Raw genomic sequence first — 112,685 nt, 5'->3', positions numbered from 1 at the left:
GGCGGGTGGCCACCATGCTGCTGTCCGCCAGGTCGCCAATCCGCACCGCCAGATCGATATGGTCGCCCACCAGGTCGGCGTTACGATCGCTGAGCAGCAAACGGACGCGAATTTGCGGGTAACGGGCGATAAATTCAGCGATCACCGGGAGAACGTGCTGGCGTCCAAACATCGTCGGCGCAGAGATCACCAGCTCGCCTTTCGGCTCCTGATACTCGCCCGTCGCCTGGCGCTCGGCGTTTTCCACCTCCTCGAGGATCCGCCGCGCGGCGGCGACATAATCGACCCCAGCGTCGGTGAGCGTCAGTTTGCGGGTGGTCCGCGCCAGCAGGCGCACCCCCAGCGCGTTCTCCAGCTCGCCGATATGGCGGCTGACGGTGGTCAACGGCATATTCAGCGCCCGCGCCGCCGCCGACATACTCCCCAGCTCGGTCACTTTCACCAGCAGCGCCATCGCGCTTAATCGATCCATTATTCTCCCGATTTTTGGAAAGATGATTGCCACTAAATCAGTATTATCATTTTTCGCAGTACAGTCCATGATGGCGCCAGACAACAGGAGGCGCTATGGCAGCAACCTTTCTCGATATCGCCATCACCCCGGACGTGATGGATGTGCAGCATGAAATGGGCAGCGACCAGCTGTGGCAAACGCCGCATAGCCGCCGCCAGGCCGACCGCTTCGGCGACAGCGAAGCGGGGATGATCGCCACCCGCGACAGCTTCTATCTGGCGACGGTGTCGCAGAGCGGCTGGCCCTATGTCCAGCACCGCGGCGGCCCGCCGGGGTTTCTGCATCTGCTGGATGACACCACCCTGGCGATGGCGGATTTCGGCGGCAACCGTCAGTACATCACCACCGGCAACCTGCGCGGCAGCGACCGGGCCTGCCTGTTTTTGATGGATTATCCACGCCGTGCCAGGCTGAAAATCTACGCCACCGTCGAGGTCCTGGCGGCAGTGGACCACCCGCAGCTGCTGGCGCAGGTGGCGCCGGCCAACTATCGCGCCCGCATTGAACGTCTGTTTCTTTTTCATTTGCAGGCGTTTGACTGGAACTGCCCGCAGCACATTACGCCGCGCTACAGCGCGCAGCAGGTGGCGGAGTACAGCCAGAACCTGCAGCAACGTATTCATGACCTGGAGCAGGAGAATCAGCGCCTGCAGCAGCAATTAGTTCGCAGAGGAGAGTCAGCATGACCGAACAACGTCCCCCGTTACCGCCGTTTACCCGCGACAGCGCTATCCAGAAGGTTCGCGCCGCAGAAGATGGCTGGAACAGCCGCGATGCCGAAAAAGTCGCTCTGGCCTACACCGTGGACAGCGAATGGCGCAACCGCAGCGAGTTTGTTCACGGCAGAAGGGAAATTGTCGAATTCCTGCAGCGAAAATGGCGCAAAGAGCAGCAATATCGGCTGATTAAGGAGCTGTGGGCATGGCAGGAAAATCGTATCGCCGTGCGCTTCGCCTACGAGTGGTGCGACGACAGCGGCAACTGGTTTCGCTCGTACGGCAATGAAAACTGGGAGTTTGATAAGCATGGACTGATGCAGACGCGCTACGCCTGCATCAACGATCTGCCGATCGCTGAAAGCGAGCGCCTGTTCCACTGGCCCCAGGGGCGTCGCCCGGACGATCATCCGGGGCTCAGCGATCTGGGGCTGTAAAACCGGCGCTGCGCGACGGATTAATCGGCTTTCGGGAAGTCGACCACCGTGTCGTTAACCCGGTTCACCATGTTGGTGAACAGGATCGCGCTGATGGCGCTGATAATCTCAATCACCTGCTGGTCGCTAAAACCGGCGTTGCGTAGCGCGGCGACGTCGGCTTCCGGCAGCGTACCGGTGGTGGTGACCAGAGTCTGCGCAAATTTCACCAGCGCATCAAGCTGTGTCTCTTCCGCATACGCCCCGCGGCGCAGGGCGTGGATCTGCTCGCTGCTGAAGCCGGCTTTTTTCGCCATCAAGGTGTGCGCGGCCAGGCAGTAGTCACAACCGGTGGCTTCGCTGACTGACAGATTAATCGCCTCCAGCTGTTGGGCGCTGAGGCTGCCTTTATGGAGCATCGCATTGTGCGCCAGCGCCTGCTGCAACGCCGCCGGCGAGTGGCCGCCGATGGTCAGGTAGGCGTTTGGCACTTTGCCCATCGCTTTTTTGATCCCGGCGAAAATATCGGCAGCTTTGCCGGTGGCGTCTTGTTCACGGATATCAGCTAAACGGCTCATGGTTAACTCCTGTTGTTATCGAGGGTGTGTGTTGGCATTGGGGTCATCTTAGGCCGTTGCCGCATGCTAGACTGGCGGTCTTCGTCTCACCTTTTTGTCTTATCGTCTCAGGAGAAGCATGGACAGTCTCAGTCATCTGCTGGCGCTGCTGGCGCCGCGCTGCGAAGTGAACCTGCACTGTCGCTTCGGCGGCCGCTGGCAGGCCGGGCACCAGCAAATGCGCAGCGGCGTGGTGCCGTGGCACGTGGTGCTGCGCGGTGAGGGGCGGCTTAACGTCGGCGGCCAGACTCATCACCTGCGCGCGGGAGATGTGGTCCTCCTGCCGCACGGTTCGCCGCATCTGATGGAGAGCCTGGTGGAGTGGGGCCAGGTGCTGCCGGTAGCGCACCGGTTTAACGGCACGGTGACGGAAATGCGCGCCGGCCCGGCGGAGGGGGCGCTGGAGATGCTGTGCGGCGAATTTTATTTTGGTCCGCACGTTAGCTGGCTGTTCACTGAGGCATCGACGCTGATCCATCTCCATACCGATACGCGCGAAGACTGCCCGGAGCTGCAGCCGTTGCTTAACATACTGGTCCGCGAAAGCCTGGCGCAGCGTCCCGGCGGCAGCGCTATCGTGCGCAGCCTCGGCGATACGCTGCTGGTGCTGCTGCTGCGCATGCTGCTTGGCGAGCAGCAGCCGCCCGGCGGGCTGCTGCGTCTGATGAGCGATGAACGCCTGATGCCGGCGGTGCTGGCGGTGATGGCGACCCCGGAGCAGCCGTGGACGCTGGAAACCATGGCCGCCCGCGCCTTTCTGTCGCGGGCCACCTTTGCCCGTCATTTTGCCCGCGTTTATCACCTGACGCCGCAGGCGTGGCTGTCGCAGCTGCGAATGGCGCTGGCCGCCCGGCTGCTGCGCCTCGAGCGTCAGACCAACCTCGAGGTGATTGCCGAACGCTGCGGCTTTCAGTCGCTGGCGTCCTTCTCGAAGCGTTTCAAAATGCGCTATGGCGTGACGCCGGGCGAGTGGCGACGGGGCTAGTGCTTCGCTCTGGGGAAGATGATTTTATTTCCGGTTGCGTGGTTTGCTGTTTATTACCCCACCCGAAAGTCGCTATAGTTTTGCACGAAAAAAACAATGACAGTCAGGACGGACAGGGTGAAGAGGATGAGATTACGTTTACGTGCCGCCGCCGCGGTAATGCTGGCGGGTCTGGCGCTGGTCGGCTGCGACCAAAAGAGTAATGAAGCGAAGCACATTAAGGTCGGCGTGATTAATGGCGCTGAACAGGATGTGGCGGAAGTGGCGAAGAAGGTGGCCAAAGAGAAGTATGGTCTGGAGGTTGAGCTGGTGGGGTTCAGCGGCTCGCTGTTGCCTAACGAATCGACCAACGCCGGGGATCTGGACGCCAACGTCTTCCAGCATCGGCCTTTCCTTGAGCAGGACAACAAAGCGCATAACTACCATCTGGTGGCGGTCGGCAATACCTTCGTCTTCCCGATGGCCGGCTATTCGCGCAAGATCAAGTCAGTCGCCGAACTGAAAGACGGCGCGACGATCGCCATCCCCAACGACCCGACCAATCTCGGGCGGGCGCTGCTGCTGTTGCAAAAAGAGAAGCTGATTACCCTCAAAGCCGGCACCGGCCTGCTGCCGACGGCGGTGGATATCACCGACAACCCGCATCACCTGAGAATTATGGAGCTGGAAGGGGCGCAGCTGCCGCGCGTACTCGACGATCCTAAAGTCGACGTGGCCATCATCAGCACCACCTACCTGCAGCAAACCGGGCTGTCGCCGGTTCGCGATGGCATCTTTATCGAAGATAAAAACTCGCCCTACGTGAACATCATCGTGACCCGTGAAGACAATAAAGACGCGGAAAACGTGAAGGAGTTTATGCAGTCGTACCAGTCGCCGGAGGTGGCGAAGGCGGCTGAGACTATCTTCAACGGCGGCGCGGTGCCGGGCTGGTAAGCCAACACACAGGGAGAGGCGCGTATGGTTCGCCAACGGCAGGCTGACCTGCTGCTGATTGCCGCGACGGTGATTGCCGCCTGCGGCTGGATTTTTTCCCGCGAGGCGATCGCCGGCATGCCGGTATTCGCGTTCCTTGGGCTGCGCTTCTTCTTCGCCGCCCTGCTGCTGCTGCCGTTCTGCCGCGGGTTTCGCCCGCAAAAGCAGCACTGGCCAAAGCTCATCATCAGCGGGCTGTGGTTTGCGCTCAACCTCTGCCTGTGGATCTACTCGGTCTCCACGACGGCGTCGCTCGGCGAAGGGGCGTTTATTATGAGCCTGTCGATGATGTTCGTCCCGCTGACCGCGTGGGTGATGATGAAGGTGCGCCCGCCGCGGGCCTGGTGGGAGTGCCTGCCGATCGCGGTAGTGGGCCTGGGGCTGCTCAGTCTGCACATGCCGATAGCCTTCCATCCCAGCCAGGGCTGGTTTTTGCTGACGGCGCTGGTGCAGTCGATCTGGTTCTGTTACACCAGCCGCTGCGCGCGTGAAGTACCGCTGATCCCCCTGACCACCGTGCAGCTGGCGATCACTGGTATCGTCGGGTTGACCATCTCCGCTGCCGTTGAACGCTGGGACCAGCCGATGACCCTACCGACCTTCGGCTGGCTGGTGGCCAGCATTGTCATCGCCACCAGCCTGCGCTTCGGTCTGCAGATGAAGGGGCAAAAGTACGCGGCGGTGGCCAGCGCGGCGATCATTATGGTGCTCGAACCGCTGCTGACGGTCATTGCCGCCGCGCTGTGGTACGGCGAACAGCTGCCGCTGCAGAAAATTATCGGCGGCGTGCTGATCCTCGTGGCCCAGCTGTGGTTCCGCTGGCGAATGCTTAAGCCGTAGCCTGCCCGGTGCGCGGCTGCGCCATCAATTGCAGCAGCGGCACCAGCGACAGCCCGTCCGGCATTTCGCCGCGGGCGATCAGCTGGTTTATCTCCTCAAAGGTAAACCAGCCGGTTTCCATTACCTCATCCTGATCCGCATCCATCCCCACCCAGCGTAAACCGGTAGCCAGCCAGGTGATAAACAGCTGATCGCTGCTGCCGTAGGAGGGGTTGAAGCGAATGATCTCCTCGACGCGTTGCGCCTGCCAGCCGGTCTCTTCCCGCAGCTCGCGCAGCGCGGCCACCGCCGGATCTTCCCCTTCGTCAACGCCGCCAGACGGAATGGCCCACACCACCTTGTCGATCAGGTAGCGGTAGTGGCGAATCAGCAGCACTTTGCCCTCCTGGATAGCCACAACCCCCACCGCCGGGCGGGGATAGTGAATGGCGTAAAAGTCGCGGCGCTCGCCGGGGGCGATATCAATACCCACCTTGCGCATGCTGAACCACGGCGTCTCGGCGATGACCTGCGGGTCGTGCATATCGGCGGCGGTCAGTTTTTTCTTCATCCTGCCACTCCTGTCAAAAATGGAGCCTTCAGAACAACATAGCCGGAGACGGATAGCAATCGCCGCAGGTTGGCCCGATTTCATCGATCCTTGCCCAAATGCCCCTATTGCGCCAGGCTGGTACTCATTACGATGTTCGTCAAATCACCCCCTGAGGAACGCCGACATGAACATCACCCATATCCGTAACGCGACCCAGATTATTGAATACGCCGGGAAAAAGTTTCTGATCGATCCGATGCTGGCGGACAAAGGCGCCTGGCCGGGTTTTCCGGGCACCGCGCGCAGCGAGCTGCGCAACCCGCTGGTGGCCTTGCCTTTTTCCCGCGATAACATTATCGACGTTGACGCAGTGATCGTCACCCACACCCATGACGATCACTGGGACGAGGCGGCGATCGCCGCGATCCCGAAAACCCTGCCGGTGTTCGTCCAGCACGAGGCCGACGGTGCGCTGCTGCGCAGCCAGGGATTCCAGGATATCCGCCTGCTGACGGCAGACAGCGAATTTGCCGGCGTGCGCCTGCTGAAAACCACCTCCGGCCAGCACGGCAGCGATCGCACCTACGCGGTGCCGGCGATAGCCGAACGCCTGGGCGAGGCCTGCGGCGTGCTGTTTCGCCATCCGCAGGAGAAGACGCTGTGGCTGGTGGGGGATACCATCTGGCGTGATGAAATTGCGGCCGACCTGCTGAAGCTGCGCCCGGACGTGGTGGTCCTCAACGCCGGCTACGCCCACGCCATCGGCTTTGGCCCGATTATCATGGGCAAAGAGGATCTCCTGAACGTACACTTCACCCTGCCGGAAGCGAAAATCATGGCTATCCACCTGGAGGCGGTCAACCACTGCCTGGTGAGTCGGGAAGAGATGCGCCAGTATGCGCTGGATAATCAGATTGCCGAGGTCGTGTGTATCCCGCAGGATGGGGAAACCGTGGTTTATTAACGTGCGCAAGGGGAAGGAACGATGAAGCTCACCGACGTGGCGATTGTTGCCGTAGAGGGCTTTAGCCCGTTTCATTACGCCGTTCCCTGCATGCTGTTTGGCGATTCGGTCTCTGAAAACAAACGCTTTAATCTGCACATTTGCGCCGAGCGACCGGGGCTGCTGCGCGCCCGCGACGGCTTCGCGCTGTACGCCAGCGGCGATTACGCCGTACTGGAACAGGCGGATATCGTGGTGGTGCCTTACTGGGGCGAGGTCGACCGGCGCCCGCCGCAGGCGCTGCTTGATAGCCTGGTGCGGGCCCGGAATAACGGCGCGGAAATCGTCGGTCTGTGCCTGGGCGCGTTCGTCCTTGGCTACGCCGGGCTGCTGGACGGGAAACGCGCGGCGACCCACTGGGAGTTTGAGCAGGATTTTCAGCGCCGGTTTCCGCAGGTGCGGCTGGATATCAACGCCCTGTACGTCGATGACCAGCGGATCATTACTTCAGCGGGCACCGCGGCGGCGCTCGACTGTTGCCTCTACATCATCCGCCAGCGTTACGGCAGCCTCGCGGCCAACCAGATCGCCCGGCGGCTGATTGTTTCGCCGCACCGCGAGGGCGGCCAGGCGCAGTTCATCGCTCAGCCGGTGCCGAAAAATACCCGCGATGCGCGAATCAACTGCCTGCTGGATTATCTGCAGCAGCATATTGCCGAGCCGCATAATCTCGATTCGCTGGCCCGGGTGGTGGCGATGAGCCGCCGCAGCCTGACCCGCCACTTCGCCCGGGCGACCGGGATGAGCATCACCGACTGGCTGACCGCCGAACGCCTGCGCCGCAGCCAGAGCCTGCTTGAGGCGGGGGATCTGCCGGTCGAGCAGGTGGCGGAGGCGGTGGGTTATCTCTCTGCCGTCACCTGGCGTCAGCAGTTTAAGGCGCGCTTTGGCGTCAGTCCGACCGAATGGCGGCGTACCTTTCGCCGCGGCGCTTAGCCGCCGAGGGTCGCGCTGTCGATCACGAAGCGGTATTTCACGTCACCCTTGACCATTCTTTCCCAGGCTTCGTTGATCTCATCGCCGCGGATCAGTTCGATATCGGCGACGATGCCGTGTTCAGCGCAGAAGTCGAGCATCTCCTGGGTTTCCGCGATCCCGCCAATCATCGACCCGGCAATCGACCGGCGACGGATGATCAGATTGAACACTTCCTGCGACGGATGCGGTGTGGCCGGCGCGCCTACCAGCGTCATCGTGCCATCGCGCTTCAGCAGCGTGGTGAAGGCATCGAGATTATGCGGCGCCGCCACGGTGTTGAGGATGAAATCGAAGCTTTTGACGTGGGCCGCCATTTCCTCTTCGTTACGCGACACCACCACTTCATCAGCGCCTAGCGCTCTGGCCGCATTACGCTTGGATTCGGAGGTGGTAAAGGCCACCACGTGGGCCCCCATGGCGTGGGCCAACTTGATTCCCATATGCCCAAGGCCGCCGATGCCGGCCACGCCGACTTTTTTACCCGGCCCGGCGTGCCAGTGGCGCAGCGGCGAGTAGGTTGTGATCCCGGCGCACAGCAGCGGCGCGACGGCGGCCAGCTGCGCTTCGGGATGGGTTATCCGCAGCACGTAGTGTTCTTTGACCACGATCTGCTGTGAATAGCCGCCCAGGGTGTGGCCCGGCGCGTCCTGGGTCGGTCCGTTGTAGGTCAGCACCATATGGTCGCAGTAGTTCTCCAGCCCTTCAGCGCACTCCTCGCACTGTTGACAGCTATCGACCATGCAGCCGACGCCCACCAGATCGCCGACGGCGTAGCGCGAGACGGCCTCGCCGACCGCGGTGACCCGGCCCACAATTTCATGCCCCGGCACGCAGGGGTAGAGCGTTCCGGCCCATTCCGATCGCGCCTGGTGGAGATCGGAGTGGCAGACGCCGCAGTAGGCGATGGCGATCTGCACATCCTGCGGCCCCGGTTCGCGGCGGGTGATGGCCATTGATTCCAGCGGTTGGCTGGCGGAGTAGGTACCTATAGCGTTGATCAGCATAGCGAAACCTCTTGATTATATCGGTGTTAAAACGGGCGGACGGAGGTGAGCGTTTTTTGCGCGGTAAGGATAAGCGTAGCCTGGAGCGCCCGGGATGCGAGACGGGTAGCTCAAAGCGTTAAAACCGCTCCTCACCGGGTGAGGAGCAGACTTTTCAGGGGGCGACTGGCGTCAGATAGTCCAGGCGCAGTGGCTCGGCGAGCAGGGAATCCATCTCGCCAATAAAGGCCTGAAAGTAGGGTTGGTCGATATGCTCATCCAGCGCCTGCTGGTCACGCCAGGACTCCCGCATGTAGAAGGTATCCGGCGCGTCGCGCAGCTGGAACAGCGCGTAGTCAAGATTGCCCGGCTCTTGTCTCGTCGGCAGGAGCAGACCCTGCAGGACCTTGCGCAGCGCGTCCGTTTGGCCTGGTTTCGCCTTGAGCACGGCGAGAAGGGTTATCATCTTAAAATCCCTCCAGCACAATCTTGCCCACTGCGCGTCCGGTTTCCAGCTGGCGATGCGCTTTCTGCAGATTGTCGGCGGTGATAGCGCCGTAGTGTTCGCCGAGTGTGGTTTTGATCGTGTGGTTGTCGATCAGGGCCGCCACGCGGGTTAGCAACTGATGCTGGGCGATCATGTCATCCGTCTCAAACATTGAGCGGGTGAACATAAATTCCCAGTGCAGGGACAGGCTTTTGGCTTTCAGCGGCACCACGTCCAGGGTCTCCGGGTCATCAATCAGCGCCAGCTTGCCCTGCGGGGCGAGGGCGTCGATCAGCGCGTTGAAGTGCTGGTCGGTGTTGGTCAGGCTGGCGACATGGGTCACCGCGTTGATGCCGATGCGCGCCAGCTCGTCGGAGAGCGGCTTGCTGTGATCGATAACATGGTGCGCGCCCGCCTCGCGGACCCAGCGTTGGCTCTCCGGACGCGAGGCGGTGCCGATCACCGTCATGGCGGTCAGTTTGCTGGCCAGCTGGGTCAGGATCGACCCCACGCCGCCCGCCGCGCCGACGATCAGCAGCGTGTCGCCCGCGTTGCCGCCTTCCGTGACGCCAAGACGGTGAAACAGCAGCTCCCAGGCGGTGATAGCCGTCAGCGGCAGCGCGGCGGCGGAGGCGTTATCGAGGGTGCGCGGTTTGTGGGCCACCAGGCGCTCATCCACCAGCTGATATTCACTGTTGCTGCCGGCCCGGCCCAGGGCGCCGGCGTACCAGACCTCATCGCCTGGTGCGAACAGCGTCACTTCCTCACCGACGGACTGCACCACGCCAACGGCGTCCCAGCCCAGCACCCGCGGCGTGTCGCCCTGGAAGCCGGCGCGCACTTTGGTGTCCACCGGATTGACCGAGACCGCCTTCACGGCAACCAGCAGGTCACGCCCGTGGGCGGAAGGGACCGGCAGGTCGATCTCGGTTAAAAAAGGGATATTGTCGCCGTCAGCGGCGGCTTGAGTAATGGCGATAGCTTTCATAACTGCTCCGGTCTGTGAATCGGGTGAATAAAGCGATGACGCGATAGTAGACCGGCGCCGGGAGGGGAAAAACGGGTTAACGGCAATAACAGTTATATGCAGAAAGTGAAAATCAGCCCACCTGATAGAAATCGAGCATCACCCCATCCTGAGTACGTCCGCCCGCGCAGATAAACAGCGAGGTGGTTAGCCAGCTGAGCGCGGGGGTATCCACCTCGAAGGTGGGGACGGTGCGAAAATAGATTTCTTCCGGTGGAATAGTGCTAAAAAAGCGCATATCGTCGGCGAACAGCTGGTCATGATAGCGGGCCGGCACCCGGCGAATACCGTTGTTTTCCACGTACACCGTTCCTTCCTCCACCTGCAGGGCATAGCGGGCGGATAGCCTGCACGTGCCGTCGGGCTCGATAATCTGGCTGTCGACGCCGCCGGGCAGCACGTGGCCGCGAAGTTGACCCGAAACGCTGCCGCCGAGAATCGGGATCAGCTGACGCTTGCCGGTTTGCGGACTGCGGGAAACGATTATCGGTTTATCAACCTGGATGGTAATGGAAAAACAGTGTCTCAGTTCGGGGGTCATCATGGCTCTCCTGTTTCGGTTGGCAACGGCACGCGGCCTTTGCGCCAGTGTAACGGGTTCGCAGGAGACAAAATAACGCAGAGTTTGGATGAAAATGATTGACTGGGATGATGGGTTTTGCGGCTCAGTTTGGTATGGCGTGGCGGTGGAGGAGCAGAGGCAAACTGGCGGAAGATCACAGGAGTTGAACCTGCCCGGGACCGCTGGCGGCCCCAACTGGATTTGAAGTCCAGCCACCTCACCGGAGATGACGATCTTCCGCGCCTCGATTGCTACATGGAGGCGGGGCGCATTATAGCTACTTTCAGCCGTTTACCACATACCTGAACGCACTTTTTTACTGTTAAAACTGGACTTTGCAGAACAGTCTGAAACAAATCCGTTCAAAATCCATGGGTTACACTTTTTCATACGCTTTTCAGGCTAACGCGATCGCAAAATACATGAAACATATTCTGATAATGACCTAATTCATCTTCCTGCGGCAAAGGCTGATAAAAAATGTAACCGGTACCCATCTGTGGTGCCGCCAAGGGAATTGTGCCCATATGAAAGATCCTGTTTTGTCCGTCAAAGAGAAAATTGGCTACGGCATCATGGGCGACGGCGCCACCCTCACCATTATTCTCGCCTTGTTCACCCTCATTCCGGCGGAGAGGGTTTTTTTATTCCATTTTTGTACAAAAAGTAACATTCATTTCAGTCTGGTGACTCAGGCCGCAGACGCTATTCCTGAACGGTGATAGCGTATTCTGCCGCTGAGAGGAGCCCGCCATGGACGTAGAAAATATCTTTCGTGACGTGAAGCTAAGCAAAACGGAAATGACCGTGCTGCGCTTTATCCAGAACGACCCGGAGCAGTGTATCCGCCAGGGGGTCCGCGCCGTGGCGGAGCAGTGCTACAGTAATCCCTCCTCGCTGGTACGGCTGGCGAAAAAGCTTAAGTTCAGCGGCTGGCTGGAGCTGGTCTATTTCATCAAGTTCAATATCACCATGCCGAAGCTCGATGTCACCAACGATATCGACTATATGAGCATTCAGCCGGCGGAGGCGCTGACGCCACTGCTGGCAAGCCTCGCGCAGCAGCGCGTCCTGATCCACGGCAGCGGCTTTTCGCAGCTGATCGCCCAGTATATTTATAACAAGTTTCTCGTCACTGGGGTGAATGCCAGCCTGGCGCTGTGGCCGGATTACGAAATTCTTGAACAGAAAAACGCCGCTCGCTTCGACTCCATCTGGATCATTTCGAAATCCGGGCGCAGCAGCTCAGCGCTTAACTGGGTGAAGGCCCTGGAGGGGAAGGAGATTAATCTGGTCTGCTTTACCGGTGATTATCAGAGCCCGCTGGCGCAGGCTGCAGATACGGCGTTTATTATTCACGACCCGCAGAAGTTTGACGATGATATTTACTGGAGCAACCCGTTTTTCGGCTACTGCATCTTAGGCTTTGAGCGGCTACTGAAGATGTGGTTTACCCGCGCACCTGGCAATAGGTAGCTCCGCTAAGCGCAGTGCCGCCGGGCAATATATCAGGCGCCGCGCCGCCATGTTGCCGGGTGGCGGCTGCGCCTTACCCGGCCTACGCCTCCAGGTCCGGTCAGTGATTTACCGCCAGGCGGCGAACTGCTCATCGTCGAGGTAGGCCTCGACCAGGGTTTTCGCCAGCGACCAGGAACCGATCAGCGGGTGCGCCATCAGCGCCCGCACCGCCAGCGACTTATCCTGCTGCAGGATCGCCGCAACCGCCAGCCGCTCATACTCTTTCACGCAGGAAATCATATTTTTCTGCGCCGTCGGCACCTTCACCGGCGTTACCGGCTTGAGACCCTCCCGGCTCAGGTCGCAGCTGATCTCAATCACGTCGTCAGGGCGCAAAAAGTCGAGCGTGCCATTATTCTGGATCGACACCACGATCCGCTTGGTGGTGGTGCTGTTCACCGCTTCCAGAATATCCAGCGCCACCCCGGCATAGCCGCCGGTGTCCGGCTCTTCGATAAACTGCCGCAGCGTCAGCGGCTCGCGGGTATGAAATTTCTCCTGCCGGGATTCGTTCTGCATATAGCTGTTTTCCCGGCGAAGGTAGTGTTGCATCCAGATATTGAAGGCGGCTTCCGGCTGCGTTCTGGCATCCACGGTGCGCAGCGCCTGGCGCATCTCCTGATTGATACGGGCGATCTGCTCCCCGCGCGTTTCGCCTGCCCCCTGAATCGCCTTCAGCGCCTCGTCGCGATAGTAATAATAATAGAGATATTCGTTGAGTAACTGGTTATCGCACAGCCGCACCAGTTCGGGTGAGAAATACTGCATCGCGGTCTTCTGGTACAGCGCCGGGCTGGCGATCAGCCGCTCGGTCACCGCTTCCCCGCGCACGGTGAAGTGGGTAAACCAGGAGAAATGGTTCAGCCCATAGCATTCCACGCTCAGGTCGCGCTCCTCACAGCCGAGGATCGCCGGCAGCTCACGAATCAGCTCGGAGGGGGCATCGCAGATCCCGTAGACCCGACGCTTAAAGCCGGACTTGACGATCGCTTCCGTCACCAGGCCTGAGGGGTTGGTAAAGTTAAACAGAATGGCGTCTTCGGCGGCATGCGCTTCGATCAGCCGGCAATAGTCGAGGATCGCCGGGATCGAACGCATGGCCATCGCGAAGCCGCCGGCGCCGGTGGTCTCCTGGCCGAGGGTGTTATGTTGCAGCGCAATGCGCTCGTCGCGAATACGGCTTTCATCACCACCGACCCGCAGGGTGGTAATAATATAATTGGCGTTTTGTAGCGCCGCGACCGGATCGGTGGTGGTCGTGAAATGAATATCCGGGCGAATGGTCGTAAATACATAGCGGGCAATTTCACCGAATATCGCCAGATTATCTGCAGAGTTATCGAGAAAAACCACCTCCGTTAAACCAATGCGGTGAGCATTATATGCCAGAGATTTCGCTAAAAATGCAGAGCGAACGCCGCCCCCGCCTAATACGGTTAATTTCATACAAACTCCTCATTAATTTTCTGCTAACCAGTTATCAACCCGGGAACGTACCTGTCCCACTTTTACGCCATAAATAACCTGAACCTCATTGCGATTGCGCACTACGCCGTTGGCGCCGGTATTTTTTAATTGCGCGTCATCAACCCGCGCCATATCGCGCACGGCCACGCGCAGGCGGGTAAAACAATTATCGACGGAGAGAATATTCTCCTTGCCCCCGAGACCGCGGATAATGTCATCGGTGACCGACTGGGGCTGCGCGACTTTCTGGCGATACTCCGCTTTGCTGTAGAGCTTCACGTTCTCGTCATCTTCCCGGCCCGGCGTTTTCAGATTCAGCTTCACCACCAGAGTGCGGAAAATCACGTAGTAGACGGCGAACTGGCCGATACCGATAAGGACATATCCCGGCCAGCGCGTTAAGGAGACCGGTAGCGGCAGGTTATAGATCAGAAATTCGATCAGGCCCGAGGCTCCCCAGGGGCGTACGGTGAAGAGGTCGCAAATGGCCTGCGAGGCGGCGGTTAACGTCGCATGGATCACCCACAGCAGCGGCGAGACAAACAAGAAGGTGAACTCAATCGGCTCGGTGATGCCAGTCAGCATCGAGGTGATAATTGCCGGCAGCAGAATCGCCTTGGCCATCACTTTTTTCTCCGGCTTCGCGGTGTGGTAGAACGCCAGCGAGGCGCCGGCCAGGCCGAAGATGGTGGTCATCCCTTGCTGTGAGAAGCGTAGGGCCTCATTCATCACCGGGGTCAGATCCGGATGGCGCATATAGGCGAGAAAAATGGCCTGGGTACCGGAGACCACCTGACCGTCCACGTTCAGGGTGCCGCCAATCTGGGTGAGCTGGAAGGGTGACCAGACAAAATGGTGCAGGCCGGTCGGGATAAGAAATTTTTCAAAGAAACCATAGACGAAGACCCCGGCAACCCCGGCATTTTTCATAAAGCCGGTGAGGGCGGAGATGCCGTGGGTCATAAACGGCCAAATCCAGGTAAAGGCGATGGCGTAGAAGATAACCACCGGCGTCATCGCCACCAGCGTCAGCTTGGCGCCGCCGTACATCGACAGCGCGCCGGGCAGCTCAATGGTAGAGACTTTATTGTGCACCCACGCGATAGTGCAGCCGAGAATAATGCCAAGGAAAACGCCCATATCCACCACTACAAAGCCCAGCAGTTGGGTTTGCCCGGTGCCATAATATTCACCGTTAATTTTTTCGGCGAGTACGTGGGTGTGTTCCAGCCAGGAGTGGTTGGCGCCAAGAAACATAATGAAGCACATCACCGCAACCAGCGCGACTTCGGTTTTTTTATCTTTTGCCAGGCCATAGCTAATACCGACGCAAAATAATAAGCCGAGGTTGCCAAATAGAGGCCAAAAGGTGTCGCCGAGCATCTGCCCAAGCTGGTGCAGGAAACTGGTTTCAGCTATTAATGTCGGATTAGTTAATACTGAACTGAGGGCCAGAATTAAGCCAATGACCGGCAAGAACAATACGGCGCCGATCATGGCCCGGGAGAATTTTTGCATATTCTCCAGAATACGCTGACGTATTTCAGGCATGATTGATCCTTTTATATTTTTGTAGGTACAGGGAGCGGTTTGTTTTTATCGACTTCCAGTATTTTGGTTATAGCAACTCTGATATTTGAAAGGAACCAGTAGCGGTAAATAGGCACAGATAGCCGCTTATTGCACACAGGTTTCAGAATGCTTGCAGACCCCCTCCCTGAAAGTGAGAAAGCGTTGCCAGAGCGGCGTTTTTGCAGAGAAGCGTTCCCTCTCCCCGTGGGGGAGAGGGGGATGGGGCATCGCTAGGGCGTGACGGGAGCGGGCGCTGGCGCGGCGGGGGCGGTATTGACCTCGCCGTTGCGCATGGTTTGCGCCACCTGCTGTTTCTCCATATTTACGGCGCTAAGCTGTGCGTTGACCGTCGGCTTGAGCGGGGCATCGGCCTGCACGCTGCCGCTGGCGGTCAGCTGGAGGTTGCCATCCCCGCTAATGGGGAGCGAAGGCCAGCCCCAGGCCTGCAGAATATTCAGCGGCACGCCGCGGCCGTTCAGGCTCAAATTGACCTGGCGCTGCGGCAGCTGGGATACCGCGGCGGTGGCCTGCAGAATGCCGCGCTCGGTGAAGGCGCTGAGCTCAGTGATATTGACCGTCGACGCCGTGGCGCTCAGCTTGAGTGAAGGGCGACGCACGTCAATTCGGTTAAAGGTCGCCGCCGCGGCGTTCAGCGTCGCGCTACCGTTCCACACCCCCCAGCTGCCGTTTTTCACCAGCTGAAGCTCGCCGCCATAGCCATCGAGAGCGGTAATCTGCCATGGGAAGGCTGGGTCCACATCGATGATCAGGTTGCGGCTGGCGCTGAATTTTTTCAGCGTCAGGCTTTGCAGCCAGGCCGGCAGCGGCGCTATCCACAGTGGCTTCCAGTTCGCCGGCAGCGTGTACTCGAGCCCGGCGAAGGCGGTGTCGTCAAGCACCAGCGCGTTACCGGCGCGCAGCCAGTTGCCGGAGGTTCGCACCATGCCGCCCTCCCAGCGCGAGGAGAACTGGCGCAGGGCAATACCCTGGGGTGAAAATTCGGCATTCAGGATCGGGTCGAAAAAGTGCAGCGAGCCGTAGATAAATTCGCTGGCATTCATCGACAGCGTGCCGTCCTGGCTCTGCCAGCCGCCGTGACTGAGCGTCAGGTTGCGCAGGCTCAGGTCGAGGTCGGTTACCGCCCAGTCCGGCCCCTGCAGGCGGGCGTCGGTGATATCCAGGCGGCCAATCTGCAGAGAGGGGACCGTGGTTAACGGCGCGAAAAAGTCGGCCAGCGAGGCGGCGCTCTGCAGTCGGATCTCATTGAGCTGCAGGTTATCCACCAGCCAGCTGCCGTCGGCGCTGCGTTTCGCATTGCCGGTTAAGGTGCCGCGGGCGACATCGGCGCCGAGGGTGGAGAGGGTGACCTCGCCCTGATCAATCTTGCCCTGAATCAGAACATTGCTGGCTTCGACGCCATTGAGCGTCATCGAGCCCGCGCTCATCTGGATCTGCGCCGTTTTCCCCAGCACATTGCCTGCCTCCGGCGCCCATGGGCTGACGCCGCCAGTGACGCGCTGCGCGCTGAGCGCCCAGCCGGTTTCCGGACTATTGAAGGCCATATTGCGCAACATTAGCCGGTCTGCAGCGAACGGCAGGTCGGCAGAGTGGGGTGACAGATTCAGGGTGCCGTCGTTAAGGACAATCTCATCCGCATGCAGCGGGTCGCTAAACTGGCGGGTGCTGAAGCCAATATCGACCGTTTTCGCCACCAGGGTTGCCGGCTTGCCTTCCCGGCCAAAGGTGACGTTTTGCAACTGCACATGAAGAGGGGAGGAGAAATCGTGGTCCATCGCATCGAAGGAGACCTGCCAGCCGGTGCCATTGCTGAGCCAGGCGCTGGCCTGGCGGGCGCCCCAGTGGGTTTGCAGCAGGAACCACGCGCCAACGATGACGAGCAGCAGAGCGACTAGCAGCCAGAGAATCAGCTTTCCAAGAAATTTCATGGTCTTCCATTCTGTGAGATGCACATAACCGTGTTATGCCCGATTTATGCGCACTTCTCAAGGCAGGCGTGGTTTATTTCCGTGACGGGGCAGGCGGTGGAGGGCAGCGCCAGGGTGCCCCGGCCGATGGCACGACCGGGACGCGTTAAATCAGGCTTTTTCTGGCGGGAAAATTAAATTCAGAACAATCGCCGTGATACCGCCGGCGGCGATACCGGAGGAGAGCAGATTCTTCAGCCAGTCCGGCGCGAACTGCAGGATCAACGGCTGCTGCGACACGCCGAGGCCCACCGCCAGCGACAGGGCGATAATCAGGATCGCCCGGCGATTCAGCGGCTCGCGGGAGACGATGCGCACGCCGGACGCGGCGATGGTGCCGAACATCACCAGCGTGGCGCCGCCGAGCACTGGCTCAGGGATATGCTGTACGAAGCCGCTCACCGCCGGGAACAGCCCGAGGACGATCAGCATCAGCGCCACCACAAAGCCGACGTAGCGGCTGGCGACGCCGGTCAGCTGGATCACGCCGTTGTTCTGGCCGAAGCAGGAGTTCGGGAAGGTGTTGAAGACCGCGGACACAAAGGAGTTGAGGCCGTTAGCCAGCACGCCGCCTTTCAGGCGTTTCATATACAGCGGACCGGAGACAGGCTGCTCGGAGACATCAGAGGTGGCGGTGATATCGCCGATGGTTTCCAGGGAGGTGATCATAAACACCAGCATCAGCGGCAGCAGCAGGCTCCAGTCAATGCCGAGGCCATAGTAGAGTGGCGTCGGGACGGTGATGAGGCTGCTGTTGGTCGGGGCGGTGTTGGCCGGCAGCATATCGAGGAACCACGCCGCCAGATAGCCCGCCGCCATGGCAATCACCAGCGAAGCGATGCGCAAATAGGGATTACGCTGGCGGTTGAGAATGATGATCAGCGCCAGCACGATGCCCGCCAGCAGCAGGTTCTTCGGCGCGCCGAAGGTATGGTCGGCCATCGCCGCGTAGCCGCCGCCGATGGAGGTCAACCCAACCTGAATCAGCGACAGGCCGATGATCATCACCACCACGCCGGAGACCAGCGGGGTAATGATGCGGCGCGCGAGGTGCAGGACGCGGGAGAGGACCATTTCCGTGCAGCTGGCCAGCATCAGGGTGCCGAACAGGGCGGCCATCATCGTCGGGACGTCGGCGCCGCCGGTTTTCAGCGCGGTGCCGCCCATGATCAGCGGGGCGACAAAGTTGAAGCTGGTGCCCTGGATGGAGAGCAGTCCGGAACCGACCGGGCCCCAGGCTTTGATCTGAATAATGGAGGCCACGCCGGAGGCGAACAGCGACATGCTGATGATATGTTGGGTATCTTGCGCCGGGAGACCGAGAGCCTGGCAGATTAATAGCGCCGGGGTGATCACCGCGACAAACATCGCCAGCAGGTGCTGGAAGGCGGCGAACAGGGTTTGCGGTAGGGGCGGGCGATCTTCGAGGCGGTAAATTAATTCGCTGGCTGGTTTATGCGCAACCGGTTGCGCATTTTCTGACTCTGCGGTGTTAACGGACATCACAAGCAATCCCAAGGTGGCAAAGCGGGAATTTTATCGGACTGTAGACCAAAAGCAAACGTTTGCCAGCGTTTGCCCATAAAAATTTATGCTGTGAATATGCGCAACGAGATTATTAACATTTTGTATGCTAAATCGCATCATTCAGGATACAAAATATCTTTTTCTGTCATTTTTTCCGCCGTTCTGCGTAAAATCCCCCTCTGCCTCCTCATGAAGAGAAGCTAAAGACACCAGGAATATCGTCGCGTGTGAATGGATCATGCGCCCATAAGGAGCTTTTTATGTTTCATCTCGATACCTTATCGACGCTCGTTGCCGCAACGCTTGTGCTATTACTCGGCAGAAAACTCGTCCAAACCGTACCCCTCCTCAAGAAATACACCATTCCTGAACCTGTTGCCGGCGGTCTGCTGGTGGCGCTGGCGCTGCTGGTGCTGAAAAAAAGTATGGATATCGATATTGATTTCGATATGAGCCTCAAAGATCCGCTGATGCTGGCGTTCTTCGCCACCATCGGTCTGAACGCCAACCTGGCCAGCCTGCGGGCTGGCGGCAAGGTACTGGGTACCTTTCTGATTGTGGTGGTTGGTCTGTTGCTGCTGCAGAACGCCCTCGGTATCGGCATGGCGAAGCTGTTGGGCCTGGATCCGCTGATGGGTCTGCTGGCCGGTTCTATTACCCTTTCCGGCGGCCACGGCACCGGGGCGGCATGGAGCAAGCTGTTCGTTGAGCGCTATGGTTTTGCCAACGCCACCGAGGTGGCGATGGCCTGCGCGACTTTCGGCCTGGTGCTCGGCGGCCTGATCGGCGGCCCGGTGGCGCGTTACCTGGTGAAACACTCTTCCTCGCCGGACGGGACGCCGGACGATCAGGTGGCGCCGACCGCCTTCGAAAAGCCGGACGTGGGGCGGGTGATCACCTCGCTGGTGCTGATCGAGAGTATCGCCCTGATCGCCATCTGTCTGACGGTGGGCAAGGTGGTTGCGCAACTGCTGGCGGGCAGTGTCTTTGAATTGCCGACCTTTGTCTGCGTGCTGTTTATCGGCGTGATCCTCAGCAACAGCCTGGCGCTGGCGGGGCTGTATCGGGTGTTCGATCGCGCGGTGTCGGTGCTGGGCAACGTCAGCCTGTCGCTGTTCCTCGCCATGGCGCTGATGAGCCTCAAGCTCTGGGAACTGGCTTCTCTGGCGCTGCCGATGATTATTATCCTGGCGGTGCAGGCGGTAGCGATGGCGCTGTATGCGGTGTTCGTCACCTATCGGATGATGGGTAAAAACTACGATGCCGCGGTGCTGGCAGCCGGGCATTGCGGGTTTGGTCTGGGGGCAACGCCAACGGCGATCGCCAATATGCAGGCAATTACCGACCGTTTCGGCCCGTCACATATGGCCTTCCTGGTGGTGCCGATGGTGGGGGCGTTCTTTATCGATATCGTCAACGCGCTGGTGATTAAGCTGTACCTGTTGCTGCCGATATTTGGTTGATAAAAAACCCGGAGGCGGTGCTGCGCACCTGTCCGGGCTACAAGATCGTGCTGTTTGGGGTTTTGTAGCCCGGCTAAGGCGTTTACGCCGCAAGCCGGGAATACCTCCACAATCTTACGCTTCGTCGTGCTCTTCCCACGCTAACGCGCGTTTCACCGCTTTCTTCCAGCCGCTGTAACGATAGTTACGCTCAGTGGTTTCAATCCCCGGGCGGAATTCACGCTCAATCACCGCTTTTTCCTGCAGCTCATCGAGGTTCTGCCAGAAGCCGACCGCCAGACCGGCCAGATAGGCGGCGCCCAGGGCTGTCACTTCGCGCACTTCCGGACGCTCCACGCGGGTGCCGAGGATATCGGACTGGAACTGCATGAGGAAGTTGTTGGCCACCGCGCCGCCATCCACGCGCAGCGCATGCAGACGGATACCGGAGTCAGCCTGCATCGCTTCCAGCACGTCGCGGGTCTGATAGGCGATGGACTCCAGCGTCGCACGGATAATGTGGTTCGAGTTCACGCCACGGGTGAGGCCGAAAATCGCGCCGCGGGCATAGGGGTCCCAGTACGGCGCGCCAAGACCGGTGAACGCAGGCACGACGTACACGCCGTTGGTGTCCTTCACTTTGGTGGCGAAGTACTCGGAATCGAACGCATCGCTGATGAGCTTCATCTCGTCGCGCAGCCACTGAATGGAGGCGCCAGCCATAAACACCGCCCCTTCCAGTGCGTAGTTCACCTCGCCGCGCGGACCGCAGGCGATGGTGGTCAGCAGACCGTGAGTGGAGGTCACCGCTTTTTCGCCGGTGTTCATCAGCATAAAGCAGCCGGTGCCGTAGGTATTTTTCGCCATCCCTTCCTTAACGCACAGCTGGCCGAACAGGGCCGCCTGCTGGTCACCGGCGATCCCGGCGATAGGAATACGGGTCCCGCCTTTACCACCGATGTTGGTCTGGCCGTACACTTCGGACGACTTGCGTACTTCCGGCAGCATGGCGCGCGGAATATCCAGCGCGTCGAGCATCTTGTCGTCCCAGTCCAGGTCGTGGATGTTGAACAGCATGGTACGCGAGGCGTTGGTGTAGTCGGTGACGTGCACGCGACCCTGGGTCATCTTCCAGATAAGCCAGGTGTCCACGGTGCCGAACAGCAGCTCACCGCGCTTCGCACGCTCACGGGAACCTTCGACATGGTCGAGGATCCATTTCACCTTGGTGCCGGAGAAGTAGGGGTCCACCACCAGGCCAGTGGCCTTGCGGATATACTCCTCCATCCCGTCACGCTTGAGCTGCTCGCAGATCTCGGCGGTGCGGCGGCACTGCCAGACGATGGCGTTATAGATCGGTTTGCCGGTCTCGCGCTCCCACACCACCACGGTCTCACGCTGGTTGGTGATACCGATGGCCGCGATCTGATCGGAGTTGATATCCGCTTTGGCCAGCGCTTCGACCAGCGTCGAGCTTTGGGACGCCCAGATTTCCATCGGGTCGTGTTCAACCCAGCCTGGCTTAGGATAAATTTGTTCGAATTCTCGCTGGGAGACGCTGACGATATTGGCATCATGATCCATCACAACGGCCCGGGAGCTGGTAGTGCCCTGGTCAAGCGCAACGATATATTTTTTGTCGGTCATAGTCGGTGTCCCGTAGTCAGATTACAGCGAAGCTTTATGTTGAGTGGAGGAAGAGGAGGGGCTCTCTTGCTCTTCGTCCACGCAGGTGTCGCAAGGCAGGTGGCGGCCAATCAGCTTACGATAGCTGAACGCGCCCAGCGCCGCGCCGACCACCGGTGCGCACAGCGGCACCAGGAAATAAGGAATATCTTTACCGCCGGTGAAGGCGACGTCGCCCCAGCCGGCCAGCCAGGCGAAGGCTTTCGGGCCGATATCACGCGCCGGGTTCATGGCGAAGCCGGTCAGCGGTCCCATGGAGGCGCCAATCACCGCGATCAGCAGGCCGATCAGCAGCGGCGCCAGCGGGCCGCGCGGCACACCGTTGCCATCGTCGGTCAGTGCCAGGATGACGCCCATCAGGATAGCGGTAATCACCATCTCTACCGCGAAGGCCTGCACAAAATTGATATGCGGGTTCGGGTAAGTGGAGAAGATGCCAGCCAGATCAAGGCTTTCCACGCTGCCGCGTACCATATGGTGGGTGGTTTCATAATCGAGGAAAAGATTGTAATAAAGCCCGTAAACTAATGCCGCAGCGCAAAAGGCGCCAGCGAATTGCGAAATAATAAAAGGAACTACTTTGCGGCCATCGAAGCAGGCGAACAGCCAGAGCGCGATAGTCACCGCAGGGTTAAGGTGCGCACCGGATACGCCTGCGGTCAGGTAGATCGCCATGGCGACGCCCAGACCCCAGATGATGCTGATTTCCCACTGTCCGAAGCTGGCTCCCGCGACCTTGAGCGCAGCCACGCACCCAACGCCGAAAAAGATCAACAACCCGGTACCGAGGAACTCTGCGATGCACTGGCCTTTTAAGGTTGATGTTTGGCTCATAATCGAATCCTGAAGCGTGGTGATGATTATTGTATGTAGGGTGGTCACAGACGACCATATTGCCATGTAGGCATAGTGTTAATTTATCGTTAACGAGCAAAAACGAGAAATATCGAACTTCAAATGTGTGTACCACGTCAAGAAAATGAGCGTTTTCGCGCCATTCGCGCGCATTGAGCGCGCTGCCGGAGCGTTTCACCTCGCATTTTGTTAACCATAAAATTAACAATGGCTCATGAAGTACGAGCGAACTGCGCTGAAAGTACCAGGTAAAGACTGAAAAGTGTTGCAAACCGCAATCTGCGCGGCTTGCCGCTGGACAGGGGAGGCGGGGATTCATACAATCGACGATAACACCGCTATGTGCGCTAATTTTCGTTAAGGCGGGACCGCGTATACGAAACACCAGTTTCTATCAACGCCTTGCAAGTTCAGGAGAGGTATGACGATGTCATTAGAAGTGTTTGAGAAATTAGAATCTAAGGTTCAGCAGGCGATTGATACCATCACTCTGTTGCAGATGGAAATCGAAGAGCTGAAAGAAAAGAACAACACCCTGGCGCAGGAAGTTCAGAGCGCGCAGCATGGTCGTGAAGAGCTGGAGCGCGAAAACAGCCAGCTGAAAGAGCAGCAGCAGGGCTGGCAGGAGCGTCTGCAGGCGCTGCTGGGCCGCATGGAAGAAGTCTAATCGCTTCGCGCCCTCTCCCGCCAGGGAGGGGGTGTTCCTTATCCCTTCCTTTATTCTCGCAAGTTATAGCCAATCTTTTTTTATTCTTTAATCATTGAATCGCTTTCTGGCACGCTTAGCCCATCACAACACGACATAAAGAGAGCGGTGCGATGAATAAGTGGGGCGTAGGGTTAACTCTGTTGCTGGCATCCGCCAGCGTTCTGGCAAAAGATTTTCAGCTATTAAACGTATCTTATGATCCAACGCGCGAGCTGTACGAACAGTACAACAAAGCGTTCAGCGCGCACTGGAAGCAGGAGACCGGCGACAACGTGGTGATCCGCCAGTCGCACGGCGGTTCCGGCAAGCAGGCGACCTCGGTGATTAACGGTATTGAAGCGGATGTGGTTACGCTGGCGCTGGCCTACGACGTCGACGCGATCGCTGAGCGCGGTCGTATCGATAAAAACTGGCTGAAGCGCCTGCCGGATAACTCCGCGCCTTATACTTCCACCATCGTGTTCCTTGTCCGTAAGGGCAACCCGAAACAGATCCATGACTGGAACGACCTGATCAAACCGGGCGTGTCGGTCATCACCCCGAACCCGAAAAGCTCCGGCGGCGCTCGCTGGAACTACCTGGCGGCATGGGGCTATGCCCTGCATCAGAACCATGGCGACCAGGCGAAAGCCCAGGATTTCGTCAAGGCGCTGTATAAAAACGTGGAAGTGCTGGACTCTGGCGCGCGCGGTTCGACCAATACCTTCGTAGAACGCGGGATCGGCGATGTGCTGATCGCCTGGGAAAACGAAGCGCTGCTGGCGACCAACGAACTGGGCAAAGACAAGTTTGAAATCGTGACCCCGAGTGAGTCGATTCTGGCTGAGCCGACCGTTTCGGTGGTCGATAAAGTCGTGGATAAGAAAGGCACCCGCCAGGTGGCGGAAGCGTACCTGAAGTATCTCTACTCGCCGGAAGGCCAGGAGATTGCGGCGAAGAACTTCTACCGTCCGCGCGATCCGAACGTGGCGAAGAAATATGCTAATGAATTCCCGAAACTGAAACTGTTCACTATCGATCAGGAGTTCGGCGGCTGGACGAAAGCGCAGAAAGAGCACTTCTCCAACGGCGGCACCTTCGACCAGATTAGCCAGCGTTAATTCTCTTGTCCCTGCTTGCGCTACGCTTAGCAGGGCTACAGTTTTGCGCTGTGCGTAACCCGGGTAAGGCGTCAGCCGCTACCCGGGAATCCCTGCTTGCGCTACGCTTAGCAGGGCTACAGTTTTGCGCCGTACGTAGCCCGGGTAAGGCGCCAGCCGCGACCCGGAAAACGCTCCGCCCGTCATCTGTTTTCATTTAGTCATCAAATTACGTTACTCTTCCGCTTCAGGCTTAACAGGGAATGAAAATGAGAAGAGTAAGATACTTTTTGCTGGCGCTGCTGGTGGCGATCCTCGCGGCGCTGGCGGGCGGCTACTACTGGCTGCACTCTGGCAACCCGGACGCGTTGCGCAAGATTGTTCTGCAGCAGTGCGTTCCCCATCAGCAACAGCAGCAAAACCCGTCGCCGTGTGCCGAAGTGAACCTCAAGGGCGGCTATGTGCTGTTTAAAGATCGTAACGGCCCGCTGCAGTATTTGCTGATGCCGACCTACCGCATTAACGGCACCGAAAGCCCGCTGCTGTTGGATCCACTGACGCCGAACTTCTTCTGGCAGGCCTGGCAGGGGCGTGAGATCATGAGCCAGCGCCACGGCGCGCCGGTTCCCGATAACGCGGTATCGCTGGCGATCAACTCGCGCAGCGGACGCACGCAAAACCATTTCCATATTCATATCTCCTGCCTGCGCCCTGATGTGCGCGCGCAGTTAGACAAGGATGCGGCGGCGATCAGCAGCCGCTGGCTGCCGTTGCCGGGTGGGCTTCAGGGCCATGAATATCTGGCGCGCCGGGTGACGGAGGCGGAGCTCGCCCAGCGCAGCCCGTTCCTGATGCTGGCGGAAGAGGTGCCGGAGGCGCGTCAGCATATGGGACGCTATGCGCTGGCGATGGCGCAGCAGAGCGACGGCTCGCTGGTGCTGCTGGCGACGGAGCGTAACCTGCTGACCCTGAACCGGGCTTCAGCGGAAGAAATTCAGGATCATCGCTGCGCCATCCTTAACGCAAACCACTAGTTCTGGCGTTTACCTGTCTTACCTGTCGTCGTATTCTTGCTGAAAAAAACGACAGGAGACAGGCATGTCGCTCTGGCTTACCCACCCGCTGTTCCTCCCTTCACTGATTGTCGGCGTTACCATTGTGCTCTGGGCGTCGTCGCTGCTGCCGGAATTTATCACCGCGCTGCTGTTTTTCGCTGCGGCGATGATGGCGAAAATCGCCCCGCCGGAGGTGATCTTTGGCGGCTTTGCCTCCTCGGCCTTCTGGCTGGTGTTCAGCGGCTTTGTGCTCGGCATCGCGATCCGTAAAACCGGGCTGGCGGACCGGGCGGCGCAGGCGCTGTCGGCGCGGCTAACCGACTCCTGGCCGCGGATGGTCGCCAGCGTGGTACTCCTGAGCTATGCCCTGGCGTTCGTGATGCCTTCCAACATGGGGCGCATCGCGCTGCTGATGCCGATCGTGGCGGCGATGGCCCGCCGGGCGGGCATTGCCGACGGCAGCCGCGGCTGGTTCGGCCTGGCGCTGGCGGTGGGGTTCGGCACCTTTCAGCTTTCGGCGACGATTTTGCCCGCCAACGTGCCGAATCTGGTGATGAGCGGCGCGGCGGAGGGCTCGTACGGTATCCATCTGAATTATGTTCCCTATTTACTGCTGCATACGCCGGTGCTTGGCTGGCTGAAAGGGGCGGCGCTGGTGGCGCTGATCTGCTGGCTGTTTCCCGGTAAGCCGCATCCGCCGCGCGACCTGGCGCCGCTGCCGGCGATGAGCCGCGACGAGAAGCGTCTGGCGTGGCTGCTGGCGGTGGTCCTCACGCTGTGGGTGACCGAGAGCTGGCATGGCATCGGCCCGGCGTGGACCGGCCTGGCGGCGGCGGTGGTCACGCTGCTGCCGCGGGTGGGCTTTATCAGCGGCGAAGAGTTTGCCAGCGGGGTGAATATGCGCACCTGTATTTATGTTGCCGGGATTTTGGGGCTAGCGATCACCGTCACCCAAACCGGGATTGGCGGCGTGGTGGGCAATGCGCTGCTGCAGGTGATGCCCCTGGATAAAGACAATCCTTTCACCAGCTTTCTGGCGCTGACCGGAATTACCAGCGCGCTGAACTTTATTATGACCGCCAACGGCGTGCCGGCGCTGTATACCACCTTTGCCCAGAGCTTTGCCGACGCCACCGGCTTCCCGCTGCTGAGCGTGATTATGATTCAGGTGCTGGGCTATTCCACGCCGCTGCTGCCGTATCAGGCGTCGCCAATCGTGGTCGCGATGGGGTTAGGCAAAGTCCCGGCGAGGGCGGGAATGTTGCTTTGTCTGGCGCTGGCGGCGGTGAGCTATTTGATTTTACTGCCGCTGGACTACGCGTGGTATCAGCTGTTGGGGAAACTGTAACGGCAAAAGAAAGCCCGGCTTGCGCTGTGCTAAGCCGGGCTCCCACGTTTTGTCAGTCAACCCGGTCGCGTGTCGCCACCGGGAAAAGCGAATTACGCTTTTTTCGCTGCTTCTGCTGCTTTAACGATCACCGCGAAAGCGTCAGCTTTCAGGGAGGCGCCGCCAACCAGCGCGCCGTCGATGTCCGGCTGGGTGAACAGCTCTGCGGCGTTGCCAGCGTTAACGGAACCGCCGTACTGGATGATCACTTGCTCAGCGATTTTCGCGTCAGCTTTAGCAATGTGGTCACGGATGAATTTGTGCACCGCCTGAGCCTGAGCCGGGGTCGCGGATTTGCCGGTACCGATAGCCCATACAGGTTCGTAAGCGATAACCACGCCTTCGAAAGCGGCAGCGCCCTGCGTTTTCAGTACCGCGTCGATCTGACGTGCGCAAACTTCTTCCGTTTTGCCCGCTTCGTTTTCGGCTTCGGTTTCACCGATGCACAGTACCGGAGTCAGACCCTGCTCTTTCAGCACGGCGAATTTCTTCGCAATCAGCTCGTCGGATTCTTTGTGGTAGGTACGACGCTCGGAGTGGCCGATGATGATGTACTGCGCGCCGATATCTTTCAGCATTTCGGCGGAGGTTTCACCGGTGAAAGCGCCGGACAGGTTTACGTCAACGTTCTGCGCGCCCAGGTGGATGTGGCTGCCTTCTGCCGCACGCTTAGCCAGGTCCAGATACATTTCCGGCGGGGCGATGGCAACTGCGCAGCCGCTTACGCCAGCCAGCTCGGTACGCAGGTTCGCAACCAGTTCGTTTACCATGTGGCGGCTGCCGTTCAGTTTCCAGTTACCCATCACTAAAGGATGTCGCATTTTAATTCTCCACGCTACTTAAGCGAATTAAGGAATATAGCCGCCCCAGAGGGCAGCATGGTCTGTGAAACAGTATAGAGACTCGTCACTGGAAAGGCTTTGCTTTTTGTCATTTATTGTTACCTTCCAGCGTTTCAGATAGCGCCAGCTTAATCGGTTCAACAGCGAAGGTCAGACCCTTTTCACCATGATCTGCCACCACATAGCGCACGGCGCCCTCGGTGTCGGAGAAGTAGCGTTTGCCTTTGCCGGCAGTCAGCAGTTTCTGCAGTTTTTGCTGGCTCTGCGCCGGACTAAGGGTGGGCACGAAGGCGCGGATCATGGCGCTCATATACTCCAGCGCTTTGGCCTTCGCCGCCTTTTGCTCCGGCCCCTGGATCGGCAGCCAGGTGATCTGCATGGATTTGATCTTCAGCGTGCCGCGCTCCAGCGCGGTGGAGGCATAGAGATTTTCGTTAATCTTGCTGGCGGCGCGGGTCAGGTTAGCCCGATCGCGGCTGGTTGATATGGAACGGAATTCATTCAGAGGCAGCTTCGGGTTATCGACGTTAAATTTTTCCCGGAACTGGCTGATCGACAGGTCAAAGCTCGGCGCGCCGGCGAGCAGGTAGGGGGCAGCGGTCGTCGATTCGCTTTCTGCGGACAACGCATGCGGGCCGACGGCAAGGCCCATCAGCCCACTGAAACACAAGATTGTCCACTTCTTCATGCCCGTCGTTCCTTTTTTTGCCTGCTGACGATTAAATCGGGAAGCGCGGCGCTTGTCAAAAAGTCACGACGCCAGGGTAAACTACGCAGACGATGATGATAAGGAAAAACGCATGACCCTACAGCAGTGGTTATTCTCAATTAAAGGGCGCATTGGCCGCCGCGATTTCTGGATCTGGATTGCCATTTGGCTGGTGACCATGAGCGCGCTGTTCACCCTGGCAGGCAGCAATCTGCTTAATCTGCAGACGGCGGCGTTTATTATTGTCTGCCTGCTGTGGCCGACGGCGGCGGTGGTGGTGAAGCGGCTGCACGATCGCGGCAAATCCGGACTGTGGGCGCTGCTGATGATTCTGGCGTGGATGCTGCTGGCGGGGAACTGGGCGATGCTGCCGCAGGTCTGGCAGTGGGGCGTCGGGCGCTTTGTACCGACGCTGATTATCGTCATGATGCTGATCGACCTTGGGGCGTTTGTCGGCACCCAGGGCGAGAATAAGTTCGGCAAGGAGACCCAGGACGTGCGCTGGAAAGCGGACGCCTGATTACCAGTAGTGCTCCGCCGTCATGTGGCCCGGCCGGCGACGCAGATGTTTGGTCATCTGCCGGGTCTCTTTTAACAGCTGTTGGGTATCGCGTACCATCTGCGGGTTGCCGCACAGCATCACATGGCTGGTGTCGCGGGTCATCGGCAGGCCGACCGCCTCCTCCAGCGCCCCGGTTTCAATCAGGAACGGCACCCGGCCGGTCAGCGAGCCTGCCACGGTTTCGCGGCTGACCACCGTCTGGATGCGTAATTTGCCGGCGTAGCGCTGCTCAAGCTCGCGCATCAGCGGCAGATAGCTCAGGTCCGCGGCGTAGCGCACGGCGTGGACCAGCACCAGATGAGTAAATCGCTCAAGATCTTTGCCTTCCTGGAGAATCGACAGATAAGGCCCGAGGGCGGTGCCGGTCGCCAGCATCCACAGAGTATCGCAATCCGGTACTTCCTCGAGGACGAAGAAGCCAGCCGCTTCGCTCACCACCTGGACCTCATCGCCCGGTTTCAGCGCCGCCAGACGCGGGCTCAGCTTGCCTTCCGGGACGGTGACCAGATAGAACTCGAGATCGGGATTGCCGGGGGCGTTGACGTAGGAATAGGCGCGCTGCACGCGTTCGCCGTCGATTTCCAGCCCGAGCTTGGTAAATTGCCCGGCGGTAAACGGATGGACAGGCGCCCGCACGTATAAACTGAACAAGGCGTCCGTCCAGTACTCCACTTTTGTCACTTTGCCGCTAACCCAGTCCGCCATCGTCTTCTCCTGTTGCCAAGCGATGCCTTATCTTCGGCCCAGACGGGCAAGATTTCCACCCCGCAGGCGCAAGAAAGCTCTATTGATCAAATATAAACGAAGAACAGGACAACCGCCCGCGGACGGTTGCCTGGAGGAGAGAAAGCGGTATTACAGGATGTGCTGCTGGACGTCCGGATCTTTACGGTCGAGGTAATGAATCGACTGGATCCGACGGATGGTGCGCGACTTGCCGCGGATCAGCAGCGTCTCGGTGGTGGCCATATTGCCCTTACGGGTAATGCCGTCCAACAGATCGCCTTTGGTGATGCCGGTAGCGGAGAAGACGACGTTATCGCTGCGCGCCATTTCATCAAGGCGCAGCACTTTACCCGCTTCGATGCCCATGGTTTTGCAGCGCGCCAGCTCGTTTTCACCGATGCGGCGATTCTCTTCGCTGTCGCCCTTCACGTGGTGACGAGCCAGCAGGCGGCCCTGCATATCGCCGTCGAGCGCGCGGATCACCGCGGCGGAAACCACCCCTTCCGGCGCGCCGCCGATGCCGTACAGCACGTCCACTTCGCTATCCGGCATGCAGGTGAGAATGGAGGCCGCGACGTCGCCATCGGGAATGGCGAACACGCGCACGCCCAGCTGCTGCAGCTGAGCAATCGCCGCATCGTGGCGCGGTTTCGCCAGCACGGTGACGGTCAGCTCGCCCAGCGGCTTGTTCAGCGCGCGGGCGATATTGCGCAGGTTCTCTTCCAGCGGCAGATTGAGATCGATAGCGCCTTTAGCGCCTGGGCCGACAATCAGCTTTTCCATATACATATCCGGCGCGTTGAGGAAGCAGCCTTTATCGCCGACCGCCATCACTGCCAGGGCATTAGCCTGGCCCATCGCCGTCATCCGGGTACCTTCGATGGGATCGACGGCGATATCCACCGCATCGCCCTGGCCGGTGCCCACTTTTTCGCCGATATAGAGCATCGGCGCTTCATCGATTTCGCCCTCGCCGATGACGATGGTGCCGTCGATATTGACGAGGTTAAGCATAATGCGCATGGCGTTAACCGCTGCGCCGTCGGCGGAGTTTTTATCGCCGCGGCCCAGCCATTTATAGCCCGCCAGCGCGGCGGCTTCGGTGACACGCGAAAATTCGATGGCCAGTTCTCGTTTCATAATCCACTCATTGTGTAGAAAGATTGCCCGCAGCGCGGCAAAAGCGCGCTACGCGTTGGAATAGCGTTCGGTTTCCGGCATCCAGCGCTCGATCAGCGCCTGGGCCTGCAGCGGATAGCGTTCATGAATGTGGCGCGCTATGCGCTGAACGTCGGGGATCATCACCTGATCGCGCAGCAAATCCGCCACTTTAAACTCAGCGTTGCCGGTCTGGCGGGTGCCGAGCAGCTCACCGGGACCGCGAATTTCAAGGTCTTTCTGGGCGATGACGAAACCGTCGTTACTGTCACGCAGCACCTGCAGGCGTTTCTGCGCCGTTTTAGAGAGCGGCGATTTATAGAGTAGCACGCAGTGGGAAGCGACCGCGCCGCGCCCGACGCGCCCTCTGAGCTGGTGCAGCTGCGCCAGACCCAGACGTTCCGGGTTTTCGATAATCATCAGGCTCGAGTTCGGTACGTCGACACCGACTTCAATGACCGTAGTGGCCACCAGCAGATGCATTTCGCCCTGCTTGAAAGCCTGCATCACCGCCTGCTTCTCCGCCGGTTTCATCCGCCCGTGCACCAGACCGATATTCAGCTCCGGCAGCGCCAGCTTGAGCTCCTCCCAGGTCGCTTCCGCCGCCTGGGCCTCCAGCAGATCGGACTCCTCAATCAGCGTACAGACCCAATACGCCTGGCGGCCTTCGTGGGTGCAAGCGTTGCGCACGCGGTCAATAATATCGCTGCGCCGGGTGTCCGGGATAGCGACGGTAGTCACCGGGGTTCGGCCCGGCGGCAGCTCGTCGATAACCGAGGTATCGAGGTCGGCGTAGGCAGTCATCGCCAGGGTGCGCGGGATCGGCGTGGCGGTCATGATCAGCTGATGCGGGTGGAAACCTTGCTGCTGACCTTTCTCCCACAGCGCCAGCCGCTGGTGTACGCCGAAGCGGTGCTGTTCGTCGATGATCACCAGCGCCAGGCCGTTAAACTGCACCTGTTCCTGGAAGATGGCGTGGGTGCCGACAATCATCTGCACCTCGCCGCTGGCGATAGCGTCCTGCTGCGCCTGGCGTGCTTTGCCTTTCTGTTTGCCCGCCAGCCAGCCGACCTCAATGCCCAGCGGTGCAAACCAGCTGCGGAAGTTGTTGGCGTGCTGCTCGGCGAGCAGTTCGGTGGGCGCCATCAGCGCCACCTGTTTGCCGTGGGCGATAGCGCGCAGAGCGGCCAGGGCGGCGACCAGCGTTTTACCGGAGCCAACGTCGCCCTGCACCAGGCGCATCATCGGCACGTCCAGCGCCATATCGCGCTCAATCTCGGCGGTGACCCGCGCCTGCGCGCCGGTGGGCTTAAAGGGCAGGGAGGCCAGCAGCTGATTTTTCAGGGTATCGTTGGCGCCGAGCGGCAGGGCGTGATAGCGCTGGGCGCCTGCCCGTAGCGCCAGCATACTAAGGTTGTGCGCCAGCAGCTCTTCCAGAATCAGGCGCTGCTGCGCCGGGTGCTTGCCGCTTTCCAGCTCGCTAAGTTGCAAGGAGGGAGGCGGACGGTGCAGCGTACGCAGCGCCTCCGGCAGGCTCATCATCCCCTGCGCCAGCTCCGGCGGCAGGAGTTCGCTAATTGCGCAGGTCTCGAGCAGCTCGAGCGCCTGATCGGTGAGCTTGCGCAGGGTCGCCTGCTTAATGCCTTCGGTAGTCGGGTAGACCGGCGTCAGGGTCTCCTGCAGCTCCGGGGTGCTCATATCGCCCTGGACGCGGTATTCCGGGTGGATCATCTCGGCGCCGTACTTCCCGCGTTTGGCTTCACCGTAGGCCAGCACTCGTCGACCGGTCGCGAGGCTGTTTTTCATCGCCGCGTTGAAGTTGAAAAAGCGCATGGTGAGGATGCCGGTGCCATCGCTGATCTGGCAGGTCATCATTCGGCGGCCGCCGAAGGTGATATTGCTGTTGAGCACTTCGCCTTCCACGGTGGCATAAACCCCGGGCAGCAGATCGGCTATCGGGTAAAGATGGGTGCGATCTTCGTAGCGCAAAGGCAGGTGCAGCAGCAGATCCTGTACCGTATGCAGGCCGATCTTCGCCAGCTTGCTGCTCTGCGCAGCCCCAACGCCGGTGAGTGAACTGAGCGGAACGGCATCTAACAGGCGGCCTGACATGGGGTTTACCTCGCAGCCTGCATGGTGGCCCACCACGCGGCATCGGCTTCCACTTCGCCCTGCTCGTTAACGTGGGGGTAAGGCAGCCCTTTCTGTCTCGCGACGCGGGCCAGCACCGGATAGCCGCCTTCAAACAGCAGGCGCTGCTGCTCTTCCGGCGGCAGCATGCTGTTGGCGCGTTGGTACATCCCGGCGTTTTGTCGCTGCCGCTGGGCTTCATACAGGATCAGCGCCGAGGCGACGGAGACGTTCAGCGACTGCACCATGCCGATCATCGGGATAATAATGTCCTGATCGGCCAGGGCCAGCGCTTCCTGAGTGATGCCGGTTTTCTCCTGACCCATCAGGATGCAGGTTGGGCGCGTATAGTCGATTTCACGGAAATCGATGGCTTTGCCGGAAAGATGGGTGGCGAGGATTTGCATACCCTGGCCTTTGAGGTGGCCGACGGCATCTGCGATGGTACGGTGGGTTTTCACCTGCACCCAGCTGTTGCTGCCCGCGGCGGCGGAGGCCATGGTGCGCATCCGGCTGCTCGGCCAGACCGCGTGCACCTCGTGTACGCCAACGGCGTCTGCGGTCCGGATGACCGCAGAGACGTTATGGGGCTTATGGACCTGCTCCATGCAGACCGTCAGGTCAGGCTGACGCCTGGCGAGCATCTCGCAGATACGCGCGTAACGCTGTGAATTCATTACACTTCATCCTTCGAATTACCTCTTTAGTCGCTGCGGATCACGCGGCCCATCCCTGAGCCTCTCCCCTGACGGGGCCTGCAAGCAGCGTTCAAATCTGCTCCCGGCAGATTTGTCATTCGCTTGCTGCCTTGATGCAATTCGAATGTTTTGTCTAAAAGCTAATTTCGGTTACGGGTGACTTTAATCACGTCCGGCATGACGCGGATTTTGCGCATGATATTCGCCAGATGCACGCGGTCGCGGGCGGTCAGGCGGATAAAGGCGCTGTATACGCGGCCATCTTTCTCTTCCGTATTCAGACTCTGGATATTGGAAGAGGCGGTGTTGATCGCCGCCGTCAGGTTAGCCAGTGCGCCCTGGTGGTTAAACATATCCACCTTGATCTCCGTGATGAACTCCTGAGCGGTCTCTTTATCCCACTCAACCGCCATAAATTTCTCCGGCTCTTTCTGGTAGCCGCGGATGTTACGACAGGATTCATGATGGATAACCAGCCCTTTGCCGGGACTGACGTGGGCGATAATCGGGTCACCGGGGATCGGACGACAGCATTTGGCGAAAGTGATCAGCACGCCATCGGCGCCTTTGATCGGTAGATGGCCGTGGTTCGAGGCATTGGCCGGCACCGGTGCCGCAGCGGCTTCGCCCTGCTGCAGGTTTTTCGCCACCACCACGCTCATGGCGTTGCCCAGACCGATCTCCGCCAGCAGATCGTCAAGCGAGGCCAGCTTCATCCGGTCGAGCTCGCGCTGGATATTCTCCGGCGGGATCTCGGCGAGTTTGCGGCTACCGCCCAGCGCGTGGTTGAGCAGACGACGGCCAAGGCTGACCGAGTCATCGCGCTTGAGGTTTTTCAGCAGCTGACGGATCTTGGCGCGCGCCTTCGAGCTGACGACAAAGTTCAGCCAGGCGGCATTCGGACGTGCGCCCGGCGCGGTAATAATTTCGACAGTCTGACCGCTGGAGAGCGGCTGCGACAGTGGATAGGGCTGGCGGTCGACGCGCGCGCCGACGCAGGCATGGCCGATATCGGTATGCACCGCATAGGCGAAGTCCACCGGCGTGGCGCCAGCGGGCAGTTCGACAATGCGCCCTTCCGGGGTGAAAACGTAAATCTCATCGGGAAACAGATCGGATTTAACGCTCTCAATAAATTCAAACGAGCTGCCGGCGCTCTGCTGCAGCTCCAGCAGGCTTTGCATCCAGCGCTGGGCGCGGATTTGCGCGGTGGTGCTGCTTTCGCCGCCGTGCTCTTTATAAGCCCAGTGCGCCGCGACCCCCATCTCCGCCATCTGGTCCATGTCTTCGGTACGAATTTGTACCTCGACCGGGACGCCGTGGGGGCCGATCATCGAGGTGTGCAAAGACTGATAGCCGTTCGCTTTCGGAATGGCGATATAATCTTTGAAACGACCTGGACGCGGTTTATAGAGGCTGTGCATCTGGCCAAGCACGCGGTAGCAGACATCGGCATCATGGACGATAACGCGGAAGGCGTAGATATCCATGATCGAGTGAAAACGCTGCTCTTTGAGCACCATTTTGCAGTAGATCGAGTACAGATGCTTTTCGCGACCGCTGACGCGGCAGGGGATCCCCGCTTCCTGCAAACGCCCTTCGATTTCCGAGAGGATCTTTTGGATCATCTCTTTACGGTTGCCGCGCGCCGCTTTGACCACCTCTTTAATGACGCGGTAGCGGTTCGGGTACAGCGCCTCAAAGCCCAGCTCTTCGAGCTCAGTTTTGATGTGATGGATACCTAAACGGTGCGCCAGCGGGCTGTAGATTTCCAGCGTTTCGCGGGCGATGCGGCGGCGTTTATCCGGGCGTAGCGAGCCCAGGGTACGCATGTTGTGGGTGCGGTCGGCAAGCTTGATGAGGATGACGCGGATGTCCTGCACCATCGCCATGATCATTTTACGAAAGTTTTCGGCCTGCGCCTCTTTCTTATCGCGGAACTTGAGCTTATCAAGTTTCGATACCCCCTCTACCAGTTCGGCGACGCTTTTACCAAAAAGCTGTTCCATGTCCTGGTAGGTGGCGGGAGTATCTTCAATCACATCATGCAGCAGCGCGGCCATCAGCGTTTCGTAGTCGAGCTTCATCTCGGCCAGAATACAGGCTACCGCGACCGGGTGCGTGATATAAGGTTCACCGCTTGAACGTGTCTGACCCTCGTGAGCGTCACGTGCAACGAGATACGCCTGCCGCAGACGTTTGATCTGGTCTTCCGGCAGGTAGTTTTGAATCAGCTGATTCAGGCTTTCAAACAGATACAAGGGCGACCCGCTGTGTGATTAACGACGACCTTCAGCAATCGCGGTAACGGCTTGTAATTCAGCGGCTTCCTGCTCTTGCTGTTCCTGGCGCTCACGTACGTCGAGGATCTGGTTGTTGATCAGACCTTCTTCGATTTCGCGCAGTGCGATTACGGTGGTTTTATCGTTTTCTTCCGGTACCAGCGGATCCTTTCCGCCTACCTGCATCTGACGAGCGCGACGCGCGGCGACCAGTACCAGGTCAAAACGGTTACCAATTTTCTCTACAGCGTCCTGAACAGTTACGCGTGCCATACTTAAAATGCTCCACAGGTGAAGAAATGACTGGGCATGATACTGAATGTGGGTTCAGTCTGCCAATAGTTTGGTGATTAAAGCGCCATGTCGCTGCTTTTGGCGGCTCATGCGCAGACGTTCAGCGCGGATGATATTTTTCAGGTCGCTCAGGGCGGTGTCAAAATCATCATTCACAATCAGGTAATCATACTCGGCGTAATGGCTCATTTCCGCAACGGCCTGGGCCATTCGTTTCGCGATCACCTCTTCGCTGTCCTGGCCGCGGCCGCGCAGGCGACGGTCCAGTTCATCTTTTGACGGCGGCAGAATAAAAATGCTGCGTGCGCCCGGCATGCTTTTACGGATCTGCTGCGCGCCCTGCCAGTCGATATCGAGGAAGACATCAACACCGGTCGCCAGCACCTGCTCGATCGCTTTACGCGACGTGCCGTAATAGTTGCCAAAGACCTCTGCATGTTCCAGAAACGCGTTTTCGCCAATCATCGAGCGGAATTCGTCGTGATTCACGAAGAAATAGTGTTCGCCGTGCACTTCACCCGGACGCGGCGCCCGCGTGGTATGGGAAACCGATACCTGGGTGTCATACAACGGTTGGGTTTTTAATAAAGCCTGAATCAGGCTGGATTTACCCGCGCCGCTAGGGGCGGAAACAATATAAAGCGTGCCTTGAGCCATGAGTGTCTTTTGTATGTGGTTATCGAAAGAGGTCCTACATACGAGCCTATTATACACGTCGCCGCGGCGTGACGCAGTCCTTGTCACACTTTTTGCCGCTGTTTCTTTCATTTTGCCTGCCGTTTTCCTGAATTCGCCAGCCGTTGCTGCAACGAGGTGCAAATCCTGGAAGGCGCTTCGCAGGGTGAAAAAGCCCCCGTCGCGGTTTCCGGTATTCTGCCGCAGACTCTCCGTCAGGTGCTGAAGGAGGGAACTGCAATGCGTAAAGGAGGGGGGTGGCTGGCGATAGGGATGTTCTCTGCCAGCGCGCTGGCGACGTGCCCGGACTGGCCGCCGGCTAAAGGCAGACAGGAGATGGCACGTCTTCATCAACAGATTGACGCCTGGAACGAGGCTTACTGGCGACAGGGCGCCAGCGAGGTGAGTGATGACGTTTACGACCAGCTCACCCAGCGCCTGACGCAGTGGCGGCAATGCTTTCCGGGCGCGACGCCTGAGGAGGACGGTCTGTCTCCACCGACCGGCGATACGCGTCATCCGGTCGCCCATACCGGCGTACGCAAGCTGGCGGATGAAGCCAGCCTGGCCCGCTGGATGAAAAATAAAACCGACCTGTGGATACAGCCTAAGGTGGACGGCGTGGCGGTAACCCTGGTCTATCGCCAGGGGCATCTGGTTCAGGTTATCAGCCGCGGGGATGGCCTGCGCGGTGAGTTGTGGACCGCCCGAGCGCGGCAGATCCCGGCGCTGGCGAAGCTGACGACCGGCGAACTGGCCAACAGCGTGCTGCAGGGGGAGCTGTTTCTGCGTCGGGAGGGGCATGTTCAGCAGCAGGCTGGCGGAATGAACGCGCGGGCGAGAGTCGCCGGGTTGATGATGCGGGCTGACGCGGCGGCGCCCCTCAGCCAGCTGGACGTTTTTATCTGGGCCTGGCCAGACGGTCCGTCGGATATGCGCCGTCGTCAGAAGCTGCTGGCGCAGGCGGGGTTTATCTACAGCGGACAATACACCCATCCGGTGACGCGTGTTGAGCAGGTGGCGGAGTGGCGCCAGCGGTGGTATCGCTCGCCGCTGCCCTTCGTCAGCGATGGCGTGATTGTGCGTGAAGGGCGCGAACCGGCGGGGCGCGTCTGGTCACCGGGAAAGGGCGAATGGCTGGCAGCCTGGAAATATCCTCCGGCATCGCGGGTGATGGAGGTGCGGGCGATCCATTTCAGTACCGGCCGCAGCGGTAGAGTCAACGTAGTGGCTGAGCTTGAGCCCCAGCGACTGGATGACAAACGCGTGCAGCGGGTTAACGTTGGCTCTGTGGCCCGCTGGCAGGCGCTGGATATTGGGGTTGGCGATCAGCTGCAGATCAGTCTGGCAGGTCAGGGTATTCCACGGATCGACGCGGTCGTCTGGCGGATGGCCGAGCGCCTTAAACCGACGCCGCCGGCGGCCAAATTCAATGCGCTAACCTGCTATTTCGCCACCCCTGAGTGCAGCGAACAGTTTCTTTCCCGGCTGGTCTGGTTGTCATCAAAATCGGCGCTGGATATCGATGGCGTAGGGGAAAACGTATGGCGCGCCATTCAGCGGCAGCACCCGATGGAGCATCTTTTTTCCTGGCTGGCGCTCACGGCGGAGCAACTGCGGACGATGCCAGGAATCTCGGCCACCCGAGGGCAGCACCTCTGGCATCAGTTTGATCTTAGTCGTAAACGGCCTTTTATACGCTGGGTGCTGGCGATGGGGATCCCGGCGCCCCAGGAGGCGCTGGCGCAGCCTGGAAATGAAAACTGGCGCCTCCTCACGGCAAAGAGTGAAGCGCAATGGCGCACGCTGCCGGGCGTGGGGGCGATCAGAGCCCGACAGCTGGTGGCTTTCCTGCATCACCCTGACGTGGCGGCGCTGGCGCAATGGCTTAGCGGGCAGCACATCCCCGGGTTTTGAGGCGGTTAGTGGGCGTCGTGGGTGTAGTGGAAGACCGGTAGCCCGAGCTTCCAGCGCAGCGCCAGCATGCGGGCGGTAAAGCCGAACAGCAGCGTGGCCAGGACCACCACATCGTGGCTGCTGACGTAATGTTGCAGCGCTATATAAAGTACCGCTGCGGCAAACGAGATCCCGGCATACAGCTCTTTCTGGAAGACCAGCGGAATGCGCTTGCAGAACATATCGCGCAGTACACCGCCAAAAACGCCGGTGATGACCGCAGCAATAGAGGCGATAACCGGCCCTTCTCCCATATCCAGGGCGATTTGCGCACCGATGATGGAAAATACGATCAGCCCCAGCGCATCCAGCACCAGGAAAAGCCGGCGAAGGTGCGGCATTACCGGGGCGGCAATTGTGGTAAGGACGGCGGCGACGGCGACAATAATGACGTATTCCGGATGCTTCACCCAGCCGAGAGGATAGTGTCCCAGCAGGATATCGCGAACGGAACCCCCGCCCAGCGCGGTCGCGGTGGCGATAATAATGACGCCGAACGTATCCATCCGCCGACGCCCGGCAGCCAGCGCTCCGGTCATGGCTTCCGCGGTGATACCGATTAAATACAGAACATGAAGCAGCATAGATCCCCCCAGACAGTGGCCAGCAGGTTAACGATTTGTGCGCAGGATCACGATTGAGATTTTCTAAAGTGAAATCGTTAGGCCAGGAAAAACTAATGCCAATATAGATTAAATTGGCTTTAATTGGCGGTTGATTTCTATTTTTTGAATTTTTAAAGATTAGAAAAAGTAATGACTTGTTCCCGATCGATTTTCTATATTGAAAACGCTACGAATACCTAATGTTTAAGTCCCGACCTTTATCCTTTTATTTTCTTTCTCGAGGAGATGAGAAAATGCGTGTCGCCGCCGGGAGCAAACATTCTCTGACTCGCCTGTTGGCCGTGGTATTAACCGGGATTTTGGCCGGTCTGTCCGGCATGGTTTTGGCACTGATTTTACACGCCATTCAGCACCTGGCTTTTGGCTACAGTTCCGGGCAGATCGTCGGTTCGGTGTCATTTTTACAGGGCGTCACGGCGTCGCCCTGGCCACGTCGCATCGCGGCAATCGTGGCCGGCGGCATCGTCGCCGGATTTGGCTGGTGGCTGCTTGGTCGCTATGGGCAGAAGCGGGTTTCCATTGCCGCGGCGGCGGCTAACCCTTCCGTCCCTATGCCCGCGGGCACCACGACGATCCACGCCCTGTTGCAGATCGTCACCGTAGCGCTGGGTTCCCCGCTTGGCCGCGAAGTGGCGCCGCGGGAAATGGGCGCGCTGGGAGGGGGGATGGTGGCGCGTAAGCTGAGCCTGCTGGAGGATGACACCCGCACGCTGATTGCCTGTGGGGCGGGCGCGGGCCTGGCGGCGGTGTATAACGTCCCGCTGGCAGGGGCGTTGTTTACCCTCGAGGTCATGCTGCTGTCGTTTAGCTGGGAAAAAACGCTGGCGGCGATAATGACCTCGGCGATTGCCGCCTGGACGGCCACCCTCGGGTTAGGGGATGAATCGCAATACCATTTTGTTTCCAGCGCGCTTCCGCACACCTTTCTCTGGTGGGCGATTCTGGTGGGCCCGATTCTGGGCACCGGCGCCTGGCTCTTTCGCAAAGCGACCAACGCAGCGCGTTCACGCGTGCGAAGTAACTGGCAGATGCCAGTGTTCTGTCTGCTGGCGTTTTCACTTCTTGCCGTCCTGAGCCTCTGGTTCCCTGCGCTACCGGGCAATGGCAAGGGGCCGATGCAGCTGGCGCTCAGCGACGGGCTGCCTCTCTCCATGGTCGCGATCCTGTTAGGGCTGAAGATGGTGGTGATCCTGGCGGTGCTGCGCGGCGGCGCGGAGGGCGGGTTGCTAACCCCGGGGCTGGCGGTGGGCGGGCTGGCCAGCCTGCTGCTCTGCGCGCTCTGGCAATCAGGGTTCCCCGGCGGAGATGAAAATAGTTTCGCCCTGGTGGGAGCAGCCGCTTTTCTCGCCGCCTCCATGCAGATGCCGCTGACGGCGGTGGTGCTGGTGATGGAATTCACCCACATGGATCACAGCTATCTGGCCCCGACGCTGCTGTGCGCGGCAGGGGCGTTTTTGACCTGCCGGGTACTGGATAAGAAATATTGCTTTTGAAATGGATGAAAAAAGGCCGGTAAACCGGCCTTCAGAAAGGTATCTGAGATTACTCGATATTCTGGATCTGCTCGCGCATTTGCTCGATCAGCACTTTCAGCTCAATCGCGGAGTTGGTGACCTCGGCATTGATCGATTTTGACGCCAGGGTGTTCGACTCACGGTTGAACTCCTGCATCATAAAGTCGAGACGGCGACCCACGGCCTCTTTCTTTTTCAGAATGTTGTAGGTCTCTTTCACGTGGGCTTCGAGGCGGTCCAGCTCTTCGGCAACGTCGATACGCTGCGCCATCAGCACCAGCTCTTGCTCGAGACGGTTATTCTCCAGCTGCACTTCCGCATCCTCCAGCTTGGCGACCAGACGCTCGCGCTGCCACTGGAGAATTTCCGGCATATGAGCGCGAACTTTCGCCACTTCGCCGCTCACGCCTTCAAGACGCTGCTCGATAAGCGCTTTCAGCGCCTGGCCTTCCGTTTCGCGAGCGACGATGAAGTCATCCAGCGCGCCGTCAAGGGCTGCCAGAATGTCGGCGGCGATGGCGTCAAGATCCTGCTCTTTGGCGGCCATCACGCCCGGCCAGCGCAGGATATCAACCGGATTGATTTCCCCTTCATCGCTCTGCATTTTCACCCAGTTGGCAGCGTTAACCAGCTGTTTAGCCAGCTTTTCGTTGAGAATGAGTTCGCCCTGAGCGCTGGGGTCTTGTTCAAAACGCAGGGTGCATTCGACTTTACCGCGAGTCAGGCGGGCGCGAATGCGTTCGCGTACCACGGGCTCCAGGCTACGGAACTGCTCCGGCAGGCGGAAGTACGTTTCCAGATAGCGCTGGTTTACCGAGCGCAGCTCCCATGCGGCGCTACCCCAGTCACCCTTGATTTCACGGCGGGCATAGGCGGTCATACTGCGGATCATAGTCGTTCCTGTTTTTAAAGGAGAGTGGGGAGGATTATAGCTTTCGAGGCCTTATCAGGATAGGAATAAGCGCCTTTAATCCGTATAATGCGCAGCCACATTCGTTTCAAGCCGGAGATTTCTATCATGCGTCCAGCAGGTCGTAGCGCCAACCAGGTGCGCCCCGTCGCCCTGACCCGTAATTACACAAAACACGCTGAAGGCTCTGTGCTGGTTGAATTCGGTGATACCAAAGTGCTGTGCACCGCCTCCATTGACGAAGGCGTTCCGCGTTTCCTGAAAGGACAGGGACAGGGGTGGATCACCGCTGAATATGGCATGCTGCCGCGTTCAACGCACACGCGTAACGCGCGTGAAGCGGCAAAAGGCAAGCAGGGCGGCCGGACGATGGAAATTCAGCGCCTGATCGCCCGTGCGCTGCGCGCGGCGGTTGATCTGAAAGCGCTGGGCGAATTTACTATCACCCTCGACTGCGATGTGCTGCAAGCCGACGGCGGCACCCGCACCGCGTCTATTACCGGTGCCTGCGTGGCGCTGGCCGACGCGCTGAATAAGCTGGTGGCGGCCGGCAAGCTGAAAACTAACCCGATGAAAGGGATGGTGGCGGCGGTCTCTGTTGGGATCGTTAATGGCGAAGCCATCTGCGATCTGGAGTACATCGAAGACTCTGCCGCGGAAACCGACATGAACGTGGTGATGACCGAAGATGGTCGCATCATTGAGGTGCAGGGTACGGCAGAAGGCGAGCCGTTCACCCATGAAGAGCTCCTCACTCTCCTGGCGTTAGCCCGAGGGGGGATCGAATCCATTATTACGACGCAGAAGGCGGCGTTAGTAGATTAGTTTTTAAGGCGACTGAGAAGTCGCCTTTTTTTTGACCGTAAAAAAGTAAGATGAGGAGCGAATCCATGAAGCCGTATCAGCGCCAGTTTATTGAGTTTGCGCTAAGCAAGCAGGTTCTTAAGTTTGGCGAGTTTACGCTGAAATCCGGGCGTAAGAGCCCCTATTTCTTTAACGCCGGCCTGTTTAACACCGGGCGCGATCTGGCTCTGCTGGGCCGTTTTTATGCCGAGGCGCTGGTGGATTCCGGGATTGAGTTCGACCTGCTGTTTGGCCCGGCCTACAAAGGGATCCCGATCGCCACCACCACCGCGGTGGCGTTAGCCGAACACCATGACCGCGACCTGCCTTACTGCTTTAACCGTAAAGAGGCAAAGACTCACGGCGAAGGCGGCAATCTGGTCGGTAGTCCACTGCAGGGGCGGGTCATGCTGGTGGATGACGTGATCACCGCCGGTACGGCGATTCGCGAATCCATGGAGATCATCCAGGCCAACGGCGCGCAGCTGGCGGGCGTGCTGATCTCCCTGGATCGTCAGGAGCGCGGCCGCGGTGAAATCTCCGCCATTCAGGAAGTGGAGCGGGATTACGGCTGCCAGGTTATCTCGATCGTAACCCTGAAAGAGCTGATCGCTTATCTGGAAGAGAAACCGGAGATGGCGGAACACCTGGCGGCCGTTCGCGCTTATCGCGAAGCCTACGGCGTGTAACGAAAAAGCCCGGTAAGCAGAGCGCTACCGGGCAATGCAAAGAAAACTACTGCAGCTGTGCGGCGACCAGCGGCCAGCGGGCGTCGAAATCATCCGTCGGACGGTATTTGAACTCGCTGCGCACAAAGCGCGACAGCATGCCCTCGCAGAAGGCGAGCAGCTGGCTGGCCAGCAGCGTTTCGTCGAGCGTGTAGCCTTCGCCTTCGCGCATTTTTTTCTCGCGCATCACCTGACGCAGCTGCACTTCGATGCGTTCAAAAAGCTGGTTGATACGGCCCTGCAGCCGGTCCTGTTCGAACATCAGCGCGTGTCCGGTGAGGATGCGCGTCAGCCCAGGATTACGCTCGCCAAACCCAAGAATCAACAGAACAATCAGGCGCAGGCGCGCGGACGTGTCCTTCTCATCTTTCAGAATCAAATTGATGCGCGTAATCAGACTGTCTTCAATGAACTCGATCAGGCTGTCAAACATGCGGGTTTTGCTGGGAAAATGGCGATACAGCGCGGCCTCAGAGACGCCGACGGAAGCTGCCAGTTTCGCGGTGGTAATACGTTGACTACCATCGCTGGATTCCAGCATTAGCGCCAGAGATTGAAGTATTTCTTCGCGACGATTCCGTTTCGCAGTTTGCTTTTCTGCCATGTTTTAAAATACCCCTGAAAATAAGCACTTGTCAGGCAGACATCCACAACGCGACCGCAAACCAGAGTTTGCGGTGGTGTTATTGCATTATGCGCGTTGGGATGCAGATTCCGTGTTGCTGGGCCTATTTGCACCCTGAGTGACCGAAGCCGCCTTCGCCGCGGTCGGTGGCATCGAAAGATTCCACCAGGTTAAATTCCGCCTGCACGACCGGCACAAAGACCATCTGCGCGATACGTTCGCCCGGCTCGATAACAAAGCTCTGCTGACCGCGGTTCCAGACGGACACCATCAGCTGCCCCTGGTAATCGGAGTCGATAAGGCCCACCAGGTTGCCCAGCACCACGCCATGCTTATGACCCAGGCCGGAGCGCGGCAGGATCACCGCCGCCAGAGAGGGATCGGCGATATGAATCGCAAGGCCGGTCGGCAACAGCGTGGTTGCGCCCGGCGCAAGCTCTACGGCGTCGTCGAGACAGGCTCGCAGGTCAAGTCCGGCGGAGCCGGAGGTGGCATAGGTCGGCAGCGGAAATTGCTGGCCGACACGCGGGTCCAGAATCTTAACGTCGATTTTTTTCATCATAACGGGTCACGATCTCGTCGAGTAATAATTGGCCCAGGAGTTCCTTGCGCTCAAGTGGTAAGCGCTTTTCCCCATCCTGCCAGAAAAGGTGTAATGCGTTACTATCGCTGTTAAAGCCCTGATTAGGCTGGGAAACATCGTTGGCGCAAATCAGGTCGAGGTTTTTGCGGGCACGTTTTTGCCGCGCATATTCTTCCACATTATTCGTTTCGGCGGCAAACCCAACGACGTAGGGGCGATGCGATTTTAGCGCTGCAACCCCGGCCACGATATCCGGGTTTTTAACCATTTTTATTGTTAATTCATCACCTTGTTTTTTTATTTTATCTTCGGCGATGGCGGCGGCGCGGTAATCCGCCACCGCGGCGCAGCCAATAAAAATGTGCTGCTGTTGAGCGCCGGCCTGGACGGCCGCTTCCATTTCCAGCGCGGTAGTGACATCAATACGCTGCACAAAGGGCGGTGTCGGAAGCGATACCGGTCCGCTGACCAGGGTCACGTTCGCGCCGCGCTGTGCGGCGGCGGCGGCAATCGCGAAGCCCATCTTACCGGAGCTGTGGTTAGAGATGTAACGCACCGGATCCAACGGCTCACGGGTCGGGCCCGCGGTAATCATGAGGTTGAGATGTTGCAAATCTTTGACAGGGGAGGCGAAATGCTGTGCGGCCATCTCCACGATGGTTAACGGATCGAGCATTCGCCCCGGACCAATGTCGCCGCAGGCCTGGCTACCGCTGTCCGGTCCCCACAGCAGCAGGCCGCGGGAAGCGAGCGTCTGCAGATTATGCTGGGTGGCCTGCGCGCGATACATCTGCTGGTTCATGGCGGGCAAGACGGCAACCGGAGAAGGGGTGGCAAGACAGATCGTCGACACCAAATCGTTAGCCATGCCGGCCGCCACGCGGGCAATCAAATCGGCGGTCGCCGGGGCGAGGATCACCAGGTCGGCCCATTTTCCGAGCTCAATATGGCCCATGGCCGCTTCCGCCGCCGGATCGAGCAGGCTATCGGAAACCGGATAGCCGGATACCGCCTGCAGGCTGAGTGGGGTGATGAACGCTTTTGCCGCCTCCGTCATTGCGACACGCACTTCCGCGCCGCGTTCACGCAGTCGCCGCACCAGTTCCGGGGTTTTATAAGCCGCGATACCGCCGCTGACGCCCAGGACGATTTTTTTACCCGCCAGAGTCATCATGATGTATTCCTGTTGCCGTAGACCAGAATCCGCGCATCTTATCACAATCCTGACGTGGTCGTGCCTCTGACGGGCATTCACTTTGCGAGCGGCTACGCAGGGTGAAAAGCGGCGGGTCGGCAGCGTCGTCAGGTTGTGCCAGGATAGGCTGATTCACGCAGGAGGGCGCATGGACGGAACGGAAAATTTGATGCCACGGGAGAAGATGCTGCAATTCGGCATCGAGGCGCTGACGGATGTTGAGCTACTGGCGCTGTTTCTGCGCATTGGCACACGCCGTCAGGATGTGCTGAGCTACGCCCAGGCGTTATTGCAGCGTTTTGGTTCGCTCTACGCTCTGCTTTCCGCTGATAAAGCGCAACTGGTTGCCGTTGACGGGCTGGGGCTGGCGAAATATGCGCAACTGAAGGGGATTGCCGAGCTGGCGCGGCGCTATTTTAGCTCGCAGCTGGTTGAGGAGGCCGCGCTGATCACCCCCTCGATGACGCGGGAATTTTTGCAAAGCCAGCTGACGGAAGAGGAGCGCGAGATCTTTATGGTGATCTTTTTAGATAATCAGAACCGCGTGTTGAAACATAGCCGCCTTTTTTCTGGTACTCTTAGCCACGTTGAGGTGCATCCGCGAGAAATTGTACGCGAAGCCATCAAAGTGAACGCCGCCGCCGTGATCCTTGCGCATAATCATCCCTCCGGTAGTCCGGAGCCGAGTCAGGCTGACAGGCTGATTACCGAAAGGGTGGTAAAGTGTTGTCGATTCATGGAGATACGTGTGCTTGACCATCTGGTTATCGGCCGCGGTGCGTATGTATCTTTTGCCGAACGTGGCTGGATTTAGCCCCGAACTGGCGATCCTTCGGGATCTTTGTCTGTTCGGGACTTGAGCACATCGCCGAGTCAGCGTATACTACGCCACCTTTGAGAATCTCGGGTTTGGCATTTGGGCCTGGCAGTCGAGAGTTCACATTGAACTGCGATGACCAGGCTGTAAAGCCTGACGAGGCGCCAATACCCCATACGAAGCTCGAGCTAATTTGATTTTTGGAGAATAGACATGTCCCGAGTCTGCCAAGTTACTGGCAAGCGTCCGGTGACCGGTAACAACCGTTCCCACGCACTGAACGCGACTAAACGCCGTTTCCTGCCGAACCTGCACTCTCACCGTTTCTGGGTTGAGAGCGAGAAGCGTTTTGTCACCCTGCGCGTATCTGCTAAAGGTATGCGTGTAATCGATAAGAAAGGCATCGATACAGTTCTGGCTGAACTGCGTGCCCGTGGCGAAAAGTACTAAGTACTTAGAGGAAATAAATCATGGCTAAAGGTATTCGTGAGAAAATCAAGCTGGTTTCTTCCGCTGGTACTGGTCACTTCTACACCACCACGAAGAACAAACGTACCAAACCGGAAAAAATGGAACTGAAAAAGTACGATCCGGTTGTACGTCAGCACGTTATCTACAAAGAAGCTAAAATTAAATAATTTTCGCCTCCTTGTATAAAAACCCCGCTCCGGCGGGGTTTTTTGTTTTTAAAACTCCCCCATATTGCTTTCACACACTCCCTTTTCAGCCACCTGTCCGTGAAGCACAATACGCCGGGTTAATGGAGGAAAATCATGCCTGAATTACCAGAGGTGGAAACCAGCCGTCGCGGCATTGAGCCGCACCTGGTTGGCGCCACCATTCTGCACGCCGTCGTGCGCAACGGACGGTTGCGCTGGCCGGTTTCCGAAGAGATTTATCGCCTGAGCGACGTTCCGGTGCTCAGCGTGCGACGTCGCGCCAAATATTTGCTTCTGGAACTCCCGGACGGCTGGATCATCGTCCATCTTGGGATGTCGGGGAGCCTGCGCATCCTGAGCGAAGAGCTGCCTGCGGAAAAACACGATCACGTTGATCTGGTTATGAGTAACGGTAAAGTCCTGCGCTATACCGATCCGCGCCGCTTTGGCGCCTGGCTATGGACCAAAGAGCTGGAAGGCCACCCGGTGCTGGCGCATCTGGGGCCGGAACCGCTAAGCGATGCCTTCAACGCCGACTATCTCCAGCAGAAATGCGCGAAGAAGAAAACCGCGATCAAACCCTGGCTGATGGATAACAAGCTGGTGGTGGGCGTCGGCAATATCTACGCCAGTGAATCGCTGTTCTCCGCCGGGATCCACCCTGACAGGCTGGCGTCCTCGCTGTCGCGGGACGAGTGCGAGCAGTTGGTGAAGGTGATTAAGCTGGTCCTGCTGCGCTCGATAGAGCAGGGCGGCACCACGCTGAAGGACTTCCTGCAAAGCGATGGCAAGCCCGGTTATTTTGCCCAGGAGCTACAGGTCTATGGCCGCAAGGGCGAACCCTGCCGGATCTGCGGCACGCCGGTCGTCGGGACCAAACATGCCCAGCGGGCGACCTTTTATTGCCGCCAGTGTCAGAAATAGTCACCGGAACAGGAATGATTGTCGGCCAGGTCAGCGAAACTGCGGGTGCGCATCTGGCGGACCGGGGGCGTTTGTAGGCCAGGTAAGCGCAGCGCCACCTGGCATCAAGACAGAGACAGAGCCCGTGTGGCTCACGCCCCAGCAGATGCGTTACTTCAGCTTATTCAACAGCGCCTGGTGGACGTTGGCTGGCAGGAAATGAGAGACATCGCCTTGGTGGCGCGCGACTTCCTTCACCAGCGAAGAGGAGATAAACGACCACTCTTTGCACGGCATCAGGAACACGCTCTCAAGGGTGGGCATCAGATGGCGGTTCATATGGGCCAGCTGCATCTCATACTCGAAATCCGCCACCGCCCGAAGGCCGCGGATCAGGATATTGGCCTGCTGCGCGCGCGCGAAGCTGGCCATCAGGTCGCTGAAGCCGACCACCTGCACGTTCACCAGGTGGGCCGTCGCCTGCTCCGCCAGCGCAATGCGTTCATCAAGGCTGAACATCGGCTTTTTGCTTGGGCTGGCGGCGATAGCCAGCACCACTTTATCGAACATACTCGCCGCGCGGGTGACAATATCGATATGGCCATTGGTGATGGGATCGAAGGTACCCGGATAGATCGCTTTTGTGCTCATGATGACTCTTTCTCCGAGTAGCCGTGGCTCAGCGCCCACAGCTCGGTATATTTTGTAAACGTATACTGCGCGTTGACCATCGCCAGTAACCAGCCCTGCTTACCGTCCAGCACCCCACCGCGCAGCAGCAGCGTTTTCAGGAACGCCCCCAGCGTATGGCTGAATATCCCCGCCATCGAGGTCTTCTTGCCCTTCTGATGGCGTTCCAGAGCCCACGCGGCGGCATACGCCAGCTGTTTTTGCTGGAAGCCAGCGAAGTCGCGGCACGTCAGATGCAGGAGATCGCCGGTCAACGGAATGACCTCGGCGCCCAGGCTATCCAGCGATTCATGGACCAGATTATCGTTATAGCGGTAACGGGCGCGTTCGTACAGGCGCAGGACGCGATCGGGGTACCAACCGCTGTGGCGCATAAAGCGTCCGAGAAAATAGTTACGGCGGGCGATGCTGTAGATGGCGCCGCGCTGCGGGGCTTCCAGTACCTTAAGAATAGCCTGCCTGAGCTCTGGCGTGACGCGCTCATCGGTATCGATCATCAACACCCAGTCGCCGGTGGCGTAGTCCTGCGCGCGCTGGCGCTGAATGCCATAGCCTCGCCAGTCGGTATGGGTATAGACCTGCGCCCCGAGGCGGCGAGCCAGCTCGACGGTGCTGTCAGTACTGCCGGAGTCGAGGACGATAATTTCATCCGCCCAGCTAACGGAGTCCAGACAATCCGGCAGCAGGTCCGCTGCGTTTTTGGCGATCATCACCACGGAAAGCCGGTTAGACATTAATGACTCCGCTGCGGCAGGTAAGGTTGCAGTAACTGTAGCAGACGCGACAGCGCGCCCTGGTTCTGGTGCAGCACTTCCACCGCGTGACGGCCATACCACAGGCGGTAGTCTTCATCGGTCAGGAGCGTGGAAACCTCTTTGACCAGCGAGTTCGCGTCGGTGACGGTGATCAGGCCATCGTCCTGCTGCAGCTTGGCGCAGATATCTTTGAAATTGAAGGTATGCGGCCCCATCAGCACCGGAATGGCGTGCGCCGCCGGCTCGAGCGGGTTATGGCCGCCGCGCTCCACCAGGCTGCCGCCGACGAAAGCGAGGTCGGCAATGCCGTAGAGCAGCATCAGTTCGCCCATGGTATCGCCAATAACCACCTGGGTACTGGAGGAGGGGATCTCGCCGGTGCTGCGTAGAGTGAAGCTCATTCCGGCTTTTTGCACCATGTCGCGGGCGTCAGGGAAGCGCTCCGGATGGCGGGGAACAAGGATCAGCAGCAGGTTCGGAAAGGTCTCCAGCAGCTTTTTATGCGCCTGGAGGATAATTTGCTCTTCGCCATCATGGGTGCTGGTGGCAATCCAGACTTTGCGGTGCGGCGCCCATTGCCGACGCAGCGTCACCGCGCGCGCCGCCAGCTCTGGCGTAACGGAGATATCGAATTTCAGGCTGCCGGTGACCGCCAGCTGATTGCGCTTCAGTCCCAGCGCGAGGAAGCGGTTGCCATCTTCTTCATTCTGCGCGGCGATAAGCGTAATACGGCTCAACAGGCGGCGCATAAAGCCGCCCAGTTTGGCATAGCCTTTGGCGGAACGTTCGGACAGGCGGGCGTTGGCAATCACCAGCGGGATCTTACGCTTATGCAGCGCGGCCACCATGTTCGGCCACAGCTCGGTCTCCATGACGATCACCAGCTTCGGCTGAACGGTGTCCAGGAAGCGGTTCATGGCGCCGGGCAGATCGTAGGGCAGATAGACGTGATGGACATCTTTGCCGAAGGCCGACATGGCGCGCTCGGAGCCGGTCGGCGTCATGGTGGTGACGGTGATCGGCAGAGAAGGGTAGCGGTGGCGCAGGGCGCGAACCAGCGGAATGGCGGCTAAGGTCTCGCCGACGGAAACGGAGTGCAGCAGAATGCCATCCGGCTCTACCTTGTTCTGACAGAAGCCATAGCGTTCCGCCCAGCGTTTACGGTAGGCAGGAGCCTTACGACTGCGCAGCAGCAGCCGCAGCCACACCAGCGGCTGAATAAGGTAAAGTAGGGTGGTATAAAGCAATTCCAAACTATTTATCCGTTCTCTGTTTTGGCGGGCAAATTCTAAGCATTTAGCCCGCGTAAAGCTATCTCTTTGGCGGAAACAGCGGGTTTTTGGTCTATCCCGCGTGGCGATAACGCTTAATACGCAGATAACGGCGTCCCAGGCGCCAGCGTAAACGGAAAGTACAGGCGTTTTTCCAGATTAACCGCCAGATACCGCGGTCGAAGAATTCTTTAATAATAACATGCTTTTTCGACTCATCTTTCATGCTGTCGAAGGTGTGGATGATCCCCAGGCCTTCTTTGGCGATCTGCCAGCGACAGGCGGCGATATGGCGCACTTTATCCGGGTAACGCTGGTTGATCGCCTCCAGCATCTCCAGAATTTTCATGTAATGGCGCGCCGAACGCATCAGCGTGTCGTCGTTGTCCGGCTTATGCGATACCGACTCAGAATGGATGTAGTAATCATAGAATTGCTGACTGGTGTACTGCACGCGCTCCGCGGCCAGCAGCGCCTCGGTGGTCCACGGGATATCCTGATGGCGCAGGCCGGGCTCGAAATGGAAGTGATGCTGGCGGATAAAATCGTGGCGATAGATATTGAGCCAGGTGACGTGCAGAAATTTCCGCGAGTCCAGGGCCTGCTTGAGCCAGACATGGCCCGGCAACACGCCGGTCGAGGGCAAGCGATCCAGCGGGAAGATCGGGTGGCTCTCGCGGCGCTTTTCGTACACGTAGGTGCCGTTGCAGGTGGCGACATCGAGATGTGCTTTCTCGGCCATTTCCAGCAGCGTGCGATACATGCCCGGATAGAGTTTATCGTCGATGTCCGGAAACGCGAGGTACTTGCCGCTGGCGGCGGCGAGGCCGGTATTACGCGCGACCGAGACGCCCTGGTTTTCCTGCTCCAGCACCTGGACGTTCTGCAGCCGATCCCGCCATTCGGCGATCACCGCCAGGCTGTTGTCCGTCGACCCATCGTTCACCAGGATCAGTTCATAGCTGTCCAGCTGCTGCTGTTCAATGCACTCAAAGAATTGCGCAAGAAATTTCTCACCGTTGTAGACGGCAGCCACGATGCTCAGTAAAGGCGTTTGACTCATAAATCTTCGATCCTGGTTAACTAACGGCGTCAGGTGCGCTGCAGCTGACGGTACTGCTGACAAATGGACACGACGCTGAATTTTTCCAGCGCGGCATCGTCGATGGCCGGCGGGTTATGGTAAATGCTTTGCATCGTCTGAGCCAGCGCCGGACTGGTGAGATCCGCCAGACCGCGGGCAAGTTCGCCGGTGAGGATCTCGGTGACGCCGCCGGGGCAGCGGGTGCTGGCGACCGGGGTATGTAACAGCAGCGCCTCCACTACCACATTGCCGAATCCTTCGCTATCCGAGCTCAAAACCAGCATCCGCGCGCCTTTGATCCACGGTAAGGGGTTTTTCTGAAAACCCTTGAACCACACCCGGTCTTCAATCTCAAGCGTTTTGGCCAGCTGGCGCAGGCGTTGCTCTTGCTCCGGTTTCCCCTGTCCTAACAGCACCAGCGGCGCGTCAATGCCGCTTTGCGCGTAGGCTTCGAGCAGGCGGTCGTGACGTTTACCGGGATGGAAGCGGCCGACGTGAATCAGGTAGTCGCCGTCCGGGCGCTCGCTGTCGGCTTCCGCTTCTGCGCGCAGGGCGGCGATATCGAAGGGGTTATAGATGGTTTTCAGCTGCGCCGGGCGCAGGGCGAAGGCTTCCACCAGATCGCGCCCCACGGCGTCGGAAACCGCCACCACGTTGCGCCCCTGGTAAATCCGCTTAATTTTCTGCTGCTTCATCCAGCGGTCAAAGCCGGTACGGTGACCGAGATAAGAGGCCGAGAAGACGCCGTGCAGGCAGAACCAGACGTTGCGCTCGCGCAGCGCCCGGCTGCGGGCGACGATGCGGTCGGTTTTATGCAGGTTGGAGAGTACAAGGTCAAATTGTCCCTGCTGCTCGGCCCGGATGATCGCGGCGTCCAGCTGGCGGGCGCGGCGGGACAGCTCGGTTAGCTTGCGCCAGGGTTTGCGGCAGCGATCGGCCACCACCTGGTAGTCGAGCCCCTCGGGCAAGGGGTACTCGCAGACGTCGCGTAGCGAAATGAGCGAGACCCGATCGCCGTCGCGCAGGAACTGCGCCGCCAGGGTCAGGACCACTTTTTCCGCGCCGCCGCCGGGCAATCCATCAATCACAAATAAGATGCGCATCGTTATTTCACCAGATCCTGATAAAGGGAAAGCAGCTGGGTGGAGAGGCGCTCGCTGGTACAGGCCATGATGCGCTCGCGGGCGCGGTCGCCTTCCGCGGAGCCCAGCGCGCGGGCGGGCAGGGCCATCACCGCCTGCTGCAGCGCCGGGATATCCAGGGCGTCGCAGACATAACCGTTGTGGCAGTTGACGATAAACTCCGCCCCGCCGCAGCCGGTGGTGGTGATCACCGGCAGACCGCAGGCCATTGCCTCGAGGATGACGTTGGGGAACGGATCGTAGAGGGTGGGCAGCAGCAGGCCATCGGCCATCTGATAGAACGGCAGCGTTTCCGACTGCATGCCGAAGAAGCGCACTCGCGCTTCGCAGTTCAGGCTCTTCGCCAGCGCCTGGTAGCGCGGCTGATCCTTATCTTTGCCAACCACCAGCAGATAGCGATCGGTCGGGGCGATGGCGCGGATCGCCGCCGCCAGCCCTTTACGCTCAAAGCCGGAGCCGACGTAAATCAGGCAGGTTGCCTGCAGCGGCAACTGCCATTTGGCGCGTAAGGCGGCAAAGGTGTCTTCGCCCGGCGGCAGGAAGCGCTGGTTATCAATGGCGTTATAGATAACGTGGATCTTGTCCGCCGGCAGGCCAAAGTCTTCAATGATCTCGCGCTTGATCATCTCGGCGTTGCAGATCACCCCGCGCAGATGCGGGTCTTCGTACATCTCCCGTTCCGCTTTCATCACATAACGGTGGTAGCGGTCGGCGAACAGCAGGCGGCTTTTCCAGGCCGGTAAGATGCGCGAGCGCTGTTGCAGCCAGCGGCGATGAACGCCATCGCCGGCGCGGTAGAGATCGCAGCCGGGAATACGCTCATGGCTCTGCACCAGGTCGAAGGACTCGCGCTGCCAGAGCGCTCGCGCGGCGTTGGCAAACCCACGCTCGCGGCTGATGCGCCCCCATTTGCGTGGGTTACAGATATGGATCTGCCAGTCGGGCTTGACCGGCCCCTGCCATTCGCGGGTGATGACGTTCAGCTGCAGATGACTGCTGTCGAGGGCTTCCAGCGCGCGGGAGACAAACCGTTCTGCGCCGCCGTCCGGGCGGTACTTCTGCCGCACCAGAGCCAGCCTGAATTTACTCATGCCAGTACCTTTTTCGCCGCCGCGATCACGGCGTCGGTAGGAATTAAATCGAGATAACGTTCGTCGGTGTTGGTGTTGATGGCGTCCGGGTCGGGCAGCGGTCCGAAGTCGCCGGCCCAGATCACCTCGCCTTTCGCCTGCCACGGACGCCAGAAGGTCAGCTTCGAGGGGCCGAACAGGGCGACCAGCGGGGTGCCGAGAGCCGCTGCCATATGCATCGGCACCGAGTCGACGCCGATAAACAGCCGGGCGTGATCGATAACCGCCGCCAGCTGGCGCAGCGTTAACTGACCGGCTAAAGAGTGCAGCCGCGCCTGCGGGCAGCCGGCGATGATGGACTCCACCATCTGCTTCTCTCTATCGTCGGGGCCGGAGGTGAGCACCACCGCGTACCCTTCGGCGGACAGCGCGTTGATCAGGGCGCTCATCCGATCTTCGCGCCAGCATTTAAAGAACCAACGCGACGTTGGCTGGATGACGATGTAGTTATCCCGGAAGTCCTCCGGCAGCAGGGCGCGGCTGGTGGCCCAGTCTGCTTCGCTGTAGCCCATCCGCGCCGGCGCGTCGTTCAACTGGATACCGAGCGGAGCGAGGATAGAGAGATTCTGCTGTACCGTATGCAGCTGATTATGCTGTTGGGTGGTGGCCAGCGCGGTGTGGCAATAGCGCCAGAACGGGTGGCGACGCTTCGGAAAATCAAAGCCGATCCGCGTCGCGGCGCCGGTCAGTTTGCTGATAATCGCGCTCGGCCACTGGTCGGCAAGGTTAAGCACCATATCGTATCGCTGCTGGCGCAGCGTCTGAATGAGCTGCCATTGCATCTTCAACTGATGCTTTTTCCCCTGCTTTTTCCAGCGACGGTCGAGACCATAAATTTGGTGAATATCGGGGTTGGCGGCGAGCATATCCCGGGTCTCTTCATACAGCAGGACATCCACGCAGGCGGCGGGGTACTGCTGTTTCAGCGCGTGAATAAGCGGGGTGATCAGCAGCATGTCGCCATGATGGCGCAGCTTAATGACCAGGATCCGCGCCGGGTTCAAGGGGCTGCGGGAGAGGGTTTCAGGCGTCATACTCTGTTCTTCATCCAGGATAAGGGTTCCGATTCTAGGGGATCAGACAGATTGAGAGAAGCGTTGTATTGCTCTACCATGACCCGATACGTATGGCCTGAGGACGTTTTCGTGCACAATCCCGCATTTCTCATCACGATTGATACAGAGGGCGATAACCTCTGGCAAAAACATGACAGCATCACCACCGAGAATGCGCGTTATCTCCCGCGTTTTCAGCAGCTTTGCGAAAAGTATGGCTTTAAACCGGTCTATTTGACCAACTATGAAATGGCCATCGACCCCTTTTATATCGAATTCGCCAGAGACGTGATTGCCCGCGGCACCGCGGAAGTCGGTATGCATTTGCATGCCTGGAACAGCCCGCCGACCGAGCCGCTGACCGCCGACGACTGGCGGCATAAGCCTTATCTCATTGAATACAGCGATGCCATGATGCGTGAAAAGGTCGACTATATGACGCATCTGCTGGAGGACACCTTCCAGACCAAAATGGTTAGCCATCGCGCCGGGCGCTGGGCCTTTGACGAGCGCTATGCGCGTCTGCTGGTGGAGCACGGTTATCAGGTGGATTGCTCGGTGACCCCGCGGGTGAACTGGAAGACCGCCAAGGGGGCGCCGCAGGGCGATGGCGGGACCGATTATCGCCGCTTCCCGCAGCATGCCTATTTCCTCGATGAAAATGACATCAGCCGCGAAGGCCACTCGCCGCTGCTGGAAGTGCCGATGAGCATTCAGTACAAGCACTCCGCGTGGATGAACAGCGTGAAGCAGGGCTACGACCGCCTGCGCGGCAAAGTGCGTTCCCCCTCCGTACACTGGCTGCGACCGATGGGCGGCAATGTGGAGACGATGAAAAAAGTCGTCGAACAAACGTTGACGCAGGGCAATGACTACGTGGAATATATGCTCCACTCTTCAGAGTATATGCCCGGCGGCAGCCCTACGTTCCAGAATGAACGGGATATTGAGCGTTTATACGCTGACCTTGAAGCCTTTTTTAGCTGGCTGGCGCCGCAGGTGAAGGGCATGACGTTGGCAGAATATTACCAGCGGAAAATCACACAGCGCTAACACAGCTCAAGGTACCGTATGCGTATCCTTAAACAATTGACGCGGAAAAAGAACGCTTTTTTCCGCGGCATTAAATTTAATTTAATTAACTATCGATACAGAAATAAGCCGGCGCGCAAACCCTTCGACCCGGTCCCCGTGCGCCGCGTGCTGCTATTGCGTCTGGACGATAAAGTCGGCGATATGGTGGTGACCACCGGCTGCGCCAGAATACTGGCCGAACGGGGATATCAGGTTTCGGTGTTAACCGGACCAATATGCTGCGAAATATTAGCCGGCTCAGAATTCATCGAGCAAGTATATTTATATCGACCACGCATGTCCTTAAATACGTTACGGGCGGCGGGTTTTGATGCGGTTATCGATTTTGATGACGTGACCAGCTATGAACGTTTTAAATTACTCGCCGATTTACGGGCGACCAGCGTGATTGGGTTTAATAAAGAGCCCTATAAACTTTACGATCATTCGATCGCTTTTTTTGACAGCAACAGCCATATTTCCCAGCGCTATAAACAGGTGGTGAAGCTTTTTGGCGTCGTTGACGACCACCCGTATCACTACCATCTCCCCGGCTGCCGCCATGAGCGGGAGAAGGTGGCGCGCTTGCTTTCCCAGGCCGGAGAGGTCGCACTGCGCATCGCCATTAACCCTTTTACCGCCTCCGAAGATAAAGACTTCTGTCGTCATCAGGTGGCGACCCTGGTCGAGCGGCTACATGCTCTGCCTTACCGGGTCTGTATCGTGATGGTGGGGCGCAGTGAGAAGATTCAGCAGCTGGGGCTGGATATGGCGCTGTACATCGCCGACAGCACCATCAACTCCGCCGTGGAGGTGATCCGCAGCTGTGATTTAGTCATTACGCCGGACACCTCGATCGTGCATATCGCCCGCGCCTTCGATAAACCGATGGTGGCGGTCTATAACAAACGTAAACTCAAGGATACCGGCCTGCCCGGCTATCATATCTGGGCGCCGGGCTATGACAAAGCGAGGCAGATCGTCTGTGAAGAAGCGAATGTCGCCGATGTGGCGATTGAGTCGGTGTGGCCGGTGATTAAAGAGCAGGCCGACCGGCTGGTCGCCGCCCGCAGTTAATATAAAAGTGACTATAAAAAAGGGCCGTCAGCGGCCCTTTTTTGTTAACGCTTTTCCGCCAGCCCTTTGCTGAGCGCAATGCCCAGCGGCAGCCAGAACAGCACCCAGGTCTCCCGGGGGTTGCTGATGATAAACATCCCCTGCGAGGCCATAAACACCAGAGCGTAAAACAGGATCGCCAGACTGTAGCGGCTGTCGGAGCGGCGCTTGCGCCACGCCTGCCAGAGTCCGCAGGCAATGACCGCCAGCAGCAGCAGTAAACCCACGATGCCGCCTTTCAGCAGGGCGCCCATATACACGCTGTGGGTGGTGGTGATGTGTTCGCCGCTGTAGTTGATGAAATCCAGTTCATAGCTGAAACCGCGTCCCAGCCAGGGCTGGCTGGCCATCTCCGACAGCGTATGGTGCCAGATACTCAGACGCAGCCCGCTTTGGGTGCCCAACTCTTCGAAACGGGCGAGCAGCATGTCGCCCACCGGCGTCATGACCAAAAGCAGAGCCACCAGCACGGCCAGCGCCGCGGCGATCAGCAGGTTGCGGCGGGTGAAGACGTGCAGGTGCAGCGTACAGCCGACCGCCAGCACCAGGGCGATGATCGGCCCGCGGCTTTGGGTCAGCAGCATCATCACCAGCATGATGGCCACCGGCAGATAGAGCCAGTGGCTGGCTTTTTCTTTCAGTAGCATGCCGCAGATTAAGATGCCGATGCCGCAGTATCCGGCAAGGTCGATAACGTTTGTTGGCCCGGGGTTCTCGGGGGAGACCGCTCGTTCGGTGAGGACCAGCGTGTGGTCGAACATCAGCGTCCACAGCGAGAGCACGGTGATCCCGCCAACCACCGCCAGCATGGCCAGGCGGCGGGTTCGTTCGTCGCTGAGCAGCATCGCCATCAGCAACAGATAGCCCGTCAGATACACACCGTGGGTGATCGGCGAATCAATATGCTGCGGCGTATGGCCCCACAGGTTACTGAGGGCGTAATAGGTAAAGAAGGCCGCCAGCAGCGTCCAGGTCTGCCACTGCTCGCGTAACACGTCGGCCAGCGCCTGGCGATTTTCCTGGCGTACCAGCGACAGCAACAGCAGCAGGATCGATAAATGCAGCAGATTATTGGTCCGGGTGGACATGCAAAAAATCGCGCTGAAAAATAAAAACAAAGGAAAGACAATCGAGTAACCCTGTCGGGCGAAGTTACTCACTTTTAAAGTACTCATTAAACGCAACCTTTTCGAAAATAGTATCCGGTACAGCGCTTTCTGGGGAAAAATTAATCACCCGGATCTGGCGTTGCTGCAGTACCTGCGCGGCATGCGCAAAGGAGGGCATGACGAGGGTATCCACTTTTGTTGCCAGGTAAGAAGGCAATTTTTCTTGTTGTGTTTCGTAGAATCGCGGCTGGTTAAAATTGGTCATATCCAGGCCGCTCACCAGGATAGTATTGAAGCCCAGCCAGGCGAGAACTTGCAGCGCCCAGTAGACCACCGTACCGGCATCAAAGACGCCCTGGCGAATATCGGTGCTAAAACAGATATCCGGGCGCTGGGGATGAAAGCACATCGCCGGATTCTGCTGGTAAGTGCGCTTTATCGCTTCGCTGGCGACTTTCGGCTGGTAAATCTTATAGCAACCGTCCTCAATCAACGCCAAACGGCAGCGCAGCGCGTCCGCATAGCGATCGACGATTTTGGCGATCCCATGCATGGTGGTGAACAGCAGAATGTCCGGTTGGCTGACGATAGCGCGGATAATGTCCGGCTTCTTATCGAAAAACTCCATGTCGACGATGGTATAGAGCGAAAAGTGCAGGCGGTCGGCAAGATGCCAGGCGCCATTGACGCCCATCACTGGGATCGTTTTCGACAACAGGGAAAAATCGATATTGCGGGTCGAAGGGCCGGTGGCGGTCAGCAGGACTTCACCCTGCATGCTGTTTTTCAGCGCGCTCAGGCTGACCAGCGGCACCGTTTTCCCTTTATAGCGCAACGCGCTGATTTCGCCGCTCGGCGCGCGGGTGATGCGGGTAAAAGGCCACAGATTTTCATTGTGACGATAAGCGCGAGGGCGGGTGTAGCGATAGATCTGCTTAAACAGAGATCCCATCAGAGCAGCCCCTGATTGTGCAGAAGAAGATGAACCCGGCTGGCGGTAATATCGCCGGTGCTGGCGCTGTTTTCCGGCCGCACGATGTGCTGGTTTTTACCGTATCCGCCAATCAGCCCCGGATCGGTCGGGCCGTAAAGCGTGAAGTTCGGTTTATCCAGCGCGGCGGTCAGATGACTGAGGCCGGTATCGACCGAGACGACGGCCCGGGCGCTGGCCAGAACCTGCGCTACCTGCTCAAGGCTCATGCGCGGCAGCACTTCAACATACTCCCGGCCTTCCGCCAGCCGCTTCGCCCGCGCCTCTTCGTGCGGGGCGCCCCACGGCAGCTTAATGCGGACGCCACTGTCGGCCAGCAGATCGAGCAGCTCCTGCCAGCGGTTTTCCGGCCAGTGCTTATCGTCGCGGGTGGTGGCATGCAGGAACACCAGATAGGGGGCGGCAGCGCTAGCCTCGTGCTGCAGGAAATGGCGCGCAATGGCGTAATCCCCCTGGGTTTGAGGTTTCGCGTATCCGAGACTTTTGGCGAACAGCTCGCGGGTACGCTCCACGGCGTGCTGCTGTTTCGCAATGTGGTGGCGGCGGTTGTAAAACAGGCTGGCCAGCGGCTCGCGGGCCGTTTGCCAGTCCATACCATGCTTGACGCCGTGCGCCAGGCGGGTGACTAGCGCAGCGCTTTTCACCAGCCCCTGGGCGTCGATGATGGCGTCATACTTTACCGCCTGGACGGCCTCGCGAAAGGCTTTACGCTCCGCTTTGATCGGCGCGGAGAACCAGGCTTTACGCCAGCGGCGGATCGCCACCGGGATCACCCGCTCGACGCTTTCATGCCAGGAGGGGATCTGCGCGAAGCCTTCTTCCACTACCCAGTCGAAGCGGATGCCGGGGATAGCCTGCGCGGCGTCGGTCAGCGCGGGCAGCGTGTGCAGCACGTCGCCCATCGATGAGGTTTTTACAATCAATACCCGCATCCGCTACGCTTCCTCGTGCCCGGTTTTATCCGTCAACAATTCATTCAGCTCTTGCAGGACGCGCTCTGGCGTAATGTCGATCAGGCTCTGATGATAGCCTTCGGCGGCATCGCCTTTGCGCACTTTGTGGTAGCCGCTAATCAGGCGGATCACGCGCGCTTTATGCGACAGCGGCGGGGTAAAGTCCGGACTGCTCGGGCCATACAGCGCCACCAGCGGGCGGTCCAGCGCCGCGGCGACGTGCATCAGCCCCGAATCGTTAGTCACCACCGCTTTACAGGCGGCAATCAGGATCACCGCCTGCTCCAGCTGGGTTTCACCCGCCAGATTCCGGCACCAGGCCTGCTGCTCGCTGCTGAGGGCGGCGATGATCTCTTTGCCGGCCTCGTTATCTTTTGCCGAGCCAAATAGCGCAATCTGATAACCATCGTCGATGAGCTTTTTCGCCAGCGCAGCATAGTGATAGTGCGGCCAGCGTTTTGCCGGGCCGAACTCCGCGCCGGGGCAGAAGCCGATGATCGGCCGATCGTTGGACAGGTTAAAGGCGCTGCAGGCCTGCGACTTTTCCCCTTCGTTGACCTGCAGCTGCGGCCACAGCAGCGGCTGCGGCAGATCTTTGGCGCAGCACATCACGCCGTTGTCGTAGGCCAGCGCCACGTAGCGTTCCACCATCAGCGGCCAGGCGTCTTTGTCCAGCACCCGGGCGTCGTTGAGCAGGCCGTAGCGCATCTCGCCGCGCCAGCCGGTGCGCAGCGGGATGTTGGCAAAGAAGGGGACTAATGCCGATTTAAACGAGTTCGGCAGCACGTAAGCGCGATCGTAGCGACGCTCGCGCAGGCTGTGCCCGAGCTTGCGGCGTTCGCCGATAGCCAGCGCGCCGTGGCCCAGCGGCATCGGGATCGCTTCGTTCACTTCCGGCATGCGCGATAACAACGGACGGCACCAGGCAGGCGCCATCACGTCGATAATCGCCTGGGGATAGCGCGCCCTGAGCGTACGATAAAGACTTTGCGACATCATCATGTCGCCCACCCAAGACGGGCCTACCACCAGAATTTTCATGTTATCTCTTACGCGCCCCGATTCAGCCAGGCCATATACTCCGTTACGCCTTCGGCAACGGTTTTGAACGGTTTGTCATAGCCTGCTTTACGCAGGTTAGTCAGATCCGCCTGGGTGAACGCCTGGTAGCGGCCTTTCAGTTTGTCCGGGAACGGGATGTACTCGATGCTGCCTTTTTTGTGGTACGCCAGGGTCGCATCGGCGACGGCCTGGAAGGATTCCGCGCGGCCGGTGCCGAGGTTGAAGATGCCGGAAACGCCGTTTTCCCAGAACCACAGGTTGACGTCAGCCACGTCGCCGACGTAGACGAAGTCGCGCTTGAAGCCGTCGCTGCCTTCGAACAGTTTCGGACTTTCGCCATTATTCAGCTGGGTGTTGAGGTGGAAAGCGACGCTCGCCATGCTGCCTTTGTGGCCTTCGCGCGGCCCGTAGACGTTGAAGTAGCGGAAGCCGACGATCTGCGAATTGGCTTCAGGCAGGATCTGACGGACGTATTCATCGAACAGGAATTTGGAGTAGCCGTAGACGTTCAGCGGCTGCTCGTACTCGCGGGACTCGATGAAATCGCTGGTGCGTCCACCGTAGGTGGCTGCCGAAGAGGCGTACAGGAACGGAATTTCACGCTCCAGGCAGTAGTGCAGCAGCTCTTTGGAGTACTGATAGTTGTTGTCCATCATGTACTTGCCGTCCCACTCCGTGGTGGAAGAGCACGCGCCTTCGTGGAAGATAGCGTCAATGTCGCCGAACTCTTCGCCTGCCATAATCTGGATCAGAAAGTCTTCTTTATCCATGTAGTCAGCGATGTTCAGGTCAACCAAGTTCACAAACTTGGTGCCGTCTTTCAGATTGTCGACAACCAGAATGTCGGTAATGCCCTTGTCGTTCAGCGCTTTAACGATGTTGCTGCCGATAAAGCCTGCGCCGCCGGTTACGATGATCATAACTGTACCTTTGAAGTTGAGAGCCCGGAGACAATCCGGACATGAATGCTCATATCATATCACCACATGAGCAAGCCTACAGCCATTCGCAGAATAAGGTGCTGGGCTGACGTGATTTATGCTGCAAATAATTCATTCAGGCATGCATCATCTCGTATCAGCGTATAGCTTTGGGTAATATGTGCCAAATTTTGCCGAATCTGGAGAGTTGCAATGCGTGGTGATTTCTACAAACAGTTAACTAGCAATCTGGAGACCGCTCGGGCCGAAGGCTTGTTTAAAGAAGAGCGCATCATCACCTCGGCGCAGCAGGCGGACATTACCGTCGGCGACAGCCACGTGATTAACTTCTGCGCCAATAACTATCTGGGTCTGGCCAACCACCCGGCGCTGATCGACGCGGCGAAATCCGGTATGGACAGCCACGGCTTCGGGATGGCCTCGGTACGCTTCATCTGCGGCACCCAGGATACGCACAAGCAGCTGGAGAAGAAGCTGGCGGATTTCCTAGGTATGGAAGACGCGATCCTCTACTCCTCTTGCTTCGACGCCAACGGCGGCCTGTTTGAAACGCTGCTCGGCCCGGAAGACGCCATTATCTCCGACGCCCTGAACCATGCCTCTATCATCGACGGCGTACGCCTGTGTAAAGCGAAACGCTTCCGCTATGCCAACAACGACATGCAGGAGCTGGAAGCGCGCCTGAAAGAAGCCCGCGACGCCGGGGCGCGTCACGTGTTAATCGCCACCGACGGCGTCTTCTCGATGGACGGCGTGATCGCCAACCTGAAAGGCGTATGCGATCTGGCGGATAAATACGATGCGCTGGTGATGGTCGATGACTCCCACGCCGTCGGCTTCGTCGGCGAAAACGGCCGCGGCTCCCACGAATACTGCGACGTGATGGGTCGCGTCGACATTATCACCGGCACGCTGGGTAAAGCGCTGGGCGGCGCCTCCGGCGGCTACACTGCCGCACGCAAAGAGGTGGTCGAGTGGCTGCGCCAGCGTTCCCGTCCGTATCTGTTCTCCAACTCTCTGGCGCCGGCCATCGTGGCCGCCTCCATCAAAGTGCTGGAGATGGTCGAAGAGGGTGCAGACCTGCGCGATCGCCTGTGGGCCAACGCGCGTCTGTTCCGTGAAAAAATGACCGCGGCAGGCTTCACCCTGGCGGGCGCCGACCACGCCATCATTCCGGTGATGCTGGGCGAAGCGGTGGTGGCGCAGAACTTTGCCCGCGAGCTGCAGAAAGAAGGGATCTATGTCACCGGCTTCTTCTATCCGGTGGTACCGAAAGGCCAGGCGCGTATTCGCACCCAGATGTCGGCGGCGCATACCCCTGAACAAATTGAGCGTGCGGTGGAAGCCTTTACCCGCATCGGTAAACAACTGGGCGTCATCGCCTAATAAGGGTGTGAGATGAAAGCGTTATCCAAACTGAAAGCGGAAGAAGGCATCTGGATGACCGACGTACCGGAACCGGAAGTCGGCCATAACGATCTGCTGATTAAAATCCGCAAGACCGCCATTTGCGGGACCGACGTGCACATCTACAACTGGGATGAGTGGTCGCAGAAGACTATTCCGGTACCGATGGTGGTCGGGCACGAATATGTCGGCGAAGTGGTGGGGATTGGCCAGGAAGTGCGCGGCTTTAAGATTGGCGACCGCGTCTCCGGCGAAGGGCATATCACCTGCGGCCACTGCCGTAACTGCCGCGCGGGCCGTACCCACCTGTGCCGCAACACCATCGGCGTGGGCGTCAACCGCCCGGGCTGCTTTGCCGAGTATCTGGTGATCCCGGCCTTTAACGCCTTTAAAATCCCCGACAATATCTCTGATGACCTGGCGTCTATCTTCGACCCGTTCGGCAACGCTGTGCACACTGCGCTCTCCTTCGATCTGGTGGGGGAAGACGTGCTGGTCTCCGGCGCCGGCCCGATCGGCGTGATGGCGGCGGCGGTGGCGAAACACGTCGGCGCGCGTAATGTGGTGATCACTGACGTTAACGAGTACCGTCTTGAGCTGGCGCGCAAAATGGGCGTCACTCGCGCGGTGAACGTGGCGAAAGAGAACCTCAATGACGTGATGGCCGAGCTGGGGATGACCGAAGGTTTCGACGTGGGCCTGGAGATGTCCGGCGCGCCGCCGGCGTTCCGCAGCATGCTGGATACCATGAACCACGGCGGTCGTATCGCGATGCTGGGTATTCCACCGTCAGATATGTCCATTGACTGGACCAAGGTCATCTTTAAGGGGCTGTTTATCAAAGGGATCTACGGCCGCGAGATGTTCGAAACCTGGTACAAGATGGCGGCGCTGATCCAGTCTGGTCTGGATCTTTCACCGATCATCACCCACCGCTTCGGCATTGACGACTTCCAGAAGGGTTTTGACGCCATGCGCTCCGGCCAGTCCGGTAAAGTGGTTCTGAGCTGGGAATAACGCCTCCGGTCTGTTGTAAAAACCAGCAAAAAAGGCGCCTGCGGGCGCCTTAATTTAGATTTGGATAACATTTTTAGCCTGCTTAATATCAAGCGCACAATTTCTACATCGATTTTACGGTTATTCGCTTATACAGTGTGTTTAGTCGCGGTTTAACTTTGTAACTATCATGCTTAAACTCTCCGTATGCTTACTGACCTGTAACTCTGCACGTCTGCTCATGGAGGTGCTGCCCCCGCTGCTGAGGGTGGCCGATGAGTGTATTGTCGTCGACTCCGGTAGCACCGACGAAACGGTCTCTATTTGTCAGCAGTTTGGTCTCACCGTCCATCACCATGCCTATAAAGCCCACGGCGCGCAGATGAACTATGCCATTGGGCTGGCCAGCCATGACTGGGTGCTGTGCATGGACAGCGATGAAATTCTTGATAACGACGTCGTGTCGGCCATTCAGTCGTTAAAAGCGGGGGAGGAGCCTGACCCGGCATGCGCCTGGCGTTTGCCGCGCTACTGGTTTGTCCTCGGCAAGCAGGTGCGGACGATCTACCCCATTTCCTCGCCGGATTACCCGGTGCGCCTCTTTAACCGCCAGCAGGCGCGATTTAACGACCGGCCGGTGGATGACCAGGTGGTTGGACACGCGCGATCCGTCAGGCTGCCGGGCTTTGTACGCCATGACACCTTTTATTCGCTGCATGAAGTGTTTAATAAGCTGAACAGCTATACCACCCGGCTGGTGAAGCACCAGCAGATCAAACCTTCGCTGGCGCGGGGGATCGTCAGCGCGATTGGCGCTTTCTTTAAATGGTATCTGTTCAGCGGGGCGTGGCGCTATGGCAAAGTCGGCGTGGTCACCGGCCTGTACGCCACGTTTTATAGCTTTCTCAAATATTTTAAGGCGTGGTACGCCCACGAAGATAACCAGGCGCCCGTCGCGCAAAAGCGAACGGACCCCTGAGTGGTCTAGTTGCCGGGATTGTCCCAGCCCTGCCATTTGAGGCGATAGTACTGGACCAGCGCGCTCTGGCTGATGCTGTCGCTGAGGATAGTGAAGAAGCGGCTGGCGTTCACGGGCTCCAGCGGGCGCTTCGGCTTGCAATACTTCACGCCGTGGAACGGATTACGCGGCTTCTGCTGCTGCGGCGCCGTTTGTTGCGCGGGCGGCTGAGCGTAGTTTGGCGTCGAATTGTCGACCTGCGGCTCGTTGAGCAGGCTGCTCGGGCGCACCAGCGTGATATCCGGCGGCAGATTATAGACCATCTGCTGCAGCACCCGCACCGTCGTCGGATGCGGATGGCCAATGGCTATCGCCGAACCGTTACGCCGCGCCAGGGCGATGGCGCGGTTGAACTGGGTGCGGATATCGGCTTCATTCTGCGTATCGTCAAGAAACACCTTGCGCTTAATCACCTTCACCCCGGTGCCCTGCGCGGCGCGCATGGCCTGGGTATTGCCGATGGTCACGCTGTCGAGAAAATAGAGATTGTAGCGCTCCAGGGCCTGCATCACCTTCTGCATGCCAAACAGGTTGGAGGTCATCGCGCTGCCCATATGGTTATTCAGCCCGACGGCGTAGGGGACTTTGCCGTAAGCTTCGCGAATGATGCGCTCGATCTCCTCGCTGCTCATTTCGGGACGCAGGGTGTCTTTTTCCAGCGGCTGTTTGCTGAGCGGCGCCATCGGCAGGTGGATGAGCACTTCATGGCCCAGATTATGCGCTTTCGTGGCCATTTCCCGGGCGTGCGGCGCGTTCGGCAGCACGGCGACGGAGATAGTGGACGGCAGCGCCAGCACCTGATTTTCGGTCTGCGGGCGGTAGCCAAAATCGTCAATAACGATGGAGAGTTTGCCAGCGAACGCTGGCGCCGCCAGAGCCAGCGAACCGGCTACGGCAAGAGCAATTGCGCGAAATTGAAGCAAAACTTATCTTCCCAACCACGGCTGTGGATTGACCGCCTGACCCTGGCGGCGAATTTCGAAATAGAGCGACGGACGGCCCTGACCGCCGCTGCTGCCTACGAGCGCGATAGGCTGACCGGCACGCACCTGCGTACCTACGCTGACCAGCGCGCTTTGGTTATAGCCATACAGGCTCATGTCGCCTTTGCCATGCTCGACCACCACCACCAGACCATAGCCCTGCAGCCAGTCGGCCAGAATGACCCGACCATCGGCAATGGCTCTGACTTCGGTGCCTTCAGACGCGGCGATAACCATCCCTTTCCAACGTAGTTCACCTTGCAGCTGTTCGCCATATCGATGAAGGAGCGGACCGCGAACCGGCCAGAACGCCTGACCGCGCGGCGAGCCCAGTCCGCCGGTGCGTGACATCAGCGAACGCTCGCTTTCCGTTGGTTTATAGGTGGTGCCTTTGCGCGATGCTTCCTGCTGGCGGTCGCGCACCGCCTGCGCATCGCGTGCTTCCCGATCGGCTCGGGCTTTGGCGGCAGCCTCCGCCTGGGCGATACGACCGCGTAGGCGCGATTCGTTAGCCCGCAATTCACTTAACTGTTGCTGACCTTGCTGAATGGAGGATTCCAGTCCGGAAAGGGTCTTTTTCCGTTCGTTACGCGCCTGCTCCAGCTTCGCCTGCTGAGCTTTTTGCTCGTAGACCAGCGTCTGCTGCTGGCTCTGCTTCTCTTCGAGCATCGACTTTTGCACCGCCATCTCTTCGCGCGTTTTCTTCAGTTCCGCGATGGTTTCCTGACGGGCCTGGTTGAAATAGCTGAAGTAGACCTGCATCCGCTGATTGCGCTGGCCCTCTTCACCGCTCAGCACCATCTGGATGCCGGTATGCGGCCCCTGGCGGAACGCGGCGTCAAGCTGCGCGGCGAGGTTACGCTCCTGAGACGCGCGCTGGCGCTCCAGCTTGGCGAGAGAGGCGTTCATTTCGTCAATCTGCTTATTGAGCTGGTTCAGGTTGTCCTGGGTTTCGCGCAGTTTGCGGGCCGCGGCGGCGATCGCTTCTTCCTGCGCTTTGAGCTGGGCGAGCAGGCTTGCGCGCTGCTGCTGCTGTTGCTTAATCGCCCGCTGCCTGGCGGCGATGTCGGCCTGGATGGACTTAAGCTGATCGCGATCGTCGGCGTGCGCAGATGACGCGCACAGTAATACGCCAGCGCTGAGCGCGCTGGCGTAAAGGACGGATCGAACTGCCGTTGCGATCCATGTAGTTGAATACGTCGCCTTTCCCCTCATGGGGAAGGATTATTCCACGATGAACAGCGGCTTGCCAGTCATCTCTTGCGGGATTTCCATTCCCATCAGCGACAGCATGGTTGGGGCGATGTCGGAAAGTTTGCCGCCATTGACCGCTTTAACCGCTTTGTTACCGACGTAGATCAGCGGAACCGGCAGGTTGGTGTGGGCGGTATGCGCCTGACCGGTGGCCGGGTCGCGCATCTGCTCGGCGTTACCGTGGTCGGCGGTGATCAGCAGCTGACCGCCAACGGATTCCACCGCCTGCGCCACCTGATCGATGCAGTGATCCAGCGCTTCAACGGCTTTTACGGCGGCTTCCATCACCCCGGTATGGCCAACCATATCGCCGTTCGGGTAGTTACAGATGATAGTGTCGTACTGGCCGCCTTTGATGGCCGCGACCAGTTTCTCGGTCAGCTCGGCGGAGCTCATTTCCGGCTGCAGATCGTAGGTCGCTACTTTCGGCGAATTAATCAGAATCCGCTCTTCGCCTTTGAACGGCTCTTCTACGCCGCCGTTGAAGAAGAAGGTGACGTGGGCGTATTTTTCAGTTTCGGAGATGCGCAGCTGGGTTTTATCGTGCTTGGCCATCCACTCGCCGAAGGTATTGGCCAGCGAGGCGGGCGGGTAGGCGCAGGCCACTTTGATGTCGGCGGCATATTCGGTGAGCATCACGAAGTCGAGGTTAACCACTTTCTTACGCGCAAAGCCGTCGAAGTCGGCGTTGACGAAGGCGCGGGTGATTTCGCGCGCGCGGTCAGCACGGAAGTTCATGAAGATCAGCGCATCGCCATCTTCCATCGCCGCATCGGCCTGGCCGGCGGCGCGGATCACGGTCGCTTTCACGAACTCGTCGTTTTCGTCACGGGCGTAGGCAGCCTGCAGACCGGCGACGGCGGTATCGGCCTGGAATTCGCCTTTCGCCAGCGTCATCAGATCGTAAGCCTGCTCAACGCGATCCCAGCGGTTGTCGCGGTCCATGGCGTAGTAGCGGCCAATGAGCGACGCGATGCGGCCCTTGCCCAGCGCGGCAAATTTGGCTTCGAATGTCGCCAGCGTTTTTTCCGCGCTGCGCGGCGGCGTATCACGGCCGTCGAGGAAGGCGTGCAGGTAGATCTTCTCAGCGCCGCGCTCTGCCGCCAGCTCCACCATCGCCATGATGTGATCTTCGTGGCTGTGGACGCCGCCTGGCGACATCAGACCCATGATATGTACCGCTTTGCCGGCGGCAACCGCTTTATCGACCGCGGCGGTCAGTACCGGGTTGGCGAAGAAGGTGCGTTCTTTAATTTCCACATCGAGACGGGTCAGGTCCTGATAGACGATACGACCGGCGCCCAGGTTGACGTGACCCACTTCGGAGTTCCCCATCTGACGGTCCGGCAGGCCAACTTCCAGGCCGGATGCATCGATCAGGGTATGCGGACGTTTGGCCCACAGGGCGTCCATTACCGGCGTTTTAGCGCTGTAAATGGCGTTATCCTGTTGGTCTTCGCGATAGCCGTAGCCATCCAGAATCACCAGTACCATAGGTTTTTTAGTAACCGACATTGCGACAACCTCATGCTCAAAGACAGAAATTTTGCGTAATTTTACTACAGCTGAATCGTTTAAATCCCCGTGAAAGATCAAAGAAAGGGAGCGGCCAGTCCGCGGCGCGTCAGCGAGAACGGCTTTTTTTCGCCGCCGCCCGCAGAAAATACATTACATCGCGCTCACTGGCTGTAATTGCCGCAAGGCACAGGTATACTCCTTTCCTGGTTTTTTTCTCACTTAGTCGGGAGTTGTAACCCCCCATGCAAGAAATTATGCAATTCATCGGCCGTCACCCTGTTCTGAGCATCGCGTGGATCGCGCTGCTGGGGGCGGTGCTGTTCACCACCTTCAAGGGCCTGATGTCGAAAGTTAAAGTCATCACCCGTGGTGAAGCGACGCGTCTTATCAATAAAGAAGACGCGGTAGTGGTCGACCTGCGTCAGCGTGACGATTTCCGTAAAGGCCATATTGCCGGCGCCATCAACCTGCTGCCCAGCGATATCAAAGCGAATAACGTCGGCGAGTTGGAAAAACACAAATCGCAACCCATTATTGTGGTAGACGGTTCCGGCATGCAGGCGCAAGAGCCAGCCAACGCGCTGAACAAAGCCGGGTTTGAAAAAGTCTTTGTACTGAAAGAGGGCATTGCTGGCTGGAGCGGCGAAAACCTCCCTCTGGTACGCGGCAAATAACTTACCTCGCGTGGTGATGCCGCCGCGTTTTCCCCGTCGCGCCTGACGTGAGGGGAACACAGGCTGCGGCGTAAAACCCTCAGGGTAATAACAGGAGTGAAGTCATGGCCAATATTGAGATCTACACCAAAGCGACCTGCCCGTTCTGCATCCGCGCGAAAGCGCTGCTGAACAGCAAAGGCGTAACGTTCCATGAGTTGCCGATCGATGGCGATGCCGCGAAGCGTGAGGAGATGATCCAGCGCAGCGGACGGACGACGGTTCCGCAGATTTTTATTGATGCGCAGCACATTGGCGGCTGTGACGACTTGTATGCGCTTGATTCACGTGGTGGACTTGATCCCCTCTTGCGCTAATTTTTGCGCGCTTTCCCTGCCGGAAGCGCGTATTTAAGGACAACACGAAAGGGTTTTACTATGTCAGAACAAAACAGCACCGAAATGACCTTCCAGATCCAGCGTATCTATACCAAAGATATCTCTTTTGAAGCGCCGAACGCGCCGCAAGTTTTCCAGAAAGACTGGCAGCCGGAAGTTAAACTTGATCTGGATACCGCCTCCACCCAGCTGGCTGAAGGCGTTTATGAAGTGGTGCTGCGTGTAACCGTGACCGCCGCTCTGGGCGAAGAGACCGCGTTCCTCTGCGAAGTACAGCAGGGCGGTATTTTCTCCATCGACGGCATCGAAGGCACCCAGATGGCGCACTGCCTTGGCGCATACTGCCCGAACATTCTGTTCCCGTACGCGCGCGAGTGCATCACCAGCCTGGTTTCCCGCGGTACCTTCCCGCAACTTAACCTTGCGCCAGTGAACTTCGACGCGCTGTTTATGAACTATCTGCAGCAGCAGGCTGGCGAAGGTGCTGAACAACATCAGGATGCCTGATGAACGCACTTAATGCTGCAATGACTGTGATCGGTGCCGGCTCTTACGGCACCGCTCTTGCCATCACCCTGGCAAGAAATGGCCACCACGTTGTGCTCTGGGGCCATGACCCGAAACATATCGCGACGCTGCAACACGATCGCTGCAACGCCGCGTTCCTTCCCGATGTGCCTTTCCCGGATACGCTGCATCTTGAAAGCGACCTGGCCACCGCGCTGGCCGCCAGCCGCGATATTCTGGTGGTGGTGCCAAGCCATGTGTTTGGTCAGGTGTTACGCCAGATTAAACCGCTGATGCGTCCTGACGCGCGTCTGGTGTGGGCGACCAAAGGCCTTGAGGCCGAAACCGGTCGTCTGCTGCAGGACGTGGCGCGTGAAGCGCTGGGCGATGATATCCCGCTGGCGGTGATCTCCGGGCCAACCTTCGCCAAAGAGCTGGCCGCCGGCCTGCCGACGGCGATTTCGCTGGCGGCGACGGATCCGCAGTTTGCCGAGGATCTGCAGCACCTGCTGCACTGCGGCAAGAGCTTCCGCGTCTACATCAACCCGGACTTTATCGGCGTACAACTCGGCGGCGCGGTGAAAAACGTCATCGCCATCGGGGCGGGGATGTCGGACGGCATCGGCTTCGGCGCCAATGCGCGGACGGCGCTGATTACCCGTGGCCTGGTGGAAATGTCTCGCCTTGGCGCGGCGCTGGGCGCCGACCCGGAAACCTTTATGGGGATGGCCGGCCTCGGTGACCTGGTGCTCACCTGCACCGACAACCAGTCCCGTAACCGTCGCTTCGGCATGATGCTCGGCCAGGGGATGGACGTGCAAAGCGCCCAGGAAAAGATTGGCCAGGTGGTTGAAGGCTACCGCAATACCAAGGAAGTTCGCGTTCTGGCACAGCGTTTAGGTGTCGAAATGCCAATAACCGAGGAAATTTATCAGGTATTGTATTGCGGAAAAATTGCGCGCGAGGCAGCATTGACCTTATTGGGTCGCGCCCGCAAGGACGAGCGCAGCAGCAATTAGCTTTCCTTTGTCACCTGAATGACCCTGCCAGCGCAGAACTGGCAGGTCATTACCATATCGCCTGGAGTATGCAATGCCGTGTGAAGAACTGGATATCGTCTGGAATAATATTAAAGCCGAAGCCCGGGCTCTGGCTGACTGTGAGCCAATGCTCGCCAGTTTTTACCACGCAACGTTACTCAAGCATGAAAATCTGGGCAGCGCACTGAGCTATATGTTGGCCAACAAGCTGACTTCCCCGATTATGCCGGCGATCGCCATTCGCGAAGTGGTGGAAGAAGCCTACGCCGCCGACCCGGAAATGATCGCCTCCGCCGCCTGCGATATTCAAGCGGTGCGCACGCGTGACCCGGCGGTGGATAAATACTCCACGCCGCTGCTCTATCTGAAGGGTTTCCATGCTCTGCAGGCCTATCGTATCGGCCACTGGCTGTGGACGCAGGGCCGGCGCGCGCTGGCGATTTTCCTGCAAAACCAGGTCTCCGTCTCTTTCCAGGTGGATATCCACCCGGCGGCGAAAATCGGCCGCGGGATCATGCTCGACCACGCCACCGGTATTGTGGTTGGTGAAACGGCGGTGATTGAGGATGACGTCTCTATTCTGCAGTCGGTCACCCTCGGCGGTACCGGTAAAACCAGCGGCGACCGTCACCCGAAAATTCGCGAAGGCGTGATGATTGGCGCCGGAGCGAAGATCCTCGGCAATATCGAAGTCGGGCGTGGGGCAAAAATCGGCGCAGGCTCAGTGGTGCTGCAGCCGGTGCCGCCGCATACCACCGCCGCAGGTGTTCCTGCGCGCATCGTCGGCAAGCCGGAGAGCGATAAGCCGGCGATGGATATGGATCAGCATTTCAACGGTATTCACCACACTTTCGAGTACGGCGACGGGATTTAACGTCTTGCCCGGTGGCGCTGCGCTTACCGGGCCTACGATCTCATCCCGCCAGCCTGTCGCCCGGATAAGGCTCCTTGCGCTGCAATCCGGGAATCGCTCAGGCTAGCTGCGCAGCACCGCGCCGGGATACCCCAGCTGCCGCCAGGCCTCATACACCACCACCGACACCGCATTCGACAGGTTCATGCTGCGGCTGTCCGGCATCATCGGAATCCGAATTTTCTGCTCCGGCGGCAGGGCATCCAGAATGCTCGCCGGCAGACCGCGGGTTTCCGGACCAAACATCAAGAAATCGCCATCCTGATAGCTGACCGCGCTGTGCGCCGGGGTTCCTTTGGTCGTCAGGGCGAACAGGCGCTGCGGCTGTGCGCTGGCGAGAAACGCCGCGTAATCGGCGTGGCGCTGCACGGCGGTGAACTCGTGATAGTCCAGTCCGGCGCGTCTCAGGCGCTTATCGTCCCAGGTGAAGCCCATGGGCTCAATGATATGCAGACTGAAGCCCGTGTTGGCGCACAGGCGGATAATATTCCCGGTGTTCGGCGGGATCTCTGGTTCGAATAACACGATGTTCAGCATACTGCCCCCTTAATTGCGGGGGGCAGAATAGCAGATATTTGGTCAACCCTCACCCCGGCCCTCTCCCTGAGGGAGAGGGGGAAAACCGGCGCCGGTCGGTGGGCCGGAGGACGCGGGTAAAAGGACTCACCCAACCTTCGGTACTTTACCTGGACGGAGGTTAAGGCGAACGCTACCGCTAGCCTGGCTGCCGGACGGTTCCCTCTCCCTGACGGAGAGGGTGAGGAGAGAGAGCACAACGGCGCAGCTTATGCCGCGTTATGCTGCTTCAGCGCATCGAAGGTCTGCAGCGCCTCCGCGTTCTGCACCAGCGAATCACGGCTAATGTCCGCGATGGTTTTCGCGCCGGTCAGGGTCATCGCCACCTTCATCTCTTTCTCGATTAGATTCAGCAGATTCGCCACCCCCTGCTTGCCATGGGTCGCCAGGGCGTACAGGTAAGCGCGGCCCAGCAGTACGCTGTCGGCGCCCAGGGCGATCATCCGCACGACGTCGAGACCGTTGCGGATGCCGCTGTCGGCGAGAATGGTAATGTCGCCTTTCACGGCGTCGGCAATTGCCGGCAGGGCGCGAGCGGAGGAGAGCACGCCGTCAAGCTGGCGGCCGCCGTGGTTGGAGACCACAATGCCGTCGGCGCCAAAGCGCACCGCGTCGCGGGCGTCCTCCGGGTCGAGGATCCCTTTGATCACCATCGGACCGTCCCAGAAATCACGGATCCACTCGAGGTCTTTCCATGAAATCGATGGATCGAAGTTATTCGCCAGCCAGCCGATGTAATCCTCCAGGCCGGTCGGCTGGCCGAGATAGGCGGAGATATTCCCCAGATCGTGCGGACGGCCGTTGAGGCCAACGTCCCATGCCCACTGCGGATGGGTGACCGCCTGCCAGTAGCGGCGCAGGGCGGCGTTCGGGCCGCTCATGCCGGAATGGGCGTCGCGGTAGCGGGCGCCGGGGGTCGGCATATCGACGGTAAAGACCAGCGTTGAACAACCCGCCGCCTTAGCGCGCTCCAGCGCATTGCGCATAAAGCCGCGGTCGCGCAGAACGTACAGCTGGAACCACATCGGCCGCTTGATGGTCGGGGCGACCTCTTCAATTGGGCAGACGGAAACGGTGGAGAGGGTAAACGGAATACCTTTGTCATCCGCTGCGCCGGCGGCCTGCACTTCGCCGCGGCGGGCGTACATCCCACACAGCCCCACCGGCGCCAGCGCCGTCGGCATCGCCAGCTTCTCGTTGAAGAGGGTGGTCTCGAGGCTCAGGTCCGACATATTGCGCAGAATACGCTGGCGTAACGCCACGTCGGAGAGATCTTCCACGTTGCGGCGCAGGGTATGTTCGGCGTAAGCCCCGCCGTCGATATAGTGGAACAGGAAAGGCGGCAGGATACGCTGGGCGGCGGCGCGATAGTCGCTGGCGGCGGAAATAATCATCACGAATTCTCCCTGGAATTATCAATAGCATCGCCGGGCAGGCGGGTAATTCGCGCCTGGCGGGCCTGGTCTTCATCAAAACGTTTAATGGTGGCGTGGACAAAGCCTAAGTGGGCCATCATCGCCTGGCGCGCCGCCTCGGCGTCGCCGGCGACAATCGCCTCCATGACGGCCTGGTGCTGTTCGGTCAGGCGGGCAAATACCGGCGGCACCAGATACATACGCTGACGGCTCTGCTTGACGGAGGAGTGCAGCAGGTCGAAAAAGCCGCGCATGGTTTGCAGGAGCACCACGTTATGCGAGGCTTCGGCGATGGCCAGATGGAAGCGGACGTCCGCCTGCGAGGCGATATCCGGGTCTTCGCTTTGGGTCGCTTCAAAGCACAGGCGAATTTTTTCTTTATCGGCGTCGGTGGCCCGCATCGCCGCGTGCCACGCGGTGCTGGCTTCGATGGCGTGGCGGGCCTCGAGGATGTCGAAGCTGTAGTCAGGGTCATCGGCTAGTAGCGTCTTCAGCGGCTGGACGATGTTTTGCTCCGACCACGGTTCATGCTGAAAGCGGACGAAAGTGCCGCCGCCTCGACGGCTCAGCAGTACCCCTTCATTGACCAGCATCGCCAGCGCTTCGCGCAGGGAATTGCGCGAGACGCCGAGCTGAGCGGCGAGCTGACGCTCGGCGGGCAGTCGCATGCCCGCCTCCAGCTGTTGTTCTTCAATCAGCGCCCGGACGCGACGGGCTACATCGTCGGCCAGGCGTTTAGGCATCACTATCACGGGATCATCCAGGTTAAAACGTAGGCCTGCAGCGTGGTGATCAGGCCCACCATACAGGTGAAGATCAGGCTGTGTTTGACGGTAAAGCGGAACAGATCCGACTCTTTACCCACCAGGCCAACCGCGGCGCAGGCGATGGCGATCGACTGTGGGGAAATCATCTTGCCGGTGACGCCGCCGGTGGTATTGGCCGCGACCAGCAGGATATCGGAGACGCCAATCTGCTGCGCCGCCGTTGCCTGCAGCGCGGCGAACAGGGCGTTAGACGAGGTGTCCGAACCGGTCAGGAATACCCCCAGCCAGCCCAGGAACGGCGAGAAGAAGGTAAACGCGTGGCCGGTATGGGCCAGCGCCAGGGCCAGGGTTGACGACAGCCCGGAGTAGTTGGAGATAAAGGCGAACGCCAGCACCATGCCGATAGAGTAGATCGGCAGCGCCAGGTCCTTCAGCGTCCCGGCGAAGGTGGTCAGCGCGTCTTTCGGCTTCATACGCAGCCAGACGATGGACAGCAGGGCGGCGAACAGAATGGCGGTGCCGGTTGCCGACAGCCAGTCAAACTTATAGATGGCGGCGTAAGGCGTCGCGGCGCTGACCACCGGCGGCATGCGGGCGACCATTTTGTCGAGGAACGGCACCGAAAAATTGATGACGAAGTCATACATCGCGCCGCCCGGTGCGAACAGCGCTTTGAACGGCGGCACGCTCCACAGGGTTACGGTGGCGGTCAGGAACAGGAACGGCGACCAGGCGCGGATCACTTGTCCTGCGGTGTAGCGCGTGCGGGCCAGCGTCATATCCACCTGCGAGGCGCCGATGTCGCCAAAGCGGAAGATGCGCACCGGCTGCCAGCGTTTGAGGAACAGGGTCAGGCAGACCAGGGAGACCAGCGATGAGATGATGTCCGGCAGCTCCGGGCCAAGGAAGTTAGAGCTGAGGTACTGGGCGATAGCGAACGAGCCGCCTGCGACCATCACCGCCGGCCAGGTCTCTTTGATGCCCCGCCAGCCATCCATGATGGCCATGATCCAGAACAGCACGATAATGGTCAGGAACGGCAGCTGACGGCCCACCATCTGGCCGATGGCGAAGCTGTCGATACCGGTTACCTGGCCGGCCACCAGGATTGGGATGCCCATCGCGCCGAAGGCCACCGGCGCGGTGTTGACGATCAGGCACAGACCAGCCGCATACAGCGGGTTAAACCCGAGTCCGACCAGCAGCGCCGCGGTAATCGCCACCGGCGCGCCAAACCCCGCTGCCCCTTCGAGAAAGGCGCCGAACGAGAATCCGACGATCAGCATCTGCAGGCGTTGGTCAGGCGTAATCGACAGGATCGACGAGCGGATAATGTCGAACTGTCCGGTCTTCACCGAGATTTTATAGACAAAGACCGCGGCGATAATAATCCACGCGATGGGCCACAGTCCGTAGAAGAAGCCATACACTACCGAGGCCAGGGCGCGGTCCACCGGCATTTTATAGAACAGCAATGCGACGGCCAGGGCGATCGCAACGGTCCAGGTAGCGGCGAGATAGCCTTTCAGTTTGAGCTTAATCAGCGCAAAAAAGAAAAACAGAATCGGTAGCGATGCGATAAGACTGGATAACCAGATATTACCGGCGGGATCGTAGTTTTGTTGCCAGAGATTCATGCAGGGTCTCCATCGGGCCGCCAGGACGAGTGGGCTGAGTCTGCGCTCATTGCCGAATCCGTCTTAGGTAAAATTGGCCCGGCCAATTAGGGATAGCAGGGTTGATGACAACGAATGGTTAACCAGATGTTACTCTTAGGCAACGGGTTTGTGATGCATTTTGATGGATTTGTGAACTGCTGGGGGGTAGATGAATTTATTGGTTGGACCAATCTGCCAGCAGGGGACGAAAAAGGGTGGCGGTAGGACAGAATAACCCTCTCCGGACGGAGAGGGCTGGGGATTAGAATTCGCTGCGGGCGAAACCGGTCATCTCTTTCAGACCCATTTCCCGGCCCAGGGCGGTCATCGGATGGACGACCACCAGGCCGCGGACGCTTTTCTTCAGCTTGCCCATATCGGCCTGCTCTTTTTTGGTAATCGCGCGACGGAACGGCAGGCTCATCAGCTTTTGCGCCTCTTTGCTCAGCTTCTGGCTCTGGACGGAACGCAGACGTTCAATCTCCGTTTCCAGAGTGGCTTTTTCTTTTTCCAGCTCAGCGTATTTATCGGCGGCTTCCACCAGCGACAGCTCGGCCTGCTGGTGGCGGATGGCGTCGAGACGATCGCTCAGACGTTTGATTTCATTCTTTTCGACTTCTTTCATGGTGATTTGATCTGTTAATAAAGGGGCTTCATTCGCCTATAGTATGTGCCGTGACCGCTATTGTTGATAGCTATTTATCAAAAATTCGCCGTTAATCGCCGTCAGAATACGATACCTGAACCTGCTAATAATTTGAATTTTATTAATATTCTTTCTGATACCCGCTCTAATTTCATTTCTGTGAAGCCGGTCGGCAGATAAGCACGTTTTCCTTAACCCACGCCGGTGAATTGGCTAATGCTTAATCAGATTATTCCCAAAAGGAGGACGTGATGGCAAAGATCGGCGACGGCGTACCACGTTTAATCGACAAAGCGGTTGATTTTATGGCTTCCAGTCAGGCGTTTATGGAGTATTTGAAAAAGTCTCCGCGGCTGCAGCATGTACCGCGAGATATCCCGCAGGATAAGGAAGCGTTGTTTCTGCAGCGTCTGGAATATTATCGTCAGCTTTACCGGCCGACCTGCGACCAGACGGAGCCGGAATCAGAGCGTTGATTTCTGGAAGGCTTTTTTTAAGCTGATTCGTGAAATCAGCTCAGTCAGGGACAACACCATCGTTGAACGCACCATCTGCTGGTAACGCAGTTTCTGCATTGCCAGCAGTTCGGCGTCGCTGTCATCAAACTGCGGCGTTGGCGGCAGGGCGGCGACGCAGTGCAGTTCGCCGAACGGACCGATAATTTCGTCGTCGGTAAAGCTGTACTCATTGCCGTCGTGATTAAGCTCCTCGCGCAGGGCCATCAGCAGCTCGGCGTCTTCATATTCGGCACGACTTATTACCCCAAGGCCATAAATCAGCTTCAGGCGTACAGAGAGATCGCCGAGCGGCCCGCTGCCCTCCAGCAAGGGCTCGACGGCGTATTTCACCGCGTAGTCGTCTTTACGGAACACCTGAAGCACCAGAATATTGACCGCTTCCGTTAACAGCTCGACGGTGGCGATCAGGAAGCTTCGTACGGTTTTGCCAGCATTCAGACGCTCAAGCACACGGTTTTCAAATGCTTGTGTTTCTTCCATCATTGCCTGCATATCTGACAGGAGTCGTAATGGGCGCGACGTCGGTCGCGCCAGGTTGTGCATCATTTTACCGCGTTGTAGTCGTTAACGGCCTCCGCGACGACATCGCTTGCCGCGTCAAGGCCGGAAATCTGGGCCAGCGCGGCCTGCGGCCCCTTGTCGGCGATCAGCGCCGCCAGCTCCTGAGCCTGCGGATCGTCTTCGCTACGGAAATGCATCGCCGCCGCGATCCCTTTCACCAGGTTGCGGTGCGGCAGGCCGTATTCCAGTGTACCCAGCAGCGGCTTAATTAAACGGTCGCCGGCGCTCAGTTTGCGCAGCGGCTGACGGCCAACGCGCTCAACATCGTCTTTCAGGTACGGGTTCTCGAAACGGCCAAGAATTTTCTGGATATAAGCCGCGTGCTTCTGCGGGTCAAAGGCGTAGCGTTTGATCAGCACCGCGCCGCTCTCCTCCATCGCGCCCTGCACGACGGCCCGAATTTTCTCGTCGAGGATCGCATCGCGAATCGTCTGGTGGCCCGCCAGTTTTCCGAGGTAGGCGGTTATAGCATGCCCGGTGTTCAAGGTGAAGAGCTTGCGCTCGACAAATGCCATCAGGTTATCAGTTAATTCCATTCCCGGGATGGTCGGCAGTTCGCCCTTGAACTGGGTTTTATCGACGATCCATTCGCTGAAGGTTTCCACGGTGACTTCCAGCGGGTCATGGGTAGCGGACGCCGATGGCGGCACGATACGGTCAACGGCGGAGTCGACGAAGCCGATATGGGTTTCCACCCAGGCCTTATCTTCCTCCGCCAGGGCGTTAAATACGTGGCCTTTTAACTGCGTTGTGCCGCGCACCATATTTTCGCAGGCGATAATGTTCAGCGGGCGTTCGGTGCCCTGCGCTTTGCGCTTCGCCAGCCCTTTGGCGATGGCCGGGGCGATGCGCTCAAGGACCACGGGACCGACGGCAGTGGTCACCAGGTCGACGCTGGCGATCAGATCCACGACCTCGTCGCCAATGCTGCTGACGGCATTCACGCCGGAGACGGTATCCACCTGCTCATTTTCGCCAACGACGTGAACCTGGTAGCTATGACGGGCATTCAGGGCATCAAGTACGGTCTGATTAACATCGGCAAACGTCAGTTCGATGCCCGCGTCGGCCAGCAGTTTACCGATAAAGCCACGTCCGATATTACCTGCGCCAAAATGTAATGCTTTCATAGTATTAACCTTCAATTAATGTTTTTACCTGAGAGGGCTGGGGTGAGGCTTTTCCCCTCACCCAAACCCTCTCCAAAAAGGAGAGGGAATGGACCGGTCTGTTTATTTATTCAGCAGCGCCAGTACGTCGTCGACGCTGGTGGTGTTCGCCAGTCGCTCAATCACCGTTTCGTCATCCAGCGCGTTGGTCAGGCTGGTAATCACCTGAATGTGCTCGTTGTTGCGGGCGGCGATGCCGATCACCAGGCGGGCAACATCGTCTTCATCTTCCCCAAAGCGCACCCCTTCCGGGTACTGGCAGAAGACGACGCCGGTTTTCAGCACGCGGTCTTTCGCTTCGATGGTGCCGTGCGGCACCGCGATGGACTCGCCAAGATAGGTCGAGGTCAGTTTTTCGCGGTCCAGCATCGCCTGCACATATTCCGGCTCGACGTAGCCGCCTTTCACCAGTTGCTCGCCGGCGAAGCGGATGGCTTCTTCTTTTGTGGCCGCTTTGCGACCGAGGAAGATGTTATCCGCACCCAGCTTGAACAGGTTTTTGTCAGTATCATCAAAGCTGTCTTTCAGGCTATCGGTGACTTTGACTTCGTTGTCGATGTGGCGCTGGGCCGCCACCAGACGCTCGGTCAGGCTGGTGTAGAGACCGCTGTCGAGGAAGTTGGTCAGCGAAATATGCTGTGCCTGCGGTACCTGGCGCATGGCGCGCTCGGTCAGGTCGCGGTGGGTGATCACCAGGTCAACATCCGGCGGCAGATTATTGATCGCGCTGTTGGTGACCGAGATGTTGCTCAGGCCGGCATCCTGCACTTTCTTGCGTAGTACCCCGGCGCCCATGGCGCTGGAACCCATCCCGGCGTCGCAAGCGACGATGATTTTCCGCACATGGCTCAGGTCGTTGGTGACATTGCCTGCCGCCAGCGGGTTGGCGCCTTTTGATTGCGCCTTCATGTCATGCATACGACGCGTCGCGGCTTCGATATCGTCTTCTTCTTTGACTTTGCTGGTCTTCAGCAGAACCGCAGAGACCACGAAGGAGACCGCCATCGCGGCGATAATGGCTGCGATGTTCGCGAAGTAGGCTCCTTTCGGCGTCATCGCCAGCACCGCCAGGATAGAGCCCGGGGAAGCCGGAGAGACCAGACCGCCGTTGAGGATGGTCAGGGTGAAGACACCGGTCATCCCGCCGAGGATAACGGCCAGGATCAGACGCGGGTTCATCAGCACGTACGGGAAATAGATTTCATGGATACCACCCAAGAAGTGGATGATAGCCGCCCCGCCTGCAGACTGTTTAGCGCTGCCGCGGCCAAAGAACATGTACGCCAGCAGAACGCCCATCCCCGGACCCGGGTTCGCTTCAATCAGGAAGAAGATGGATTTACCCAGCTCGTGGGACTGCTGAATACCCAGCGGCGAGAAGATACCGTGGTTGATGGCGTTGTTAAGGAACAGGATTTTCGCCGGTTCCACGAAGATAGACGCCAGCGGCAGCATGTCGTGCGCCACCATGAAGTTAACGCCAGCCGCCAGAATTTTCGACAGAACTTCTACCGCCGGGCCGATGCCGAGGAAGGCAAGAATAGCGAGGATCATCCCGATGATGCCAGCGGAGAAGTTATTCACCAGCATTTCAAAACCGGATTTGATCTTACCGTCGACCCAGTTATCGAACTTCTTGATGCAGTAGCCGCCCAGCGGGCCGGCAATCATGGAGCCGAGGAACATCGGCATATCCGCGCCGACGATAACGCCCATGGTGGTGATCGCCCCGACCACGCCGCCACGTTCGCCGCCGACTAATTTACCGCCGGTGTAACCGATCAGCAGCGGCAGCAGGTAGGTGATCATCGGACCGACCAGCTTCGCCAGCGTTTCGTTTGGCAACCACCCTGTCGGAATGAAAAGCGCGGTGATGATACCCCACGCGATAAACGCGCCGATATTCGGCATCACCATATTGCTGAGAAAACGACCAAAGCTTTGCACTTTGATCTTGATATCGGATGACATAAAACACCCCTTCTTCTGTTTTGCGTATCGCGCAGGCTAAAAGCCCGAGGTTTGTTGTTAATGTGGCGGCAGAGGTAGCCGGGCCCTGATTGATAGTGCGAAATCTGGCACTGAATCGTTTAGCTGTCCAGCCAACGCCTTTTTATGTGATATAGATCACATGAATATAGGGGGCGCGGTGGGTTTTGTAGTGATTGCGATCACATAATTGCTGTGTAAAAAAACAACAGACCGTCGGTTTTGCCGCTAATCTGCGATTTTGTGTGATATTTGTCACAATTTTGTTTCGTGTTTTTGTTGTTTGTTTGTGATTTTGATCACAAAGAATTTCACAGTGGATCTTCGCCGCTGTGATCTCGGCCCGGTTTTGCGGCCAGGGCGAGGTGGCTGTGTAACTAAGCAACCATGTTGGTTAAATAACTTTTTTCCACCGGATGGCAAAAATGAAAGGGGTGAATTATGCTCAAATCAGCGGCCCGGATGTCAGTGGGGCGTGAATAAAATTTATATAAATTATTAGCGTAAAGCCGAGGGAATTATGTTTCTCAATTATTTTGCGCTGGGTGTTCTGATCTTCGTTTTTCTGGTCATTTTTTATGGGATTATCGTTATTCACGATATTCCTTATTTGATTGCCAAAAAACGCAACCACCCCCATTCCGATGCTATTCATGTCGCCGGATGGGTCAGTCTTTTTACTCTCCACGTCATCTGGCCGTTTTTATGGATATGGGCCACGCTGTACCAACCTGAGCGCGGCTGGGGCATGCAGCATAAGGCGAATACGGACCCCGACGAACCTGAAAAAGAAAGCGATATACAACAGCTTCGCCAACGACTGAGCGTCCTTGAACATCAGGTGGCGGCCATCCAGCGGCCACAGTCCACCTCTGCGGCGGAGAAATAAACTATGGATCTGTTGATAATTTTGACCTACGTGGCTATCGCCTGGTCGATATTTAAAATTTTCAAAATACCGGTAAATAAATGGACAGTTCCCACCAGCGGCGCTGGGGGGCGTATTTATTGTTAGCGCGCTTATTTTATTAATGAACTATAACCACCCTTACACCTTTCTGGCGCAAAAGGCGGTGATATCTATTCCTATCACGCCGCAGGTTACCGGAGTAGTTGACAGCGTCACCGACAAAGCGAATCAGCGCGTCAAAAAGGGCGAGGTGCTTTTTACTATTGACCCGGCGCGCTATCAGGCGCGGGTCGACCGTCTGCAGGCCGACCTGGTGACAGCGCTGCACAGTATTAACACCCTCAAGGCGCAGCTCTCTGAAGCCCAGGCCAACACCACTCGCGTATCGGCGGAACGCGATCGCTTATATAAAGACTATCAACGTTACCTGAAAGGGAGCCAGGCCCGGGTGAATCCGTTCTCAGAAAGCGACATCGATAACGCCCGGCAGAATTACCTTGCTCAGGACGCGCTGGTCAAGGCGTCGGTAGCGGAACAGGCGCAGATCCAGAGCCAGCTGGACAGCATGATCAACGGCGAGCAGTCGCAGGTGGTTAGCCTGCGCGCCCAGCTGGCGGAGGCGAAGTACAATCTCGACCAGACTACCGTGCGGGCGCCCAGCGATGGGTATATCACTCAAGTGTTGATCCGTCCGGGGACCTACGCTGCCTCGCTGCCGCTGCGGCCGGTGATGGTGTTTATCCCTGAGCAAAAAAGGCTGATCGTCGCCCAGTTCAGGCAAAATTCGCTGTTAAGGCTGGAGAAGGGCGACGACGCGGAAGCGGTGTTTAATGCCCTGCCCGGACAGGTATTCCACGGCAAACTGGTGAGCATTTTACCGGTGGTGCCGGGGGGAACCTATCAGGCGCAGGGGGCGTTGCAGTCGCTGACCGTGACGCCGGGCAGCGATGGCGTGCTGGCGACCATTGAGCTCGATCCGAATGCCGAAATCGATGCACTACCCGATGGCATCTATGCGCAGGTGGCGGTCTACTCCGACCATTTCGCCCACGTTTCGGTGATGCGTAAAGTGCTGCTGCGCATGACCAGTTGGATGCACTACCTCTATCTCGACCATTAATGCGATCGGCGGCAGGTTGAGCGGGATGCTCACCTGCCTTTTACCTCGCCCTGAGCCATACTCATATCTTTGTTGGCGATAAGGAGCAGGCTATGAAACTGATCGGCAGCTACACCAGTCCCTTTGTGCGCAAAATATCGGTGATCCTGCTGGAAAAGCGCATCCCTTTTGAATTTGTCAACGAATCCCCCTACAGCGAAAGCAACGGCGTGTCGCGCTATAACCCGCTGGGCAAAGTGCCGGCGCTGGTGACAGATGACGGCGAATGCTGGTTTGATTCTCCGGTTATCGCGCAGTATCTCGAGCTGCTGGGCGTGGCGCCGCCGATGATCCCCGCCGATCCCAGAGCCGCTCTCAGGATGCGCCAGCTTGAGGCGCTGGCAGATGGGGTGATGGAGGCCGCCCAGGCGCTGGTGCGCGAAAAAGCTCGCCCTGCGGCCCAACAGTCAGAGCAAGAGCTGCTCCGCCAGCGGGAGAAAGTGGCGCGCGGCCTCGACAGGTTGGAAGCCTGCGCGGCGGACGGAACGCTACGCGGTGACGAGGTCAATCTGGCGACCATCTCTACGGCCTGCGCCATTGCCTACCTGAACTTTCGCCGGGTGGCGCCGGGCTGGTGCGCCACCCGGCCGCAGTTGGTGAAGTTGGTGGATGCGCTGTTCCAGCGCGCCAGCTTTGCGCGCACCGAACCGCCGCGGACTTGACCCAGGCAGGTAACAGTTTGCGCAAGGAGGCGTTACAATCGCCGCTGATTGTTGACTCCCTCTCCCGTCGGGAGGGGGGAAAATAACTTACCGCCAGGCCCATTCATGACTACCGAAATTCGTGCGCTTTATACCCGGCTTCCGGCCATTGACCGCTTACTCCGCGACCCCGCTTTTTCCTCCCTGCTGGCGCAGCACGGCCATTCGCAGGTGGTGACGCAGCTGCGCCAGATGCTGGACGAGGCGCGGGAACAGATCCGCCAGTGTCAGACACTGCCTGACTGGAGCCATGACTGGCTGAGTGCCTGCGCGCAGCGGCTGACCGCCAGCCGGCAGAGCGCCCTGCGTCCGGTGTTTAATCTCACCGGTACGGTGCTGCACACCAATCTCGGGCGCGCCATCCAGGCTGAGGCGGCGGTGGAGGCGGTCGTCAGCGCGATGCGCGCGCCGGTGACGCTCGAATATGATCTCGACGACGCCGGGCGCGGCCATCGCGATCGCGCTATTGCCGATCTGCTGTGCCAGATCACCGGCGCGGAAGATGCCTGTATCGTGAACAACAACGCGGCGGCCGTGCTGCTGATGCTGGCGGCCACCGCCAGCGGCAGGGAGGTGGTGGTCTCCCGCGGCGAGCTGGTGGAGATCGGCGGGGCGTTCCGCATTCCCGACGTGATGCGTCAGGCAGGTTGTCAGCTGCACGAAGTGGGCACCACCAACCGCACCCACGCCAAAGACTATCGCCAGGCGGTGAATGACAATACCGCCCTGCTGATGAAGGTCCACACCAGCAACTACAGCATTGAAGGCTTTACCAAAGCCGTCGACGAAGCGGAGCTGGCGGTCATCGGCCGCGAGCTGGACGTCCCGGTAGTGGCCGACCTGGGCAGCGGGTCGCTGGTGGATCTCAGTCAGTATGGCCTGCCGAAGGAGCCGATGCCGCAAGAGATGATCGCCGCCGGGGTGAGCCTGGTCAGTTTCTCTGGCGACAAGCTGCTCGGCGGCCCGCAGGCCGGAATTATCGTCGGCAAACGCGCGCTGATTGCCCGCCTGCAGAGCCATCCGCTGAAGCGGGCCCTGCGCGCGGATAAAATGACTCTCGCGGCGCTGGAAGCCACGCTGCGCCTCTATCAGCATCCGGAAGCGCTGCGGGAAACCTTACCGACGCTGCGCCTGCTCACCCGCCCGGCGGACGAGATCCGCCGGCAGGCTGAACGCCTGCAGCCTGCCCTGGCGGCACACTATGCTGATTTTGCCGTCAACGTGGCAGCCTGCCAGTCGCAGATTGGCAGCGGCTCGTTACCCGTCGACCGTCTGCCCGGCGCGGCGTTGACCTTTACCCCCCATGACGGCCGCGGCAGCCGGCTGGAGGCTTTGGCGGCCCGCTGGCGCAGGCTGCCATGCCCGGTGATTGGCCGCATTTATGACGGCCGGCTCTGGCTGGATCTGCGCTGTCTGGAAGATGAAACCCGGTTTATGGAGATATTGTTACGATGATTATTGCCACCGCTGGACATGTTGACCACGGCAAAACGACGCTGCTGCAGGCGATAACCGGCGTGAATGCCGATCGTCTGCCGGAAGAGAAAGCGCGGGGAATGACGATCGATCTCGGCTATGCCTACTGGCCGCAGCCGGACGGGCGGGTGCTGGGGTTTATTGACGTGCCCGGGCACGAAAAGTTTTTGTCCAACATGCTGGCGGGGGTGGGTGGGATCGACCATGCGCTGCTGGTGGTGGCCTGCGATGACGGGGTGATGGCGCAAACCCGCGAACACCTGGCGATCCTGCAGCTGACCGGAAAGCCGACGCTGACCGTGGCGCTCACCAAGACGGACCGCGTGACGGCCGCCCGGGTGGCGGAGGTTCAGGCGGAGGTCGAGCAGGCCCTGCGCGAACTTGGCTTTGACGCCGCCGCTTTCTTCCCCACCGCGGCGGTGGAAAACCTCGGTATTGCCGAACTGCGCAGCCATCTGCTGCAGCTTGCGGAGCGCCCCCATCCGCAGCAGCGGCGTTTTCGCCTGGCGCTGGATCGCGCTTTCACCGTCAAAGGGGCGGGGCTGGTGGTCACCGGGACGGCGCTCTCCGGCGAAGTACGGGTCGGGGATACCCTGTGGCTTACCGGCGTCAACACGCCGATGCGCGTCCGCGGTCTGCATGCCCAGAATCAAGCGGTTGAGCAGGCGCACGCCGGGCAGCGCATTGCGCTGAACATTGTCGGCGATGCGCAGAAAGAGGCATTGCACCGCGGCGACTGGCTGCTCTCTTCCCCGCCGCCGGAGCCTGCAGAGCGGGTGATTGTCGAACTGCAGTGCCATACGCCGCTCAGCCAGTGGCAGCCGCTGCATATTCACCACGCTGCCAGCCACATCACCGGCCGGGTGTCGCTCCTTGAGGGCGACCTGGCGGAGCTGGTGCTGGATACCCCGCTGTGGCTGGCGGATAACGACCGGCTGGTACTACGCGATATCTCTGCTCGCTTGACGTTGGCCGGCGCACGAGTGGTGACGCTGGATCCCCCGCGCCGCGGCAAGCGTAAACCGGAGTATTTGCAGTGGTTGCACGCCCTGGCGGCGGTTGGCGCTGACGATGCGCAGGCCCTGGAGCTGCATCTGCAGCGGGACGCCGTCCGGCTTGAGCGCTTCGCCTGGGCTCGGCAGCTGAGTGAAACCGGAATGGCGGCCTTGATCCAGCGGCCTGACTATCTGCAGGCCGGACAGCGCTTGCTTAGCGCGCCGCTTGCCGCCCGCTGGCAGCGAAAATTGTTGGATGCCCTGGCGCGCTACCATGAACAGCATCGCGACGAGCCGGGCCCTGGCCGGGAGCGCCTGCGCCGCATCGCGCTGCCGATGGAAGATGAAGCGCTGGTGCTGCTGCTGATTGAGCAGATGCGCGAGAGCGGCTTAGTCCGCAGCCATCACGGCTGGCTGCATTTGCCCGAGCATAAAGCCGGGTTTACCGACGAGCAGCAGGCGGTCTGGCAGAAGGTGGAGACCCTGTTCGGCGATGATCCCTGGTGGGTGCGCGATCTCGCGCGCGAAGTCCATGTTGAAGAGTCCCTGATGCGCGCGGTGCTGCGCCAGGCGGCGCAGCAGGGGATAATTACCGCGATCGTCAAGGATCGTTACTACCGCAACGATCGCATTGTGCAGTTCGCCCAGCGGGTGCGCGAGCTGGATCAACTGCGCGGGTCAACCTGCGCGGCGGATTTTCGCGATACCTTAAACGTAGGGCGGAAGCTGGCGATCCAGATCCTGGAGTATTTCGATCGGATTGGCTTCACCCGCCGTCGCGGCAACGATCATATCCTGCGCGATAAGGCGTTGTTTCTGTAATCATTAACGCCTGCTCCCCGGCGGACAGCGAACGCTGTGTTGCCGGGGAAGAGGAGGTCGCGCTGTGCCGGGCCTTATTCGGCTTCCCGTACCCAGATACGCATTTCGCCTTCTCCGCGGTTTGCCCAGCTAAACCAGGGAATAAAGGTCAGCGTCTGTGAATGGGGGGTGGCCAGCGGGTGATCGTAGCTCCAGAGATTCTGCGCGTCGGCGTTTTCTGCATGTTTTCTGTAGCCTGGAGCCTGAATCAACATGTTGCGAGCAAACAGCCCCTTTCCTTCAAACACCGTGAACCTGGCATCGCGTGGCAGCAGCAGGTTATGCAGCGCTTCGCCGTTATCAGCTTGTTCGAGACAATAGACCAGTGGACCGCGCTGCAGCGCGACCTGGCCTGCCTGGTGACGAACAAGCGGATTGCCATATACCCGGCGAACCGGCATCGGCAAGGTAAGCATCAGGGTGTCACCTTCCTGCCAGAGATGATGGATATGCAGATAGCCCTGGCGAATATCCTGCGTGACCGGCGCGCCGTTCAGGGTGATGTGCGGACCCTCGCACCAGTCAGGTAGACGCAGCGCCAGCGTATGGTTCACTGTTGACGGTGATTCGATGACAATTTTGACCTGTTCCCGCCAGGGATAGTCACCGCTGATACGCAGGCGTAACGTCTTTTCCCCAACCGGGATCTCGACCTGATTGCCGACATAGAGATTGATATACAACGCCTCCTCGCGTGGCGTGTAGATATAATGCCCCAGTGAGGTCAGAAGACGAGCGATATTCGGTGGGCAGCAGGCACAGCCGAACCAACGCTGACGAACAGGCTTAACATGGTCATAAATATGATTGAATTTTAAAGACTTAGGCTGCACTTCCAAGGGGTTGACGTAAAAGAAATGTTTACCGTCCAGCGCCATACCGCCCAGAACGGTATTGTACAGCGCGCGCTCCATTACATCAGCATATTGGCTGTCGGCTTCCAGTTCCAGCATGCGGCGCGCGAACATCATCAGCCCGATAGAGGCGCAGCTTTCCGCATAAACGGTATCATTCGGCAGGTCGTAATCGCTGCTGAAGGCTTCCCCGCTGCTCTGTGAGCCAATGCCGCCCGTAATATACAGCTGACGCTGGACCATGTTTTTCCATAACCGCAGGCAATCCTGGCGTTTGCCTTCGTTCTTGCTCAGGCGCGCAAGGTGCGCTACGCCGGCCATTAAATAAACAAAGCGAACCGCGTGACCCACAGCGGTGGTCTGTTCGGCAAGCGGCAAATGCGCCTGGCTGTAGGGTTTATCCATCACCATCCACGCCGGCCCATAGGTATTCCAGAAGGAAGTTTTGCCGCGTTTTTCATACTCGATGTCATAGAAATGCGGCTGTGTCCCACGCTGTTCAACGAAGTAATTAGCCAGCGCCATATAGCGTGGTTCCTGAGTCACATCGTACAAACGCATTAACGCTAGCTCTATTTCAGGGTGTCCCGGGTAGCCGTGCAACTGATTGTCGTCGGGGCCAAACACGCTGTCGATATGATCGGCGAGGCGACATACCACCTCCAGCAGGCGGCGTTTACTGGTAGCCTGGAAGAATGCCACCCCAGCCTCAATCAGGTGACCGGCACAGTACAATTCATGGCATTCGGCGAGATTGGTCCAGCGTTCCCCGGGCGCTTTCACCGTAAAATAGGTGTTCAGATAACCATCTTCACATTGCGCGGCGGCAATCAGCTCAATCACCTCATCGGCGGTTTTTTCCAGTTCCGCATCTGGCTTCTGGCACAATGACCAGGCGACGGCCTCCAGCCATTTCGCCACATCGCTATCCTGGAACACCATTCCGTAGAATTCTCCTGCCTGCTGACCTGCGGCGATACGGAAGTTTTCTATCGCATGGCTGGGCTCAGCCTCGGCGATCCGGTCATTGAGGGCCTCCCACTGGTAGGGAATGACGACATCACGCACCAGTTGCTGATACTGACCCAGAAACGGATCGTTAACTTTCAGTTTGTGCAGATCGACTTCCATGATTTCTCCTTAAGACTGAACGTGACGTGCGCGCAGATCGGCTGCAATACGCGACATCATGGGATTGTTGAGCTTGCAGGCGCGGATAGCGAAGGCCAGCAACAGATGGAACAGCGCGGGCAGCAGGGTTTCCATCGCCGTGATCCCCGATAGTGAGGATGGAGTCTGGTTGCTGGCGCCGGGTTGATAAGCGACGTAGATAAATACCAGGCTGATAATGCCCGCACTGGAGGCCCATGCCAGCTTGATAAAGAACAGGTTGAAAGCAAAGTTCATCCCCGACGAACGGACACCCGTCTTCCATTCGCCATAATCATCAGAGAAAGCCATCAACGAAAAATGCAGCGGTAGGGTAAAGCCCAGGATGATGCCATTGCCGAGAATGACCGCCAGCCACAGCGTTTGCCAGGACGGACCGGTGGGCAGGAACCACATTCCGACCGCCAGTAAGGCCAGTACCACATTGGTGTAGTAATAGAGCTTGACGGTATCAACGTGGCGCGACAGCCAATTGACGATCGCGGCGCCCAGAATCGAGGAAAAGGTGACCATGGTGAAAAACAGCGATGTATAGCCAGTAGAGCCGCCGAGTACATAGGTAATGAAGTACATGTAGCCGCCACCGCGAATGTTAAACACGTTGATCAACAGGAATGACATCGCCAGCATGAGTAACAGCTGATCGTTTTTACGCAGACCGGCGATATGTTCGCGCAGGGTGAATTTGCCGAGCATCTCCAGGGAAACACGCTCTCGTACCCAGAAAAAGCAGCACAGAAACATCACCGCCGCGATGGCGCACAGTACGCCGACACCATACTGATAACCCTGGGCGGTATTCCCCTGACCGAGCGCTTTTACCAACCACGGCAGGCCCACGGAGACCAGGAATCCTGCCACACCGCATAGTATAAAGCGCCATGCCTGGCAGGAGATCACCTCGCTATGGCGAGTGGTCATCGTATTAATGAGCGCGCAGTAAGGGACGTTAATCGCGGTATAGCTGACTGAAAGCAGCAGGTAAGTGCCGAAGGCCCAGGCGATTTTTACCCCCATGCCGGCATCCGGCACGGTAAAGGTCAGCACGCCGATCGCTGCAATCGGAACCGCAATCCATAGCTGCCAGGGGCGAAAACGTCCCCATCGGCTTTGGGTCCGATCGGCGAGGACGCCCATGATCGGATCGGAAATAGCATCAAACACGCGCAGCGCAAGGAACAGAGTACCGACCAGCGCCGGGGTGAGCCCAAAGACGTCAGTATAGAAAAAAGTGAGAAAGTTCATGATCAGGCAGGTGATGACCGTTCCACCGGCGTCGCCCAGACCATAGCCTATTTTTTCACGGAGAGATAATTTGTCGTCCTGCATGTGCTTCGTGAGGTCGCTTGTCGTAATCGGAGCCGTAGTCATAAATAACTCCCGAAGAGAATGTTCAGAATTATTCCGCTGTCTGGCCGGCGGACATTTTTTGTCTTTTGCAAATACATTAATTATTTTGCACCGAATAAACGAGGCAACAAGGGAAGGGAAAAGTATAAAAAGAGAACGATTCCGACTTTGTCATAAAAATGTGATTCCGATCCGGAAAGGCGTTAATTTATGATTAATAATCAGTTGGAAAGAGATGTTTTATCGTTTCGTTAGCGGAAAATTAAATATATATGCTTGAATTATCCATGTCTCTTCCGATTCGCGTACAAAATGGCGGCTTATTTATTTCCCGTGGTGTCGGCAGCCATCCGGCGCGTAAACTGCAATCCTGGGAAATTATTTTTGTCGAAAAGGGAACGTTAACGATTTGCGAAGAGGATGAAATATTTAACGTTAATGCAGGGGAAAGTTTATTGCTGTGGCCAGAACGTTCTCATGTTGGGGTGGGGGAATTTCCCGCCGACCTGAAATTTTATTGGCTGCATTTTGAAGTACTGACGGAGAGTGTCCGGTCTCTGCCGCCAGCGCTGCTTAACGTTCCGCAACATACCCGCGTCAGCGATCCACAATACATTATTTCGCTGTTTCGCCAGTTTCTTCGTGAACAGGAGAACATTCACCGCAGCCTGGCGCTGGAGCTCCTGTTATTGCTGATACTGCAGCAGATTGCTGCGGCGGCAAGCGAAAAACCGGACGACAGTCCCGGCGCTGCGCTGGCCTGGAAAGCGCAGCAGATCATCCATACCCGTTACCACTTGCCTGTTTCAGCCTCGACGCTGGCGAAAGAGCTGCACTGTAATGCTGACTATTTAGGACGCGTGTATCGTCACGTTTTCCGCGTGACGTTGACCGAAGCGATCCATCGTCAGCGGGTCAGAGCGGCGGAAAAGCTGTTGATCAGCGATTCACTGTCGTTGACCGAAGTCGCGGGTCAGTGTGGCTTTAATGACGTCGGTTATTTTCGCAAGATCTTTCGTAAGCACACCAGCCTCACGCCTGCCGCCTGGAAGCGCCGCTACTGTAAGGAGCACATTAATTCAGCGTAATGAAAAATCAGTTGTGCTAGTGACTAAAAACAGCGCTGATTCCATTCAGGATCAAAGCGCGGGCAGGGACTATTCTGGCACCCTGCGGTTTTATCCCCAGGGAGCAGAGGATGAACCGGTTTCTTATTGCTAATGCCCAACAGTGTATTGGCTGTCGTACCTGTGAAGTGGCCTGCGCGGTGGCGCACCAGCAGGCGCAGGATGTGTCCATGCTGTCGACAAGCCATTTCGCGCCGCGGATCCGGGTGGTGAAAAGCGGCGAGATATCAACGGCGACGGCCTGTCGGCAGTGCGAGGATGCGCCCTGCGCCAGCGTCTGCCCGCAGGGGGCGATTCGTCTGGAGGAGGACGTCTGGTGGGTCGATCAGCGCCGCTGCATCGGCTGTAAAAGCTGCATGGTGGCCTGCCCGTACGGCGCGATGACCGTCACGGTGGTGAACCAGCAGGCGCAGGCGCTGAAATGCGATTTATGCCACCACCGCGCCGAGGGGCCGGCCTGCGTAGCCGCCTGCCCGACACAGGCGCTGCGGGTGATGGCTCCCGCGGAGCTGGAGGCGCTATGCGCGCAAAAACGCCAGCGGCTGGCGCTGGCGTGAGCGGGTCCGCCGACGGACGTTACCCGTCAGCAGCGTCAGGAATTACGCTTCCTGTTCGCGCCAGGCGAATTCAACCTCTTCGGCGAGAATTTTCACCCCGGCCTCGATTTTTTGCGGGTCCGGCACATAGTTCATGCGCATGCACTGGTGGGTATGCGGCCACGGTTTATCGAGTCCCGGGAAGAAGTAATCCCCCGGCACCATCAGCACGCCGCGCTTTTTCAGCCGCTGATACAGCAGCTCGGTGGAGATCGGCAGATCCTTAAACCACAGCCAGAGGAAGATCGCCCCCTCCGGTTTGTGAATAAGGCAGCGCTCCTCCGGCAGATAGCGGCGAATAATGGCGATGGTCTCCTGCACCCGCTGGTAATAGAAGGGTTTGATCACTGTCTCTGACAGGCGCAGCAGATCCTGACGTTTAATCATTTCACACATCATTGCCGGCCCGATACCGCCGGGCGCGAGGCTGATAATGCCGTTCATGTTGCTGATGGCGGTAATGATTTTCTCGTTGGCGATGATAATCCCGCAGCGGCTGCCCGGCAGGCCCAGCTTGGACAGGCTCATACACAGCACGATGTTCGGATTCCACAGCGGTCGGGCGTTGCTGAAGATTATGCCCGGGAACGGCACGCCGTAGGCGTTATCAATCACCAGCGGGACCCCGTGCTGATTCGCCAGCGCATCCAGTTTGATCAGCTCTTCATCAGTGATGACGTTGCCGGTCGGGTTGGTGGGACGCGAGACGCAGATCATCCCGGTCTCCTCCGTCACCTGCAGATGCTCAAAATCAACGTGGTACTTGAACTGGCCTTCCGGCAGCAGTTCGATATTCGGCCGGGTGGCAACGAACAGATCCTCTTCCAGGCCGGCATCGGCATAGCCGATATATTCCGGCGTCAGCGGGAACAGCACCTTGCGGGTGGTGCCATCTGCCCGACGCCCTGCGAACAGATTAAATAAGTAGAAAAATGCGCTCTGACTGCCGTTTGTTAGCGCAATATTCTGTGGTTCTATCTCCCAGCCCAGTTCGTCGCGCAGCATCTTCGCCAGCAGGCTCAGCAGCTCGCTCTTGCCCTGCGGACCATCATAATTACAAAGCGCATCAAGGGCTTTGCCATTATCCAGCATGTCGGAGAGCAACTGCTGGAAGTAGTCATTCATCTCCGGGATCTGAGCGGGGTTGCCGCCGCCCAGCATAATAGCGCCCGGCGTGCGCAGACCGTCATTAAGGTCTTCCATCAGGCGGGTAATGCCTGAATGACGGGTGAATTTGTCGCCGAAAAGGGAAAATGTCATCGCGAATCGTCTGTCGGTGGTTCTGGAAAGTGGCTAACCATAACGCCAGCGCCAGCGTGGTGCAAATCGAAGGGAAGAGGGGTATTTTTGTTTTTATCCTGTGAATCGATATTTTATCAGCGTATTGTTCTGAATGGCTCCCCGCCGGGCAGGGAGCCACTCCTGTATTACTGCTGTTGTCCGGCCCAGATGACCATCACTTTGTCTTCACCGCTCTCGCGCACGAATCCGTAACCCCGCGGCATCGACAGCGTTGTCTGTTTGCCCATGCCGATCGCCGGATGGCGCGCGCGGAACTGGCCAATCTTCTGCCAGTGGGTAACGCTGCGGGCCGCTTTACCGTTAACATCCTGCCAGTTCATCTCTGAACGGGTGCCCTGCAGCGGGTCCGAGCCGGTGGGGCCGAACGGGCGCGACGACTCGTCACCATAGAAGATCTGCACGGCGCCAGGGGCCAGCAGCAGCAGCTCTGCCGCCGTGGTGCCACCTTCGCGGAACAGCCTCGTATCGTGTGAGGAGAGGTAGCTCAGCACGTTGAAGCTCTGCAGCTTGTCCGCCATTTGCTGCCAGGTGAGGTCAATGTTGGCCATGCAGGTCGCCGCTTTCGCCGCCTGGTCCTGATAGTCGAAATTGATCATCGCATCAAAACCGTGGCGATAGTAATCGCTCTCCATCACCCCGTGTCCCCAGGCTTCCCCGGTCATCCAGAACGGCGCCGCATCCAGCGCTTTATCCGGATTGGCTTTTTTCCACTCCGCCAGCGCGGCGGTGGCTTGGGTTTTTAACTGCTGCCAGGCATCCATCTCCACATGTTTAGCGGTATCGACGCGGAAGCCGTCGATGCCGTAGTCGCGCACCCACTGGCTCAGCCAGTGGGTCAGGTAGTCGCGCGGCGTATAGCCCGGGATCGCCTTCGCCGCAGTGTCCGGTTTATGGCTATAGAAGTTCGGCAGGCCCGACGCCTCCTTCGATTCGGTTTTCAGGTCCGGCAGGAAGGCCAGCGACATGGTGAGGTCGTCATAGCCCGGGTTGTCGTAATCGCCGATATCGGTGCGGATCCACTTCTTACCCCACCACTTCTCCCAACCGGCCTTGTCGCTGAAGTTGATATAGTCGTTAAAGCTGTGCCAGGTCTGGCCCGCGCCGGGCTTCCAGTCCGTCCAGCGCTCGCCGAGGGTTTTTTTCAGCTCATCCCCTTGCAGATACAGGGAGCCGAACTGGAACTCCTGCATGTCGGCCAGGGTGGCGTAGCCGGTATGGTTCATCACCACGTCGAACAGAATACGTATTCCGCGCTTATGCGCTTCATCCACCAGCCGGCGGAGATCCGCTTCGGTCCCCATGTTGGCGTCCAGTTTCGACCAGTCCTGAGTGTAATAGCCGTGGTAGGCGTAGTGCGGGAAATCGCCTTTCGTCCCACCGCCGACCCAGCCGTGGATCTGCTCGAGCGGGGAGCTGATCCACAGGGCATTGACCCCCATCTGCTGCAGATAATCCAGCTTGCTGGTTAATCCCTGCAGGTCGCCGCCGTGGAAGGTGCCTATCTCCTGCATGCCGTCTTTATGTCGGCCATAGCTATTGTCGTTGGCCGGGTTACCGTTCACGAAGCGGTCGGTCAGGACGAAGTAGACGGTGGCGTTGTGCCAGTCGAACGGCGCCGGCGCGGCCGTCTCGGCGCGCTCAAGCAGCAGCAGGCCATTGCTGCCGAAGGCGGGCTGCAGAGTGATTTTGCCGCCGCTGACGGTCGCGACATTGCCGCTGTAAAAATCGCGAACCTTACTGCCCTCGGCGAAGGTTTTGCTAACGTCGATGGTCAGAGGTTTTCCATCCCACTTCGGACACTGGCGGATCTGCGGCGCTGCGGCGCTGGCCTCTTTTTCCTCCAGCGAAATCATCATCGTCGGCGTGCCGGAGCGGGTATCCACCTCCAGGGTATACAGGCCCTGGCGGAAGATGCGCCATTGCGGCGGCGTGCCGCGACAGGGTTCCATGGAGAGCATCTGGTTGAGCTTAATGCCGCCGGAAGGCTGCCAGCACTGTTGGTCAAAATTTAGCTGCAGGGGACGTGTACCCTTCTCAACCACTTTCTGGCTGATGAAGCGGCCCGTCCCTTCTTCGGTGAAAGCAGGGAAGTCGGCGGTGGTCCAGGCGGCAAAGGCCATCCCAGGCACGAATAACGTGGCAAGCGCAGCGAGTTTCATTGCGGGATCCTTGAGCGGTTTTTATCTAGTGTGCCTTGTTGCCGCAAGGGTGAACTCCTCCCGGCGGACGTTTTGCCAGGAGGATGAAAAGGGGTGAGTGACACCGCTCAAAAAATAGGCTAAAAATGAGACGAAGCTAGCATTTTCGCGCTGGCGATGCGGCGCAGAAACCGATTTCAGATGACAGCAATTCGGAATTGGACTATTTCTGTTGATGCCCTCAGTGCGTATTTTTGATACTATTAGCGATTCAGCTATCGTTTTTTTGTGAAAAACAAGGTGTTGGAATGCATATATCCGACCAGGAGACCTGATGATATCGAATCCCATACGACGATATGGGGCCGCCATACTTATGTTACTAACCTGCGTCTTTTCAGGTAGTGTGTTGGCAACAACGCACACAGCAACAAAGAGTCATAAAGCCCCAACGGTTAAGAAGATCAGTAGTACTAAGGTAAGCAGTAAACAAGAGTATTCTCGCAATAGTGTAAAGAGCAGTTCACTTCCTGACTTGCGAAAATACCCTTCCGGAACACCAAGGAAAAAAGCGTTTCTCCGGACGGTCATGCCTTATATTACCAAGCAGAATCAGGCGATTACTGCGGATCGTAACTGGCTTGTTTCCAAGCAGTACGATGCTCGCTGGTCGCCGAGCGAAAAGGCGCGCCTGAAAGATATCGCGACGCGTTACAAGGTGAAGTGGTCAGGCAATACGCGTCATGTGCCATGGAACGCGCTGCTTGAGCGTGTCGACATTATTCCGAACAGCATGGTTGCGACCATGGCGGCGGCGGAAAGTGGCTGGGGTACCTCTAAGCTGGCGCGTGAGAACAACAATCTGTTCGGCATGAAGTGCGGCGCTGGTCGCTGCCGCGGCGCGATGAAAGGCTACTCGCAGTTTGAGTCGGTGGAGCAGTCGGTACAGGCTTACGTCACCAACCTGAACACCCACCCGGCCTATTCCTCTTTCCGCAAATCGCGCCTGCAGCTGCGTAAGGCGGATCAGGAAGTAACGGCCAGCACCATGATTCATAAGCTGAAGGGGTATTCGACCAAAGGGTCGAGCTACAACAACTATCTCTTCGCGATGTATCAGGATAACCAGCGGTTAATTGCCGCGCACATGTAATGTGCTTATCTACGTCATTATTAATGCCCGGCGCGCAAGCCCGGGCATTTTTCTTTGCTCTCTACATCATGACTTCACTGTGCCGGTCACGGTACTCTTTCGGCGTCACGTCGTACTCCTTCTTAAACACCGAATAGAAATATTGCAGCGACGGGTAGCCGCACATCTGCGAAATCTCATTGATCGACAGGCTGGTGGACACCAGCAGGCTGCGCGCCTTTTCCAGTTTCTCGCTGTGGATCACCGTGTGGATGGTCTCCCCCACTTCCTCTTTAAAGCGTTTCTCCAGGTTGGAGCGTGAAATGCCGACGGCGTCGAGCACCTGCTCCACCTTGATGCCTTTGCAGGCGTTGTTGCGAATGTAATGCATCGCCTGAATCACGGAGGGGTCGTTTAACGACCGGTAGTCGGTGGAGCGTCGCTCAACGACGCGCATCGGCGGGATCAGCTGGCGCTGCAGCGGGAGCGCCTCGTTATTCAGCAGCCGGTGGAGTAATTTTGCCGCCTGATAACCCATCTGGCGGGTGCCCTGGGCGACGGAGGAGAGGGCGACGCGAGAGAGATAGCGGGTCAGCTCTTCGTTATCGATGCCAATAACGCACAGTTTCTCTGGCACCGGGATATGCAGCAGCTCGCAGGCCTGCAGGACGTGGCGGGCGCGGGCGTCGGTGACGGCGATGATGCCGGTTTGCGGCGGCAGCGTTTGCAACCAGTCGGCGAGCCGGTTTTGCGCGTGCTGCCAGTTTTCCGGCGCCGTCTCCAGCCCCTGGTAGACCACGCCGCGATACTTCTCCTTCGCCACCAACTGGCAGAAGGCGTACTCGCGCTCTACTGCCCAGCGTTTACCGCTGGAGGTGGGGAGTCCGTAAAACGCGAAGCGGTGTACTCCTTTTTCCTTCAGATGAAGAAAGGCGCTTTCCACCAGCGCGGCGTTGTCCGTGGCGATATAGTGGACCGGCGGGTACTGCTCTGGCTGATGATAAGAGCCGCCGACGCCGACGATGGGGACGTTGACATCGGCCAGTAGCTTTTCGATTTCGGGATCGTCATAGTCGGCGATAACGCCATCGCCTAACCACTCTTTGATGTTTTCGATTCGCGCCCGAAAATCCTCTTCAATAAAGATATCCCACTCCAGCTGGGAGGCCTGCAGATACTCGCCGACACCCTCAACCACCTGACGGTCATAAGCTTTGTTGGCGTTGAATAACAGCGTAATACGGTGACGCTTTTCAAACATAGATGATGTTCCTGCTCTAACCCCGGTCATACCCCTTCATTCATGATGTTGCCGATGGCCTGGCTTTCTCATTCACCCCGGCCACGTACGCGATACGCGGCCGGGATGCGCCGTCTGCAACCCGAATGCTGTTGGGTATACACTACCGGCTAATGCCCGAGATATTTCAAGCGCCTTATGGCGAAGTTTGGCGGTAGCGCAAAGAATTCAGACATTCTTCAGAGAGCGCTTCCTTACGCGCGCCGCTTGGTGGCGGAGTCCATCCACACCGCCAGCAGCAAAATGGCGCCTTTGACGATATATTGCCAGAAGGTGGCGACGTCCATCATGCTCATGCCGTTATCCAGGGCCGACATAATAAACGCCCCCATTACCGCCCCGGCGACGCTGCCGATCCCGCCCGCCAGGCTGGTGCCGCCGATAACGCAGGCGGCGATGGCGTCCAGTTCGGCGATGTTGCCCGCCGAGGGCGACCCCGCGCCGAGGCGCGAGCTGAGGATCAGTCCGGCAATGGCGACCATCAGGCCGTTAATGGCAAACACCGCCAGCTTGGTGCGCTCGACGTTAATCCCGGACAGGCGTGCCGCCTCCAGGTTGCCGCCGATGGCGTAGATGCGGCGGCCAAAGGCGGTACGAGTGGCCATGAACAGCCCTGCCAGCAGCAGGGCGGCGAGGATCAGTACCGGCGTCGGCACACCGCGATAGTCATTGAGCAGCCAGATTGCGCCCAGCACAATCACCGCGGTAATGGCCTGGCGGCCAACGGCGGCGGTGGAAGACGCGGTCGCGAGACCTAACGCCTGCCGGCGCATCCGTCCGCGCCACTGCCAGATAATGAACGCCGCCATGCCGACAACGCCGATGCCAAAGCCAATGCCATCTGGCAGGTAGCTTTGGCCGATCTGCGCCATCGCCGGGCTGGTGGGCGAGACGGTGGTCCCGTTGGTGATGCCGATCAGAATGCCGCGAAACGCCAGCATCCCGGCGAGGGTGACGATAAACGAGGGAACCTTACGATAGGCCACCCACCATCCGTTCCACGCGCCGAGCAGCAGGCCCATCACCAGCGTCACCAGAATGGTGAGCGGCAGCGGCCAGCCGAGCCAGACGTCAAAGATCGCTGCCGCGCCGCCGAGAAGCCCCATCATCGAGCCGACGGACAGGTCGATTTCTGCCGAAATAATCACAAACACCATGCCGACGGCGAGGATGCCGGTGATGGCCGTCTGGCGCAGCAGGTTGGAGATATTGCGTGCGCTCAGGTAGGCGCCATCGGTAACCCAGGTGAAAAACAGCATAATGACGACGATCGCGGCGATCATCACGAAGACCTGGAGGTTAAGCCCCTTCAGCGCCGGCAGGGCGGTAGGGGCGGTTGGAGTAAGTTTGATTTCAGACGACGTGTTCTTCGACATGGCGTTCGCTCCTCAGCGCGGCTTCCATCACCTGTTCCTGGGTCAGATGTTGATTAACCAAATTGGCTTTTAGCCTGCCTTCGTGCATGACCAGCACCCGATCGCTAAGACCAAGCACCTCGGACAGTTCGGATGAAATGACAATGACCGCGATGCCCTGCTGCACCAGCTGGTTAATCAGTTTATAAATTTCATACTTCGCCCCGATATCGATGCCGCGGGTGGGTTCGTCGAGGATCAGAATGCGCGGATTAAGCAGCAGACAGCGGGCCAGAATCGCCTTTTGCTGGTTGCCACCGCTCAGGCGGCCAATCGCCAGCTCCGGCGAGGAGGTTTTAATTTTCAATCGCTGAATGGACTGCTCAATACAGTGCTGCTCGGCGGCGTCGTCCAGGCTGCTCATCGCGCCGGTGAACTGGCTGAGCGCTGCCAGGGTAATGTTCTTACCTACCGCCATTACCGGCACGATACCGTCTTTTTTGCGGTCTTCCGGCACCATGGCGATGCCGTGGCCAATGGCCTGCTGACAGTTAGTGATGCTGACCGGCTGGCCATCAATAAAAATCTCCCCCTGCCAGCGCCCCGGCCAGACGCCGAACAGGCACTGCACCGCCTCGGTCCGTCCGGCGCCGACCAGCCCGGCGATGCCGAGGATTTCCCCGCGACGCAGGGAAAACGAGACGTCGTTGACCCGTTTAATATGACGGTTTACCGGGTGCCAGGCGGTCAAGTGTTCGACCCGCAGGATCTCCTCGCCGTGGGCGTGCGGTTCGCTGGGATAGAGCGCGGTGAGCTCCCGGCCAACCATCATGGTGATGATGTCGTCTTCGCTCATGCCGCTGGCGTCGCGAGTGCCGATGTGCTGGCCGTCGCGGATCACGCAGATTGTATCGGAGATCGCTTTGACCTCATTGAGCTTGTGCGAAATATAGATGCAGGCGATATCGTGGTTTTGCAGATCGCGAACGATCGCCAGCAGCGTCGCGGTCTCTTGTTCGGTTAAGGAGGCGGTCGGTTCGTCGAGGATCAGCAGGCGAACCTGTTTATTCAGCGCCTTGGCGATCTCCACCAGCTGCTGCTGACCGAGGCCGAGGTCGCCGACGCGGGTGTCGGGCGAAATGGGCAGATTGACCTGCGCCAGCAGCTTCTGGCAGCGCAGCGTCATGGTTTCATAATCCAGCAGACCGTGGCGGGAGATCTCGGCGCCGAGGAAAATGTTCTCCAGCACGGTGAGATGTTTCACCAGCGCCAGCTCCTGATGAATAATGGCGATGCCTTTGCGTTCGGTATCGCGAATATGGTTTGCCTGCAGCGTTTCGCCGGCAAAAATAATCTCCCCCTCATAGCTTCCGTGCGGATAGATACCGCACAGCACTTTCATCAGCGTCGATTTTCCCGAACCATTTTCACCGCATAACGAGACCACCTCGCCAGCGTTCAGGCGCAGGCTGACATTATCCACGGCCTTAACGGCGCCGAAGGTTTTGGTGATGTTCTTCATTTCGAGTAGCCAGGCCATAAAGACTCCGAAAAGTGATATCCGGCGGGATGAAAATGACGCCCCGCAGCGGGGCGTCAGCCATTACAGTTCACTCTTTTTATGGAAACCGTCTTTAATCACCGTGGCGTCGATATTCTCTTTATTCACTTCAATTGGCGTTAACAGGCGCGAAGGGACATCTTTTAAACCGTTATTCAGCGTAGTGTCAGACTTCGGCTGCTTATCGTTGCCCAGCTCAACGGCGATTTCGGCGGCGTTGGTGGCCAGGGTGGTAATCGGTTTATAGACGGTCATCGTCTGGGTACCGGAAATAATGCGCTTCACGCCCGCCAGGTCAGCATCCTGACCGGAGATCGCCACTTTGCCGGCCAGCCCCTGGGCGGTTAAGGCCTGGATGGCGCCGCCGGCGGTGGCGTCATTGGAGGCAACCACGGCGTCGATTTTGTTATTATTCGCCGTCAACGCGTTTTCCATTATTTTCAGCGCGTTTTCCGGCAGCCAGCCGTCAACCCACTGATCGCCGACAATCTTAATTTTGCCCTCATCGACATACGGCTTGAGGACCTTCATCTGCCCGGCGCGGAACAGTTTGGCATTATTATCCACCGGCGAACCGCCCATCAGGAAATAATTACCCTGCGGCACTTTGTCGACCAGGCTTTGCGCCTGCATTTCGCCGACTTTTTCATTGTCGAAAGAAATATAAAAATCAATATCAGCATTATTAATCATGCGATCATAGGCCAGGACTTTAATACCTTCCTGTTTGGCCTCTTTAATAACGTTGCTGAGCACCTGACCGTTATAAGGAATAATGACTAAGACATCGACGCCGCGGTTGATCATGTTTTCAATTTGCGACATTTGCGTTTCTTCATTGCCATTGGCGGACTGAACAAAAACTTTGGCGCCTAAGGATTCCGCTTTATTGACGAAAATATCGCGGTCTTTCTGCCAGCGCTCCAGACGCAGATCGTCGATGGCCATGCCAATCTTCACTTCTTTCGCCATCCCCGCCATGCTGGCGAGCAGGAGGGAGCTGGCGCAAAGCGTAAGGCAAAGGTTCTTTATCTTCATAATAACGATACCTTTTTTGTAAGGGTAGGTAAGACGAACGGAAAATAATGTTTGATACATGAGGTTGCGGATACGTTACAGATTCTTAACGCGGAAAGCAGGGCTGGCAATTACCGGTTTTTATTTTGCGGTTATGAAATTTCGTTTAATGCGTAAATTATGACGGCGATCGTATTTTATTCATGCACACTCTTATTATTGCACTGGACTTCTCTGACAGGACGGCAGAAGAACGAGCAGATATTATTTTTTGCGAGCTAGCGCACGTTTGTGGATTCTCTCAATGGCGGTGTGAAATAACGTAATTGAGGAAAATGAAAGCGAAATTCTATATTGGCTTAAACCCGTCATACTTCAAGTTGTAGGTGTGTTGGTGACATTCGTTGCTTCGCCCCCTGGTTATCGGGGACTCGCGCTCCTGCCGCCTTCCTGCAACTCGAATTATTTAGGGTACCTGATTGGTTATTCGCCGCATCTCTGAATATGGAGTTCTCTATGCAGACCTATTTCGATCAACTCGATCGCGTTCGTTACGAAGGCCCGAAATCCACTAACCCGCTGGCTTTCCGTCATTACAACCCGGATGAACTGGTGCTGGGCAAACGGATGGAAGATCATCTGCGTTTTGCGGCCTGTTACTGGCACACTTTCTGCTGGAATGGCGCCGATATGTTTGGCGTGGGCTCCTTCGATCGCCCATGGCAGCAGCCTGGCGACGCCCTGGAGATGGCCAAACGCAAAGCCGATGTGGCGTTCGAATTTTTCCATAAACTCAACGTGCCTTACTACTGCTTCCACGACGTTGACGTCTCGCCGGAAGGGAGTTCGCTCAAGGAGTACAGCAATAACTTCGCCCGGATGGTCGAGGTACTGGCGGAGAAGCAGCAGCAGAGCGGCGTCAAGCTTCTGTGGGGGACCGCAAACTGCTTCACCAACCCGCGCTACGGCGCTGGTGCGGCCACCAACCCGGACCCGGAAGTGTTCAGCTGGGCGGCCACCCAGGTGGTCACCGCCATGAATGCCACCCATCAGCTGGGCGGCGAAAACTATGTTCTGTGGGGCGGTCGCGAGGGCTATGAAACCCTGCTGAATACCGACCTGCGCCAGGAGCGTGAACAGATTGGCCGCTTTATGCAGCTGGTGGTGGAGCATAAGCACAAAATCGGCTTTAAAGGCACGCTGCTGATCGAGCCCAAACCGCAGGAGCCTACCAAGCATCAGTATGATTATGATGCCTCTACCGTTTACGGCTTCCTCAAGCAGTTTGGCCTGGAAAAAGAGATTAAACTGAACATTGAAGCCAACCATGCGACCCTCGCCGGCCACTCTTTCCATCATGAGATCGCGACGGCCATCGCGCTGGGGCTGTTCGGTTCCGTCGACGCCAACCGCGGCGATCCGCAGCTGGGCTGGGATACCGACCAGTTCCCGAACAGCGTCGAAGAGAACGCGCTGGTGATGTATGAAATTCTCAAAGCGGGCGGCTTCACCACCGGCGGCCTCAATTTTGATGCGAAAGTGCGCCGTCAGAGCACCGACAAATATGATCTGTTCTACGGCCATATCGGCGCGATGGATACCATGGCGCTGTCGCTGAAGGTCGCGGCGCGGATGATCGAGGACGGTGAACTGGATAAACGCGTGGCCAAACGCTACGCCGGCTGGAACGGCGAGCTGGGGCAGCAGATCCTGAACGGGCAGATGACCCTCAGCGACATTGCCCAGTATGCCGTTCAGCATCAGCTGGCGCCGCAGCATCGCAGCGGCCAGCAGGAACAACTGGAAAACCTGGTCAACCATTATCTGTTTGACAAGTAATCATGCGGCGGCGCCCGGCGTGACCGGGGTCGCCACCAGGATGCTCTGTTCGCGCCACGCTCAGCCGTGGCGCGCGTTTAAGGAGAGGGAGTATGTATATCGGCATCGATCTGGGGACATCGGGCGTCAAAGCCATTCTGCTCAATGAGCAGGGTGATGTGGTGGCATCGCATACCGAAAAGCTTACAGTCTCGCGTCCGCATCCGCTGTGGTCGGAACAAGATCCCGAGCAGTGGTGGCAGGCTACGGACACGGCGATGAAAGCCCTGGGCGCGCAGCATAGTCTGCGCGACGTGAAGGCGCTGGGGATCGCCGGGCAGATGCACGGCGCCACCCTGCTGGATAAATCGTTACAGGTGCTGCGTCCTGCCATTTTATGGAATGACGGCCGCTGCGGCGAAGAGTGCCAGCTGCTGGAGGAAAAAGTCAGCGCTTCCCGGCAGATCACCGGCAACCTGATGATGCCGGGCTTTACGGCGCCGAAGCTCTTGTGGGTGCAGCGCCACGAGGCGGCGGTGTTCAGCCAGGTCGATAAAGTGCTGCTGCCGAAGGATTATCTGCGTCTGCGGATGACCGGCGAGCTTGCCAGCGATATGTCTGACGCCGCCGGTACCCTGTGGATGGACGTCGCCCGACGCGACTGGAGCGATGAGATGCTCGCCGCCTGCGATCTCAACCGGGACGCGATGCCGGCCCTGTTTGAAGGCAGCGACGTCACCGGGCAGCTGCGCCCGGAGGTGGCGCAGGCGTGGAATATGCCACAGGCGCTGGTGGTGGGGGGCGGCGGCGACAACGCCGCCGGCGCGGTCGGGGTTGGCATGGCCGATGCCGGTCAGGCGATGCTGTCGCTGGGCACTTCAGGTGTGTATTTCGCGGTCAGCGAAGGATTCCTCAGCAAGCCTGAAAGCGCGGTGCATAGCTTTTGTCATGCGCTACCGGGCCGCTGGCATTTGATGTCGGTGATGCTCAGCGCGGCCTCCTGTCTGGACTGGGCGGCGAAATTAACCGGTCTCGCCAGCGTGCCGGCGCTGATTGCGGCGGCACAGTCAGCCGACGAGAGCGCCGGTCCGGTGTGGTTCCTGCCCTATCTGTCGGGCGAACGCACGCCGCACAACAACCCGCAGGCCAAGGGCGTCTTCTTCGGCCTGACGCATCAGCATGGGCCGGCAGAGCTGGCGCGGGCAGTACTGGAGGGGGTGGGCTATGCGCTGGCGGACGGTATGGACGTGGTACACGCCTGCGGCATCAAGCCGCAGAGCATCACCCTTATCGGCGGCGGGGCGCGTAGCGCTTACTGGCGACAAATGCTGGCGGATATCAGCGGCCAGCAGCTCGATTACCGTACCGGGGGCGACGTCGGCCCGGCGCTGGGGGCGGCCAGGCTGGCGCAGCTGGCGGTGCACGGCGAAGCCGACCGCGCCGGGCTGTTGACGCCGCTGCCGCTTGAGCAAGCGCATCGCCCGGACGATCGCCGAGTGGCCCACTATGCGCCGCAGCGGGAAACCTTCCGCCAGATTTATCAGCAGCTGAAACCGCTGATGTCATAGCCTCAGTCCGTCCGGCAGCGCCGGGCGGATTACTCCCCTGAATGTCCAGTCTGCATTCATCCAAAACACGTATTTATTAATTCCGAAATGTCAGCTTTGCTGCACCTGGCCTGCGCCATCGCCGGGCGGTTCGGTCATAATCAGCGCGTGTCGACAGGGAGGAGCGATGAATATAAAACGCAGTATTGCCAGAGGGATGATGGCAGCAGGGTCGCTGGTTTATCTGCTGGGTATCTGGCGGACCTGCCCGCTGTTTAGCGGTAAAGGTTATTTTCTTGGCGTACTGGTGATGGGGATGTTTGCCGTCCTCGCCCATCAGCGCGCCAGACGGTGGCAGGGGCAGGACGACGGATTTATCGCGTTATGCCGGCTGGTGTTGCTGCTGTCGGCGGGCCTGCTGCTGGTGGGCGCCTGGCATGTGCCGGCAGACTGGTATGAAAAAGCCGTCTATATCGCGGCGTGGTTTGTCTGCTTATACGGCGCATCTGCGACCCCCGAACGGGCCCGCGTCGCCCGCGCGGTGCAAAAAACGGAATAGGCGCCCGGTTGTCCGGTGCGCCGGGCCGTTAGCTGACCAGCCGGCGGCGATCAACCCGCTGCACCAGGCCGGACAGCAGCAGACTGCCGAGCAGGGCGGCGCTGAAAATCCACACAATATCCAGCAGCGGCCAGCGGCTCAGTTCCAGATGGCTGGCGCGCAGCGCATGTACAATCAGGGCATGGAAGCCGTAAATCCCCAGAGAATGACGCGCAATACATTCGATACCGGGCAGGGGACGCGCGTTAAGCCAGTTTTTGGCGAGCGTCAGCAGGGTGACCGCGCAAACGAACACCGCCGGTCCGCAGTAGAGATACCAGGTGTCGCCGAAGTCCCCGCGCCAGCGCAGCTCATGCAGCGTGCCGCGGGAGATGACCCACACGGCGGCGAGGAACAGCGCGGCGCAGAGCGGGGTCAGCCATTTTTTATCCGTGTTCAGGGTGCCAATGGCCCTGCCCAGCACGCCGTAGAGCACGTAATAAAAGGTGTCGCCATTGATATAGAGGTTGACCGGCAACCACTCAATCCCGGCGGCTTTGACGCCGACCATATTGGGGTTGGCCAGAATGCCGAGGATCGCCATCAGCGTCAGCAGCATTTTGCCGCTGACGGACTTAACCTGAATAAGCGGCGAGAGCAGGTAGATAACGGTGATAGCAAAGAAAAACCACAGGTGGTAGAAGACAGGCTTCTGCAGCACATTCTTTAACGACAGCTCGACGTTGATATGGGTAAACAGCGCGATATACAGCAGAGAAAGCGCGCTATAGAACGCAATGCACAGGCCAATCCGCCAGAAGTGGCGCGGCTGGGCGCTGCGTTCCCCAAAAAAGAGGTAGCCCGAGATCATAAAAAACAGCGGCACGCTGACGCGGGAGGTGGAATTGAGCAGATTGGCGATATCCCATTGCAGCAGCGTAATCGCATGCGGATGAGTGATATACCAGCTGGTACTGTGGATCATCACCACCATCATGCAGGCAATGCCGCGCAGGTTGGTGATCCAGTGAATCTTTTCTTGCATCCGTCCCTCAAAGTCTACTGGCGAAATAAGGTCTGACCCGCCTTATGCCCCGGTGTCGCACGAGATTAGTCTGAGTTTTTGGTCACAGACTTGTCGCTGTTTCATGATATTCGCAAAATACCTGTAATACTGAATATTTACGATAACAACTTGCTAACAAGGCGGTGGAGGAGAACGTGGTGAAAGGTGTCGTTTCCATAATGCTGGTGCTGCTCCTTGCGGGCTGCAGCGAGACCGTTTCCCCGCCGGCGCAAAAAGCGCAGCGCGCGCGTATTACCCCGCAAACCACGCTCAATATGGCGCAGCTTTGCAAGGACCAGGCCGCTATCCGCTATAACACGCAAACGCAGTTAGTTGACGTGAACCATTTTGAACAATTCCAGGCAAGCTATGAGCTGTCGGGCCGTACCGGCAAGAATGAACGTTTCATCTGTTCCTTTGACCCGGACGGCCAGTTTATGCATCTTTCGATGCGCTGAATCGACCCCACCTGGCGTAAATTTCGTCCGTTTTCCTGAAACTACGCCGTTTCGTACTGTATATCTCGCAGCCAGCGGGTATACTGACTCCTTCCTTTAAATCCACACGTATCCAGCACGAAATCATATGCAAAAGTTTGATACCAGGACCTTCCAGGGCCTGATCCTGACCTTACAGGATTACTGGGCTCGTCAGGGCTGCACCATTGTTCAACCACTGGACATGGAAGTCGGCGCCGGCACCTCTCACCCGATGACCTGCCTGCGCGCGCTAGGGCCGGAGCCGATGGCGACCGCCTACGTACAGCCTTCCCGTCGTCCAACCGATGGCCGCTATGGCGAAAACCCGAACCGTTTACAGCATTACTATCAGTTTCAGGTGGTGATTAAGCCTTCTCCGGACAACATCCAGGAGCTGTACCTCGGGTCGCTGAAAGAGCTGGGTATGGACCCGACCATTCACGACATTCGCTTCGTCGAAGACAACTGGGAAAACCCGACGCTGGGCGCCTGGGGTCTGGGTTGGGAAGTGTGGCTCAACGGCATGGAAGTGACGCAGTTCACCTACTTCCAGCAGGTGGGCGGCCTGGAGTGTAAGCCGGTGACCGGCGAGATCACCTACGGTCTGGAGCGTCTGGCGATGTACATCCAGGGCGTCGACAGCGTCTACGACCTGGTCTGGAGCGACGGCCCGCTGGGGAAAACCACCTACGGCGACGTGTTCCACCAGAACGAAGTGGAGCAGTCCACCTATAACTTCGAATACGCCGACGTCGATTTCCTCTTCTCCTGCTTCGAGCAGTATGAGAAAGAGGCCCAGCAGCTGCTGGCGCTGGAGACCCCGCTGCCGCTGCCGGCCTACGAGCGTATTCTGAAAGCGGCTCACAGCTTCAACCTGCTGGATGCGCGTAAAGCCATCTCCGTCACCGAGCGTCAGCGCTATATCCTGCGCATTCGCACCCTGACGAAAGCAGTGGCGGAAGCGTACTACGCTTCCCGTGAAGCGCTCGGCTTCCCGATGTGCAACAAGAATAAATAAGAGGCGGCCATGTCTGAGAATACTTTTCTGGTGGAAATCGGCACTGAAGAGCTGCCACCAAAAGCGCTGCGCAGCCTGGCGGAATCTTTTGCTGCGAACGTGACCGCAGAGCTGGATAACGCCGGCCTCGCGCACGGTAAAGTGGAATGGTTTGCCGCTCCGCGTCGTCTGGCGCTGAAGGTAGCCAACCTGGCGGCGGCGCAGGCCGATCGCGAAGTGGAAAAACGCGGCCCGGCCGTTGCCCAGGCGTTCGATGCCGAAGGCAAGCCAAGCAAAGCGGCCGAAGGCTGGGCGCGCGGCTGCGGTATCACCGTCGATCAGGCCGAACGTCTGACCACGGACAAAGGCGAGTGGCTGCTGTATCGCGCCCATGTGAAGGGCGAAAGCACTGAAGCCCTGCTGCCGAACATGATTGCCAGCTCGCTGGCGAAGCTGCCGATCCCGAAACTGATGCGCTGGGGCGCGTCTGACGTCCACTTCGTGCGCCCGGTTCACACCGTCACGCTGCTGCTGGGTGACAAAGTGATCCCGGCTACTATCCTCGGTATTCCGTCCGATCGCGTGATCCGCGGCCATCGCTTTATGGGCGAGCCGGAATTCACCATCGACCATGCCGACCAGTATCCGCAGATCCTGCTGGAGCGCGGTAAAGTCATCGCCGATTACGAACAGCGTAAAGCCAAAATCAAAGCCGATGCGGAAGAGGCGGCGCGTAAGATTGGCGGTAAAGCCGATCTGAGCGAAAGCCTGCTGGAAGAAGTCACCTCGCTGGTGGAATGGCCGGTGGTGCTGACGGCGAAGTTCGAAGAAAAATTCCTCGCGGTGCCGTCTGAAGCGCTGGTTTACACCATGAAGGGCGACCAGAAGTACTTCCCGGTCTACGACAACGCCGGTAAGCTGCTGCCGAACTTTATCTTCGTCGCTAACATCGAGTCGAAAGATCCGCAGCAGATCATCTCCGGTAACGAGAAGGTAGTCCGTCCGCGTCTGGCCGATGCCGAGTTCTTCTTCAACACCGACCGTAAAAAACGTCTGGAAGACAACCTGCCGCGTCTGGAAACCGTGCTGTTCCAGCAGCAGCTGGGGACGTTGCGCGACAAGACCGATCGCATTCAGGCGCTGGCGGGCTGGATTGCCGAGCAGATTGGCGCTGACGTGAACCACGCGACCCGCGCGGGCCTGCTGTCCAAGTGCGACCTGATGACCAACATGGTCTTCGAGTTCACCGACACCCAGGGCGTGATGGGGATGCACTACGCGCGCCATGATGGCGAAGCGGAAGATGTGGCCGTGGCGCTGAACGAACAGTATCAGCCGCGCTTTGCCGGCGACGCGCTGCCGTCTAACCCGGTGGCCTGCGCGGTGGCGATTGCCGATAAGATGGACACCCTGGCGGGTATCTTCGGTATCGGCCAGCACCCGAAAGGCGATAAAGACCCGTTTGCGCTGCGCCGCGCCGCGCTGGGCGTCCTGCGTATTATCGTCGAGAAGAACCTGAATCTCGATCTGCAAACGCTGACTGAAGAAGCGGTGCGTCTGTACGGTGAGAAGCTGACCAACGCCAACGTGGTCGATGACGTGATCGACTTTATGCTGGGCCGTTTCCGCGCCTGGTATCAGGACGAAGGCTACGGTGTCGACACTATCCAGGCGGTACTGGCGCGTCGTCCAACCCGCCCGGCGGATTTCGATGCGCGTATGAAGGCGGTATCGCACTTCCGTACTCTGGAAGAGTCCTCCGCGCTGGCGGCGGCGAACAAGCGTGTCTCCAACATCCTGGCGAAATCCGACGAAACGCTGAACGACATCGTTCACGCTTCGGTGCTGAAAGAAGCGGCGGAAATTAAGCTGGCGGGCAATCTGGTGGTGCTGCGCGACAAGCTGCAGCCGTACTTCGCCGCAGGCCGCTATCAGGATGCGCTGATTGAGCTGGCCGCCCTGCGCGAGCCGGTGGATGAGTTCTTCGAGAACGTGATGGTTAACGCTGAAGACAAAGATGTTCGCATCAACCGTCTGACGCTGCTGTCCAAACTGCGCGAGCTGTTCCTGCAGGTAGCGGATATTTCTCTGCTGCAGTAAGCGTATCGGAAATAATAAAAGACCTGCCTCAGGGCAGGTTTTTTTATACGTGAAATATAAATAGGTGAACCGCTAATAATTCTGTCATTGATATCTTCATTATTTTCATTCATCGATAAGAAATGTTTAGGAATATATAAACATAATTCCGCGAGGTATTTACGCTAGAATGGCGGCGGGTGCTTGAGACTGTGTGTCTCAGGTATTCAGCGGGAGACAGACAGAGAAAAGCCCCACCTGATAGTAATCAATGTGAGGCTCCCCTATGCATGAACACCATAAGAGTAGCCTCTTACTTGTTGAAAATCAACACGGTGTATGGGTCCACCACATATTGCAATTTTTACTCTCACGTAAAATATAGTCCACTGGCGTCATCAGTTCGAGTGATTTATGTGGCCTTTTGCTGTTATACAGCACCAGAT

The 112,685-nt window shown here is 58.6% G+C and carries 106 protein-coding genes, 1 tRNA gene and 2 pseudogenes (1 of these 109 running past the window's edge); 48 read left to right on the top strand and 61 right to left on the bottom strand.

Annotation, left to right across the window (positions count from 1 at the left end; all coding sequences use genetic code 11):
- On the bottom strand, window positions 1–472 hold the 5' portion of the coding sequence (locus tag ACLH1I_RS20995; protein ID WP_004205115.1) for a LysR substrate-binding domain-containing protein. 443 nt of this gene lie to the left of the window's left edge; the window shows 472 of its 915 coding nt (coding positions 1–472); it begins with the start codon at window positions 470–472; the stop codon falls past the left edge of the window.
- Between the two features lie 95 nt (window positions 473–567).
- Between ACLH1I_RS20995 and ACLH1I_RS20990 the strand changes: the two genes are divergently transcribed.
- Both ACLH1I_RS20990 and ACLH1I_RS20985 read left to right on the top strand, forming a co-directional pair.
- On the top strand, window positions 568–1,200 hold the full coding sequence (locus ACLH1I_RS20990) for a pyridoxamine 5'-phosphate oxidase family protein (RefSeq protein WP_049093059.1): 633 nt from the start codon (window positions 568–570) through the stop codon (window positions 1,198–1,200).
- Window positions 1,197–1,667: a DUF1348 family protein gene (locus tag ACLH1I_RS20985; protein WP_004205113.1), complete on the top strand. Its 471-nt coding sequence runs from the start codon at window positions 1,197–1,199 to the stop codon at window positions 1,665–1,667. The genes ACLH1I_RS20990 and ACLH1I_RS20985 overlap by 4 nt, the downstream gene beginning before the upstream one ends.
- Before the next feature lie 20 nt (window positions 1,668–1,687).
- On the opposite strand, the gene ACLH1I_RS20980 is transcribed toward ACLH1I_RS20985, so the two are convergent.
- Window positions 1,688–2,224, bottom strand: coding sequence for a carboxymuconolactone decarboxylase family protein (locus ACLH1I_RS20980; RefSeq protein ID WP_004205112.1), 537 nt, complete (start codon window positions 2,222–2,224; stop codon window positions 1,688–1,690).
- Window positions 2,225–2,342: 118 nt separating this feature from the next.
- Here ACLH1I_RS20980 and ACLH1I_RS20975 point away from each other — a divergent pair, with 118 nt between their 5' ends.
- The 3 genes from ACLH1I_RS20975 to ACLH1I_RS20965 all read left to right on the top strand — a co-directional run bounded on the left by ACLH1I_RS20975 (window position 2,343) and on the right by ACLH1I_RS20965 (window position 5,063).
- Complete coding sequence (locus tag ACLH1I_RS20975; protein ID WP_017900756.1) at window positions 2,343–3,248, top strand: AraC family transcriptional regulator; 906 nt, start codon at window positions 2,343–2,345, stop codon at window positions 3,246–3,248.
- 126 nt (window positions 3,249–3,374) lie between these two features.
- The gene (gene nlpA / locus ACLH1I_RS20970) at window positions 3,375–4,184 is read left to right on the top strand and encodes a lipoprotein NlpA (protein WP_017900755.1); all 810 of its coding nucleotides are present in this window, start codon (window positions 3,375–3,377) and stop codon (window positions 4,182–4,184) included.
- A 24-nt stretch (window positions 4,185–4,208) separates the two neighbouring features.
- Window positions 4,209–5,063, top strand: coding sequence for a DMT family transporter (locus tag ACLH1I_RS20965; protein WP_004205109.1), 855 nt, complete (start codon window positions 4,209–4,211; stop codon window positions 5,061–5,063).
- Here the strand turns inward: ACLH1I_RS20965 and ACLH1I_RS20960 are convergent.
- Window positions 5,053–5,613, bottom strand: a complete 561-nt coding sequence (locus ACLH1I_RS20960; protein ID WP_048326072.1) for an NUDIX hydrolase — start codon at window positions 5,611–5,613, stop codon at window positions 5,053–5,055. The two genes, ACLH1I_RS20965 and ACLH1I_RS20960, sit on opposite strands and share 11 nt — an antisense overlap.
- Before the next feature lie 166 nt (window positions 5,614–5,779).
- Here ACLH1I_RS20960 and ACLH1I_RS20955 point away from each other — a divergent pair, with 166 nt between their 5' ends.
- Together ACLH1I_RS20955 and ACLH1I_RS20950 are read left to right on the top strand one after the other, a co-directional pair.
- A complete protein-coding gene (locus ACLH1I_RS20955; protein WP_151629184.1) occupies window positions 5,780–6,559 on the top strand; it encodes an MBL fold metallo-hydrolase in 780 nt (259 codons plus the stop codon).
- A 21-nt stretch (window positions 6,560–6,580) separates the two neighbouring features.
- A complete protein-coding gene (locus ACLH1I_RS20950; protein ID WP_004205105.1) occupies window positions 6,581–7,534 on the top strand; it encodes a GlxA family transcriptional regulator in 954 nt (317 codons plus the stop codon).
- Here ACLH1I_RS20950 and ACLH1I_RS20945 read toward each other — a convergent pair.
- The 5 genes from ACLH1I_RS20945 to ACLH1I_RS20925 form a co-directional block, all read right to left on the bottom strand.
- On the bottom strand, window positions 7,531–8,580 hold the full coding sequence (locus tag ACLH1I_RS20945) for an NAD(P)-dependent alcohol dehydrogenase (protein ID WP_198079996.1): 1,050 nt from the start codon (window positions 8,578–8,580) through the stop codon (window positions 7,531–7,533). The two genes, ACLH1I_RS20950 and ACLH1I_RS20945, sit on opposite strands and share 4 nt — an antisense overlap.
- Window positions 8,581–8,734: 154 nt before the next feature.
- Window positions 8,735–9,025, bottom strand: coding sequence for a putative quinol monooxygenase (locus ACLH1I_RS20940; RefSeq protein ID WP_004205103.1), 291 nt, complete (start codon window positions 9,023–9,025; stop codon window positions 8,735–8,737).
- A 1-nt stretch (window position 9,026) separates the two neighbouring features.
- Entirely contained in the window at window positions 9,027–10,034 is a 1,008-nt protein-coding gene (locus tag ACLH1I_RS20935; RefSeq protein ID WP_004205102.1) for a zinc-binding alcohol dehydrogenase family protein, read from the bottom strand.
- A 112-nt stretch (window positions 10,035–10,146) separates the two neighbouring features.
- The gene (locus ACLH1I_RS20930; protein ID WP_004205101.1) at window positions 10,147–10,614 is read right to left on the bottom strand and encodes a DUF3237 domain-containing protein; all 468 of its coding nucleotides are present in this window, start codon (window positions 10,612–10,614) and stop codon (window positions 10,147–10,149) included.
- 165 nt (window positions 10,615–10,779) lie between these two features.
- Window positions 10,780–10,874 (bottom strand) — tRNA-Sec (locus tag ACLH1I_RS20925).
- A gap of 288 nt (window positions 10,875–11,162) precedes the next feature.
- Here ACLH1I_RS20925 and ACLH1I_RS20920 point away from each other — a divergent pair.
- Window positions 11,163–11,357 (top strand): hypothetical protein, encoded by a 195-nt coding sequence (locus ACLH1I_RS20920; protein WP_151629188.1) that lies wholly within the window; start codon window positions 11,163–11,165, stop codon window positions 11,355–11,357.
- Window positions 11,358–11,388: 31 nt separating this feature from the next.
- Window positions 11,389–12,111: a MurR/RpiR family transcriptional regulator gene (locus ACLH1I_RS20915; protein WP_151629190.1), complete on the top strand. Its 723-nt coding sequence runs from the start codon at window positions 11,389–11,391 to the stop codon at window positions 12,109–12,111.
- 108 nt (window positions 12,112–12,219) lie between these two features.
- Here ACLH1I_RS20915 and ACLH1I_RS20910 read toward each other — a convergent pair whose 3' ends face one another.
- From ACLH1I_RS20910 to ACLH1I_RS20895, 4 genes are all read right to left on the bottom strand, one after another.
- Window positions 12,220–13,599, bottom strand: coding sequence for a maltose-6'-phosphate glucosidase (locus ACLH1I_RS20910; protein ID WP_004205096.1), 1,380 nt, complete (start codon window positions 13,597–13,599; stop codon window positions 12,220–12,222).
- A 12-nt stretch (window positions 13,600–13,611) separates the two neighbouring features.
- Window positions 13,612–15,171 carry a PTS transporter subunit EIIC gene (locus tag ACLH1I_RS20905; RefSeq protein ID WP_151629192.1) on the bottom strand — a complete coding sequence of 520 codons (1,560 nt, stop codon included), beginning with the start codon at window positions 15,169–15,171 and terminating at the stop codon, window positions 13,612–13,614.
- Window positions 15,172–15,422: 251 nt separating this feature from the next.
- On the bottom strand, window positions 15,423–17,138 hold the full coding sequence (locus tag ACLH1I_RS20900) for an AsmA family protein (protein ID WP_099441753.1): 1,716 nt from the start codon (window positions 17,136–17,138) through the stop codon (window positions 15,423–15,425).
- Between the two features lie 150 nt (window positions 17,139–17,288).
- Entirely contained in the window at window positions 17,289–18,680 is a 1,392-nt protein-coding gene (locus ACLH1I_RS20895) for a nucleobase:cation symporter-2 family protein (protein WP_004150226.1), read from the bottom strand.
- 284 nt (window positions 18,681–18,964) lie between these two features.
- Between ACLH1I_RS20895 and gltS the strand changes: the two genes are divergently transcribed.
- Window positions 18,965–20,167 (top strand): sodium/glutamate symporter, encoded by a 1,203-nt coding sequence (gltS, locus tag ACLH1I_RS20890; RefSeq protein WP_004901437.1) that lies wholly within the window; start codon window positions 18,965–18,967, stop codon window positions 20,165–20,167.
- Window positions 20,168–20,281: 114 nt separating this feature from the next.
- Here the strand turns inward: gltS and glpK are convergent, their stop codons facing one another.
- Window positions 20,282–21,793, bottom strand: a complete 1,512-nt coding sequence (glpK, locus tag ACLH1I_RS20885) for a glycerol kinase GlpK (protein WP_004873089.1) — start codon at window positions 21,791–21,793, stop codon at window positions 20,282–20,284.
- A 21-nt stretch (window positions 21,794–21,814) separates the two neighbouring features.
- Window positions 21,815–22,666, bottom strand: coding sequence for an MIP/aquaporin family protein (locus ACLH1I_RS20880; protein ID WP_004205091.1), 852 nt, complete (start codon window positions 22,664–22,666; stop codon window positions 21,815–21,817).
- A gap of 442 nt (window positions 22,667–23,108) precedes the next feature.
- Here ACLH1I_RS20880 and zapB point away from each other — a divergent pair, with 442 nt between their 5' ends.
- The 4 genes from zapB to ACLH1I_RS20860 all read left to right on the top strand — a co-directional run bounded on the left by zapB (window position 23,109) and on the right by ACLH1I_RS20860 (window position 26,878).
- The gene (gene zapB, locus ACLH1I_RS20875) at window positions 23,109–23,354 is read left to right on the top strand and encodes a septal ring assembly protein ZapB (RefSeq protein WP_086075620.1); all 246 of its coding nucleotides are present in this window, start codon (window positions 23,109–23,111) and stop codon (window positions 23,352–23,354) included.
- Between the two features lie 152 nt (window positions 23,355–23,506).
- Window positions 23,507–24,496, top strand: a complete 990-nt coding sequence (locus ACLH1I_RS20870; protein WP_004205090.1) for a sulfate ABC transporter substrate-binding protein — start codon at window positions 23,507–23,509, stop codon at window positions 24,494–24,496.
- 242 nt (window positions 24,497–24,738) lie between these two features.
- Window positions 24,739–25,509 (top strand): CDP-diacylglycerol diphosphatase, encoded by a 771-nt coding sequence (locus ACLH1I_RS20865; protein ID WP_192796527.1) that lies wholly within the window; start codon window positions 24,739–24,741, stop codon window positions 25,507–25,509.
- A 64-nt stretch (window positions 25,510–25,573) separates the two neighbouring features.
- On the top strand, window positions 25,574–26,878 hold the full coding sequence (locus tag ACLH1I_RS20860; RefSeq protein WP_049003196.1) for an SLC13 family permease: 1,305 nt from the start codon (window positions 25,574–25,576) through the stop codon (window positions 26,876–26,878).
- Window positions 26,879–26,970: 92 nt separating this feature from the next.
- Here the strand turns inward: ACLH1I_RS20860 and tpiA are convergent, their stop codons facing one another.
- A complete protein-coding gene (tpiA, locus tag ACLH1I_RS20855) occupies window positions 26,971–27,738 on the bottom strand; it encodes a triose-phosphate isomerase (protein ID WP_002922909.1) in 768 nt (255 codons plus the stop codon).
- A gap of 109 nt (window positions 27,739–27,847) precedes the next feature.
- A complete protein-coding gene (locus tag ACLH1I_RS20850) occupies window positions 27,848–28,447 on the bottom strand; it encodes a YiiQ family protein (RefSeq protein ID WP_043522751.1) in 600 nt (199 codons plus the stop codon).
- A 112-nt stretch (window positions 28,448–28,559) separates the two neighbouring features.
- Here ACLH1I_RS20850 and ACLH1I_RS20845 point away from each other — a divergent pair, with 112 nt between their 5' ends.
- Complete coding sequence (locus tag ACLH1I_RS20845) at window positions 28,560–28,988, top strand: DUF805 domain-containing protein (RefSeq protein ID WP_004173894.1); 429 nt, start codon at window positions 28,560–28,562, stop codon at window positions 28,986–28,988.
- Here the strand turns inward: ACLH1I_RS20845 and fpr are convergent, their stop codons facing one another.
- The 7 genes from fpr to gmk all read right to left on the bottom strand — a co-directional run bounded on the left by fpr (window position 28,989) and on the right by gmk (window position 36,975).
- Window positions 28,989–29,735 (bottom strand): ferredoxin--NADP(+) reductase, encoded by a 747-nt coding sequence (gene fpr / locus ACLH1I_RS20840; RefSeq protein ID WP_048293911.1) that lies wholly within the window; start codon window positions 29,733–29,735, stop codon window positions 28,989–28,991. It lies immediately after the preceding gene.
- A 150-nt stretch (window positions 29,736–29,885) separates the two neighbouring features.
- Window positions 29,886–30,896 (bottom strand): class II fructose-bisphosphatase, encoded by a 1,011-nt coding sequence (gene glpX, locus ACLH1I_RS20835; protein ID WP_004205085.1) that lies wholly within the window; start codon window positions 30,894–30,896, stop codon window positions 29,886–29,888.
- A gap of 48 nt (window positions 30,897–30,944) precedes the next feature.
- The gene (recG, locus tag ACLH1I_RS20830; protein WP_151629196.1) at window positions 30,945–33,026 is read right to left on the bottom strand and encodes an ATP-dependent DNA helicase RecG; all 2,082 of its coding nucleotides are present in this window, start codon (window positions 33,024–33,026) and stop codon (window positions 30,945–30,947) included.
- 5 nt (window positions 33,027–33,031) lie between these two features.
- Window positions 33,032–33,721: a tRNA (guanosine(18)-2'-O)-methyltransferase TrmH gene (gene trmH / locus ACLH1I_RS20825; protein WP_023319341.1), complete on the bottom strand. Its 690-nt coding sequence runs from the start codon at window positions 33,719–33,721 to the stop codon at window positions 33,032–33,034.
- Window positions 33,722–33,882: 161 nt separating this feature from the next.
- Entirely contained in the window at window positions 33,883–36,003 is a 2,121-nt protein-coding gene (gene spoT, locus ACLH1I_RS20820; RefSeq protein ID WP_004205080.1) for a bifunctional GTP diphosphokinase/guanosine-3',5'-bis pyrophosphate 3'-pyrophosphohydrolase, read from the bottom strand.
- An 18-nt stretch (window positions 36,004–36,021) separates the two neighbouring features.
- Window positions 36,022–36,297 carry a DNA-directed RNA polymerase subunit omega gene (rpoZ, locus tag ACLH1I_RS20815; protein WP_000135058.1) on the bottom strand — a complete coding sequence of 92 codons (276 nt, stop codon included), beginning with the start codon at window positions 36,295–36,297 and terminating at the stop codon, window positions 36,022–36,024.
- A gap of 54 nt (window positions 36,298–36,351) precedes the next feature.
- Entirely contained in the window at window positions 36,352–36,975 is a 624-nt protein-coding gene (gene gmk, locus ACLH1I_RS20810; RefSeq protein ID WP_002922664.1) for a guanylate kinase, read from the bottom strand.
- Window positions 36,976–37,233: 258 nt separating this feature from the next.
- Here gmk and ligB point away from each other — a divergent pair, with 258 nt between their 5' ends.
- Entirely contained in the window at window positions 37,234–38,910 is a 1,677-nt protein-coding gene (gene ligB / locus ACLH1I_RS20805) for an NAD-dependent DNA ligase LigB (RefSeq protein ID WP_151629198.1), read from the top strand.
- 5 nt (window positions 38,911–38,915) lie between these two features.
- On the opposite strand, the gene ACLH1I_RS20800 is transcribed toward ligB, so the two are convergent.
- On the bottom strand, window positions 38,916–39,533 hold the full coding sequence (locus ACLH1I_RS20800; RefSeq protein ID WP_002922654.1) for a trimeric intracellular cation channel family protein: 618 nt from the start codon (window positions 39,531–39,533) through the stop codon (window positions 38,916–38,918).
- Window positions 39,534–39,808: 275 nt separating this feature from the next.
- On the opposite strand from ACLH1I_RS20800, the gene ACLH1I_RS20795 reads away from it, so the two are divergent.
- Window positions 39,809–41,068, top strand: coding sequence for a chloride channel protein (locus ACLH1I_RS20795; RefSeq protein ID WP_017900058.1), 1,260 nt, complete (start codon window positions 39,809–39,811; stop codon window positions 41,066–41,068).
- Window positions 41,069–41,117: 49 nt separating this feature from the next.
- Here the strand turns inward: ACLH1I_RS20795 and ACLH1I_RS20790 are convergent, their stop codons facing one another.
- A complete protein-coding gene (locus ACLH1I_RS20790; protein WP_002922636.1) occupies window positions 41,118–41,981 on the bottom strand; it encodes a YicC/YloC family endoribonuclease in 864 nt (287 codons plus the stop codon).
- 126 nt (window positions 41,982–42,107) lie between these two features.
- On the opposite strand from ACLH1I_RS20790, the gene rph reads away from it, so the two are divergent.
- A complete protein-coding gene (rph, locus tag ACLH1I_RS20785) occupies window positions 42,108–42,824 on the top strand; it encodes a ribonuclease PH (protein WP_064178633.1) in 717 nt (238 codons plus the stop codon).
- Window positions 42,825–42,889: 65 nt separating this feature from the next.
- Window positions 42,890–43,531: an orotate phosphoribosyltransferase gene (gene pyrE / locus ACLH1I_RS20780; RefSeq protein ID WP_004205073.1), complete on the top strand. Its 642-nt coding sequence runs from the start codon at window positions 42,890–42,892 to the stop codon at window positions 43,529–43,531.
- A 46-nt stretch (window positions 43,532–43,577) separates the two neighbouring features.
- On the opposite strand, the gene slmA is transcribed toward pyrE, so the two are convergent.
- From slmA to coaBC, 3 genes are all read right to left on the bottom strand, one after another.
- On the bottom strand, window positions 43,578–44,174 hold the full coding sequence (gene slmA / locus ACLH1I_RS20775) for a nucleoid occlusion factor SlmA (RefSeq protein WP_004205072.1): 597 nt from the start codon (window positions 44,172–44,174) through the stop codon (window positions 43,578–43,580).
- Window positions 44,175–44,298: 124 nt separating this feature from the next.
- Entirely contained in the window at window positions 44,299–44,757 is a 459-nt protein-coding gene (gene dut, locus ACLH1I_RS20770) for a dUTP diphosphatase (protein ID WP_198079997.1), read from the bottom strand.
- The gene (gene coaBC, locus ACLH1I_RS20765; protein WP_032431274.1) at window positions 44,735–45,949 is read right to left on the bottom strand and encodes a bifunctional phosphopantothenoylcysteine decarboxylase/phosphopantothenate--cysteine ligase CoaBC; all 1,215 of its coding nucleotides are present in this window, start codon (window positions 45,947–45,949) and stop codon (window positions 44,735–44,737) included. Before coaBC ends, dut begins: the two co-directional genes overlap by 23 nt.
- Before the next feature lie 172 nt (window positions 45,950–46,121).
- Here coaBC and radC point away from each other — a divergent pair, with 172 nt between their 5' ends.
- The 4 genes from radC to mutM all read left to right on the top strand — a co-directional run bounded on the left by radC (window position 46,122) and on the right by mutM (window position 48,373).
- Window positions 46,122–46,787 (top strand): RadC family protein, encoded by a 666-nt coding sequence (gene radC, locus ACLH1I_RS20760; RefSeq protein ID WP_049003203.1) that lies wholly within the window; start codon window positions 46,122–46,124, stop codon window positions 46,785–46,787.
- A 216-nt stretch (window positions 46,788–47,003) separates the two neighbouring features.
- On the top strand, window positions 47,004–47,240 hold the full coding sequence (gene rpmB, locus ACLH1I_RS20755; RefSeq protein ID WP_000091955.1) for a 50S ribosomal protein L28: 237 nt from the start codon (window positions 47,004–47,006) through the stop codon (window positions 47,238–47,240).
- Between the two features lie 20 nt (window positions 47,241–47,260).
- Window positions 47,261–47,428, top strand: coding sequence for a 50S ribosomal protein L33 (gene rpmG / locus ACLH1I_RS20750; RefSeq protein WP_002922510.1), 168 nt, complete (start codon window positions 47,261–47,263; stop codon window positions 47,426–47,428).
- Window positions 47,429–47,563: 135 nt separating this feature from the next.
- Window positions 47,564–48,373, top strand: coding sequence for a bifunctional DNA-formamidopyrimidine glycosylase/DNA-(apurinic or apyrimidinic site) lyase (mutM, locus tag ACLH1I_RS20745; RefSeq protein WP_032456731.1), 810 nt, complete (start codon window positions 47,564–47,566; stop codon window positions 48,371–48,373).
- 150 nt (window positions 48,374–48,523) lie between these two features.
- Here the strand turns inward: mutM and coaD are convergent, their stop codons facing one another.
- The 7 genes from coaD to rfaQ form a co-directional block, all read right to left on the bottom strand.
- Complete coding sequence (gene coaD / locus ACLH1I_RS20740) at window positions 48,524–49,003, bottom strand: pantetheine-phosphate adenylyltransferase (RefSeq protein WP_004205067.1); 480 nt, start codon at window positions 49,001–49,003, stop codon at window positions 48,524–48,526.
- Complete coding sequence (locus ACLH1I_RS20735) at window positions 49,000–49,776, bottom strand: glycosyltransferase family 2 protein (RefSeq protein WP_023319330.1); 777 nt, start codon at window positions 49,774–49,776, stop codon at window positions 49,000–49,002. The genes coaD and ACLH1I_RS20735 overlap by 4 nt, the downstream gene beginning before the upstream one ends.
- Window positions 49,776–51,050: a lipid IV(A) 3-deoxy-D-manno-octulosonic acid transferase gene (waaA, locus tag ACLH1I_RS20730; protein WP_004205065.1), complete on the bottom strand. Its 1,275-nt coding sequence runs from the start codon at window positions 51,048–51,050 to the stop codon at window positions 49,776–49,778. Before waaA ends, ACLH1I_RS20735 begins: the two co-directional genes overlap by 1 nt.
- A gap of 91 nt (window positions 51,051–51,141) precedes the next feature.
- Window positions 51,142–52,131 carry a glycosyltransferase gene (locus tag ACLH1I_RS20725; protein WP_004205064.1) on the bottom strand — a complete coding sequence of 330 codons (990 nt, stop codon included), beginning with the start codon at window positions 52,129–52,131 and terminating at the stop codon, window positions 51,142–51,144.
- Window positions 52,132–52,160: 29 nt separating this feature from the next.
- Complete coding sequence (locus tag ACLH1I_RS20720) at window positions 52,161–53,255, bottom strand: glycosyltransferase (RefSeq protein ID WP_004205063.1); 1,095 nt, start codon at window positions 53,253–53,255, stop codon at window positions 52,161–52,163.
- 2 nt (window positions 53,256–53,257) lie between these two features.
- Window positions 53,258–54,385 (bottom strand): glycosyltransferase family 4 protein, encoded by a 1,128-nt coding sequence (locus tag ACLH1I_RS20715; protein WP_198079999.1) that lies wholly within the window; start codon window positions 54,383–54,385, stop codon window positions 53,258–53,260.
- The gene (gene rfaQ, locus ACLH1I_RS20710; protein WP_151629204.1) at window positions 54,382–55,458 is read right to left on the bottom strand and encodes a putative lipopolysaccharide heptosyltransferase III; all 1,077 of its coding nucleotides are present in this window, start codon (window positions 55,456–55,458) and stop codon (window positions 54,382–54,384) included. Before rfaQ ends, ACLH1I_RS20715 begins: the two co-directional genes overlap by 4 nt.
- 111 nt (window positions 55,459–55,569) lie before the next feature.
- Here rfaQ and ACLH1I_RS20705 point away from each other — a divergent pair, with 111 nt between their 5' ends.
- Both ACLH1I_RS20705 and ACLH1I_RS20700 read left to right on the top strand, forming a co-directional pair.
- Window positions 55,570–56,532 (top strand): polysaccharide deacetylase family protein, encoded by a 963-nt coding sequence (locus ACLH1I_RS20705; RefSeq protein ID WP_012540311.1) that lies wholly within the window; start codon window positions 55,570–55,572, stop codon window positions 56,530–56,532.
- 18 nt (window positions 56,533–56,550) lie between these two features.
- Entirely contained in the window at window positions 56,551–57,630 is a 1,080-nt protein-coding gene (locus ACLH1I_RS20700) for a glycosyltransferase family 9 protein (RefSeq protein ID WP_057212694.1), read from the top strand.
- A gap of 44 nt (window positions 57,631–57,674) precedes the next feature.
- Here ACLH1I_RS20700 and ACLH1I_RS20695 read toward each other — a convergent pair whose 3' ends face one another.
- Genes ACLH1I_RS20695 through rfaD form a run of 5 tightly spaced genes read right to left on the bottom strand, consistent with a single transcriptional unit; the run spans window position 57,675 to window position 62,704 of the window.
- A complete protein-coding gene (locus tag ACLH1I_RS20695) occupies window positions 57,675–58,844 on the bottom strand; it encodes an O-antigen ligase family protein (protein WP_017900046.1) in 1,170 nt (389 codons plus the stop codon).
- Window positions 58,822–59,730, bottom strand: coding sequence for a glycosyl transferase (locus tag ACLH1I_RS20690; RefSeq protein WP_023319326.1), 909 nt, complete (start codon window positions 59,728–59,730; stop codon window positions 58,822–58,824). The genes ACLH1I_RS20695 and ACLH1I_RS20690 overlap by 23 nt, the downstream gene beginning before the upstream one ends.
- Window positions 59,730–60,701 carry a lipopolysaccharide heptosyltransferase RfaC gene (gene rfaC, locus ACLH1I_RS20685; RefSeq protein ID WP_004205056.1) on the bottom strand — a complete coding sequence of 324 codons (972 nt, stop codon included), beginning with the start codon at window positions 60,699–60,701 and terminating at the stop codon, window positions 59,730–59,732. The genes ACLH1I_RS20690 and rfaC overlap by 1 nt, the downstream gene beginning before the upstream one ends.
- Before the next feature lie 3 nt (window positions 60,702–60,704).
- A complete protein-coding gene (gene rfaF / locus ACLH1I_RS20680) occupies window positions 60,705–61,763 on the bottom strand; it encodes an ADP-heptose--LPS heptosyltransferase RfaF (protein WP_198080001.1) in 1,059 nt (352 codons plus the stop codon).
- Window positions 61,764–61,771: 8 nt separating this feature from the next.
- Complete coding sequence (gene rfaD / locus ACLH1I_RS20675; protein WP_004205054.1) at window positions 61,772–62,704, bottom strand: ADP-glyceromanno-heptose 6-epimerase; 933 nt, start codon at window positions 62,702–62,704, stop codon at window positions 61,772–61,774.
- 213 nt (window positions 62,705–62,917) lie between these two features.
- Between rfaD and kbl the strand changes: the two genes are divergently transcribed.
- From kbl to ACLH1I_RS20660, 3 genes are all read left to right on the top strand, one after another.
- A complete protein-coding gene (gene kbl, locus ACLH1I_RS20670; RefSeq protein ID WP_017900044.1) occupies window positions 62,918–64,111 on the top strand; it encodes a glycine C-acetyltransferase in 1,194 nt (397 codons plus the stop codon).
- Window positions 64,112–64,123: 12 nt separating this feature from the next.
- A complete protein-coding gene (tdh, locus tag ACLH1I_RS20665) occupies window positions 64,124–65,149 on the top strand; it encodes an L-threonine 3-dehydrogenase (RefSeq protein WP_004205051.1) in 1,026 nt (341 codons plus the stop codon).
- 169 nt (window positions 65,150–65,318) lie between these two features.
- A complete protein-coding gene (locus ACLH1I_RS20660; protein ID WP_085846744.1) occupies window positions 65,319–66,107 on the top strand; it encodes a glycosyltransferase family 2 protein in 789 nt (262 codons plus the stop codon).
- Between the two features lie 5 nt (window positions 66,108–66,112).
- Here ACLH1I_RS20660 and ACLH1I_RS20655 read toward each other — a convergent pair whose 3' ends face one another.
- Genes ACLH1I_RS20655 through gpmM form a run of 3 tightly spaced genes read right to left on the bottom strand, consistent with a single transcriptional unit; the run spans window position 66,113 to window position 69,898 of the window.
- Entirely contained in the window at window positions 66,113–67,069 is a 957-nt protein-coding gene (locus ACLH1I_RS20655; protein ID WP_004205049.1) for a divergent polysaccharide deacetylase family protein, read from the bottom strand.
- Window positions 67,070–67,072: 3 nt separating this feature from the next.
- Window positions 67,073–68,344, bottom strand: coding sequence for a murein hydrolase activator EnvC (envC, locus tag ACLH1I_RS20650; protein ID WP_004205048.1), 1,272 nt, complete (start codon window positions 68,342–68,344; stop codon window positions 67,073–67,075).
- 9 nt (window positions 68,345–68,353) lie between these two features.
- Complete coding sequence (gene gpmM / locus ACLH1I_RS20645; protein WP_023319322.1) at window positions 68,354–69,898, bottom strand: 2,3-bisphosphoglycerate-independent phosphoglycerate mutase; 1,545 nt, start codon at window positions 69,896–69,898, stop codon at window positions 68,354–68,356.
- Window positions 69,899–70,143: 245 nt separating this feature from the next.
- Between gpmM and ACLH1I_RS20640 the strand changes: the two genes are divergently transcribed.
- The 5 genes from ACLH1I_RS20640 (at window position 70,144) to cysE (ending at window position 73,373) form a co-directional block, all read left to right on the top strand.
- Window positions 70,144–70,575, top strand: coding sequence for a rhodanese-like domain-containing protein (locus ACLH1I_RS20640; RefSeq protein ID WP_004205046.1), 432 nt, complete (start codon window positions 70,144–70,146; stop codon window positions 70,573–70,575).
- Between the two features lie 104 nt (window positions 70,576–70,679).
- Window positions 70,680–70,931, top strand: coding sequence for a glutaredoxin 3 (gene grxC / locus ACLH1I_RS20635; protein WP_002922429.1), 252 nt, complete (start codon window positions 70,680–70,682; stop codon window positions 70,929–70,931).
- A 60-nt stretch (window positions 70,932–70,991) separates the two neighbouring features.
- Window positions 70,992–71,459 carry a protein-export chaperone SecB gene (secB, locus tag ACLH1I_RS20630; RefSeq protein ID WP_002922428.1) on the top strand — a complete coding sequence of 156 codons (468 nt, stop codon included), beginning with the start codon at window positions 70,992–70,994 and terminating at the stop codon, window positions 71,457–71,459.
- Complete coding sequence (gpsA, locus tag ACLH1I_RS20625; protein ID WP_004205045.1) at window positions 71,459–72,478, top strand: NAD(P)H-dependent glycerol-3-phosphate dehydrogenase; 1,020 nt, start codon at window positions 71,459–71,461, stop codon at window positions 72,476–72,478. The genes secB and gpsA overlap by 1 nt, the downstream gene beginning before the upstream one ends.
- Window positions 72,479–72,551: 73 nt before the next feature.
- Window positions 72,552–73,373, top strand: a complete 822-nt coding sequence (cysE, locus tag ACLH1I_RS20620) for a serine O-acetyltransferase (protein ID WP_198080003.1) — start codon at window positions 72,552–72,554, stop codon at window positions 73,371–73,373.
- 102 nt (window positions 73,374–73,475) lie between these two features.
- On the opposite strand, the gene trmL is transcribed toward cysE, so the two are convergent.
- The 5 genes from trmL to ACLH1I_RS20595 all read right to left on the bottom strand — a co-directional run bounded on the left by trmL (window position 73,476) and on the right by ACLH1I_RS20595 (window position 78,453).
- Entirely contained in the window at window positions 73,476–73,949 is a 474-nt protein-coding gene (gene trmL / locus ACLH1I_RS20615) for a tRNA (uridine(34)/cytosine(34)/5-carboxymethylaminomethyluridine(34)-2'-O)-methyltransferase TrmL (RefSeq protein WP_004205043.1), read from the bottom strand.
- A 248-nt stretch (window positions 73,950–74,197) separates the two neighbouring features.
- Window positions 74,198–75,382 (bottom strand): FMN-dependent L-lactate dehydrogenase LldD, encoded by a 1,185-nt coding sequence (gene lldD, locus ACLH1I_RS20610; protein ID WP_004205042.1) that lies wholly within the window; start codon window positions 75,380–75,382, stop codon window positions 74,198–74,200.
- Window positions 75,382–76,155 (bottom strand): transcriptional regulator LldR, encoded by a 774-nt coding sequence (gene lldR / locus ACLH1I_RS20605; protein WP_004205041.1) that lies wholly within the window; start codon window positions 76,153–76,155, stop codon window positions 75,382–75,384. Before lldR ends, lldD begins: the two co-directional genes overlap by 1 nt.
- Window positions 76,152–77,807 (bottom strand): L-lactate permease, encoded by a 1,656-nt coding sequence (lldP, locus tag ACLH1I_RS20600; RefSeq protein WP_004205040.1) that lies wholly within the window; start codon window positions 77,805–77,807, stop codon window positions 76,152–76,154. The genes lldR and lldP overlap by 4 nt, the downstream gene beginning before the upstream one ends.
- 283 nt (window positions 77,808–78,090) lie before the next feature.
- On the bottom strand, window positions 78,091–78,453 hold the full coding sequence (locus ACLH1I_RS20595) for a YibL family ribosome-associated protein (protein ID WP_002922410.1): 363 nt from the start codon (window positions 78,451–78,453) through the stop codon (window positions 78,091–78,093).
- A gap of 272 nt (window positions 78,454–78,725) precedes the next feature.
- Between ACLH1I_RS20595 and ACLH1I_RS20590 the strand changes: the two genes are divergently transcribed.
- Window positions 78,726–78,950 (top strand): hypothetical protein, encoded by a 225-nt coding sequence (locus ACLH1I_RS20590; RefSeq protein ID WP_002922402.1) that lies wholly within the window; start codon window positions 78,726–78,728, stop codon window positions 78,948–78,950.
- On the opposite strand, the gene mtlR is transcribed toward ACLH1I_RS20590, so the two are convergent.
- The 3 genes from mtlR to mtlA form a co-directional block, all read right to left on the bottom strand.
- Window positions 78,939–79,535, bottom strand: coding sequence for a mannitol operon repressor MtlR (mtlR, locus tag ACLH1I_RS20585; protein WP_002922401.1), 597 nt, complete (start codon window positions 79,533–79,535; stop codon window positions 78,939–78,941). The two genes, ACLH1I_RS20590 and mtlR, sit on opposite strands and share 12 nt — an antisense overlap.
- Window positions 79,535–80,683, bottom strand: a complete 1,149-nt coding sequence (gene mtlD / locus ACLH1I_RS20580; protein WP_004205038.1) for a mannitol-1-phosphate 5-dehydrogenase — start codon at window positions 80,681–80,683, stop codon at window positions 79,535–79,537. The genes mtlR and mtlD overlap by 1 nt, the downstream gene beginning before the upstream one ends.
- 102 nt (window positions 80,684–80,785) lie before the next feature.
- Complete coding sequence (gene mtlA, locus ACLH1I_RS20575) at window positions 80,786–82,693, bottom strand: PTS mannitol transporter subunit IICBA (RefSeq protein WP_017900038.1); 1,908 nt, start codon at window positions 82,691–82,693, stop codon at window positions 80,786–80,788.
- A 538-nt stretch (window positions 82,694–83,231) separates the two neighbouring features.
- Here mtlA and ACLH1I_RS20570 point away from each other — a divergent pair.
- The 5 genes and pseudogenes from ACLH1I_RS20570 (at window position 83,232) to selB (ending at window position 88,774) form a co-directional block, all read left to right on the top strand.
- The gene (locus tag ACLH1I_RS20570) at window positions 83,232–83,600 is read left to right on the top strand and encodes a DUF3302 domain-containing protein (protein ID WP_064150997.1); all 369 of its coding nucleotides are present in this window, start codon (window positions 83,232–83,234) and stop codon (window positions 83,598–83,600) included.
- A 3-nt stretch (window positions 83,601–83,603) separates the two neighbouring features.
- Window positions 83,604–84,741 (top strand): annotated as a pseudogene (locus ACLH1I_RS20565) (HlyD family secretion protein).
- A gap of 92 nt (window positions 84,742–84,833) precedes the next feature.
- On the top strand, window positions 84,834–85,442 hold the full coding sequence (locus ACLH1I_RS20560; RefSeq protein WP_017900037.1) for a glutathione S-transferase: 609 nt from the start codon (window positions 84,834–84,836) through the stop codon (window positions 85,440–85,442).
- Window positions 85,443–85,547: 105 nt separating this feature from the next.
- Window positions 85,548–86,936 carry an L-seryl-tRNA(Sec) selenium transferase gene (gene selA / locus ACLH1I_RS20555; RefSeq protein WP_080936140.1) on the top strand — a complete coding sequence of 463 codons (1,389 nt, stop codon included), beginning with the start codon at window positions 85,548–85,550 and terminating at the stop codon, window positions 86,934–86,936.
- A complete protein-coding gene (gene selB / locus ACLH1I_RS20550) occupies window positions 86,933–88,774 on the top strand; it encodes a selenocysteine-specific translation elongation factor (RefSeq protein ID WP_053809872.1) in 1,842 nt (613 codons plus the stop codon). Before selA ends, selB begins: the two co-directional genes overlap by 4 nt.
- 74 nt (window positions 88,775–88,848) lie before the next feature.
- Here selB and ACLH1I_RS20545 read toward each other — a convergent pair whose 3' ends face one another.
- Window positions 88,849–90,798, bottom strand: a complete 1,950-nt coding sequence (locus ACLH1I_RS20545; protein ID WP_048326036.1) for a glycoside hydrolase family 127 protein — start codon at window positions 90,796–90,798, stop codon at window positions 88,849–88,851.
- Window positions 90,799–90,807: 9 nt separating this feature from the next.
- Complete coding sequence (locus ACLH1I_RS20540; RefSeq protein WP_025999220.1) at window positions 90,808–92,208, bottom strand: MFS transporter; 1,401 nt, start codon at window positions 92,206–92,208, stop codon at window positions 90,808–90,810.
- A gap of 251 nt (window positions 92,209–92,459) precedes the next feature.
- Between ACLH1I_RS20540 and ACLH1I_RS20535 the strand changes: the two genes are divergently transcribed.
- Entirely contained in the window at window positions 92,460–93,275 is an 816-nt protein-coding gene (locus tag ACLH1I_RS20535; RefSeq protein WP_004205028.1) for a helix-turn-helix domain-containing protein, read from the top strand.
- 110 nt (window positions 93,276–93,385) lie between these two features.
- The gene (locus ACLH1I_RS20530) at window positions 93,386–93,871 is read left to right on the top strand and encodes a 4Fe-4S dicluster domain-containing protein (protein WP_004205027.1); all 486 of its coding nucleotides are present in this window, start codon (window positions 93,386–93,388) and stop codon (window positions 93,869–93,871) included.
- Window positions 93,872–93,913: 42 nt separating this feature from the next.
- On the opposite strand, the gene avtA is transcribed toward ACLH1I_RS20530, so the two are convergent.
- Both avtA and ACLH1I_RS20520 read right to left on the bottom strand, forming a co-directional pair.
- Window positions 93,914–95,170 (bottom strand): valine--pyruvate transaminase, encoded by a 1,257-nt coding sequence (gene avtA, locus ACLH1I_RS20525; protein WP_004205026.1) that lies wholly within the window; start codon window positions 95,168–95,170, stop codon window positions 93,914–93,916.
- 167 nt (window positions 95,171–95,337) lie between these two features.
- Complete coding sequence (locus ACLH1I_RS20520) at window positions 95,338–97,371, bottom strand: alpha-amylase (protein ID WP_048326032.1); 2,034 nt, start codon at window positions 97,369–97,371, stop codon at window positions 95,338–95,340.
- A 313-nt stretch (window positions 97,372–97,684) separates the two neighbouring features.
- Between ACLH1I_RS20520 and ACLH1I_RS20515 the strand changes: the two genes are divergently transcribed.
- Complete coding sequence (locus ACLH1I_RS20515) at window positions 97,685–98,503, top strand: protein bax (protein ID WP_017900030.1); 819 nt, start codon at window positions 97,685–97,687, stop codon at window positions 98,501–98,503.
- Between the two features lie 61 nt (window positions 98,504–98,564).
- Here ACLH1I_RS20515 and xylR read toward each other — a convergent pair whose 3' ends face one another.
- From xylR to xylF, 4 genes are all read right to left on the bottom strand, one after another.
- Window positions 98,565–99,743 (bottom strand): D-xylose utilization transcriptional activator XylR, encoded by a 1,179-nt coding sequence (xylR, locus tag ACLH1I_RS20510; RefSeq protein WP_004205023.1) that lies wholly within the window; start codon window positions 99,741–99,743, stop codon window positions 98,565–98,567.
- Between the two features lie 233 nt (window positions 99,744–99,976).
- Window positions 99,977–101,158, bottom strand: a complete 1,182-nt coding sequence (gene xylH, locus ACLH1I_RS20505) for a xylose ABC transporter permease XylH (RefSeq protein WP_017900029.1) — start codon at window positions 101,156–101,158, stop codon at window positions 99,977–99,979.
- Window positions 101,136–102,677 carry a xylose ABC transporter ATP-binding protein gene (locus ACLH1I_RS20500; protein WP_198080178.1) on the bottom strand — a complete coding sequence of 514 codons (1,542 nt, stop codon included), beginning with the start codon at window positions 102,675–102,677 and terminating at the stop codon, window positions 101,136–101,138. Before ACLH1I_RS20500 ends, xylH begins: the two co-directional genes overlap by 23 nt.
- 63 nt (window positions 102,678–102,740) lie before the next feature.
- Entirely contained in the window at window positions 102,741–103,736 is a 996-nt protein-coding gene (xylF, locus tag ACLH1I_RS20495) for a D-xylose ABC transporter substrate-binding protein (protein ID WP_017900027.1), read from the bottom strand.
- Window positions 103,737–104,231: 495 nt separating this feature from the next.
- Here xylF and xylA point away from each other — a divergent pair, with 495 nt between their 5' ends.
- The 3 genes from xylA to yiaB all read left to right on the top strand — a co-directional run bounded on the left by xylA (window position 104,232) and on the right by yiaB (window position 107,639).
- Window positions 104,232–105,554, top strand: coding sequence for a xylose isomerase (xylA, locus tag ACLH1I_RS20490; protein WP_004205019.1), 1,323 nt, complete (start codon window positions 104,232–104,234; stop codon window positions 105,552–105,554).
- A gap of 92 nt (window positions 105,555–105,646) precedes the next feature.
- Window positions 105,647–107,101: a xylulokinase gene (gene xylB / locus ACLH1I_RS20485; protein WP_065802746.1), complete on the top strand. Its 1,455-nt coding sequence runs from the start codon at window positions 105,647–105,649 to the stop codon at window positions 107,099–107,101.
- Window positions 107,102–107,267: 166 nt separating this feature from the next.
- A complete protein-coding gene (yiaB, locus tag ACLH1I_RS20480; protein WP_004205017.1) occupies window positions 107,268–107,639 on the top strand; it encodes an inner membrane protein YiaB in 372 nt (123 codons plus the stop codon).
- A gap of 28 nt (window positions 107,640–107,667) precedes the next feature.
- Here the strand turns inward: yiaB and ACLH1I_RS20475 are convergent, their stop codons facing one another.
- Entirely contained in the window at window positions 107,668–108,663 is a 996-nt protein-coding gene (locus ACLH1I_RS20475) for an acyltransferase (RefSeq protein WP_065903773.1), read from the bottom strand.
- Window positions 108,664–108,842: 179 nt separating this feature from the next.
- Here ACLH1I_RS20475 and ACLH1I_RS20470 point away from each other — a divergent pair, with 179 nt between their 5' ends.
- The 3 genes from ACLH1I_RS20470 (at window position 108,843) to glyS (ending at window position 112,260) form a co-directional block, all read left to right on the top strand.
- The gene (locus tag ACLH1I_RS20470; RefSeq protein WP_025999219.1) at window positions 108,843–109,142 is read left to right on the top strand and encodes a YsaB family lipoprotein; all 300 of its coding nucleotides are present in this window, start codon (window positions 108,843–108,845) and stop codon (window positions 109,140–109,142) included.
- Between the two features lie 127 nt (window positions 109,143–109,269).
- Entirely contained in the window at window positions 109,270–110,181 is a 912-nt protein-coding gene (glyQ, locus tag ACLH1I_RS20465; protein WP_004205014.1) for a glycine--tRNA ligase subunit alpha, read from the top strand.
- A gap of 9 nt (window positions 110,182–110,190) precedes the next feature.
- Window positions 110,191–112,260: a glycine--tRNA ligase subunit beta gene (gene glyS / locus ACLH1I_RS20460; RefSeq protein WP_004205013.1), complete on the top strand. Its 2,070-nt coding sequence runs from the start codon at window positions 110,191–110,193 to the stop codon at window positions 112,258–112,260.
- A gap of 306 nt (window positions 112,261–112,566) precedes the next feature.
- Here the strand turns inward: glyS and ACLH1I_RS20455 are convergent.
- Window positions 112,567–112,685: pseudogene (locus ACLH1I_RS20455) on the bottom strand (IS481 family transposase); the annotation flags it as partial.

This window comes from Klebsiella sp. 1SOBk10mer (genome assembly GCF_046602535.1).
Lineage (GTDB): Bacteria > Pseudomonadota > Gammaproteobacteria > Enterobacterales > Enterobacteriaceae > Klebsiella > Klebsiella quasipneumoniae.
Note: the sequence above shows the minus strand (reverse complement) of the source record. Positions and strands in the feature narration are given on the sequence as shown.

Coding starts and splice junctions, on each gene's coding strand:
- slmA (WP_004205072.1), bottom strand. CDS start 44,174: ATGGCAGAAAAGCAAACTGCGAAACGGAATCGTCGCGAAGAAATACTT.
- gltS (WP_004901437.1), top strand. CDS start 18,965: ATGTTTCATCTCGATACCTTATCGACGCTCGTTGCCGCAACGCTTGTG.
- trmH (WP_023319341.1), bottom strand. CDS start 33,721: ATGAATTCACAGCGTTACGCGCGTATCTGCGAGATGCTCGCCAGGCGT.
- ACLH1I_RS20850 (WP_043522751.1), bottom strand. CDS start 28,447: ATGAAGAAGTGGACAATCTTGTGTTTCAGTGGGCTGATGGGCCTTGCC.
- ACLH1I_RS20965 (WP_004205109.1), top strand. CDS start 4,209: ATGGTTCGCCAACGGCAGGCTGACCTGCTGCTGATTGCCGCGACGGTG.
- zapB (WP_086075620.1), top strand. CDS start 23,109: ATGACGATGTCATTAGAAGTGTTTGAGAAATTAGAATCTAAGGTTCAG.
- ACLH1I_RS20980 (WP_004205112.1), bottom strand. CDS start 2,224: ATGAGCCGTTTAGCTGATATCCGTGAACAAGACGCCACCGGCAAAGCT.
- ACLH1I_RS20790 (WP_002922636.1), bottom strand. CDS start 41,981: ATGATCCGCAGTATGACCGCCTATGCCCGCCGTGAAATCAAGGGTGAC.
- ACLH1I_RS20570 (WP_064150997.1), top strand. CDS start 83,232: ATGTTTCTCAATTATTTTGCGCTGGGTGTTCTGATCTTCGTTTTTCTG.
- gmk (WP_002922664.1), bottom strand. CDS start 36,975: ATGGCTCAAGGCACGCTTTATATTGTTTCCGCCCCTAGCGGCGCGGGT.
- ACLH1I_RS20500 (WP_198080178.1), bottom strand. CDS start 102,677: ATGGCCTGGCTACTCGAAATGAAGAACATCACCAAAACCTTCGGCGCC.
- ACLH1I_RS20880 (WP_004205091.1), bottom strand. CDS start 22,666: ATGAGCCAAACATCAACCTTAAAAGGCCAGTGCATCGCAGAGTTCCTC.
- xylH (WP_017900029.1), bottom strand. CDS start 101,158: ATGTCGAAGAACACGTCGTCTGAAATCAAACTTACTCCAACCGCCCCT.
- lldP (WP_004205040.1), bottom strand. CDS start 77,807: ATGAATCTCTGGCAACAAAACTACGATCCCGCCGGTAATATCTGGTTA.
- ACLH1I_RS20930 (WP_004205101.1), bottom strand. CDS start 10,614: ATGACCCCCGAACTGAGACACTGTTTTTCCATTACCATCCAGGTTGAT.
- ACLH1I_RS20865 (WP_192796527.1), top strand. CDS start 24,739: ATGAAAATGAGAAGAGTAAGATACTTTTTGCTGGCGCTGCTGGTGGCG.
- ACLH1I_RS20725 (WP_004205064.1), bottom strand. CDS start 52,131: ATGAGTCAAACGCCTTTACTGAGCATCGTGGCTGCCGTCTACAACGGT.
- ACLH1I_RS20910 (WP_004205096.1), bottom strand. CDS start 13,599: ATGAAATTAACCGTATTAGGCGGGGGCGGCGTTCGCTCTGCATTTTTA.
- mtlD (WP_004205038.1), bottom strand. CDS start 80,683: ATGAAAGCATTACATTTTGGCGCAGGTAATATCGGACGTGGCTTTATC.
- ACLH1I_RS20985 (WP_004205113.1), top strand. CDS start 1,197: ATGACCGAACAACGTCCCCCGTTACCGCCGTTTACCCGCGACAGCGCT.
- glyQ (WP_004205014.1), top strand. CDS start 109,270: ATGCAAAAGTTTGATACCAGGACCTTCCAGGGCCTGATCCTGACCTTA.
- ACLH1I_RS20915 (WP_151629190.1), top strand. CDS start 11,389: ATGGACGTAGAAAATATCTTTCGTGACGTGAAGCTAAGCAAAACGGAA.
- selB (WP_053809872.1), top strand. CDS start 86,933: ATGATTATTGCCACCGCTGGACATGTTGACCACGGCAAAACGACGCTG.
- ACLH1I_RS20690 (WP_023319326.1), bottom strand. CDS start 59,730: ATGGGATCTCTGTTTAAGCAGATCTATCGCTACACCCGCCCTCGCGCT.
- envC (WP_004205048.1), bottom strand. CDS start 68,344: ATGAGGGGAAAGGCGACGTATTCAACTACATGGATCGCAACGGCAGTT.
- ACLH1I_RS20595 (WP_002922410.1), bottom strand. CDS start 78,453: ATGAAAGAAGTCGAAAAGAATGAAATCAAACGTCTGAGCGATCGTCTC.
- secB (WP_002922428.1), top strand. CDS start 70,992: ATGTCAGAACAAAACAGCACCGAAATGACCTTCCAGATCCAGCGTATC.
- ACLH1I_RS20940 (WP_004205103.1), bottom strand. CDS start 9,025: ATGATAACCCTTCTCGCCGTGCTCAAGGCGAAACCAGGCCAAACGGAC.
- xylF (WP_017900027.1), bottom strand. CDS start 103,736: ATGAAGATAAAGAACCTTTGCCTTACGCTTTGCGCCAGCTCCCTCCTG.
- ACLH1I_RS20900 (WP_099441753.1), bottom strand. CDS start 17,138: ATGAAATTTCTTGGAAAGCTGATTCTCTGGCTGCTAGTCGCTCTGCTG.
- coaBC (WP_032431274.1), bottom strand. CDS start 45,949: ATGACTCTGGCGGGTAAAAAAATCGTCCTGGGCGTCAGCGGCGGTATC.
- lldD (WP_004205042.1), bottom strand. CDS start 75,382: ATGATTATTTCCGCCGCCAGCGACTATCGCGCCGCCGCCCAGCGTATC.
- rfaC (WP_004205056.1), bottom strand. CDS start 60,701: ATGCGGGTATTGATTGTAAAAACCTCATCGATGGGCGACGTGCTGCAC.
- trmL (WP_004205043.1), bottom strand. CDS start 73,949: ATGCTGAACATCGTGTTATTCGAACCAGAGATCCCGCCGAACACCGGG.
- xylR (WP_004205023.1), bottom strand. CDS start 99,743: ATGTTTGAAAAGCGTCACCGTATTACGCTGTTATTCAACGCCAACAAA.
- cysE (WP_198080003.1), top strand. CDS start 72,552: ATGCCGTGTGAAGAACTGGATATCGTCTGGAATAATATTAAAGCCGAA.
- dut (WP_198079997.1), bottom strand. CDS start 44,757: ATGATGAAAAAAATCGACGTTAAGATTCTGGACCCGCGTGTCGGCCAG.
- radC (WP_049003203.1), top strand. CDS start 46,122: ATGGACGGAACGGAAAATTTGATGCCACGGGAGAAGATGCTGCAATTC.
- rfaD (WP_004205054.1), bottom strand. CDS start 62,704: ATGATCATCGTAACCGGCGGCGCAGGCTTTATCGGCAGCAACATCGTT.
- rpoZ (WP_000135058.1), bottom strand. CDS start 36,297: ATGGCACGCGTAACTGTTCAGGACGCTGTAGAGAAAATTGGTAACCGT.
- selA (WP_080936140.1), top strand. CDS start 85,548: ATGACTACCGAAATTCGTGCGCTTTATACCCGGCTTCCGGCCATTGAC.
- tdh (WP_004205051.1), top strand. CDS start 64,124: ATGAAAGCGTTATCCAAACTGAAAGCGGAAGAAGGCATCTGGATGACC.
- ACLH1I_RS20920 (WP_151629188.1), top strand. CDS start 11,163: ATGAAAGATCCTGTTTTGTCCGTCAAAGAGAAAATTGGCTACGGCATC.
- ACLH1I_RS20905 (WP_151629192.1), bottom strand. CDS start 15,171: ATGCCTGAAATACGTCAGCGTATTCTGGAGAATATGCAAAAATTCTCC.
- pyrE (WP_004205073.1), top strand. CDS start 42,890: ATGAAGCCGTATCAGCGCCAGTTTATTGAGTTTGCGCTAAGCAAGCAG.
- ACLH1I_RS20960 (WP_048326072.1), bottom strand. CDS start 5,613: ATGAAGAAAAAACTGACCGCCGCCGATATGCACGACCCGCAGGTCATC.
- ACLH1I_RS20560 (WP_017900037.1), top strand. CDS start 84,834: ATGAAACTGATCGGCAGCTACACCAGTCCCTTTGTGCGCAAAATATCG.
- rfaQ (WP_151629204.1), bottom strand. CDS start 55,458: ATGACGCCTGAAACCCTCTCCCGCAGCCCCTTGAACCCGGCGCGGATC.
- ACLH1I_RS20640 (WP_004205046.1), top strand. CDS start 70,144: ATGCAAGAAATTATGCAATTCATCGGCCGTCACCCTGTTCTGAGCATC.
- gpmM (WP_023319322.1), bottom strand. CDS start 69,898: ATGTCGGTTACTAAAAAACCTATGGTACTGGTGATTCTGGATGGCTAC.
- ACLH1I_RS20800 (WP_002922654.1), bottom strand. CDS start 39,533: ATGCTGCTTCATGTTCTGTATTTAATCGGTATCACCGCGGAAGCCATG.
- tpiA (WP_002922909.1), bottom strand. CDS start 27,738: ATGCGACATCCTTTAGTGATGGGTAACTGGAAACTGAACGGCAGCCGC.
- glyS (WP_004205013.1), top strand. CDS start 110,191: ATGTCTGAGAATACTTTTCTGGTGGAAATCGGCACTGAAGAGCTGCCA.
- ACLH1I_RS20895 (WP_004150226.1), bottom strand. CDS start 18,680: ATGTCCGTTAACACCGCAGAGTCAGAAAATGCGCAACCGGTTGCGCAT.
- ACLH1I_RS20535 (WP_004205028.1), top strand. CDS start 92,460: ATGCTTGAATTATCCATGTCTCTTCCGATTCGCGTACAAAATGGCGGC.
- ACLH1I_RS20975 (WP_017900756.1), top strand. CDS start 2,343: ATGGACAGTCTCAGTCATCTGCTGGCGCTGCTGGCGCCGCGCTGCGAA.
- glpK (WP_004873089.1), bottom strand. CDS start 21,793: ATGACCGACAAAAAATATATCGTTGCGCTTGACCAGGGCACTACCAGC.
- ACLH1I_RS20945 (WP_198079996.1), bottom strand. CDS start 8,580: ATGCTGATCAACGCTATAGGTACCTACTCCGCCAGCCAACCGCTGGAA.
- ACLH1I_RS20845 (WP_004173894.1), top strand. CDS start 28,560: ATGACCCTACAGCAGTGGTTATTCTCAATTAAAGGGCGCATTGGCCGC.
- recG (WP_151629196.1), bottom strand. CDS start 33,026: ATGTCAGGCCGCCTGTTAGATGCCGTTCCGCTCAGTTCACTCACCGGC.
- xylB (WP_065802746.1), top strand. CDS start 105,647: ATGTATATCGGCATCGATCTGGGGACATCGGGCGTCAAAGCCATTCTG.
- mtlR (WP_002922401.1), bottom strand. CDS start 79,535: ATGCACAACCTGGCGCGACCGACGTCGCGCCCATTACGACTCCTGTCA.
- ACLH1I_RS20735 (WP_023319330.1), bottom strand. CDS start 49,776: ATGTCTAACCGGCTTTCCGTGGTGATGATCGCCAAAAACGCAGCGGAC.
- ACLH1I_RS20520 (WP_048326032.1), bottom strand. CDS start 97,371: ATGAAACTCGCTGCGCTTGCCACGTTATTCGTGCCTGGGATGGCCTTT.
- xylA (WP_004205019.1), top strand. CDS start 104,232: ATGCAGACCTATTTCGATCAACTCGATCGCGTTCGTTACGAAGGCCCG.
- mutM (WP_032456731.1), top strand. CDS start 47,564: ATGCCTGAATTACCAGAGGTGGAAACCAGCCGTCGCGGCATTGAGCCG.
- coaD (WP_004205067.1), bottom strand. CDS start 49,003: ATGAGCACAAAAGCGATCTATCCGGGTACCTTCGATCCCATCACCAAT.
- ACLH1I_RS20795 (WP_017900058.1), top strand. CDS start 39,809: ATGCGTGTCGCCGCCGGGAGCAAACATTCTCTGACTCGCCTGTTGGCC.
- ACLH1I_RS20990 (WP_049093059.1), top strand. CDS start 568: ATGGCAGCAACCTTTCTCGATATCGCCATCACCCCGGACGTGATGGAT.
- ACLH1I_RS20530 (WP_004205027.1), top strand. CDS start 93,386: ATGAACCGGTTTCTTATTGCTAATGCCCAACAGTGTATTGGCTGTCGT.
- ACLH1I_RS20870 (WP_004205090.1), top strand. CDS start 23,507: ATGAATAAGTGGGGCGTAGGGTTAACTCTGTTGCTGGCATCCGCCAGC.
- rpmG (WP_002922510.1), top strand. CDS start 47,261: ATGGCTAAAGGTATTCGTGAGAAAATCAAGCTGGTTTCTTCCGCTGGT.
- ACLH1I_RS20590 (WP_002922402.1), top strand. CDS start 78,726: ATGGCAAAGATCGGCGACGGCGTACCACGTTTAATCGACAAAGCGGTT.
- ACLH1I_RS20660 (WP_085846744.1), top strand. CDS start 65,319: ATGCTTAAACTCTCCGTATGCTTACTGACCTGTAACTCTGCACGTCTG.
- ACLH1I_RS20860 (WP_049003196.1), top strand. CDS start 25,574: ATGTCGCTCTGGCTTACCCACCCGCTGTTCCTCCCTTCACTGATTGTC.
- avtA (WP_004205026.1), bottom strand. CDS start 95,170: ATGACATTTTCCCTTTTCGGCGACAAATTCACCCGTCATTCAGGCATT.
- ACLH1I_RS20545 (WP_048326036.1), bottom strand. CDS start 90,798: ATGGAAGTCGATCTGCACAAACTGAAAGTTAACGATCCGTTTCTGGGT.
- ACLH1I_RS20950 (WP_004205105.1), top strand. CDS start 6,581: ATGAAGCTCACCGACGTGGCGATTGTTGCCGTAGAGGGCTTTAGCCCG.
- ACLH1I_RS20475 (WP_065903773.1), bottom strand. CDS start 108,663: ATGCAAGAAAAGATTCACTGGATCACCAACCTGCGCGGCATTGCCTGC.
- ACLH1I_RS20695 (WP_017900046.1), bottom strand. CDS start 58,844: ATGAGTACTTTAAAAGTGAGTAACTTCGCCCGACAGGGTTACTCGATT.
- glpX (WP_004205085.1), bottom strand. CDS start 30,896: ATGAAACGAGAACTGGCCATCGAATTTTCGCGTGTCACCGAAGCCGCC.
- fpr (WP_048293911.1), bottom strand. CDS start 29,735: ATGGCGGACTGGGTTAGCGGCAAAGTGACAAAAGTGGAGTACTGGACG.
- ACLH1I_RS20515 (WP_017900030.1), top strand. CDS start 97,685: ATGATATCGAATCCCATACGACGATATGGGGCCGCCATACTTATGTTA.
- ACLH1I_RS20540 (WP_025999220.1), bottom strand. CDS start 92,208: ATGACTACGGCTCCGATTACGACAAGCGACCTCACGAAGCACATGCAG.
- gpsA (WP_004205045.1), top strand. CDS start 71,459: ATGAACGCACTTAATGCTGCAATGACTGTGATCGGTGCCGGCTCTTAC.
- yiaB (WP_004205017.1), top strand. CDS start 107,268: ATGAATATAAAACGCAGTATTGCCAGAGGGATGATGGCAGCAGGGTCG.
- nlpA (WP_017900755.1), top strand. CDS start 3,375: ATGAGATTACGTTTACGTGCCGCCGCCGCGGTAATGCTGGCGGGTCTG.
- ACLH1I_RS20715 (WP_198079999.1), bottom strand. CDS start 54,385: ATGAGTAAATTCAGGCTGGCTCTGGTGCGGCAGAAGTACCGCCCGGAC.
- rfaF (WP_198080001.1), bottom strand. CDS start 61,763: ATGAAAATTCTGGTGGTAGGCCCGTCTTGGGTGGGCGACATGATGATG.
- rph (WP_064178633.1), top strand. CDS start 42,108: ATGCGTCCAGCAGGTCGTAGCGCCAACCAGGTGCGCCCCGTCGCCCTG.
- rpmB (WP_000091955.1), top strand. CDS start 47,004: ATGTCCCGAGTCTGCCAAGTTACTGGCAAGCGTCCGGTGACCGGTAAC.
- ACLH1I_RS20955 (WP_151629184.1), top strand. CDS start 5,780: ATGAACATCACCCATATCCGTAACGCGACCCAGATTATTGAATACGCC.
- ACLH1I_RS20720 (WP_004205063.1), bottom strand. CDS start 53,255: ATGCGCATCTTATTTGTGATTGATGGATTGCCCGGCGGCGGCGCGGAA.
- grxC (WP_002922429.1), top strand. CDS start 70,680: ATGGCCAATATTGAGATCTACACCAAAGCGACCTGCCCGTTCTGCATC.
- kbl (WP_017900044.1), top strand. CDS start 62,918: ATGCGTGGTGATTTCTACAAACAGTTAACTAGCAATCTGGAGACCGCT.
- ACLH1I_RS20935 (WP_004205102.1), bottom strand. CDS start 10,034: ATGAAAGCTATCGCCATTACTCAAGCCGCCGCTGACGGCGACAATATC.
- ACLH1I_RS20700 (WP_057212694.1), top strand. CDS start 56,551: ATGCGTATCCTTAAACAATTGACGCGGAAAAAGAACGCTTTTTTCCGC.
- mtlA (WP_017900038.1), bottom strand. CDS start 82,693: ATGTCATCCGATATCAAGATCAAAGTGCAAAGCTTTGGTCGTTTTCTC.
- ligB (WP_151629198.1), top strand. CDS start 37,234: ATGCGTAAAGGAGGGGGGTGGCTGGCGATAGGGATGTTCTCTGCCAGC.